Annotated in this window: 96 protein-coding genes and 2 tRNA genes (1 of these 98 running past the window's edge); 69 read left to right on the top strand and 29 right to left on the bottom strand. The window is 36.1% G+C overall.

All coding sequences use genetic code 11. From position 1 onward, the window contains the following. Positions 1-294: 294 nt before the first annotated feature. From ACOH2D_RS03960 to argH, 16 genes are all read left to right on the top strand, one after another. Complete coding sequence (locus ACOH2D_RS03960; RefSeq protein WP_449534424.1) at positions 295-1,194, top strand: branched-chain amino acid transaminase; 900 nt, start codon at positions 295-297, stop codon at positions 1,192-1,194. Next, complete coding sequence (gene ilvD, locus ACOH2D_RS03965; RefSeq protein WP_348035185.1) at positions 1,191-2,876, top strand: dihydroxy-acid dehydratase; 1,686 nt, start codon at positions 1,191-1,193, stop codon at positions 2,874-2,876. Before ACOH2D_RS03960 ends, ilvD begins: the two co-directional genes overlap by 4 nt. Positions 2,877-2,887: 11 nt before the next feature. After that, positions 2,888-4,624 carry a biosynthetic-type acetolactate synthase large subunit gene (gene ilvB, locus ACOH2D_RS03970; protein WP_449534425.1) on the top strand — a complete coding sequence of 579 codons (1,737 nt, stop codon included), beginning with the start codon at positions 2,888-2,890 and terminating at the stop codon, positions 4,622-4,624. 297 nt (positions 4,625-4,921) lie between these two features. Continuing rightward, on the top strand, positions 4,922-5,449 hold the full coding sequence (gene ilvN / locus ACOH2D_RS03975) for an acetolactate synthase small subunit (RefSeq protein WP_348035183.1): 528 nt from the start codon (positions 4,922-4,924) through the stop codon (positions 5,447-5,449). A gap of 12 nt (positions 5,450-5,461) precedes the next feature. After that, positions 5,462-6,964 carry a ketol-acid reductoisomerase gene (ilvC, locus tag ACOH2D_RS03980; protein ID WP_348035182.1) on the top strand — a complete coding sequence of 501 codons (1,503 nt, stop codon included), beginning with the start codon at positions 5,462-5,464 and terminating at the stop codon, positions 6,962-6,964. Between the two features lie 76 nt (positions 6,965-7,040). After that, complete coding sequence (ilvA, locus tag ACOH2D_RS03985; protein ID WP_449534426.1) at positions 7,041-8,306, top strand: threonine ammonia-lyase IlvA; 1,266 nt, start codon at positions 7,041-7,043, stop codon at positions 8,304-8,306. 10 nt (positions 8,307-8,316) lie between these two features. Next, a complete protein-coding gene (locus ACOH2D_RS03990; RefSeq protein ID WP_348035180.1) occupies positions 8,317-9,897 on the top strand; it encodes an NADP-dependent glyceraldehyde-3-phosphate dehydrogenase in 1,581 nt (526 codons plus the stop codon). Positions 9,898-10,244: 347 nt separating this feature from the next. Then, positions 10,245-10,865, top strand: a complete 621-nt coding sequence (locus tag ACOH2D_RS03995; RefSeq protein WP_348035179.1) for a GNAT family N-acetyltransferase — start codon at positions 10,245-10,247, stop codon at positions 10,863-10,865. Continuing rightward, on the top strand, positions 10,862-12,052 hold the full coding sequence (locus ACOH2D_RS04000; protein ID WP_449534427.1) for an argininosuccinate synthase: 1,191 nt from the start codon (positions 10,862-10,864) through the stop codon (positions 12,050-12,052). The genes ACOH2D_RS03995 and ACOH2D_RS04000 overlap by 4 nt, the downstream gene beginning before the upstream one ends. Next, complete coding sequence (argC, locus tag ACOH2D_RS04005) at positions 12,049-13,026, top strand: N-acetyl-gamma-glutamyl-phosphate reductase (RefSeq protein WP_449534428.1); 978 nt, start codon at positions 12,049-12,051, stop codon at positions 13,024-13,026. Before ACOH2D_RS04000 ends, argC begins: the two co-directional genes overlap by 4 nt. A gap of 86 nt (positions 13,027-13,112) precedes the next feature. Next, a complete protein-coding gene (proC, locus tag ACOH2D_RS04010) occupies positions 13,113-13,913 on the top strand; it encodes a pyrroline-5-carboxylate reductase (protein ID WP_449534429.1) in 801 nt (266 codons plus the stop codon). Further along, positions 13,910-15,052 carry an aspartate aminotransferase family protein gene (locus ACOH2D_RS04015; RefSeq protein ID WP_449534430.1) on the top strand — a complete coding sequence of 381 codons (1,143 nt, stop codon included), beginning with the start codon at positions 13,910-13,912 and terminating at the stop codon, positions 15,050-15,052. The genes proC and ACOH2D_RS04015 overlap by 4 nt, the downstream gene beginning before the upstream one ends. Positions 15,053-15,203: 151 nt before the next feature. Beyond that, positions 15,204-16,139 (top strand): N-acetylornithine carbamoyltransferase, encoded by a 936-nt coding sequence (locus ACOH2D_RS04020; RefSeq protein ID WP_449534431.1) that lies wholly within the window; start codon positions 15,204-15,206, stop codon positions 16,137-16,139. An 82-nt stretch (positions 16,140-16,221) separates the two neighbouring features. Beyond that, entirely contained in the window at positions 16,222-16,998 is a 777-nt protein-coding gene (gene argB / locus ACOH2D_RS04025) for an acetylglutamate kinase (RefSeq protein WP_449534432.1), read from the top strand. Then, positions 16,995-18,056 (top strand): M20 family metallo-hydrolase, encoded by a 1,062-nt coding sequence (locus tag ACOH2D_RS04030; RefSeq protein WP_348034957.1) that lies wholly within the window; start codon positions 16,995-16,997, stop codon positions 18,054-18,056. The genes argB and ACOH2D_RS04030 overlap by 4 nt, the downstream gene beginning before the upstream one ends. 442 nt (positions 18,057-18,498) lie before the next feature. Then, positions 18,499-19,788 carry an argininosuccinate lyase gene (gene argH / locus ACOH2D_RS04035; protein ID WP_449534433.1) on the top strand — a complete coding sequence of 430 codons (1,290 nt, stop codon included), beginning with the start codon at positions 18,499-18,501 and terminating at the stop codon, positions 19,786-19,788. A 51-nt stretch (positions 19,789-19,839) separates the two neighbouring features. Here argH and leuB read toward each other — a convergent pair whose 3' ends face one another. The 4 genes from leuB to ACOH2D_RS04055 form a co-directional block, all read right to left on the bottom strand. Further along, on the bottom strand, positions 19,840-20,958 hold the full coding sequence (gene leuB / locus ACOH2D_RS04040; protein ID WP_449534511.1) for a 3-isopropylmalate dehydrogenase: 1,119 nt from the start codon (positions 20,956-20,958) through the stop codon (positions 19,840-19,842). Positions 20,959-21,052: 94 nt separating this feature from the next. Beyond that, entirely contained in the window at positions 21,053-21,643 is a 591-nt protein-coding gene (leuD, locus tag ACOH2D_RS04045) for a 3-isopropylmalate dehydratase small subunit (protein WP_449534434.1), read from the bottom strand. Positions 21,644-21,832: 189 nt separating this feature from the next. Next, the gene (gene leuC / locus ACOH2D_RS04050; protein ID WP_449534435.1) at positions 21,833-23,215 is read right to left on the bottom strand and encodes a 3-isopropylmalate dehydratase large subunit; all 1,383 of its coding nucleotides are present in this window, start codon (positions 23,213-23,215) and stop codon (positions 21,833-21,835) included. 1 nt (position 23,216) lies between these two features. After that, entirely contained in the window at positions 23,217-24,392 is a 1,176-nt protein-coding gene (locus ACOH2D_RS04055; RefSeq protein ID WP_449534436.1) for a 2-isopropylmalate synthase, read from the bottom strand. Between the two features lie 147 nt (positions 24,393-24,539). On the opposite strand from ACOH2D_RS04055, the gene ACOH2D_RS04060 reads away from it, so the two are divergent. After that, the gene (locus ACOH2D_RS04060; RefSeq protein ID WP_449534437.1) at positions 24,540-26,132 is read left to right on the top strand and encodes a hypothetical protein; all 1,593 of its coding nucleotides are present in this window, start codon (positions 24,540-24,542) and stop codon (positions 26,130-26,132) included. A gap of 300 nt (positions 26,133-26,432) precedes the next feature. Here ACOH2D_RS04060 and ureA read toward each other — a convergent pair whose 3' ends face one another. Together ureA and ACOH2D_RS04070 are read right to left on the bottom strand one after the other, a co-directional pair. Next, the gene (gene ureA, locus ACOH2D_RS04065; RefSeq protein WP_449534438.1) at positions 26,433-26,735 is read right to left on the bottom strand and encodes an urease subunit gamma; all 303 of its coding nucleotides are present in this window, start codon (positions 26,733-26,735) and stop codon (positions 26,433-26,435) included. 70 nt (positions 26,736-26,805) lie between these two features. After that, on the bottom strand, positions 26,806-27,825 hold the full coding sequence (locus tag ACOH2D_RS04070) for a DMT family transporter (RefSeq protein WP_348036186.1): 1,020 nt from the start codon (positions 27,823-27,825) through the stop codon (positions 26,806-26,808). Positions 27,826-29,364: 1,539 nt separating this feature from the next. Between ACOH2D_RS04070 and ACOH2D_RS04075 the strand changes: the two genes are divergently transcribed. After that, a complete protein-coding gene (locus ACOH2D_RS04075) occupies positions 29,365-30,603 on the top strand; it encodes a RidA family protein (RefSeq protein WP_449534439.1) in 1,239 nt (412 codons plus the stop codon). Between the two features lie 154 nt (positions 30,604-30,757). Here the strand turns inward: ACOH2D_RS04075 and ACOH2D_RS04080 are convergent, their stop codons facing one another. The 7 genes from ACOH2D_RS04080 to mce form a co-directional block, all read right to left on the bottom strand. Then, positions 30,758-32,557 (bottom strand): ATP-binding protein, encoded by a 1,800-nt coding sequence (locus ACOH2D_RS04080; RefSeq protein ID WP_449534440.1) that lies wholly within the window; start codon positions 32,555-32,557, stop codon positions 30,758-30,760. 689 nt (positions 32,558-33,246) lie between these two features. Continuing rightward, a complete protein-coding gene (locus ACOH2D_RS04085; RefSeq protein WP_449534441.1) occupies positions 33,247-33,858 on the bottom strand; it encodes an Abi family protein in 612 nt (203 codons plus the stop codon). Further along, the gene (locus ACOH2D_RS04090; RefSeq protein ID WP_449534442.1) at positions 33,824-34,159 is read right to left on the bottom strand and encodes an Abi family protein; all 336 of its coding nucleotides are present in this window, start codon (positions 34,157-34,159) and stop codon (positions 33,824-33,826) included. Before ACOH2D_RS04090 ends, ACOH2D_RS04085 begins: the two co-directional genes overlap by 35 nt. 743 nt (positions 34,160-34,902) lie before the next feature. Further along, positions 34,903-35,592: a hypothetical protein gene (locus ACOH2D_RS04095; protein WP_348034720.1), complete on the bottom strand. Its 690-nt coding sequence runs from the start codon at positions 35,590-35,592 to the stop codon at positions 34,903-34,905. Positions 35,593-35,810: 218 nt separating this feature from the next. Then, positions 35,811-36,050 carry a hypothetical protein gene (locus tag ACOH2D_RS04100; protein WP_348034719.1) on the bottom strand — a complete coding sequence of 80 codons (240 nt, stop codon included), beginning with the start codon at positions 36,048-36,050 and terminating at the stop codon, positions 35,811-35,813. Positions 36,051-36,442: 392 nt separating this feature from the next. Further along, a tRNA-Ile gene (locus ACOH2D_RS04105) sits at positions 36,443-36,516 on the bottom strand. A 50-nt stretch (positions 36,517-36,566) separates the two neighbouring features. After that, the gene (gene mce, locus ACOH2D_RS04110; RefSeq protein ID WP_449534443.1) at positions 36,567-36,971 is read right to left on the bottom strand and encodes a methylmalonyl-CoA epimerase; all 405 of its coding nucleotides are present in this window, start codon (positions 36,969-36,971) and stop codon (positions 36,567-36,569) included. A gap of 239 nt (positions 36,972-37,210) precedes the next feature. Between mce and rbfA the strand changes: the two genes are divergently transcribed. Then, positions 37,211-37,606: a 30S ribosome-binding factor RbfA gene (gene rbfA, locus ACOH2D_RS04115; protein ID WP_449534444.1), complete on the top strand. Its 396-nt coding sequence runs from the start codon at positions 37,211-37,213 to the stop codon at positions 37,604-37,606. Next, positions 37,607-38,809, top strand: coding sequence for an ABC transporter permease (locus ACOH2D_RS04120; protein WP_449534445.1), 1,203 nt, complete (start codon positions 37,607-37,609; stop codon positions 38,807-38,809). Positions 38,810-38,986: 177 nt separating this feature from the next. On the opposite strand, the gene dusB is transcribed toward ACOH2D_RS04120, so the two are convergent. Continuing rightward, positions 38,987-39,979, bottom strand: coding sequence for a tRNA dihydrouridine synthase DusB (dusB, locus tag ACOH2D_RS04125; protein WP_449534446.1), 993 nt, complete (start codon positions 39,977-39,979; stop codon positions 38,987-38,989). Positions 39,980-40,462: 483 nt separating this feature from the next. Beyond that, on the bottom strand, positions 40,463-41,689 hold the full coding sequence (locus ACOH2D_RS04130) for a M28 family peptidase (RefSeq protein ID WP_449534447.1): 1,227 nt from the start codon (positions 41,687-41,689) through the stop codon (positions 40,463-40,465). A gap of 87 nt (positions 41,690-41,776) precedes the next feature. Between ACOH2D_RS04130 and ACOH2D_RS04135 the strand changes: the two genes are divergently transcribed. Further along, positions 41,777-42,880: a TolB family protein gene (locus ACOH2D_RS04135; protein ID WP_348035568.1), complete on the top strand. Its 1,104-nt coding sequence runs from the start codon at positions 41,777-41,779 to the stop codon at positions 42,878-42,880. 22 nt (positions 42,881-42,902) lie between these two features. Here ACOH2D_RS04135 and ACOH2D_RS04140 read toward each other — a convergent pair whose 3' ends face one another. Further along, positions 42,903-45,323, bottom strand: a complete 2,421-nt coding sequence (locus tag ACOH2D_RS04140) for an outer membrane beta-barrel family protein (protein ID WP_348035567.1) — start codon at positions 45,321-45,323, stop codon at positions 42,903-42,905. Between the two features lie 151 nt (positions 45,324-45,474). On the opposite strand from ACOH2D_RS04140, the gene lepA reads away from it, so the two are divergent. The 3 genes from lepA to ACOH2D_RS04155 all read left to right on the top strand — a co-directional run bounded on the left by lepA (position 45,475) and on the right by ACOH2D_RS04155 (position 50,388). Continuing rightward, the gene (gene lepA, locus ACOH2D_RS04145) at positions 45,475-47,271 is read left to right on the top strand and encodes a translation elongation factor 4 (protein ID WP_348035565.1); all 1,797 of its coding nucleotides are present in this window, start codon (positions 45,475-45,477) and stop codon (positions 47,269-47,271) included. A gap of 448 nt (positions 47,272-47,719) precedes the next feature. Further along, a complete protein-coding gene (locus ACOH2D_RS04150; protein WP_449534448.1) occupies positions 47,720-49,123 on the top strand; it encodes a glycogen synthase in 1,404 nt (467 codons plus the stop codon). Positions 49,124-49,125: 2 nt separating this feature from the next. After that, the gene (locus ACOH2D_RS04155) at positions 49,126-50,388 is read left to right on the top strand and encodes a glucose-1-phosphate adenylyltransferase (RefSeq protein ID WP_348035559.1); all 1,263 of its coding nucleotides are present in this window, start codon (positions 49,126-49,128) and stop codon (positions 50,386-50,388) included. 230 nt (positions 50,389-50,618) lie between these two features. On the opposite strand, the gene ACOH2D_RS04160 is transcribed toward ACOH2D_RS04155, so the two are convergent. Then, the gene (locus ACOH2D_RS04160; RefSeq protein ID WP_449534449.1) at positions 50,619-52,508 is read right to left on the bottom strand and encodes a cation:proton antiporter; all 1,890 of its coding nucleotides are present in this window, start codon (positions 52,506-52,508) and stop codon (positions 50,619-50,621) included. A 137-nt stretch (positions 52,509-52,645) separates the two neighbouring features. Continuing rightward, positions 52,646-52,960 carry a DUF202 domain-containing protein gene (locus ACOH2D_RS04165; RefSeq protein ID WP_449534512.1) on the bottom strand — a complete coding sequence of 105 codons (315 nt, stop codon included), beginning with the start codon at positions 52,958-52,960 and terminating at the stop codon, positions 52,646-52,648. A 211-nt stretch (positions 52,961-53,171) separates the two neighbouring features. On the opposite strand from ACOH2D_RS04165, the gene ACOH2D_RS04170 reads away from it, so the two are divergent. The 8 genes from ACOH2D_RS04170 (at position 53,172) to ACOH2D_RS04205 (ending at position 61,285) form a co-directional block, all read left to right on the top strand. Further along, positions 53,172-54,035 (top strand): MBL fold metallo-hydrolase, encoded by an 864-nt coding sequence (locus tag ACOH2D_RS04170; protein WP_348035556.1) that lies wholly within the window; start codon positions 53,172-53,174, stop codon positions 54,033-54,035. A gap of 12 nt (positions 54,036-54,047) precedes the next feature. Beyond that, positions 54,048-55,667, top strand: coding sequence for a S8 family peptidase (locus tag ACOH2D_RS04175; RefSeq protein WP_348035555.1), 1,620 nt, complete (start codon positions 54,048-54,050; stop codon positions 55,665-55,667). 51 nt (positions 55,668-55,718) lie between these two features. After that, positions 55,719-57,569 carry a M1 family metallopeptidase gene (locus tag ACOH2D_RS04180; RefSeq protein ID WP_449534513.1) on the top strand — a complete coding sequence of 617 codons (1,851 nt, stop codon included), beginning with the start codon at positions 55,719-55,721 and terminating at the stop codon, positions 57,567-57,569. Positions 57,570-57,783: 214 nt separating this feature from the next. Beyond that, positions 57,784-58,167 (top strand): ribonuclease P protein component, encoded by a 384-nt coding sequence (rnpA, locus tag ACOH2D_RS04185; protein WP_348035553.1) that lies wholly within the window; start codon positions 57,784-57,786, stop codon positions 58,165-58,167. 18 nt (positions 58,168-58,185) lie between these two features. Then, positions 58,186-59,820: a S41 family peptidase gene (locus ACOH2D_RS04190; protein ID WP_449534450.1), complete on the top strand. Its 1,635-nt coding sequence runs from the start codon at positions 58,186-58,188 to the stop codon at positions 59,818-59,820. Positions 59,821-59,891: 71 nt separating this feature from the next. Then, positions 59,892-60,725 (top strand): OmpA family protein, encoded by an 834-nt coding sequence (locus ACOH2D_RS04195; RefSeq protein ID WP_348035549.1) that lies wholly within the window; start codon positions 59,892-59,894, stop codon positions 60,723-60,725. A gap of 27 nt (positions 60,726-60,752) precedes the next feature. Continuing rightward, a complete protein-coding gene (locus ACOH2D_RS04200) occupies positions 60,753-60,998 on the top strand; it encodes a hypothetical protein (RefSeq protein WP_348035547.1) in 246 nt (81 codons plus the stop codon). Between the two features lie 2 nt (positions 60,999-61,000). Next, complete coding sequence (locus ACOH2D_RS04205; RefSeq protein WP_348035545.1) at positions 61,001-61,285, top strand: type II toxin-antitoxin system RelE/ParE family toxin; 285 nt, start codon at positions 61,001-61,003, stop codon at positions 61,283-61,285. A gap of 5 nt (positions 61,286-61,290) precedes the next feature. Here ACOH2D_RS04205 and ACOH2D_RS04210 read toward each other — a convergent pair whose 3' ends face one another. Both ACOH2D_RS04210 and rpiB read right to left on the bottom strand, forming a co-directional pair. Then, positions 61,291-61,734 carry a GNAT family N-acetyltransferase gene (locus tag ACOH2D_RS04210; protein WP_348035543.1) on the bottom strand — a complete coding sequence of 148 codons (444 nt, stop codon included), beginning with the start codon at positions 61,732-61,734 and terminating at the stop codon, positions 61,291-61,293. Between the two features lie 192 nt (positions 61,735-61,926). Beyond that, a complete protein-coding gene (gene rpiB, locus ACOH2D_RS04215) occupies positions 61,927-62,361 on the bottom strand; it encodes a ribose 5-phosphate isomerase B (protein WP_348035577.1) in 435 nt (144 codons plus the stop codon). Between the two features lie 893 nt (positions 62,362-63,254). On the opposite strand from rpiB, the gene ACOH2D_RS04220 reads away from it, so the two are divergent. The 4 genes from ACOH2D_RS04220 (at position 63,255) to ACOH2D_RS04235 (ending at position 67,408) form a co-directional block, all read left to right on the top strand. Next, positions 63,255-65,489, top strand: coding sequence for a ribonuclease R family protein (locus tag ACOH2D_RS04220; RefSeq protein WP_348035541.1), 2,235 nt, complete (start codon positions 63,255-63,257; stop codon positions 65,487-65,489). Between the two features lie 33 nt (positions 65,490-65,522). After that, positions 65,523-65,819 carry a YbjQ family protein gene (locus ACOH2D_RS04225; RefSeq protein ID WP_449534451.1) on the top strand — a complete coding sequence of 99 codons (297 nt, stop codon included), beginning with the start codon at positions 65,523-65,525 and terminating at the stop codon, positions 65,817-65,819. Between the two features lie 102 nt (positions 65,820-65,921). Further along, positions 65,922-66,596 (top strand): head GIN domain-containing protein, encoded by a 675-nt coding sequence (locus tag ACOH2D_RS04230; RefSeq protein ID WP_449534452.1) that lies wholly within the window; start codon positions 65,922-65,924, stop codon positions 66,594-66,596. A 131-nt stretch (positions 66,597-66,727) separates the two neighbouring features. After that, complete coding sequence (locus tag ACOH2D_RS04235) at positions 66,728-67,408, top strand: LysE family translocator (RefSeq protein WP_449534453.1); 681 nt, start codon at positions 66,728-66,730, stop codon at positions 67,406-67,408. A gap of 410 nt (positions 67,409-67,818) precedes the next feature. On the opposite strand, the gene ACOH2D_RS04240 is transcribed toward ACOH2D_RS04235, so the two are convergent. Both ACOH2D_RS04240 and folB read right to left on the bottom strand, forming a co-directional pair. Beyond that, positions 67,819-67,889 (bottom strand) — tRNA-Cys (locus ACOH2D_RS04240). 53 nt (positions 67,890-67,942) lie between these two features. Continuing rightward, positions 67,943-68,305 carry a dihydroneopterin aldolase gene (gene folB, locus ACOH2D_RS04245; RefSeq protein ID WP_348038332.1) on the bottom strand — a complete coding sequence of 121 codons (363 nt, stop codon included), beginning with the start codon at positions 68,303-68,305 and terminating at the stop codon, positions 67,943-67,945. A gap of 120 nt (positions 68,306-68,425) precedes the next feature. Here folB and ACOH2D_RS04250 point away from each other — a divergent pair, with 120 nt between their 5' ends. Both ACOH2D_RS04250 and ACOH2D_RS04255 read left to right on the top strand, forming a co-directional pair. Next, on the top strand, positions 68,426-70,423 hold the full coding sequence (locus ACOH2D_RS04250; RefSeq protein ID WP_449534454.1) for a glutamine--tRNA ligase/YqeY domain fusion protein: 1,998 nt from the start codon (positions 68,426-68,428) through the stop codon (positions 70,421-70,423). A gap of 182 nt (positions 70,424-70,605) precedes the next feature. Beyond that, positions 70,606-71,775, top strand: a complete 1,170-nt coding sequence (locus ACOH2D_RS04255) for a GNAT family N-acetyltransferase (protein ID WP_449534455.1) — start codon at positions 70,606-70,608, stop codon at positions 71,773-71,775. A 111-nt stretch (positions 71,776-71,886) separates the two neighbouring features. Here ACOH2D_RS04255 and ACOH2D_RS04260 read toward each other — a convergent pair whose 3' ends face one another. Together ACOH2D_RS04260 and gltX are read right to left on the bottom strand one after the other, a co-directional pair. Next, the gene (locus ACOH2D_RS04260; RefSeq protein ID WP_348038121.1) at positions 71,887-72,825 is read right to left on the bottom strand and encodes an SPFH domain-containing protein; all 939 of its coding nucleotides are present in this window, start codon (positions 72,823-72,825) and stop codon (positions 71,887-71,889) included. Positions 72,826-72,919: 94 nt separating this feature from the next. Beyond that, positions 72,920-74,431, bottom strand: a complete 1,512-nt coding sequence (gene gltX, locus ACOH2D_RS04265) for a glutamate--tRNA ligase (RefSeq protein WP_449534456.1) — start codon at positions 74,429-74,431, stop codon at positions 72,920-72,922. Positions 74,432-74,682: 251 nt separating this feature from the next. Between gltX and ACOH2D_RS04270 the strand changes: the two genes are divergently transcribed. From ACOH2D_RS04270 to ACOH2D_RS04300, 7 genes are all read left to right on the top strand, one after another. Continuing rightward, positions 74,683-74,928, top strand: coding sequence for a hypothetical protein (locus ACOH2D_RS04270; RefSeq protein ID WP_449534457.1), 246 nt, complete (start codon positions 74,683-74,685; stop codon positions 74,926-74,928). Continuing rightward, positions 74,918-75,226 (top strand): type II toxin-antitoxin system RelE/ParE family toxin, encoded by a 309-nt coding sequence (locus tag ACOH2D_RS04275; RefSeq protein WP_348038127.1) that lies wholly within the window; start codon positions 74,918-74,920, stop codon positions 75,224-75,226. The genes ACOH2D_RS04270 and ACOH2D_RS04275 overlap by 11 nt, the downstream gene beginning before the upstream one ends. Beyond that, positions 75,219-78,647 carry a DUF4175 family protein gene (locus ACOH2D_RS04280; RefSeq protein WP_449534458.1) on the top strand — a complete coding sequence of 1,143 codons (3,429 nt, stop codon included), beginning with the start codon at positions 75,219-75,221 and terminating at the stop codon, positions 78,645-78,647. The genes ACOH2D_RS04275 and ACOH2D_RS04280 overlap by 8 nt, the downstream gene beginning before the upstream one ends. Next, positions 78,634-79,044 (top strand): rRNA maturation RNase YbeY, encoded by a 411-nt coding sequence (gene ybeY / locus ACOH2D_RS04285; protein ID WP_348038131.1) that lies wholly within the window; start codon positions 78,634-78,636, stop codon positions 79,042-79,044. The genes ACOH2D_RS04280 and ybeY overlap by 14 nt, the downstream gene beginning before the upstream one ends. A 139-nt stretch (positions 79,045-79,183) precedes the next feature. Further along, a complete protein-coding gene (gene mnmG, locus ACOH2D_RS04290) occupies positions 79,184-81,055 on the top strand; it encodes a tRNA uridine-5-carboxymethylaminomethyl(34) synthesis enzyme MnmG (protein ID WP_449534459.1) in 1,872 nt (623 codons plus the stop codon). A 1,126-nt stretch (positions 81,056-82,181) separates the two neighbouring features. Further along, positions 82,182-83,057, top strand: a complete 876-nt coding sequence (locus ACOH2D_RS04295) for a class I SAM-dependent methyltransferase (RefSeq protein WP_449534514.1) — start codon at positions 82,182-82,184, stop codon at positions 83,055-83,057. A gap of 207 nt (positions 83,058-83,264) precedes the next feature. After that, positions 83,265-83,774, top strand: a complete 510-nt coding sequence (locus ACOH2D_RS04300; RefSeq protein WP_348034823.1) for an OmpH/Skp family outer membrane protein — start codon at positions 83,265-83,267, stop codon at positions 83,772-83,774. Between the two features lie 45 nt (positions 83,775-83,819). Here the strand turns inward: ACOH2D_RS04300 and ACOH2D_RS04305 are convergent, their stop codons facing one another. Beyond that, entirely contained in the window at positions 83,820-84,974 is a 1,155-nt protein-coding gene (locus ACOH2D_RS04305) for a DNA polymerase III subunit (RefSeq protein ID WP_449534460.1), read from the bottom strand. 121 nt (positions 84,975-85,095) lie between these two features. Between ACOH2D_RS04305 and ACOH2D_RS04310 the strand changes: the two genes are divergently transcribed. From ACOH2D_RS04310 to ACOH2D_RS04320, 3 genes are all read left to right on the top strand, one after another. Then, positions 85,096-86,283 carry a phosphoglycerate kinase gene (locus ACOH2D_RS04310; RefSeq protein ID WP_449534461.1) on the top strand — a complete coding sequence of 396 codons (1,188 nt, stop codon included), beginning with the start codon at positions 85,096-85,098 and terminating at the stop codon, positions 86,281-86,283. Positions 86,284-86,436: 153 nt separating this feature from the next. Beyond that, complete coding sequence (locus ACOH2D_RS04315; protein ID WP_348034826.1) at positions 86,437-88,026, top strand: lytic transglycosylase domain-containing protein; 1,590 nt, start codon at positions 86,437-86,439, stop codon at positions 88,024-88,026. Between the two features lie 26 nt (positions 88,027-88,052). After that, complete coding sequence (locus tag ACOH2D_RS04320; protein ID WP_449534462.1) at positions 88,053-89,024, top strand: DUF4837 family protein; 972 nt, start codon at positions 88,053-88,055, stop codon at positions 89,022-89,024. A gap of 51 nt (positions 89,025-89,075) precedes the next feature. On the opposite strand, the gene ACOH2D_RS04325 is transcribed toward ACOH2D_RS04320, so the two are convergent. Further along, positions 89,076-89,270 (bottom strand): Sec-independent protein translocase subunit TatA, encoded by a 195-nt coding sequence (locus ACOH2D_RS04325; RefSeq protein WP_348034828.1) that lies wholly within the window; start codon positions 89,268-89,270, stop codon positions 89,076-89,078. A gap of 113 nt (positions 89,271-89,383) precedes the next feature. On the opposite strand from ACOH2D_RS04325, the gene ACOH2D_RS04330 reads away from it, so the two are divergent. The 20 genes from ACOH2D_RS04330 (at position 89,384) to ACOH2D_RS04420 (ending at position 110,583) form a co-directional block, all read left to right on the top strand. Next, complete coding sequence (locus ACOH2D_RS04330; RefSeq protein ID WP_348034829.1) at positions 89,384-90,250, top strand: M23 family metallopeptidase; 867 nt, start codon at positions 89,384-89,386, stop codon at positions 90,248-90,250. Further along, the gene (locus ACOH2D_RS04335) at positions 90,250-91,752 is read left to right on the top strand and encodes a GH3 auxin-responsive promoter family protein (protein ID WP_449534463.1); all 1,503 of its coding nucleotides are present in this window, start codon (positions 90,250-90,252) and stop codon (positions 91,750-91,752) included. The genes ACOH2D_RS04330 and ACOH2D_RS04335 overlap by 1 nt, the downstream gene beginning before the upstream one ends. A gap of 29 nt (positions 91,753-91,781) precedes the next feature. Continuing rightward, positions 91,782-93,467 carry a DUF6909 family protein gene (locus ACOH2D_RS04340; RefSeq protein WP_449534464.1) on the top strand — a complete coding sequence of 562 codons (1,686 nt, stop codon included), beginning with the start codon at positions 91,782-91,784 and terminating at the stop codon, positions 93,465-93,467. An 8-nt stretch (positions 93,468-93,475) separates the two neighbouring features. Further along, positions 93,476-94,528, top strand: a complete 1,053-nt coding sequence (locus tag ACOH2D_RS04345; RefSeq protein ID WP_449534465.1) for a hypothetical protein — start codon at positions 93,476-93,478, stop codon at positions 94,526-94,528. A 3-nt stretch (positions 94,529-94,531) separates the two neighbouring features. Beyond that, entirely contained in the window at positions 94,532-95,575 is a 1,044-nt protein-coding gene (rfbB, locus tag ACOH2D_RS04350) for a dTDP-glucose 4,6-dehydratase (protein ID WP_449534466.1), read from the top strand. 396 nt (positions 95,576-95,971) lie between these two features. After that, on the top strand, positions 95,972-96,841 hold the full coding sequence (rfbA, locus tag ACOH2D_RS04355) for a glucose-1-phosphate thymidylyltransferase RfbA (protein ID WP_449534467.1): 870 nt from the start codon (positions 95,972-95,974) through the stop codon (positions 96,839-96,841). Next, complete coding sequence (gene rfbC, locus ACOH2D_RS04360; RefSeq protein WP_449534468.1) at positions 96,838-97,383, top strand: dTDP-4-dehydrorhamnose 3,5-epimerase; 546 nt, start codon at positions 96,838-96,840, stop codon at positions 97,381-97,383. Before rfbA ends, rfbC begins: the two co-directional genes overlap by 4 nt. After that, positions 97,380-98,237, top strand: a complete 858-nt coding sequence (gene rfbD / locus ACOH2D_RS04365) for a dTDP-4-dehydrorhamnose reductase (protein WP_449534469.1) — start codon at positions 97,380-97,382, stop codon at positions 98,235-98,237. Before rfbC ends, rfbD begins: the two co-directional genes overlap by 4 nt. Positions 98,238-98,287: 50 nt before the next feature. Further along, positions 98,288-99,544: an oligosaccharide flippase family protein gene (locus tag ACOH2D_RS04370; RefSeq protein ID WP_449534470.1), complete on the top strand. Its 1,257-nt coding sequence runs from the start codon at positions 98,288-98,290 to the stop codon at positions 99,542-99,544. Continuing rightward, positions 99,538-100,638: a UDP-galactopyranose mutase gene (glf, locus tag ACOH2D_RS04375; protein WP_449534471.1), complete on the top strand. Its 1,101-nt coding sequence runs from the start codon at positions 99,538-99,540 to the stop codon at positions 100,636-100,638. The genes ACOH2D_RS04370 and glf overlap by 7 nt, the downstream gene beginning before the upstream one ends. Further along, a complete protein-coding gene (locus ACOH2D_RS04380) occupies positions 100,635-101,696 on the top strand; it encodes a hypothetical protein (protein WP_449534472.1) in 1,062 nt (353 codons plus the stop codon). The genes glf and ACOH2D_RS04380 overlap by 4 nt, the downstream gene beginning before the upstream one ends. Continuing rightward, entirely contained in the window at positions 101,686-102,312 is a 627-nt protein-coding gene (locus tag ACOH2D_RS04385) for an acyltransferase (RefSeq protein ID WP_449534473.1), read from the top strand. Before ACOH2D_RS04380 ends, ACOH2D_RS04385 begins: the two co-directional genes overlap by 11 nt. Position 102,313: 1 nt before the next feature. Beyond that, positions 102,314-103,339, top strand: coding sequence for a glycosyltransferase family 2 protein (locus ACOH2D_RS04390; RefSeq protein WP_449534474.1), 1,026 nt, complete (start codon positions 102,314-102,316; stop codon positions 103,337-103,339). 2 nt (positions 103,340-103,341) lie between these two features. Continuing rightward, positions 103,342-104,526, top strand: coding sequence for a hypothetical protein (locus ACOH2D_RS04395; RefSeq protein ID WP_449534475.1), 1,185 nt, complete (start codon positions 103,342-103,344; stop codon positions 104,524-104,526). Continuing rightward, positions 104,519-105,700, top strand: coding sequence for an O-antigen ligase family protein (locus ACOH2D_RS04400; protein ID WP_449534476.1), 1,182 nt, complete (start codon positions 104,519-104,521; stop codon positions 105,698-105,700). Before ACOH2D_RS04395 ends, ACOH2D_RS04400 begins: the two co-directional genes overlap by 8 nt. Before the next feature lie 113 nt (positions 105,701-105,813). Then, the gene (locus ACOH2D_RS04405) at positions 105,814-106,806 is read left to right on the top strand and encodes an NAD-dependent epimerase/dehydratase family protein (RefSeq protein ID WP_449534477.1); all 993 of its coding nucleotides are present in this window, start codon (positions 105,814-105,816) and stop codon (positions 106,804-106,806) included. Then, positions 106,806-107,927 carry a glycosyltransferase gene (locus ACOH2D_RS04410; protein WP_449534478.1) on the top strand — a complete coding sequence of 374 codons (1,122 nt, stop codon included), beginning with the start codon at positions 106,806-106,808 and terminating at the stop codon, positions 107,925-107,927. The genes ACOH2D_RS04405 and ACOH2D_RS04410 overlap by 1 nt, the downstream gene beginning before the upstream one ends. A 1-nt stretch (position 107,928) precedes the next feature. Next, positions 107,929-108,048, top strand: coding sequence for a WecB/TagA/CpsF family glycosyltransferase (locus ACOH2D_RS18260; RefSeq protein WP_510172131.1), 120 nt, complete (start codon positions 107,929-107,931; stop codon positions 108,046-108,048). A 191-nt stretch (positions 108,049-108,239) separates the two neighbouring features. Next, positions 108,240-109,229 (top strand): UDP-glucuronic acid decarboxylase family protein, encoded by a 990-nt coding sequence (locus ACOH2D_RS04415; RefSeq protein ID WP_449534479.1) that lies wholly within the window; start codon positions 108,240-108,242, stop codon positions 109,227-109,229. Position 109,230: 1 nt separating this feature from the next. Next, a complete protein-coding gene (locus ACOH2D_RS04420) occupies positions 109,231-110,583 on the top strand; it encodes an undecaprenyl-phosphate glucose phosphotransferase (RefSeq protein ID WP_348062732.1) in 1,353 nt (450 codons plus the stop codon). On the opposite strand, the gene ACOH2D_RS04425 is transcribed toward ACOH2D_RS04420, so the two are convergent. The 3 genes from ACOH2D_RS04425 to ACOH2D_RS04435 are packed head-to-tail and all read right to left on the bottom strand — an operon-like array spanning position 110,580 to position 114,165. Then, positions 110,580-111,746 carry a glycosyltransferase family 4 protein gene (locus ACOH2D_RS04425; RefSeq protein ID WP_449534480.1) on the bottom strand — a complete coding sequence of 389 codons (1,167 nt, stop codon included), beginning with the start codon at positions 111,744-111,746 and terminating at the stop codon, positions 110,580-110,582. The genes ACOH2D_RS04420 and ACOH2D_RS04425 overlap by 4 nt on opposite strands. Then, a complete protein-coding gene (wecB, locus tag ACOH2D_RS04430) occupies positions 111,743-112,840 on the bottom strand; it encodes a non-hydrolyzing UDP-N-acetylglucosamine 2-epimerase (protein ID WP_449534481.1) in 1,098 nt (365 codons plus the stop codon). The genes ACOH2D_RS04425 and wecB overlap by 4 nt, the downstream gene beginning before the upstream one ends. Positions 112,841-112,845: 5 nt before the next feature. Next, positions 112,846-114,165 carry a phenylacetate--CoA ligase family protein gene (locus tag ACOH2D_RS04435; RefSeq protein WP_449534482.1) on the bottom strand — a complete coding sequence of 440 codons (1,320 nt, stop codon included), beginning with the start codon at positions 114,163-114,165 and terminating at the stop codon, positions 112,846-112,848. Positions 114,166-114,454: 289 nt separating this feature from the next. Between ACOH2D_RS04435 and purD the strand changes: the two genes are divergently transcribed. Next, positions 114,455-115,343, top strand: the 5' portion of a protein-coding gene (purD, locus tag ACOH2D_RS04440; protein ID WP_348036013.1) for a phosphoribosylamine--glycine ligase. It continues 383 nt past the right edge of the window; only the first 889 of its 1,272 coding nucleotides appear in the window; it begins with the start codon at positions 114,455-114,457; its stop codon lies beyond the right edge, outside the window.

Below are 115,343 nucleotides of genomic sequence, written 5' to 3' on the forward strand. Positions count from 1 at the left end.
ACCGAGGAAGGCTTTTTTTTTTAGATATGAAACAGATTACTGTCATTATTAGCATCATTATTATTAGCTCCAGTTAGTTGATACAGCATGCTATTTCCATAAAAGCCTGTATCAATTGAGATACAGGCTTTTTTTATTATAAAGTTTAATGATTTGAACATCATAAATAAATCAAGCTAACCAAATGTATTTCAGATATTTAAATATCAAACACATACACTGAGTTTAGTCTTAAACTGTAAATTAAGAACCAAGAGAAAAAGACAAATACTAATTTTAGAACTTTAAATGACTATGAACGCGTATTCCAATAACCAAACCATAATTTACCACAACGGTGAATTTTTAAAACCTGAAACTGCAAAGACCAGTTTATACAGCCAAACTTTACACTATGGCAATGGCGTATTTGAAGGTATCAGAACTTATAAAACCGCTGATGGCACAAAAATTTTTAAAGCCGAAGAACACTATGAGCGTCTAAAATATGGTGCTAAAGTGATGGGCATTCCTTTCAAATACACCGTTGAAGAGCTTATTGCAATTACCTACGATCTTTTAAGAAAAAACCAATTGGAAGATGCTTATATCCGACCATTGATTACTACAGGTGACAATATGGGATTATATACTTCAAAGGAATCAATCTTGACTATTCAGTGCTGGGCCTGGCCAAAATTAATGGGCGACACTTTACTCCGTGTCAAAACCTCATCGTTTGAACGTCCAAACCCAAAATCCTGCTTTGTGGAAGCGAAGGTTACAGGACATTATATCAACTCCATCTTATCCACCAATGAAGCGAAAGACGCAGGTTTTGATGAAGCTTTATTGCTCGATATGTATGGGAATGTTGCCGAATGTTCGGGAGCAAATATCTTCATGCAGAAAGACGGCAAACTTTTCACGCCTAAAAAAGGCAGTATCATGGCTGGAATTACACGTTCTACCATTTTAGAAATTTGCGAGCAAGAAGGCGTTCCAGTTGAAGAAAAGCATTTCAAACTGGACGAATTGAAACAAGCCGACAGTGCATTTTTTACGGGAACAGCAGCAGAAGTTGTTGGCCTAAAATCATTGGACGATTATGAATTTCCTTTACAATGGACCGATTCTTTAGGTCATAAATTAATGAAGTTGTACCAAAAAGAAGTTTTAGGACAACGCACAAACAAATTATCAGAAGCATTATGAGTGAATTAAATAAATATAGTAAAACAGTTACACAAGATCCTACACTTCCAGCGGCACAAGCGATGTTGCACGCCATTGGTTTAACGGATGAGGATTTGAAAAAACCTTTTATAGGGATCGCCAGTACAGGATATGAGGGCAATCCTTGTAATATGCACTTGAATGATTTAGCGGTACATGCTAAAAAAGGAACAGAAAATGCTGGATTGGTGGGCTTAATTTTCAACACCATTGGCGTTAGCGATGGGATTTCAAACGGTACGCCGGGAATGCGTTTCTCATTGCCTTCCAGAGATATCATTGCCGATTCCATGGAAACTGTTGTGGAAGCCATGGCTTATGATGGTTTGATTACCGTGGTTGGCTGTGATAAAAACATGCCAGGTGCTTTGATGGCCATGTTGCGTTTAAATCGACCTTCAGTGTTGGTTTATGGTGGCACCATTGCTTCAGGATGCCATAATGGTAAAAAATTGGATATTATATCAGCATTTGAAGCCTACGGACAAAAAGTTGCAGGAACCATTGATGAAGAAGAATTCCAAGCTGTAGTGCATAAAGCCTGTCCAGGAGCAGGAGCTTGTGGCGGCATGTACACGGCCAATACTATGGCTTCGGCCATTGAAGCTTTAGGAATGTCATTACCTTTTAACTCTTCAAATCCTGCGCTTAGCGATGGAAATCTGAAAGAAAAAGAATCGGTTAAAGCAGGTGAAGCCTTGCGTTTATTGTTAGAAAGAGATATCAAACCTTCAGATATTGTCACTAAAAAATCAATTGAAAATGCCTTCAAATTGGTTACCGTTCTTGGCGGTTCGACCAACGCAGTACTTCATTTTTTAGCCATCGCAAAAGCGGCTCAGGTAGAATTCACCTTAGAAGATTTCAAAAAGATCAGCGACAACACCCCATTATTAGCCAATCTAAAACCAAGCGGACAATATTCGATGGAAGATTTGCACAATATCGGCGGAATTCCTGGTGTCTTAAAATACATGTTAGATAAAGGCATGTTGCACGGCGATTGCTTAACCGTTACTGGAAATACCTTAGCCGAAAACTTAAAAGATGTTCCAAGTTTAAAAGAAGGTCAAGACATTATAGCAACACTTGAAAATCCAATAAAAGGAACAGGACACATCCGTATTCTATTTGGAAATTTGGCGACGGAAGGTGCCGTGGCAAAAATCACAGGAAAAGAAGGCTTGTCTTTTAGAGGAACCGCCAATGTATTTGACAGCGAAATTGCCGTCAATGAAGGTATCAAAACAGGAAAAGTCAAAAAGGGCGATGTGGTCATCATCCGCTATGAAGGTCCAAAAGGCGCTCCAGGTATGCCAGAAATGTTAAAACCAACCTCTTCTATTATGGGTGCAGGTTTGGGGAAAGATGTTGCCATGATTACGGACGGACGTTTCTCCGGTGGATCACACGGATTTGTAGTAGGTCACGTATCTCCCGAAGCTCAAGATGGCGGTAATATTGCGTTAGTTGAAAATGGCGATATCATCTTCATAGATGCCGTTAACAATACCATAGACATCGAAATTTCCGATGAAGAATTAGCACAAAGAAGAGCCAAATGGGTTGCACCTGCCTTAAAGTTTAAGCGTGGTGTGCTCTATAAATATGCAAAAACAGTTTCATCAGCATCTCAAGGATGTGTTACTGATGAATTCTAACAAGTACGATTATGCAAGAAACACAAACATTGAATAAAGAACAAAAAACAACAGCGACTACCATTCGTATTTCAGGTAGTGAAGCCATCATCAGATGTCTTATTGCTGAAGGTGTTGACATTTTATACGGTTACCCAGGCGGTGCGATCATGCCAGTGTATGATGAACTCTATAAGTTTAGAGATCAAATTCATCACGTGCTAACCCGTCATGAACAAGGTGCCACCCACGCCGCACAAGGCTATGCGCGTATTTCAGGAAAAGTTGGTGTTGCCATAGCCACCTCTGGACCAGGAGCTACAAATTTGATTACGGGCATTGCAGATGCTCAAATAGATTCCACACCAATGGTGTGCATTACAGGTCAAGTCGCCTCACATTTATTAGGTAGTGATGCGTTTCAGGAAACTGATATTATTGGCATTTCAACGCCAGTCACCAAATGGAACCATCAAATTACCAAAGCTTCTCAAATACCTGAGATCATCGCCAAAGCATTTTATATTGCCAGAAGTGGACGTCCAGGGCCTGTTTTGATTGATATTACAAAGGACGCTCAATTTGAAGAATTTGATTTTTCTTATGAAAAATGCACTCGCGTCAGAAGTTATAATCCAGTTCCAGCCACTGATATCGACGATGTGAAAGCGGCGGCACTTTTGATTAATTCCGCTAAAAAACCGATGATTGTTTGGGGACAAGGTGTTATCCTAGCAGAAGCAGAAGAAGAATTAAAATCCGTTATCGAAAAGACAGGTATTCCTGCAGCATGGACGATTCTAGGTGCATCAGCAATCCCGACAGCACATCCGTTAAATATTGGAATGGTCGGCATGCACGGTAACTATGCCCCTAACGTTTTGACTAATGAATGTGACGTTTTAATTGCCATCGGCATGCGCTTTGACGATCGTGTTACTGGTAATTTAGACAGTTATGCAAAACAAGCTCAAATTATTCACTTTGATATTGATCCTGCTGAGATTGATAAAAATGTGAAAACGGACGTTTCTGTTTTAGGAGATGCGAAAGAAAGCTTAACCCAACTATTACCACTTTTAAAAGCGAATTCACATACCGAATGGCATCAGAAATTTAAAGATTTGTACGCCATCGAGTTTGAAAAAGTTATTAAAGACGACTTATATCCAACCAAGGAAGGTTTGACCATGGGCGAAGTCCTTAAGGAAATCAATCTCCAAACCAAAGGAAATGCCGCTATCGTTTCTGACGTTGGACAACACCAAATGATCGCCTGTCGTTACGCCGAATTTACCACCACCAGAAGTAATATCACTTCTGGAGGATTGGGAACCATGGGATTCGCACTTCCGGCGGCCATTGGCGCAAAAATGTCGGCTCCCGGGCGTGACGTCGTCGCTATTATTGGTGATGGAGGTTACCAAATGACCATTCAAGAATTGGGAACTATTTTTCAACAAAGAGTCCCAGTAAAAATTGTGGTTTTGAACAATGAGTTCTTAGGAATGGTGCGCCAGTGGCAACAACTCTTTTTTGACAAACGCTACGCCTCCACAGAAATGACCAATCCGGATTTTGTGGCCATTGCCAAAGGCTATTATATCGATGCTCAAAAAGTCACCAAAAGAGAAGATTTAAAAAATGCCGTTGCTGAAATGATGAATTGTGAAGGCCCTTATTTTTTAGAAGTTTGCGTAGAAAAAGAAGGCAATGTCTTCCCTATGATCCCAAGTGGCGCGAGTGTTTCAGATGTGCGTTTGGAATAAAAGAGCGCTTGAAGTTGGAAGCACGGAGCTTGAAGACAATAATTATAACATAGAGAAAAAGAAAATAGAATAAAGAGAAAAGAAAATAGATGATGTTGAAACAATTTAAATATAAAGCTGAATCAAGTCTATTTTCTATGTTCTATTATCTTTTCTCTTAAAGCAAAAATCTGATTACAACAGAACAAAGAAAATAGAATAAATAGAAAAGATCAAAGATGATTTTTGAGACCATTTAAAAATGAATCCATAAAAGTCTATTTTCTATATTCTATTATCTAAAATCTTTTTAGAACAATGAGTGAAACTAAATTATATACCGTATCCATTTACACCGAAAACAATATTGGTTTATTAAACCGTATTTCGGCCATTTTTCAACGTCGTCATCTCAATCTTGAAAGTATTAATATTTCGGCTTCTGAAATTGAAAATGTATCCAAATGGACCATCGTCCTGGAACTAACCGAAGAACGTATGAAAAAAATTATCGGTCAGATAGAAAAACAGATCGATGTCATTAAAGCCTATTACCATACTGAAGAAGAGACGATTTATCAAGAATCCTGCATGTTCAAGCTCAGATCGAATTTGCTTTTTGACGAACGCCAAATTCAAAATATCATCAAAGAAAGCAACGCGCGCATTGTGACCGTTAACCGAGAGTTTTTCGTCATTGAAAAATCAGGTCGCAAAGAAGAATTAGAATTATTACATCGTGAATTAAGTGTCTTTGGCATCATGCAGTTTACGCGCTCAGGACGTATTGCAGTGACTAAAGACGAAATGAAAATATCAAAAATGCTAGAAGCATTTCAACATTAAAATCAAATAAAAATGTCAAATTATTTCAACACATTACCGTTAAGAATCCAATTAGAGCAATTAGGAAAATGTCGTTTTATGGATGCTTCAGAATTTGAAGATGGCATCAACGCATTAAAAGGAAAGAAAATAGTTATTATCGGCTGTGGCGCCCAAGGTTTGAACCAAGGTTTGAACATGCGCGATTCTGGTTTGGATATTTCTTATGCCTTACGTGATGCCGCTATTCAAGAAAAACGCGCTTCGTATAAAAACGCTGCGTCTAATGGTTTTACAGTAGGTACTTATGAGGAATTGCTTCCAACTGCCGATTTAGTCTTGAATTTAACGCCAGACAAACAACATACGGACGTTGTAAAAGCGGTCATGCCTTTGATGAAAAAAGGAGCAACATTAAGCTATTCTCATGGTTTTAATATCGTCGAAGAAGGCACTAAAATCCGCGAGGATATTACTGTGATCATGGTGGCACCTAAATGTCCGGGAACAGAAGTTCGTGAAGAATACAAACGCGGATTTGGTGTACCAACCTTAATCGCCGTACATCCAGAAAATGATCCTGAAAACAAAGGTTGGGAACAAGCTAAAGCATATGCTGTAGCAACTGGAGGCCATAAAGCCGGTGTTTTGGAATCGTCTTTTATTGCTGAAGTAAAAAGTGATTTAATGGGCGAACAAACCATTCTTTGTGGGGTGCTTCAAACCGGATCCATCTTAGCTTTCGACAAAATGATTGAAGTAGGTGTGAATCCTAATTACGCTGCAAAATTGATTCAATTAGGTTGGGAAACCATTACTGAAGCGTTAAAACATGGTGGGATTACCAACATGATGGATCGCTTGTCAAATCCAGCAAAAATCAAGGCTTTTGAAATGGCTGAAGAATTAAAGACTATCATGAAACCGTTGTTTGAAAAGCACATGGATGACATCATCTCTGGACATTTCTCACAAACGATGATGGAAGATTGGGCCAATGACGACGTTAATCTTTTAAAATGGCGTGCCGCAACTGGCGAAACCGCTTTTGAAAAAACAGAATTAACAACCGATCATATTTCAGAACAAACCTATTTTGATCATAGCGTCTTATTGGTAGCTTTTGTAAAATCGGGCGTCGAATTAGCGTTCGATACGATGGTAAGCGCTGGTATTATTGAAGATTCAGCATACTACGAATCCTTGCACGAATTACCATTGATTGCCAATACCATCGCAAGAAAAAAATTATTTGAAATGAACCGTGTGATTTCTGACACTGCTGAATATGGCTGCTATTTATTTGACCATGCCTGCAAACCTTTATTGGTAGATTTCATGAAAAACGTAGATCCAAAAACCATCGGAACTTCTTTTTCAACCTCTAATGCCGTCGATAATCAGGAATTGATTGCGGTTAATGAGGCCATCCGAAGCCACCCTATTGAAACTGTTGGAAAACGTTTAAGAGCAGCGATGACTGCTATGAAAGTTATAAAAACAGATGCTGAAGTAGAAGATTCAGTATTAGCGTAACAAACCATTGTAGCATCCTTAGGATGTGAATAAAATAAAAGGCAGGACTTCTGCGTCCTGCCTCTAAAGAAGTGTGATGAACGTTGAAACCAAAATATATTACCCAAGTATTGCCGCTGTAGAAGCAGCCGCCCGAAAACTACAAGATGTTGCCACAGTAACACCACTCATCGCCAACCAGCGTTATTCGAAAAAATTTGGAGCGAATATCGTTTTTAAACGTGAGGATTTACAGCAAGTGCGCTCTTACAAAATACGAGGCGCCTACAACAAAATGTCATCGCTGAGCCCATCGCAAGTTGAAAATGGAGTCGTGTGTGCAAGCGCCGGAAACCATGCGCAAGGCGTCGCATTATCTTGCAAATTATTAAAAATTAAAGGCACTATTTTTATGCCCTCGCCGACACCTCAACAAAAAATTGAGCAGGTCAAAATGTTTGGCGAAGACTATACTGAAGTCATTTTGGTAGGCGATACTTTTGACGATGCCAGTGAAGCTGCAAAGCAAGAATGTGAGCGTTTAAACAAAACGTTTATTCATCCTTTCAACGACGAAAAAGTCATTGAAGGGCAAGCCACCGTGGGCTTGGAAATTATTGATCAGGCACAGCATCCTATTCATTATGTATTTGTGCCGATTGGCGGCGGCGGACTATCGGCCGGGCTATCTTCAGTCTTTAAACAATTGTCTCCCAATACAAAAATTATTGGTGTGGAACCGAAAGGTGCTCCTTCCATGTTAACCTCCCTCAAAAACAAACGCAACACCGAATTAAAAAACATCGAATGTTTTGTGGACGGCGCTGCGGTAAAACGTGTGGGCGATTTAAACTTTGAGATTTGTCAGCAAAATGCAATTGAAGTCATTACCGTCGATGAAGGCAAAGTTTGTGAAACCATCCTCGATTTGTACAATAAAGATGCGATTGTTGTAGAGCCGGCAGGTGCTTTGAGCATTGCTGCTTTAGATCAATATGCCGATGAAATCAAGGGCAAAAACGTGGTCTGTATTATTAGCGGTAGCAATAATGACATCACGCGAACTGCCGAAATCAAGGAACGCGCACTTTTATATGCGAACCTCAAACATTATTTTATCATCAAGTTTCCACAGCGTGCTGGGGCACTTCGTGAGTTTGTGGTCGATATTTTAGGACCTACAGATGATATCACACACTTTGAATACACCAAAAAAACAAACCGTGATAACGGTGCGGCCGTCGTGGGATTGGAATTGAAATCAGCCGATGATTTACAACCGCTGATTACCAAAATGAAGCTCCATAATTTTTACGGCGATTACCTTAACGACAAACCCGAACTATTTCAATTTTTAGTATAAAACGAAAGCTATGAGCACAATACCAGAACAGTTTCGAATTAAATCATTAATCCATCAAAACAGCTATTTAGTAGATGGCGAATTAAAATCCTGGTCTGGAGAAAGCTCAGAAGTTCATTCTACCATTTCTTCAACTGAAGTGTATCAGCCCACTTTATTGGGCACTATTCCAACCTTAGGCGAAAAAGAAGCCTTGGACGCGTTGGATGCTGCTGTAAATGCCTATGACAAAGGTCAAGGATTGTGGCCTACCATGAAAGTGAAGGACCGCATTGATTGCATGGAAAATTTCACAACCCAAATGAAAACCAAGCGTGCGGAAATCGTCAAATTGCTCATGTGGGAAATTGGGAAAACCCTTCCTGATTCAGAAAAAGAATTTGACAGAACGGTCGATTATATTTACGATACAATCGAAGAATACAAACAACTCGATAGAGACAACGCCAAATTTGAAAAACATGACGGCGTCTATGCGCATATCAAAAGAGGCCCACTTGGCGTCGTACTCTGCTTAGGACCTTATAACTATCCATTAAACGAAACGTTCGCCCTATTGATTCCTGCATTGATGATGGGAAATACCGTCATCTTCAAACCAGCAAAATTTGGAGTTTTGTTGATTTCTCCTTTATTGGAAGCTTTTCAAAGCAGTTTTCCTAAGGGCGTTGTCAATATTCTATATGGTCGCGGAAGAACTGTTGCCACCCCGATCATGGAATCAGGGAAAATTGATGTTTTGGCCCTTATCGGCAACAGTAAATCAGCCAACGCGCTTCAAAACCAACATCCAAAAAGCAACAGACTTCGCCTCGTTTTAGGTTTGGAAGCAAAAAACCCAGCCATTGTGCTTAAAGATGCCGATTTGGATTTAGCGATCGATGAATGCATTGCAGGAGCGACATCATTCAACGGACAACGTTGTACAGCCTTAAAAATCATCTATGTACATGAAGCCATTGTGGACGAGTTCAACAAGCGTTTTTCTGAAAGAGTAGATGAATTAAAATTTGGAAATCCTTGGGAAGCTGGCGTGAAATTAACGCCTTTACCTGAACCAGATAAACCACAATACATACAGGAATTGATTGATGATGCCATTGAAAAAGGTGCCAAAATATTAAATAAAAAAGGAGGAGAAACTTCTGAAAACTATATTTTCCCTGCCGTTTTATATCCCGTGAATAAAGACATGCGCGTGTTTCAAGAGGAACAATTTGGTCCTGTGATCCCTGTCGTTCCATTTAAGGATATCGAGCAACCTTTGGATGATATGGCCGAATCAAATTACGGACAACAAGTAAGTTTGTTTGGCAGTGATATTAAAACATTAGCGCCATTGATCGATACCTTGGTCAATTTGGTATGTCGCGTTAACCTCAACAGTTCTTGCCAACGTGGCCCAGATGTGTATCCATTTACTGGCAGAAAAGACTCTGCTGTAGGCACTTTGAGTGTTCATGATGCACTCCGCTCCTTTTCCATAAGAACATTTGTCGCTTCAAAAGACAATGCTTATAACAATGCCATTTTAAAGAATTTATTAGATAGCAAAGCCTCCAATTTCGTGAGTACGGATTATATCCTTTAAAAAAAGTTAAAAAAAATTTGAGATATTAAATAAAATGTTACTTTTGAACCATGATTCTAATGAAAAATAAAATACGTCCATCAAGTCCCGCAATGGTATTGCGCAGACGCTGTGCATTCTAACCTTAAAGAAGCCACTAACGTATATTTATTTTTTTACCTTGATCAATTCACTACACATAATTTACTCTTCAAATCCAGTTGTTTTAAATAGCAACCGCATAAGGACATGTCATATATTATTCCGTCGCCCTTAAGGGTGCGCTATAATTTTGGAACCTAGGTGAGTCCGGTTCTTTTTTCCGACAATTTCATTTTTAATTTTTTTTTAATTTAAACATCAAGACAATGGAAATTGTTATTGCTAATAAATCTCATGCCGTTTACGCTCAAATCATTTGCGACACGATTGCAGAATCGGCGAAAGTAAGAGGTACCGGTATTGCTAGACGGACGCCAGAATACGTCATCTCCAAAATGGAACTTGGCAACGCGGTTATTGCTTTAGACGGCAGCACCTTTGCTGGCTTTTGTTATATCGAAGCTTGGGGTCATGGTAAGTTTGTTGCCAATTCTGGACTGATTGTTCATCCAGATTTCAGAGAACAAGGTTTAGCCAAGAAAATAAAGCAACGTGTTTTTCAACATTCGAGAGAGAAGTTTCCAGACTCCAAAATATTTAGTATCACCACCGGATTGGCCGTTATGAAAATGAACAGCGAACTGGGCTATAAACCCGTTACCTTTTCAGAATTGACCAATGACCAAAGTTTCTGGAATGGCTGTCAGTCTTGTAAAAACTATGACATCCTTCAACGTACCGAACAAAAAATGTGCTTATGCACAGGCATGTTGTACGACCCAAAATCCAAGAATAGTGACGAACCACAAGAAGTAAAAGCCAAGGTTTTCCAAAGATTAAAACAAATCAAACAGACCTTGTTTCTAAAAAAAGAAAATAAATCATGAGTAAAAAATTAGTTTTAGCCTATAGTGGCGGCTTGGACACCTCCTATTGTGCCGTACATTTAAGTAAGGATCTCGGATATGAAGTACACGCCGTAAGTGTGAATACTGGCGGATTTACTTCTGAAGAAATCCAAAAAATAGAAACAAACGCCTACAAAATGGGGGTTTCAACCTATAAAAATATTGATGCCGTTGCTTCTTATTATGAGAAAGTCATCAAGAATTTGATTTATGGAAATGTGTTAAAAAACAACACCTATCCTTTATCGGTAAGTGCAGAACGGATCATTCAGGCCATTGAAATCGTTGAATACGCCAAAAGCATCAACGCCGAATATATTGCCCATGGCAGTACAGGCGCTGGTAACGACCAAGTGCGTTTTGATATGATTTTTCAAACTTTGGCACCACATATCGAAATCATTACGCCTATTCGAGATTTGAAATTATCTAGACAGGAAGAGATTGATTACCTCAAAAGTAATGATGTGGACATGTCTTGGGAGAAAGCTAAATACTCGGTCAACAAAGGCCTCTGGGGAACCAGTGTTGGTGGCGAAGAAACTTTAACTTCAGAAAAACCATTGCCAGAACACGCCTACCCGTCGCAATTGGAAAAGCAAGGCGAAGAAAAAGTAACGCTTACCTTTAAAAAAGGACAGTTGGTAGCACTTAATGGCCAGTCTAATGCGCCAGAAAAAAATATTGAAGCCTTAAATACAATAGCTTCAGCTTACGCTATCGGTCGTGACATTCATGTTGGCGATACGATTGTAGGGATTAAAGGTCGTGTTGGTTTTGAAGCAGCCGCGGCACTTATTACGGTCAAAGCGCATCACTTATTAGAAAAGCACACCTTGACCAAATGGCAATTACAGCACAAGGAATACCTCTCTAGTTTTTATGGGATGCATTTGCACGAAGGACAATATTTAGATCCGGTAATGCGCAACATAGAAGCCTTTTTAGAAAGTAGCCAAGAAAATGTCTCAGGTGATGTGATTGTGAGCTTAAAACCTTACCATTTCACTTTAGATGGCATTAACTCTCCGCACGATTTAATGAATGCGAAGTTTGGTACGTATGGCGAAATGAACAAAGGTTGGACGGCAGATGAAGCCAAAGGATTTATAAAAATAATCGGCAATCAGAATAAAATTTATCATCAAGTAAATTCAGAATCATGATCGACGTAGGTATTATTGGAGGAGCAGGATACACGGCTGGCGAATTAATTCGTCTGCTGTTGAATCATCCAAAAGCACAGCTTAATTTTATTTATAGCACTTCTAACGCAGGAAATAAAATTTCTAAAGTGCATCAAGATTTGGTGGGCGATACCGATTTAGAATTTTCCAGTACCATCAATCCAGAAGTCGATGTTTTGTTTTTGTGTTTGGGTCATGGCAATTCCAAAGCATTTTTGGAAACGCATAAATTTTCTTCCAAAACGAAAATCATCGATTTAAGCAATGATTTCAGATTGGAAAAGGATCGCGATTTTGAAGGGATGCATTTTGTTTACGGCTTGCCCGAATTGAATAAGGACGCCATTAAAAAAGCGAATTATATCGCTAATCCAGGCTGTTTTGCTACAGGCATTCAATTGGCACTTTTGCCCTTGGCCGCAAATCATCTTTTAAAAAGTGATGTTCATGTCAACGCCGTTACTGGTTCAACTGGTGCAGGAACATCCTTGTCAGATACGACGCATTTTTCATGGCGCGACAATAATTTTTCGCATTATAAAGCTTTTAATCATCAGCATTTAGGAGAAATTAATGAAAGCATTCATATTTTACAAAAGGACGCCACATCTGAAGTGATTCTTATTCCTAACCGAGGGAATTTTTCAAGAGGTATTTTCGCCACGGCTTATACGGATTTTGACGGAAGCCTTGAAGACGCGAAAACACTTTATAAAACCTATTATAAAGACGCTGCATTTACGGTTGTTTCTGAGGAAGACATCCATTTAAAACAAGTGGTCAACACCAATAAATGCATGCTTCATCTGCAAAAACATAACAACAAATTGTTAATCACAAGTATTGTTGACAACTTATTAAAAGGTGCTTCAGGACAGGCCATTCAAAACATGAATTTGATGTTTGGATTTGAAGAAACTGAGGGGTTGAAATTAAAAGCAACTTATTTCTAGTAAAAACTAGATCAGGAAATTGATTTAATATAAGTTGAACCGCCATTATAGGCATTAATGAGATACCCGCCTTCGCGGGCATGTATATGAAAATAGCAATCATAGGCACAGGAAATCTGGGGAAATCCATCGCAAAAGGTCTGATTACCAATAATGCGATAACGACCTTATATCTTACCAAAAGAAATACGGAAGGTATCTCCGAATTTGAAGGCTATAAAAATGTCACGCTTACCACGGATAATAATTTGGCGGTCAAAAACTCCGATATTTTAATTTTCGCAGTGCAGCCGTCACATTTGGAACAGGTTCTAAAAGATATCAAGCCGCTAATTACAGATAATCACGTGCTCATTTCTACGGTTACCGGATTTGATATTTCCAAAATGGAAGCTATTATTGGTGCCGAGCAGTATATTATTAGAGCCATGCCAAACACTGCTATAGCCGTTGGAAAATCGATGACCTGCATTTGTAGTAATACACAGGGTGCCAAACGCATTAAAGTGGCTGAGGCTATTTTCAATCGTTTAGGGCATTCGTTGATCATTCCGGAATCACAAATGCAAGCGGCTACTGTGGTTTGCGCCAGTGGCATCGCATTTTGGATGCGTCTTATTCGTGCGACCACGCAAGCGGGGATTCAATTAGGTTTTGATGCTAAAGAAGCTCAGGAATTGGCCATGTACACCAGTGAAGGTGCGGCCAATCTACTAATTGCCAATGGCCATCATCCAGAGGAAGAAATTGACCGAGTGACTACTCCAAAAGGCTGTACCATTGAAGGCTTGAACGAAATGGAGCACAAAGGTTTAAGTTCGTCATTGATACAAGGTATGGTCGCCTCTTACAATAAAATCAGTAACATTAAAAAAGAACAAATATGAGTTTATTTAATGTCTATCCACTTTTTGACATCACGCCAGTAAAGGCCAAAGACCTTTCGGTTTATGATGATAAAGGTGTTGAATATTTAGATTTATACGGCGGTCATGCCGTGATTTCCATCGGACATTCCCATCCCGAATATGTGTCGGCAGTTTCAAACCAAGTCAGCAACTTAGGATTTTATAGCAACGCAATTCAAAATCCACTGCAAGAAGCCTTAGCCGAGGAACTCGGACGCATTTCAGGTTGTAAGGACTACCAATTATTTTTATGTAATTCGGGCGCAGAAGCGAATGAAAATGCCTTAAAACTGGCGTCGTTCCATACCGGAAAGAAAAATGTTTTAGCGTTTAAAAACTCCTTTCACGGACGCACCTCAGCAGCGGTTGCAGCAACAGATGATCCTAAAATTGTAGCGCCATTAAACGCACAACAGCATGTGGACTTTGTGACTTTAGGCGATTTGCACGCTGTTGAAAACATCCTTAAAAAAGAAGAAACCTGTGCCGTCATTATCGAATTGATTCAAGGTGTAGGTGGTTTGGATGAAAGTACGTCTGAGTTTTATCAAGGTCTGGAAAAATTATGCAAGACCTACAAAGTCATGTTAATTGCAGATGAAGTGCAGTCTGGATTTGGAAGAACGGGCGATTTCTTCGCTTTTCAAAAGTACGGCTGGGCACCGGATATTATTTCTATGGCAAAAGGCATGGGCAACGGTTTCCCAATTGGCGGTATTTTAATTCATCCAGATATTAAAGCCTCATTTGGATTGTTGGGTACCACTTTTGGTGGGAACCACTTGGCTTGCGCCGCATCTTTAGCCGTTTTAAAAGTTTTGGAAACTGAAGAGCTGATGAAAAACGCAGATGACATGTCGGCTTATTTTATTGAAAAAGCACAGAATCTACCACTTTTGAAAAGTATCAAAGGCCGCGGACTCATGTTAGGCTTAGAATTCGATTTTCCAGTGGCAGAATTAAGAAAGAAATTGATTCACACGCATAAGATATTTACAGGAAGTGCCAAAAATCCAAATTTGATACGGATTTTACCTCCGTTAACGATTCAGAAAAAACATATTGATTTGTTTTTCGATGCTTTAAAGCAGGAATTGTTGATGATGAATGGTGCTTAAAATCAATTGTAAAACCTCACAGATTTTTGAAACCTGTCAGGTTTGAAAAATGAACAAAGTTAAATTTAAGGGATTCCCAACCGATAGTTATCGGAATCGTGGGAAGTCATAAAAGATTCCGGCCTTCGCGGGAATGAAAAATAAATTTTCGATGAAAAAATACACCGAAATAAAAGACATTTCAAATCTTTCTGAAATGATAAAGGAAGCGATTTTACTTAAAATGCAGCCTTTTGAATTTTCGGAATTAGGAAAAAATAAAACCTTAGTCATGCTGTTTTTCAATGCGAGTTTACGAACGCGCTTAAGCACTGAAAAAGCAGCACGTAATTTAGGAATGCACGTGAGCATCCTTAATGTTAACGATGCCTGGAACATTGAATTTGAAGACGGCAGCATCATGAATGCCAACAGTTCTGAACACATCAAGGAAGCCGCACAAGTGATTTCTCAATATGCAGATATCATTGCAGTGCGCGCATTTCCAACGCTTACAGATAAAGCAAAAGATTCTTCAGAATACATTTTGAATAGTTTTATAAAATATGCCACCGTGCCTATCGTGAATATGGAAAGTGCCACGTCACATCCTTTACAGGCTTTGGCGGATGCAATTACGATAACTGAACTTTCGGAAAAACGCAAACCTAAAGTCGTCCTCTCTTGGGCCCCACATCCAAAAGCATTGCCTCAGGCCGTTGCCAATTCGTTTGTGGAAATGATGCTAAAGATGGAAGTCGATTTGACCATCACACATCCGGAAGGTTATGAACTTGATGCAAACATCACTAAAGATACGCCCATCAACCATAATCAAGAAGAGGCTCTAAAAGACGCCGATTTCGTCTATGTCAAAAACTGGAGCAATTTTAAAGATTATGGCAAAATCCTAAATCAAGATCCGAATTGGATGATGACCCAAGAAAAATTAGGCAACGCTAAGTTTATGCACTGTTTACCGGTAAGACGGAATGTGGTGGTAGAAGATGCGGTTTTGGATGGGAATAATTCCATAGTCATCAAACAAGCGAATAACAGAACTTTTGCTGCGCAAGTAGTACTGAAAAATATTTTAGAAAACATATAAAAGGATCTAAGTCAAACCCGACAGGTTTCAAAAACCTGTCAGGTCTTAGAAAATAAAAGATACCCGTTTTCACGGGCATACTATGAAAACACTCAAAATCGTCAAAATAGGCGGTAATATCATTGATAATGAAGCGGCATTATCGTCTTTTCTGGAAGGCTTTGCTGCCATTGAATCTCCTAAAATATTGATTCATGGTGGTGGAAAATTAGCCACGCAACTTGCCAATCAATTGGGATTGGAAGTTAAAATGATCGATGGCCGACGTATTACCGACAAAGCTACTTTAGACCTCATCACGATGGTGTATGCCGGGAAAATCAATAAAAATATTGTCGCAAAATTACAATCCAAAAAATGCAATGCCATCGGATTTTCTGGCGCTGATGGGAATACTATTGTTTCGAAAAAACGACCTATAAAAACAATCGATTATGGATTGGTGGGCGATGTCATAAAAGTAAACACAAAAATCCTCCAAGTTTTATTGGAGCATAAAGTTACGCCAGTATTTTGTGCGTTGACCCACGATCAGAAAGGACAACTTTTAAACACTAATGCCGATACGATTGCTTCCGAATTGGCCATTGGTTTTGCCGATCACTATCAAACGGAATTGTATTACTGTTTTGAAAAGAACGGTGTTTTAAAAGATGTGAATGATGAAGATTCGGTCATCAAACAGATTACGACGAAAAACTATCAAAGTTTAATTGATGATAAAATCATCTCCGACGGTATGCTCCCAAAACTGAACAATTGTATTCATGCCATTGAAAAGAATGTCCATAAGGTGTGCATCGGGAAACCGGAAATGCTTTTTGAATCCAATGCTAATTTTACAACCATTACCAAATGACACCAAAACTGACCACTGATGCCATTGCATTGTTAAAAAAGCTCATAGAAACGCCTTCGTTTTCATCTGAAGAAGATCAAACGGCACTACTAATAGAAGACTGGTTTCAAAATTACCATATCGATTACAAACGAACAGAAAATAACGTTTGGGCCATCAATAAATATTTTGATGCCACCAAACCCACCTTGCTGCTCAACTCGCACCACGACACGGTAAAACCAAATACTGGCTATACTAAAGATCCTTTTATGGCTATTGTAGAAGACGGTAAATTATTCGGTTTGGGTAGTAATGATGCCGGAGGTTGTTTGGTTTCTTTAATGGCCACGTTCGTTTATTTTTATGATCATAAAGATTTAAATTATAATTTAGTCATGGTCGCTTCCGCAGAAGAAGAAAGCAGCGGCCCCAATGGCTTAAACAGCATGTTGAAAATCATCCCAAAAATAGACGTTGCTATTGTGGGCGAACCAACTTTGATGCAACTCGCCATTGCTGAAAAAGGCTTGGTCGTTTTTGATGCTAAAGTAAAAGGCACGCCAAGTCACGCGGCGCATCCAAATGCCGATAACCCTATTTATAACAGCATCAAAGTGTTGGAGTGGTTTAAAGATTATAAATTTGAAAAAGTATCGCCTGTTTTGGGCGAAGTCAAATTGACAGTTTCTCAAATAAAAGCAGGAAAACAACATAATGCCGTGCCTGCCGAAGTGGATTTGGTGGTGGATGTGCGCGTGAATGATTGCTACACGAATACAGAAATTGTAGAAATCCTTCAAAAGGAATCGCCATGCAGCAGCATCATTCCACGGAGTTTACGTTTAAATTCGTCGTCCATTCCTAAAGACCATGCTTTGGTAAAAGCAGGAATCGCCTTGGGAAGAGCAACCTACGGGTCGCCAACACTTTCTGATCAGGCTGTTTTAAGTTGTCCGTCGTTGAAGTTAGGTCCTGGGGATAGTACGCGATCACACTCGGCAGATGAATTTATTTATATTAGTGAGATTGAGGAAGGGATTGAGTTGTATATTAGGTTATTGCAAGAAATATTGTGAAATAAAATATAGAATCAAGATAAAAGAATAATGACTTGGTCTTGGTAAGAATTAAGACGTTCTGAGATATAGTGAAATCGATGAAGATTGTAAGCATTTCGCACTGCGATCTATGTGACAGAGGAAGGGATGATTTGTATGTACGGTTATTGAAGAAGATATTATAAATAGAATTTAGAATTGATTTGGAATTTGAAGCATTTAGCGTCAACGATCTGCGAAAATCTGCGGGAAATTTATTGAGAGCAGAGGGTTTTAATAATCGTAAAGCTGTGACACAAAGTTGCGCAAAGGAGACATAAAGTTCCACGAAGAGCGTCGATCTAAAATAATGTAAAATAGAATTAAGATTTGATGTTAGCTTTGATTTAAAACTTAGCATCATAATAAAATAATTAAAAAAAGAAGCGCAGGTTTAGATTCCTGCCTTCGCAGGAATTTTATGAAACTCTGGGATAAAGGAATTAGTATAGATAAAAAAATAGAACAATTCACGGTTGGGAACGATCGGAAAATTGATTTACACATCGCTAAATATGATGTGCAAGCATCTTTGGCACATGCTAAAATGTTGAAATCGATCGGTATTTTATCCGAAGAAGAATTAGAGCAATTAGAAGGCGGATTAAAAAATTTGGCACAACAAATTGAAGAGGGCACCTTCACTATTGAACCGCAATTTGAAGATGTGCACTCCAAAATCGAATTTGAACTCACTAAAATTTTGGGCGAAGTCGGTAAAAAGATTCATACCGCACGTTCACGTAATGATCAAGTTTTAGTCGCCCTGCAGCTTTTCTACAAAGAACAACTGGGCATCATTTACGATAAAACAGAAGTGTTTTTCAATACCTTATTAGGATTAGCCGAAACTCATAAAAAAGCATTACTTCCTGGCTATACGCATTTACAGGTAGCAATGCCGTCGTCTTTTGGATTATGGTTTTCTGCTTATGCGGAAGTGTTGATTGATGATGTTTATTTGCTCAATGCCGCCTTAAAAACGGTAGATCAAAATCCGTTAGGTTCAGCAGCTGGTTATGGCAGTTCCTTTGGAATTGACCGTGAATTGACCACTAAAGAACTGCAATTTGCAACCTTAAAATACAATGTGGTGGCGGCACAAATGGCACGTGGCAAAAGTGAACGTACCATGGCCTTGACTCTAGGAAGTTTATGTAATACGATGGCGCGTTTTGCCATGGATATTTGCTTGTATATGAGCCAAAATTTTGGTTTTGTAAGTTTCCCTGATGAATTGACCACAGGCAGCAGTATCATGCCTCATAAAAAGAATCCTGACGTATTTGAACTGATTCGTGGGAAATGTAATAAAATTCAGGCGCTACAAATGGAAATGATTTTGATTACCAATAATCTTCCAAGTGGTTACCATCGCGATTATCAGTTGCTAAAAGAAAACATGATTCTTGCCATCAATGATGTGAAGGATATTTTGGATGTGTTCAATTATGCCATTCAGCAAGTAGAGGTTATGGCCATCGATTTAAACGATGCCAAATACCAGCATTTATTTACGGTTGACAACATCAATACGCTTGTTGAAAATGGCATGAGTTTCCGTGAGGCTTATCAAATTATTGGCAAACAGGTTCAGGAGGGCACTTATAAGCCTGATACTTCTAAAGAGCATACGCATCAAGGAAGTATTGGAAATTTGTGCTTGGAGGAGATTAGAGCCAAGTTCCCTAAACGTGAAAAGCATCCGTGAAGGATGCTTTTCTGAAGAGCTACTATCTAAAAATCTGACTAACCATTAAACTTAAATAATAGTAGATTGTCCTAAATGAATGTTTGTGAAATTCATATTAGTGTCTTTTGGATTATTGATAAAATCTTCAATAAAATCGCCCACTTTTGTGGTGGAGATATGATTGAATTTTGAATTTAAATCGGGTGTTGTGATGTTTAATTTCAATGAACGCTCAACGCCTTCTCTAATCAATTCGGCTTCTTCATAAAGTTCAAAATGATCCAATAACATGGCAGCAGATAAAATAGATGCAATCGGATTGGCGATTCCTAAATCTTTTGCCTGCGGATAAGAGCCGTGAATAGGCTCAAACATGGCATGCTTATCTCCAACCGATGCAGACGCCAATAAGCCAATAGAACCGCCTATAACGCTTGCCTCATCACTGATGATGTCGCCAAACATATTCTCCGTCAAGATCACGTCAAATTGTTTTGGGTTTAAGATGATTTGCATGGCTGCATTATCAACAAACAAGTAATCGAGCTTAACATCTTTGTATTCTTCCGAAATTTCGGTAACCACTTTTCGCCATAAGCGTGAGGATTCCAAAACATTCGCTTTGTCCACTAAAGTGACTTTACGTTTTCTGGATTGTGCGGCTTTAAATGCCAAATGCGTGATGCGTTCAATTTCTAAGCGTGAATACACACATAAATCTGATGCTGTATTTCCATCCTCACTAAGATATTTTTCTCCAAAATAAATACCGCCTGTCAACTCTCTGTAGATACAAATATCCGTTCCCTTTATGATTTGTTTTTTTAACGGCGATTTGTCCAAAAGTGTATCATAGGCTTTAACTGGTCGGATATTGGCGTATAAACCCAATTCTTTGCGCAGTTTCAACAAACCTTGCTCCGGACGTACTTTAGCTGATGGATCATTGTCGTATTTTGGATCGCCAATGGCACCAAACAAAATCGCATCAGTATTTTTACACAAATCAAGAGTTTCCTTAGGCATGGGATCTCCTGTTTCATCAATGGCAATGGCACCCGCCGATGCATATTTAAATTGAAACGTGTGATCAAATTCTTGGGCAATGGCTTTTAATACTTTCACAGCTTGTGCAGTAACTTCCGGACCAATGCCATCTCCTGGCAATACAGCTATTTTTAATTTCATAAATTCCTGCGAAGGCAGTCCCGAAAGCTTTCGGGATGTCTTCATTTATTTTAATGTTTATTTCTTTTTAACCCAAGTTTTATTCCGCAAGGAATTAGACTTGTAGACTTTTTTCAAATTTCTCTATACTCTCTTTTTTACTCAACAAATAGTCAATATCATCATAGCCATTGATCATGCATGTTTTTTTGTAGGCATCAATCTCAAAACTTTCTGAATGATTGGAGCCGTCGATACCAATAGTCTGAGCTTCCAAATCAACATTAATTCTGGTCTTTGGATCCGCTTTAATGGTTTTCATCAATTCCTTCAAAAATTCAGGACTAACCTGAACTGGAAGTAATCCGTTATTTAGCGCATTCCCTTTAAAAATATCTGCAAAAAAACTGGATACGATCACCTTAAATCCAAAATCGGTTAATGCCCAAGCGGCATGTTCTCTACTGCTCCCACATCCAAAGTTATCGCCAGCAACTAATATCGGGCCTTCAAATTGGGATTGATTCAATACAAAATCTGCATTTATCATGTCATCTTTCCCAAATCGCCAGTCTCTGAACAGATTTTGACCGAATCCATCTCTGTTGGTCACTTTTAAAAAACGTGCAGGGATGATTTGATCCGTATCCACGTTTTCAATTTCTAACGGAATTGCTGTTGCTTTTAATGTTTTAAATTTTTCCATCAAATAATCTATTTGTCATTCCCACGAAGGTGGGAATCTATTAGCACCTAATTTGAAATGCTGCTGTTTTTTTACTTATTTTTTTTAGCCACGAATACACGAATGTTTTTCTCTAGCTTTTTTTATAAATTCTTGTACATTTCAAACCTGTCAGGTTTTGAAAACCTTACAGGTTCGTCGATACTGTTTTTAATTCAACTGCTTCGTTATATCAACTATCCTTCCTTCTACCGCGGTTGCAGCAGCCATCAACGGACTTGCTAATATAGTACGCGCGCCTTGACCTTGCCTACCTTCAAAATTTCGATTGGAGGTTGAGACGCAATATTCGCCTTGTGGAATTTTGTCATCGTTCATCGCCAAACACGCGGAACATCCGGGTTGACGCAATTCAAATCCGGCGTCATCAAAAATGCTTTTTAAACCTTCTTCGATAATTTGGGCTTCGACTTGTTTGCTTCCTGGTACTAACCATGCCGTGACATTATCTGCTTTTCGTTTGCCTTTAATATAATCGGCTGCAATCCTGAAATCTTCAATTCTTGAATTGGTACAACTGCCTATAAACACAAAATTGATAGGTTTGCCGATTAAGGTCTCTCCTTTCTTAAAGTTCATATAATCCAGTGCTTTTTCAAACGACGCATCACTGGTTTCAGGGATAAATTCTGAAATTTTGATCCCCATTCCTGGATTGGTTCCGTAGGTCAACATCGGTTCAATATCTTCGGCATCGAAGTGGTATTCTTTATCAAAAACGGCATCGGCATCTGTTGGAAGTGTTTTCCAGTAAGCCACTTTTTTATCAAATTCCGCTCCTTGTGGTGCAAATTCTCGACCTTTTATGTATTCAAAAGTGGTCTCGTCAGGTGCGATCATGCCACCACGAGCGCCCATTTCAATGCTCATATTACAAACGGTCATACGACCTTCCATAGACATGTTTTCAAACACATCGCCTGCATATTCACAGAAATAACCGGTGCCCGCATTAGTTCCGATTTTTGAAATAATATACAAAATGACATCTTTAGAAAGCACGCCATTTTTCAGTTTGCCATTAACCGTAACTCGTAAACTCTTTGGTTTGCTAAGCAGCAAACACTGACTCGCAAAAACCTGTGCCACTTGGCTGGTACCAATCCCAAAGGCAATGGTTCCAAAAGCGCCGTGCGTTGACGTATGACTGTCGCCGCAAACAATGGTCATTCCCGGTTGGGTTATGCCCAATTCTGGTGCCATAACGTGAACGATACCATTATATTTATGACCTAATTCATAAAGGGTAATGTTGTTTTTTTCGCAATTTTCAGAGAGTTGTTCCAATTGCTTTCTGGAAAGCTCATCTTTAATTGGTAAATGCTGATTTACAGTTGGCGTATTATGATCGGCAGTGGCCACAATCTGATCGGGTCTGAACACTGGAATCTGGCGTTCTTCAAGCTCATTAAAAGCTTGCGGACTCGTCACTTCGTGAATCAGGTGTTTATCGATATATAGAATTTGCGGGCCGTTTTCAATCGTATCAACTACGTGAGCATCCCAAACTTTGTCAAATAAGGTTTTTCCCATCTTAAGCTGAAATTATTTGTTTATATACTTTACTCGTTTCAATGATTTGGTGAATATCTTTATCATTGACTTCTTTTTTCATATCTGCAAAATTCAAGAAGTTAATATAGACTTCATCCAATTGTAGTTTTGTCAATTCATAGCCCACATTTTTAGCTCTGTAGGCTAAAGCTGCACGACCACTTCTGGCGGTTAACACAATGGCAGATTCTGTTACGCCAACATCTTTTGGATTAATGATTTCATAAGTTCCTCTATTTTTAATCATCCCGTCCTGATGGATCCCTGAACTGTGGGCAAAGGCATTAGCGCCAACAATCGCCTTATTTGGCTGTGTATAAATGCCCATGCTATCCGACACTAATTGACTGATCCCATATAAATGTTGGGTTTTGATATTGGTGTCCAAATTAAGATAAGGGTGTTGCTTCAATACCATGACCACTTCTTCAAGGGCGGTATTTCCGGCACGTTCGCCTATCCCATTAATAGTACACTCAATTTGTCTGGCACCATTGATGACGCCTTCTATCGAGTTTGCTGTCGCTAAGCCTAAATCATTATGACAATGACAGGATAAGATGGCTTTTTCGATGCCTTTTACGTTTTCTTTTAGATATTTTATTTTCGCTCCATATTCACTTGGCAAACAATAACCCGTAGTATCTGGAATGTTTAATACGGTTGCTCCGGCTTTTATGGCCATTTCACACACACGTGCTAAAAATTCGTTATCCGTACGACCGGCATCTTCCGCATAAAACTCGACATCTTCCACAAAGGATTTTGCAAATTTTACGGCATCATAAGCACGTTGTAAAATCGCATCTTGATTGGAGTTGAATTTATATTTAATATGTGAAGCCGACGTACCAATACCTGTATGGATGCGTGGAAACTTAGCATATTTTAAGGCTTCTGCAGCCACTTTGATATCGTTTTCAACCGCACGCGTTAATCCGCAAACCGTTGTGTTTTTAATCAATTTTGCGATTTCTTCCACTGATTTGAAATCGCCAGGACTTGAAACAGGAAAACCAGCTTCAATGATATCAACGCCTAAATTTTCGAGCTGTTCTGCAATAATCAACTTTTGATTGGTATTGAGTTTACAGCCAGGAACTTGCTCCCCATCTCTTAAGGTAGTGTCAAAAATTTGAACATTATTATCAGACATTTGTTGCATTTTATTTCTGTATTGACTAGCTAATTTATACTTTGGATTTAAATTCAGAGAGGCAATGATGTGGCTTTTACGATGTTCAATCGATTTTAAACACCACAACCGCTTGATTTACAAACTTTTAAATGACGTTTTAACGTGATGACTAAGGAGCAAAAAGATAATTTATTTCAATTGGTAAAATCATTAACCAAGTCTGAAAAGCGCCAGTTTAAGCTCTTTGTTGGACGATTGGGAGTGAATGCCGACTCTAAATTTTTGAACCTTTTTAACCTTTTAGATAAGTCCAATACCTATGACGAACCTGCCATTATTAAGGCAGGCATCGTTAAAAAACAGCAGTTGGCGAATGTCAAAGCACATTTATATAAGCAGATTTTAATCAGTTTAAAACTCAATCCTTCGCATCAAAATATCCGTTCGCAAATTCGGGAACAACTGGACTTTGCTTCCATTTTATACCATAAAGGACTTTATAAACAAAGTTTGCGAATTTTGGAAAAGGCCAAAGAACTCGCCATGCAGCATGAAGAGAAAAATCTTGCCTATGAAATTGTAGAACTCGAAAAAATCATTGAATCGCAATACATTACACGAAGTATCAGTACCCGTGCAGACGAACTTACAACGCAGGCTGAAAAATTAAGCGAACTGAATGTCATTACCAGCAAACTCTCCAATTTATCATTGCAATTATACAGCATGATATTAAAATCTGGCTATGTAAAAAATAAGGAGGAAGCTCAAAAAATCACGGCCTATTTCAATGACCGATTGCCGAAATTCGAAATTTCAGAATTGGGATTCAGAGAGAAACTATGGTTATACAATTCCTATTTATGGTACAGTTTTTTACTTCAGGATTTTTTAAACTGCTATCGTTATGCTTCAAAATGGGTCAATTTATTCCATGAGCAACCGCACATGATCAGCTTAAACCCAGTATTTTTCCTAAAGGGTAACAACTATTTATTGGAAGCCTTATTCTTTATCAGAAAAAAACCAAGGTTTGTGAAACAGCTGCGTCTTTTAGAAAATCAGTTGGAGCATCCCGATTTCCCAAAAGATGAAAATGTAGAAGCCTTAGTGTTTTTATACTTAAATTTCCATCGCATCAATCAACATTTTATTGATGGAAGTTTTGATGAAGGCTTAAACCTCATCCCAAGAATCGAAAACAAATTAAAAAAATTCAGCAGTCGTCTTGATGAACACCACAAGATGATTTTTTACTACAAATTTGCCAGTATGCAGTTTGGCGCTGGTAATAATAAAGCGTGTATTTTCTATTTGGATAAAATTATTTCCAATAAATCGCTTTCCATGCGTGAAGATTTGCAAGTTTTTGCACGGGTTTTGAATTTGGTCGCCCATTATGAAGCGGGGTTGGATTATCATTTGGAAAGTCTGCTGAAAAGCACCTACAAATTCCTTATAAAAATCAACGATTTGTACGAGGTTCAAAAAGAAATGATCAAGTTTATCAAAGGATTACAGGATATTTATCCACACGATTTGAAAGAAGCTTTTATCGCGTTGCATAAGACTTTAAAAACCTATGAAGACCATCCTTATGAGCGTCGTGCGTTTTTGTATCTGGACATTATTTCTTGGCTGGAAAGCAAAATCGAGAACAAACCCGTAGGACAAGTGATCCGAGAAAAGTATTTATTAGAGAGTGCTTCTAAGACCGATAAAAGTGCGTTTAAGATTATTTCTAAAGAAAAATCCTAAGTCATATTAATATCTGACATAGGATAAAAAGACTTAGGACATAAAATGTTTTATCTTAATAATTTGACTTTCAATCCTATCAAAATTAACGACAACTTTGGTCTTAGATCATAAGTCGGTTTTGTATACCTATCGCAAACACAGAGTATTCACTTCATTCGTGGCAGACATTGATAACACTCAATTTATGTGCTTTTTTCGACTTTCCATCGCCCTCCTGTTTTTCGCAGTTGCGCACACCTCAAACGCCCAAGTTCTATTTATGAAAAAAGAATCCATTGTCACTAAAACAACGCTATCTCAATCAAGGGAACTCGATAAGGATGGTAAAAATGGCACCTTTAAATTACTACAAGCCCTTTTATGTTTTGCCTGCTGAAAATTGGCTTCAACTAGCATATCATGAATCAATTCGGGAACACCTTTCATAGCATCTTCTCTTGTAAGGAAAGTGTCCCCAATTTTCATTAGTTCAGTGACAGGATGACCATCTTTTGCTAATTCATGCAGCCTTGAACTTATTAATACTATAGATTCAGGTTGATTTAATTTAAGACCCCTTTCTTTTCGTTTTTCAGCCAATCCTTCTGCAAAAAAGAGCATTAGTTTCTCAGTTTATCTTGCAACTAATATCAGTATTATATGATGTTTTTTAAGTTATTTTGATAGCTTTTTATTCCTTTTTCACGCCTCGCAATCGATCCAGAAGGGCTTTATGAAGGTCATTTTGATACGCTACGGCAGCCAAGACAATAACAATACCTACAATTTGTAATGTAGATGTAGTTTCACCACTCGTATAGGGCGCCACAAGGACCGTGGTAATCGGGCTTAAAAGCAATAGTCCAGCTACAATGGTAGGATCTAAGTTTACCGAACCTATCTGAACAAACACCCAGGCCATGGCGTGACCAACAACGGCCAAGACAAACATCCAGATCCAGTTAACCGTGGTAATAGGATCTCCAAACGTAGTTTCAGGATTCATTGGGAGTTTCCCATCTACTAATACACCGTGAACAATGTCAAAGCCAGCATCAGAAATGAAAAACATGGTAAATGCCTGTGGTATTAACTGTGCTAAAAACACCCACATTAAAGGTTGAACATAACGTCCAGGGTTTAGCGTTCCCGATTTACGGCTTGTATAAAGATAGATCCCGTAACAAATACCTGAAAGCACACCTAACAATGTACCAACAACCGCAATAGGATGACCGTAGATAGTTGCAGGACCTTCTGCTGGATCACCGTCAAAAATTCCACCGGTTAAAATGATACCGAAAATCATGATGGGAACCAATACCCAAAAACTCTTTTTTGGCTTGAACTTATCAAAGGTTAATGCTAGAAGTGGTAATACAATAATTTGTAAATTCAATAGAATTGAAGATATCCCGGCACCTACATAAAAAATGGCATAATTCCAGGCCGTCATGTCAATTCCGAGAAAGATACCTGCACCAATAGCCAATACCAAACCCTTATTGTTGAGTTTTCCGAGTTTTTTCCTTTCGTTATAAGCAAAAGGAATGAGGACAATAAATGCGATTGCGCAACGAAGAAACGCATTGGTAGAAGGCTCAAAGTTTGCTTCTTTAACCATAATAGCTGAAAATGCCAAAGCTAAGATTCCGAGCATTATGAGGGTGTAGGCCATTTTTTTACTGACAGTACTGACTTTATCGGACATAATATATTTTTTTAAAAACATTCGTATTCTATTATTAAAAATCTTTCAAAACCTAATGACTAATTGAACTTCAGCCACTATCAAATATCCCAATGTCAGGGATAAGACCTTTATGGTTAATAAATCTAAAATTGTCGGCATGAAATAAATAGGACGCCCATGCGATCTGCAGCTTGATGCCTGCAGTTTTTAAAAATATATGTGCAATCCGTGATTCCATAAAAAAATCTAATACTAGAATGAACTAGAAAGTAGCAAGTTTCACATGCTCTATTTATTGATGACGTGGTTGTTATTAACTTCAAAATAGTCCATAGGACCCCTAATTATTAATGAGGAAATGATTAGAAAAACACAATAGTTACGTACGTAAGATTGGTCTATATCTCTTTTTTATAATTTTTTCAATTTAAAATTCTAAACAAAAAGAGATTCTTATTTACAATTCCAACGACAAAAGTAAAACGCAAAATTAGAAAGAAACATGATGATTATCATGTTTTTGGGAATATTATTCTACACAGCAAACCAAATAGTAATTTACTATCTAATTCTATCATGAAATTCAAAATAAAAAACTTCTGAATAATTTTGTGTCTTTAGTCATACAAAAAAGATACACCCGTCTTTAATCTAAAGCAATTATGATATTTTAAATGGTTGACTTTTCCATTAAATGATCGACCAAAAAAGAAATTATAGAGCAATCCTTTTTAGAGATGAAAAAATAAAATTTCACCCTTTATTGGTACGAATTGATTCTAATTTAAAAAAAAGTTGAAGTTTTATGATACCTGTCAGCTTACTGAAAATGGTTTTCAAATGCCTTTACATCTGAATGTCCCTATGAACACACTATACTTTAGTCCTTACTATTAAAACACAACCCCTTAGTTAACAACGCTTAGTATGGCTTTTTTTGTAACGACTATTTCTAACGTATTCGAATTCTTAGCAACGGAATAAATCAAAAATTTATAAGGTATTGAAAAGAATATCGGTCAATAATTTTTAAAGATTGTTTTCAGAATAATCCATGAAAACATATTTTTTATTACAGCATCTACATCTAAATTAATGTTTTTTTCGAGAGAATCAAAAAATAAATAAGCAACCCGAAAAGTCCTTGTCACGTAAGCCTGAAGATGTTAGCAAGCTTCATGTCCCTTATGGCCATGGTGAAGCAAGCCAAGAAGCAGTCATGTCAATGTCATGAATTCCGTTCATAAAACTCGAAGAAGCCTAAAAACCCCACATGCCACAGCGAATACTTTTATAGTTTTTAAGAATTTGCCTAATAATTACGTTTCAGACTTTGTTCTAGTTCGTAATTAATGCCTTGACTTTATTCTATCGTCAAAACAAAAAGGATAAAGAGAAGCTACCCAATGGGAGATTCGAAATATAAAATTTTAATCTACTTATGAAAAGCAGCGTTAATTTTTTTACACACCATGTTAAATTTAGAAAATAAAACCCCCTAATGCACTAAATTTGTGAGCAATAAACATCAATAACAACTAAAAACAAGAAAACAAAATGAGTACGGATATCATTAAAAACTCGAGAAACACTGAAAACGCTCCAAAAAGTTCGGTATCTACGCAAACTGTAGCATTTTCTCATTACAACAATATTTCAGCGCAATTGCCTATCGATCCAAAATCGGGTAAAATAGTAGGTGATGATGTAAAAACACAGACGAAGCAGTGCTTAGAAAATATCAAAGCTATCGTTGAAAGTATAGGGCATGTTATGGACGACGCAGTTAAAATCACTATATTTCTTAAGAATATCTCTGACATTGAAGCTGTAAAGGATGTTTATAAAACATTTTTCAAAAGCTATTTTCCAACGCTTACAAAAGTTGGTGTTGCGGCTTTACCTTTGGATGGCGCATTGGTTCAAATTGAAGCGCTTATCTCCAATGGCGAAGGCACAACCCCTCAAAAACCAAGTCCTCTCGTAAAAGTTGCAAGAAACACAGCACATGCACCACAAAGTGCCGTATCTACTCAAACGGTTGCTTTTTCTCACTACAACAATCTTTCAGCGCAATTACCTATCGATCCAAAGTCGGGCAAATTGGTCGCTGGAGGTATTACAGAGCAGACTGAACAGTGCTTAAAAAATATTAAAGCTATTTTAGAAAGCATTGACCATGTTATGGACGATATCGTTAAAACAACGATTTTTGTTAAAAACATCGCAGATGTGAATGCTGTAAACGACGTTTGTGCGAAATTTTTCCCAAGTTATGCTCCAGCGAGAACTTTTGTAAACGCTGCAGCGTTGCCTATGGGTGCTTTAGTGCAAATTGATACCGCCGTTTCGCACGGTGATGGCACGCCTCCACAACTTCCTGAAGATTCAAGTAAAATAGTTATCGAAGCGAGTATTGCAGAAAACGCACCAAAAACGACTTATGCTCATACGGTCGCTTTTTCTCATTATAATCATATTTCAGGTCAATTACCGGTAGATGCAAAAACTGGTAAATTGGTCGCTGGTGGCGCCAAAGAACAAGCTGAACAATGCCTTAAAAACATCAAGGCCATTGTTGAAAGTGTTGATCACGTTATGGACGATGCCGTTAAAATAAACATCCAACTTAAACACATCGCTGATATTGATGCGGTAAACGCAGTTTACAAAACGTTCTTCAAAGGCGATCTTCCTGCAAGAACTGTGGTTGGTGTTTCTGCCATCCCAATGGACGCTTTAGTACAAATGGATGCGGTGGTTTCAAACTGCGAAAGCACGCCTCCCAAAGCATAATTAGAAACTATTAAGGCCAACTTCGAAATGCCGAAGTAAAGCATAAAAAAGGGTACTGAATTTAGATGTTCAGTACCCTTTTTATATTGCTCATTCTTTTATTCTGAAAAGAACATATTGTAGATCTCTCTTTGAAAATTACAATTATTGAAATCTAATCGTTGTTACTTATCACATTTAATCCGTTGGCAACCGCTTTCAGTTTTGCAAAAAGATGCTCTGGATTAAATGGCTTCGTTAGATAATCGTCCATCTTGGCATCCACTACATTCAGATAAACTTTTTCGTTCACTGATGCTGTAAGCGCAATGATAGGTATGCTTGCTTTTGTTTGATCTTTTAAAGTTCTTATACCTGCTGTGGCTTCATAACCATCCATAATTGGCATGTGCAGGTCCATTAACACCACATCAAAATCTCCATTTTTCACACTTTCTACGGCACGTAATCCATCATCAACTATAGCTGGAAGTAGGTTCCATTTTTTAAGGATTTTATCAATAACCATCCTGTTTACAGCATTATCTTCAGCAACTAAAACCTTTAGGCCTGATAAATCATTTTGGATATTTTTAGTTAGAATTGGCATCTGCTCCTCCAGAACTATGTAATTAAAATCAATAACGAAGACGAACTTTGAACCTACATTTTCTTCACTTGTAAGACTGATTTTACTGCCAAACATGCTCAACGTTTTTTCAACAATTTGCAACCCAAGACCTGTACCTCCATAATTTCTAGTGGTACTTGCTGAAGCTTGCATAAAGGGTTCAAAAATAATATGTTGATTATCGGGTGAAATCCCAATCCCGGTGTCCTCCATGGTAAATTGCACCTTGATTTTATTTTTAGATAAACTTAATGCACGTGCACTAAGTGATATACTTCCTTTTTCAGTGAATTTTATCGCATTATTAACAAGATTCAAAAGCACTTGCGTGACTCGCGTAGGATCGCTAATTACTAACTTGCCCTCCAATACAGGATCAATGAATAATTTAAACTCAAGCATTTTTTCATCGGCCCTTAACTTACTACTTGAATACGTCCTTGTGATGAGTTCGACAAGATTAAAACCTACTTTCTCCAATTCGCTTTTAGAAGAATCCAGTTTATTGACATCAAGCACATTATTAACCAGTAACAATAAATTTTCGGCTGAAAATTTAAGCATATCCAAGTTCTCTTCCTGATCTTTTCTAGGGTTCTCGAGCAATAAAACATTGGTCAGGCCAATCACTCCATTTAATGGCGTTCGAATTTCATGAGACATGGTCGACAGAAATTCCATCCTAGAATTAGAAAGCTTTTCAACCTCAGCAAGCGTTTGATTTAATTTTTTATTGAGCAATCCCAATTCACTTTTAGCCATATTTAGCCTCATAATATTATTATTAAAAGACCTGAAGAAATAGGATTGTAAAAAAATAATCATGAAGAAATTACAAACTATTATAAATATGTAAATTGGCTGGCCAACTTCATGAGAACTTGTGTCCAAGTAGAAATAGTTATTACTTCCAACAATTGTAAAAACTAAAACCGGCAAAATATTGAGTAGCGAATAAAGCCAGCCCCATTTAGATCCATGAACGTAAAAACTAAGCGTACAGGCAAACCAAATAAATTGTAAAGTTGCTAAATTAACCTCTCTTACATAAAGGGAAAGATTACTCCATACCACTAATGTAAGCATGATTAACAAAGTGTGAGAAACCATTCTCCACAATTTTGTATTAAGCACTAACAGAATAAGAAATACATTGATTAAAAAAATAGAGGCTATTCTAAGAAGCTGTAAAAGAACCTCGTTAAAAACATAGACAGCGATTAGTATAGCACTAAATACAGTATAATAAATCAATATATAACTAAGGATTTTTATCCTTGCTTTATCTATTGGATCAGGTTCTCGATTTATTATTTTTAAAAAAAAGGTGTCTATATAGCTCAAAAAACCCATTATAAGTATCTTATAAAAAATTGTAAATTTACTCAGAAACAATTAATATGGCGCTTAAAAAAATGCGTAATTCTTAAAATTGACACCAGTGTCTTTTTGATTTAAACAGATAAAATCGAAAACCTGTATTGTTTCTTCCTCGCAGGTATGTTCATAATCCATACTAATAATCTTATGGCCGAACCTTTAAAAATTGGCGAAACAGAATACTCCTCTTGGGAAGAAATTTATTTTCAGCTATTTTTTGAGGCAACCCTGTATTTAAAATGGGCACCTCATAACTAAAATAAATTTGGCGAGTTGGCCTTTATAAGAAGCGCTATAAGCACTATGCACAAAGTAATTACACAATAAAATAAAAAATCCAACCTAAATAAATAAGTTGGATTTCTCTTGTTGTGGTCCCACCTGGTATGACTTGAATCCTTTTAAACTATTACAATTCAATCTCATAGAATGTAGTGTTGAATTTGGGTATCAAAAAAGTATCAATGAATGGCATTTTCAACATATCAATACCAAGTTTATCCTCTAATAAAGAAATCCAAACAACCAAATTGGAAATTTAACTATGGCGCATTACAGCCAAACCTCCTTTTACAAAATATATGTAAAAACATCTTTTTTTTCACTCTTGAGAGTATTCAATAATTTATTCAACTCAATATGTTTTATCCATATCATTTCCACAATGGCTCATTTTGCCAATTAGGCTTCATACCTAAAGCGTTTGGATCAACGTTAGGGTATTGTGCCAACAAATTATTTAATTTTATTGAAAAGTCGTTTTTAGGTATAATAGTGTTTAGCATATATCTCATTAAACACATATGCACATAAAGTTGGCTAAATTCGTGTTGCTTAGGCACGTTTTGTATATCTTCTATCCAAGGGTTTGGTGGTTTAGACAATAATTTTACAGTTGTCGGTAAATTTCTATTCCATAGTCTTGAATGATGCGCACAGAAATTACGTATTTGCGCTATAGACTGTAACCAACTGGGTAAATAGGTGTGATTAACTGCACCAAAATCAATAGCTATTTGATCCTTAGCATTAACATTATTCTTCAAATTACCATAAAGCTTTGATAGTGCTCCGAAACTTGTTTGTTCTAAAGATTTCCATGCCGGTGGAAATCTACCGTCATCTTTATGCTTTTTATTATGTTTTTTTATTGAGTCATCCTTTGTTCTACTTATCTCTTCTTCAAGATTCGATAGAGTTTTAACTAAGGCTTTACTATCAGTAAATAGTTCAAAATTCTGGAACCACCAAGGATCTAACCTCATGAGCTAAGTAGTAGATTAATTTAGTACGTAGGCTAATTTCAATTTTTTCGATAACACCAAAAAGTAATAATCGCAAGTCTGCATCAAAGTTATATAAAGCGATGACATCCTCAAACTTACTATTTGGTTTAAAGATATGATTTTCCTTATCTGATTGCATAACATACCAATACTCTCCTAACCTATAATAACTTATATTGATTAAATATTTCTCTGCAATGCGAGGGTGTTTTATTTCTAAACCACGGTGCTGTAACTGTTCTACTTGCTGGGTTAAGGTGAATGCTTTTTTTTCAAACATGAGTTAATAATTATGTTTGTTTAAGAAAATAAGGGAAGGTATAAAAGCAAAAGACACACCCTGGGACGCTGTGCAAATGGGTAGCGTGGTGTGTACTGTTGGTGCAAATATACCAATTTTATCTCGATTATTATATATAAGCATCATATTTATTATTATCACTGAGACCGTTAATATTGTTCAACTTAGCACACTTAAAGTTAAATATTTACAAATAATAGCTCCATGTTGCATATGTAGATGTGCAATTTCGCATACTATTTGCACATTCGACTATGCAGTATAGCTTTATATCAAAAAATGAAATCAAAAATAAATGTCTAAAAGTTCATCTAAATTATTTAGTTAGTTAGACTTTAGACATTACAAAACCACTACTAAGCATATTGTTACGTATAATAAAATCTATATTTCATCTAAATCTCGTCTAAAGTTCGTTTAAAATTATAACTATTTAGCTAAACCTCTTATTGTAAAATATATTGGCTATTTCGGAGTGATTGTGCCATTATCCAAACATTTTTTTAAAGTCTTTCGTGAAATAATCTCGTACTGATTCGTTAACTCCCGTAGGTTTGTTATAGAAAAATAAGTTTATTTCAACTTCTTTATCGTGGTACTTTATTGTATGCCCCTTAAAGATATTTTCATAACCCTAGGCTTTATCTTCCGTGTTACCTGTTCCAACAACATTTCCTTTGGGGTCAATGAATTTTATTATCAATTTATCTGAATCTTTTGGTTTAAGCCAAAAAATAAAATCGAAAGAAGTTTCTAAATTCTTGCTCTCGAGTGTCGTAATATGGAATAGATACATTGTCTGTTGTTTCATCTATCTTGGAGAAATACCACCACTCATATTTTTCAAGTTTGTCTCTGTTTTCTTGAAGTTTTTTTAGAAATTCAATTTCTGAAGGAACCCATACAATGTGTTTGAAAAGTTGTTTGTGCGCATCCGAAGTTAGAATGATTGGATTGTAGTAATGCTCAACTAAAAAATCTGTATTTAATTCGAGTTTCAATCCGTTGTAAGTATAGTTGTTCGGTTTATCCTTCCGATTGAATAAATCGAGTTGTTCTTGTAATTGTTGGTCATCGAGTTTTTTTGCAGAATAAGCAGCAATAATATCACTTACTGAATCATATTCGGATTTACTGCCTTTTATTGAGTCAATAATTGCTTGTTCTAATAATTCAAGTTCATTATCAGGTAGGTTATCAACTTCTATTTTTTCAAAATGATTTATTTCAGTTAAAACAGGTTCAAAAGACTTTAAACGCTTAGGTTTCTGATGGAAGTGCTGATTTAAAAGCAAGAGATTATCTATAGGTTTTCGATTTGACTTTGAAATTGTAAAATTGAAATTTGTTTCTACTCTTATTTTTTCTAAAGCTGAAATTAAAGTCTTTGAGACATTGATTGGTGCTTGCATCAATACCACTTTATCTTTTTCACCTGAGCTTGCTCCAACAAATTCTATAAGGTCATTATATTCATCTTTGTTTATTGAATACGCAGGAATGTCTACGATTACCTCTTCATATTTTGGAATAACTAATTCTTGTGGTATGGAAGTCTTTGATATATGCTTTATGGTTTTCCAATCATCAGCATCCTTTTCTCTACTTAAATTTTCAGTAATATTTTTAATTACTTCTTTTTAGTAGCAAACAAAAACAAACTTTCTAACGGTAAGTTCCTTTTCAGAATGTCTGCTTTAGATTTTATGTCTATAAATCTAGAAAGCGTTTGTGTTTCCTCTGGACTTACTATGTAATCAAGACGTTTTCTAATACCCGAAACTGGTTGAATTCTTACTCCACGGCCTATTGCTTGTAATACAAATTTTTGTGCGCCTTCATCTACTCCAATATTGATAAAGTTTACCACATTAGGTCGATTACTGTCCCAGCCTTATGTGAAAATACTTATTTTTTGAGATTTTATGACCAAGCTTACTTTCATTTTTATTTACGTAGCACATTCAATTCCGGGCTTTAATCATATGATTATTTTAATTTGTTATGGTCTTAAGGCTTCCTGATTTAAAAAGGACCTGATGGTTGGTTTGAGGGAATGAAGAGAAAAGTTTTACTAGTGGATTTTTATTTCAAAGAAAATAAGATCCTTGCAGTTGTGATATAGAAGGGTTTGCCAGGATGCGATGTTCGTAATTCTGGAAAGCGCCCATTTAAAGTCCATTCAAAAATTTAATGTGAGTATGAAGCAGTGCCTCACTGAATTAAGAGAATAAAAAAACCCTTCGATTTGAAGGGTTTTAGTGGTCCCACCTGGGCTCGAACCAGGGACCACTTGATTATGAGTCAAGTGCTCTAACCAGCTGAGCTATAGGACCGGTTAAAGAGGATGCAATATTACTACTTATTTTAAAATACTACAACAAATTTAGGATTTTATCTCTTGACATAATTCAATCAAAACACCATTGGTACTTTTGGGATGTAAAAATGCGACCAACTTATTATCAGCGCCTATTTTAGGGGTTTTGTTGAGCACCGTAAAGCCCTCATTTGAAAGCCGTTCTATTTCTGCTTCAATATCATCAACGGCAAAGGCGATGTGATGGATGCCCTCCCCTTTCTTTTCAATAAATTTAGCAATAGGACTATCTGCCGAAGTCGCTTCCAATAATTCTATTTTATTGGGGCCTGTTTCAAAAAAAGAAGTGCGCACACCTTCGCTTTCAACAGCTTCAATTTTATAGTGTGGTTTTCCGAAAAGTGCAGCAAAGATGGCGTTTGAGGCATCTAAATTTTTTACGGCGATTCCTATGTGTTCTATTTTTTTCATAAATAATCCATTTTTCATTCCCACGAAGGTGGGAATCTCATCAATACCTGCGAAGGCAAGTATCTAGTTAATGCAGGCGGGTATCTTGTTTTTGACGGACTGAGAATCTCATTTTAATTAATCAAAAATACAATATTCCTTAAATATGCTCTATTTTTGCAGTCAATAAGCCGTACTTGGCTTTAATTTACTAATTTAAGTCATTGGATCATCCTCTCGATTTATAAAAACAAAACATTTTGGAAGAAAGTCATAGACAGAAAAAAATAGGAGGCATTTTGCAGGAAGACTTGGTTGACGTGCTTCAAGGTGCAGCCACTAAAGGTGGGTTGCGTGGTGTGATTATTTCGGTTAGTAAGGTGAACGTGACGGCCGATTTATCCCTTGCAAAAGTATATTTGAGCATTTTCCCTAATAAGGAAGCTGCCGACCTATTGGTTGGCATTCGATCAAACACGCCGTTAATTCGTCATGAATTGGCACAACGCACCAAACATCAATTGCGTCGCATGCCGAATTTGGAATTTTTTATTGACGATTCACTCGAATATATCGAACGTATCGATAAATCCTTAAGAGGCGAAGACAACCCAATTAAGGATGCTAGTTTATTGGACAAACGTAAAAAGAAGTAATTGAACTTCGCGCTTTACATCGCTAAGCGATACCTCTTTACCAAAAGCAGCAATAATGCCATCAATATCATGACCATTATTGCTGCTTCAGGTGTGGTGGTTGCCGCTGCGGCGTTGTTTGTTGTGCTTTCAGGATTTGCCGGCTTAAAGGATTTTAGCCTTGAATTTTCTTCTTTTGTAGATCCTGACCTTAAAATTCTCCCAGAACAAGGAAAATCGTTCTTGTTGACCGACAAAGATTCAACAGCCTTATCAAAAATTGAAGGGATTGCATCGTATTCAAAAATCATTGAAGAGCGTATTATTATTGAATTTGACAATAAAAACGTGCTGGCATCACTTAAAGGTGTCGATGAAAATTATCTGAAGGTCACCAGCATTGATTCTATGATCATCCAAGGGCAATGGTTTGAAAAAGGCAGTGGCCAACTGGTTTCTGGCTGGGGCATTGCGCACAACCTCTCTTTTGGCGTTTTGGATTATGGAAAGACACTTAGCATTTATGTGCCAAAACCAGGCGTTGGACAAATCAGTTCCATAAGAGGTGCTTTTAACTCATTGAATATGGTCAATATTGGCGTTTTTGATATCAATGAAGATTTGAATAGCACTTACGTTTATACGGATATTGCAAACGCACGTTACTTGATGGATTATGCCAATAATCAAGTGAGCAGTATTGAACTGAAACTCCAACCAAACGCTAATGAAAGCACGGTTAGAAAAGCGATACTAGAGAATTTTGACACCAACGTTATTGTAAAGAATAGAGCACAATTAAATGATGCGCTTTACAAGATGTTGAACACCGAAAATTTGGTGGTGTATCTCATTTTTACTTTGGTCATTATCATCGCACTATTTAATGTGATTGGCGCGTTAATCATGATGATTTTGGACAAAAAGGGCTCTTTGCATACGCTTTATAATATCGGTGCAACAACCAAAGATATTAGACGTGTATTTTTTCTTCAAGGCAGCTTGATGAGTCTTCTTGGTGGATTTGTAGGGGTTTTGATAGGTTTTATCCTTGTAGTTCTGCAACAGCAATTCGCATTAGTGATGATCACGCCTTCACTTCCTTATCCCGTCAAAATTCAAGTCATGAATATTTTGGTTGTTTTAGTAACGATTACGATTTTAGGATTCATTGCCTCTAAAATTGCTTCAGGACGGATTAATGAGACATTGGTGAGGAGCTAGTTTTCAGTTGGCAGTGTTCAGTCAGCAGTTGGCAGTCTCAAGTCTTCGGTCTTCGGTCTTCGGTCTTCGGTCTTTAAAACTAAAATTCTCAAATCAAAAAGACTAAATAATTTTAACTCTCAATTTTCCAATACTTCATCCTCTAAACTTCAAGCTTCGTGCTTCCAACTTCTGGCTTTAAACGAACTCATAGCCAGAAAAAGCTTCCAACACCTCATCAAAAGCTTCATAGACGTTTGCAGCATCATCACTAGAAACCATTTTTGAACGGTATTCTTTAAAGTTTGGAATGCCTTTAAAGTAATTGGTATAATGACGTCTGGTTTCAAAAACACCCAGTTTTTCGCCTTTCCAACCAATCGCCATTTCAAGATGTCGTCGTGCAGCATCCACGCGCTCTTCTAAAGAAATAGGATCCAAATGTTCACCGGTATTAAAAAAGTGTTTCACTTGTTTAAAAAACCAAGGATTCCCAATACTGGCGCGGCCAATCATACAACCATCCAATCCATACACATCGCGCATTTCCATGGCTTTTTCAGGAGTATCCACGTCGCCATTTCCAAATACTGGAATGTGCATCCGTGGATTGTTTTTGACCTCTGCAATGGGTCCCCAATCGGCACTGCCCTTATACATCTGGGCACGTGTGCGTCCATGAATTGAAATTGCTTTACAGCCAACATCTTGCAAGCGTTCGGCTACCTCAAGTATTCTTATGGAATCATGATCCCAACCCAAACGGGTTTTTACGGTAATTGGCAAATTGGTGCGTTTTACCATTTCTGCAGTTAGCTTTTCCATGAGGCACACATCTTTCAAAATACCGGCACCAGCGCCTTTACTCACTACTTTTTTTACGGGACAGCCAAAATTGATGTCAATAATATCTGGGTTGGATTTCTCAACAATATCGATAGTTTGCAACATGCTTTCCAAATTGGCTCCAAAAATCTGAATGCCAACAGGACGTTCGCGTTCGTAGATATCCAATTTCATACGGCTTTTTGCGGCATCCCTGATCAGTCCTTCGCTGGAGATAAACTCCGTATAAACCACATCAGCGCCTTGTTCTTTGCACAAGGCTCTAAATGGTGGATCACTAACATCTTCCATAGGTGCTAACAGCAAAGGAAAATTCGGAAGTTCTATGTCGCCTATTTTTATCACAATTCAGATTTTGATGCAAAATTAATGCTTTTTGAGCAATTGCGGTTTATAAGACCACAGGTTTTGAAACCTGTGAGGTCTAGGTGTTGGATTACTGGTTTTGATCCTTCCCTCTTTAAGCCTTTTATTACAGGCTCAAATCCACTTTCCCTTGAAAAAAGGGAAGGAAGTTTTTGATTTGATTGTAGTCGTAAAATGAGACTAAAACTTAATGCTCCTCCTCTAAAATAATATTTAGTAAATCCTATTTATGACTTTAGAAGTAAAAAAATTGGATTTAATCAGTTGGTTGACAGATAGTAATTTAGATTGGTATGAACAGCTTTCAAATGAACACAAATCACAAATTGACCTGTAATTTTAACCTAATTATTATGAATTTAAAAGACCTCACAGGTTTTAAAAACCTGTGAGGTCTAGGTGAATTAATACTGGCTTAAAACCACCTTCCTTTGAAAAAAGGGAAGGAAGTTTTTGATCTCCTTAAAACGTCAAATCTTTCTCAATCTTCTCACCTTTTCTATCGATAATAACTTTGGTACGATCCCCTTCTTTAAAAACCGAAAGCGCTCGCATATAGCCATACATATCGGTGATTATACTGTCGCCCAGCTTAATAACAATATCGCCCTTTAGCAATCCTGCTCTTGAGCCTGGCGTGTCTTCTCTCGTGCCATCAATCCGCATGCCTTTACCATCAAATAAATAATCGGGCACCACACCTAACCCGACTTTAAAACGAGGTGTTTCTTCACTTTCATTCTTGGTTTTCCTGAATGCCAATTTTCCGCTGTTGTCCAATTCTGTAATGACCTCAAAAATATAGTCTGAAATGAGTTCCATGCCTTTAAAATTCAACTTATCATAGTCATCGCTTGGTTTGTGATAATCTTCATGCTGACCCGTAAAAAAGTGAAGTACGGGAATATCACTTAAATAAAACGAGGTATGGTCAGAAGGTCCAACGCCAGATTCATTATCTATCAATTTAAAGCTTTTGTTAGCCGCCTGCAGCACTTGCTTAAAACGAGGCGAGGTTCCTGTGCCATAAACGGCGAGCGTGCCATCTTCTTTCAAACGTCCAACCATGTCCATATTAATCATATAATTGACGGTTGCGATATCAATCGTCGGATTTTTTACAAAAAAATTGCTTCCCAACAAGCCCATTTCTTCACCTGAAAAAGCTATAAATAAGTAGTTATTATGCGTATTGCCCTTGGTCAATTTCAATGCTAAATTCAAAAGAACAGCAACACCACTAGCATTATCATCAGCACCATTATGAATGGCTTTATCCCTTTCACGGTACAACGAACCTTCGCCGCCATAACCCAAATGGTCATAATGCGCGCCAATAATAACGGTGTTTTTGGCGTGATTATCAATATATGCCAGCACATTGATCCCGGTAATTGTGTTATCAGTAGTTTTAGCGTCATAAAACACTTCACTATGCGGATCTTTTTTAGGTTTAAAACTAAAGTATTGGTAAAAACCATTGCTTCCCTTAGGTTGTAATCCGAGGGCTTTAAAGCGTTCTGAAATATAGGCGACTGCTTTCTTCTCGCCATTGGTCCCAGTTTCCCGACCTTCATAAGCATCGGAAGCCAAGACGGAAACATCAGTCTCCATACTTATTTCTTCAATAACTTCTTGCTTACAAGATGCTATTAAAACTAAAAACAGACTCCATATTATAAATTTCATAATTTTATATGTTAATTTTATATAAAACTAAGAAAAATCCAACTAAAGCTCTATGATTTCGACAATCTTGTATCTAAACTATTTTCTATGAAAAATATCCTTTTTATTGCTATAATCGCTACGCTTATTTTTTCATGTAAAAACGATAAGGAATCCTTTAACACAACAGTTAAAAAACTTGAAAGAACAGCTTCAGATTCTCTGATTTATCCCGAAGAAAAACATTTCAAATCCTTAAAACAAATCACTTTTGGCGGCGATAATGCAGAAGCCTATTGGAGTTTTGATGACAAGCAATTGGTTTTCCAATCCAATAATCCCAAATGGAATGTCCACTGTGACCAAATGTTTTTGATGAATGCTGACGACACGTTTAAAGATAAAATACCACCTATGATCAGCACTGGAAAAGGCAGAACCACCTGTGCTTACTTTTTGCCTGACAATAAACATATTGTTTATGCCTCCACGCATCTTGGTAATGATAAATGCCCGGAAACACCATTGAAAAAGGATGGGAAATATATTTGGCCCATCTATGATTCCTATGATATTTTTGTGGCCGATTTGGAAGGCAATATTACCGCACAATTGACCCATGAAAAAGGTTATGATGCAGAAGCCACCGTATCCCCAAAAGGCGATAAAATCGTATTTACCTCTACTCGAAATGGCGATATCGATTTGTACACCATGAACATTGATGGCTCAGATGTCAAACAGATAACCTTCGAATTGGGCTATGATGGCGGTGCTTTCTTTTCTCCTGATGGCACAAAAATCATCTTCCGTTCGTCGCGTCCTAAAACTGAGGACGACATCGCAGAATACAAAAGTCTCCTGAAAGAAGGATTGGTGCAGCCCACTGAGATGGAACTGTACATTTGCAATGCCGATGGTAGTGATTTAAGACAATTAACCCACCTCGGAAATGCCAATTGGAGTCCATTTTTTTTACCGGACGGCAAACGGATTATTTTCTCTTCAAATTTTGAATCCGAGCGCGGATTTCCATTCAGTTTGTACATTATAGGCATTGATGGCAAGGGCTTGGAGCGCGTTACCCATAGCGAAACGTTTGATGCCTTCCCCGTATTTTCAAACGATGGCAAAAAACTGATGTTCTCTTCCAACAGAAACAACGGCGGTGGCCACGATACTAATTTATTTGTTGCAGAATGGCAGGATTAATTGAACAGACTGACCGATTTAACTATTTTTTCTCCAATCGTTCAGTTTCCTGTTGCGATGTGACACGTTCGTTAGTCTTTAAATTAGTGTTACCAAATTTATATCGAAATCCTAATTTGACGGTTCTTGTATCCTGATCATAAAACGTGGTATTGTTCTGATTTAAATAGCGTGATTTAAATGTGAAATCCTGTTTATTAAAAAGGTCAGAAATCACTAAGGACACCGATGCCTTATTTTTTAAAATGGTTTTAGAAATGGTTAAATTTGAAAATAATACCTCATTGATTTCCCGAAAACCTCTAATGGATTTGCTCATGTAAGTTAACGAGAGATTGGCGTTCAAACTTTTATCCTTTAAGAAGGTGATATCATTGCTCAATGCGGTATAATTTGACCATAAATCTTTCTCGTATTCCAAACCATCAATGGTGCCTCGATCCCGAGTGTTGTAAAATGAGGTCACAAAATAAACGGACCAGTTTTCGATTAGATCAAAATAGGTAACGAAGTCAAACCCATACTCGATGGTAGATTTAAGATTAAATGGTGTATAGGTAATTCTTTTGTTGACATTATCCTGAAGTGTCAACTCGAAAATATTGTTATCAGAAGCTTTATAATAGGCTTCCACAGTATAAAGTCCGTTCAAAAATGAAGTTCCAAGTATGGCCCGATTCACAATAATGGGCTTTAAATCAGGATTTCCTGTAACAACAGTCACATCATTCAAATAAAACTGAAACGGATTTAAATCCTGATAATCAGGACGTTGAATACTTCGTTTGTAATTAGAATATAACGAGAAATTATCCGAAAAAGCATAAGTTAGACTTGCTGTTGGAAACCAGTCCAAATAATCCTGGTTATTGGTTACGTTATCAATAACGGAGTAGCCTTTAGCATTGGTTTGCTCAACACGTAATCCCGCAATCAAACTGAGTTTCTCCCACTCTTTTGAAAAATTAACATAACCTCCATAAATGGATTCATCATAGGTATAAACATCCGTATTATTGGCGTCAATGGTTTCGGCCCCATTAACACTATTAAACTGTGTAATATCACTAGCCGTCTTTATGTTTGAACCTTTGCCGCCTATTTCAAGATTTGCAGAGTCATCAATTGGTAAATTATAATCAATTTTTGCGGTATAGATTTCAGTGTCCTGATGGTTTTCGGTTCTAAAAGCTGATGTGTCCAAAAAGCTGCCATCATTTGCAAAATAATTACTTTTTACATTCTGATTGCGATTGTAATTATAGGTCGTAAAATGGGCATTCGCTGAAAGTTTCTCACCCGATTTCTCAAATTTGTGTACATAATCGAGGTCAAAACCTAAATTGTACTTATCGTCTTTTGAAATATTATTGGCATCAAAATAATAATTCAAATTCTGACTGGCATCCAATACATGCGTGTTATTCTTTATTTTATAGTCAAAATAAGGAAGCACCAGCATGTTTGAAGATAAACTCAATGTGTTTTTTTCATTGATGTTATAATCAAAATTGAAATTGAAATTATGAGTTTTTGACCATGTGTTTCGGTTGGTAGTGGATTTAAAAATTTCATCAATAGTGTTATTAAAATCCAGATAATTAACCACTTCATCTTGGTCTCTATTGATTTTATCTTGGGAATAGGCATAATTCGCGAAAAAATCAATTTTTTCATTTTTAAAAAAATGGCTCATTCCCGCATCATATCTCGGGAAAACGCCTTGAGTGAAATTGCCGAACACATTTCCCCTATATCCAGTGACCAAGTTTTTACTCATCACAATATTGATCACTGCACCGCTGGACGCATCATATTTAGCGGAGGGATTGGTAATCACTTCTACTGATTTTAATGAATTTGCCGATGAGCTTTGTAGTAATTGCATCAATTCCTCCCCGCTTAAATGCACTTTCTTATCATTGATATACACCGTTGGTTTGGCATTTTTTACCTGAATATTGTTGTCCATGACCAAAATACCAGGCGTACTTTGAAGTACCTCAAACATATTGCCTTCAATTAAGGCGGTGTTTTCAATATTAAAAACCAAACGATCGGCTAATTTTTTTAAGGTGGGCCTTTTAACGCTAATATTTATTTCATCCAATTGTTCTGACGCCTCGTTCAAAACAATAGTTCCCATTTCGACCGATTGATCGACCAAAACAGATTTATAAATATCCGTATAGCCCATAAAACTAAACTTGAACACATATTTATCTGACGCTAATCTATCGAGCATAAAAAAGCCCTTATCATTGCTTGAAACCCCTCTTACAATGGAGGAGTCTTGGGCTTTCATTACAATGACATGAGCAAATGCAATGGGCTGTTGCTCACGATCGTGAACAAATCCAGAAACCGAATACTCTTGTGAAAAACCTACGGTTGTTGACAGAACAGCGCACAAAAATAAGCAGAGGTAAATAAGGGGTTTCAAGTTAGTTTAAGTTTAGACCTGCAATATATACATTGTTTTAGAATTTTTTTTATGGTATTTCCGTAATTGTTAATGTTTTTAGGTACATAAAAAACAACCAAAAGCGCAATAAATCAGTTATATTTGCAAATTAGTTAGCCCATTTATTTTTATGAAGAACATTAGAAATTTTTGTATTATAGCACATATCGATCATGGTAAAAGTACACTTGCCGATCGCTTATTGGATTTTACGGGTACTGTAACGGATCGTGAGAAACAAAACCAACTTTTGGATAGTATGGATTTGGAGCGTGAGCGTGGCATTACCATTAAATCCCATGCCATACAAATGGAATACACCTATGAAGGTGAAAAATACATTCTTAATCTAATTGATACTCCTGGGCACGTTGACTTTTCTTATGAAGTTTCACGTTCCATTGCGGCATGTGAAGGTGCTTTGCTTATTGTTGATGCAGCGCAAAGCATTCAGGCGCAAACTATTTCAAATTTATATTTGGCTTTAGAGAATGATTTAGAAATTATTCCCATCTTAAATAAAGTGGATTTACCAAGTGCCAATATTGAAGAAGTTACAGATGATATCGTTGATTTATTGGGCTGTAAACGTGAAGACATCATTCACGCCAGTGGTAAAACAGGCTTTGGAGTAGATAATATATTAGCGGCGGTTATTGCCCGTATTCCGGCTCCAAAAGGAGATGTCAATGCACCTTTACAGGCTTTGATTTTTGACTCAGTATATAATACTTTTAGAGGTATTGAAACTTATTTTAGAGTATTTAACGGTGAAATTAAAAAAGGACAGAAAATTAAATTTGTCGCTACCGACAAAGAATATTACGCTGATGAAGTGGGTACCTTAAAACTCACACAAGTTGCAAAACAAAGCGTTAAAGCTGGCGATGTTGGGTATTTGATAACTGGAATCAAAACAGCAAAAGAAGTCAAAGTAGGAGATACCATTACCGATTTTGCAAATCCAACCACCAATATTGTGGAAGGATTTGAGGACGTCAAACCGATGGTATTTGCCGGGATTTATCCTGTGGATACTGAAGATTATGAAGAGCTTCGAAACTCCATGGAAAAATTACAATTAAACGATGCGTCCTTAGTGTTTGCAACAGAAAGTTCAGCGGCTTTGGGCTTCGGTTTCCGTTGTGGTTTCTTGGGGATGCTGCACATGGAAATTATCCAAGAACGTTTGGAGCGTGAGTTTGACATGACCGTCATTACCACAGTACCTAACGTGTCGTACAATGCTTATACCAATAAAAACCCAGATGTTCCTTTTGTAGTCAACAACCCGTCCGACTTGCCTGATCCGTCAACCGTCAATCGCGTTGAAGAGCCGTATATTAAGGCTACCATAATCACAAAAGCTGATTATGTGGGTAACGTCATGTCCTTATGTATTGAAAAAAGAGGGATTGTGGTCAACCAGACCTATTTGACAACAGAACGTGTGGAACTCACTTTTGATATGCCATTGGCAGAAATTGTTTTCGATTTTTACGACCGATTAAAAACAGTGTCAAAAGGTTATGCCTCTTTTGATTACCATCCTTCAGGCATGAGAACCTCAAAATTGGTGCGTTTAGATATTTTATTAAACGGACAACCTGTTGATGCACTTTCGGCTTTAATTCACGCCGATAATGCACAGGATATCGGTAAAAAAATGTGTGAAAAACTGAGAGAATTGATCCCACGTCAGCAATTTGATATTCCTATTCAAGCTGCGGTGGGTGCTAAAATCATCTCAAGAGAAACCATAAAAGCACTTCGTAAAGACGTTACTGCCAAATGTTATGGTGGGGATATTTCACGTAAACGTAAACTTCTTGAAAAACAGAAAAAAGGTAAAAAACGTATGCGTTTGGTAGGGAATGTTGAAATTCCACAACAAGCGTTTATGGCGGTTTTGAAATTGAACGACTAAATTCATGTTCAGTTACTGAGCATGCCGAAGTAAAAGCAGAAATCATTAGCTTCATCGAAGCTCATCGTATCAATTGAAGGCGATAGCATCTCATAAATACTCCTTTCTTCCTTAATTTTATAAATGAAATATTCCTGCAGTGACAGGAATATTTCGTTTTTAAAATATTTAAAACTGAATAATTGGTAATTCTTCATCAGTTTCCATCCTAAAAACTGCAAGGCTCTAATTCCACAAAATGCAATTTAAAACCCTGATTCTGAAGGTTCATCTCACATATCTAAATATATTTTGAGCGAACTGATTATAATGCAAATTTAGACAGTTCATTCCATAGCATCATAATAGCAGCGTGAACTGTCCTAGACACTCTAACAATTTATTTAAATTATATTCATGTAATGTGCTCAATTATTTTGTAGTTTTAAAGAACTTATAAAACCAACCAATGAACATATTTCATCTTAGTGCTGAATGCTATCCTATTGCCAAAGTTGGAGGATTGGGTGATGTCGTGGGAGCACTTCCAAAATATCAGAATCAATTGGGTGAGACCAGCAGTGTCATCATGCCATTTTATAATAATAAGTTTACCGATTCAAATACCTTCAAAAAAGTGTTTAGCGGACGGTTCAATTTAGGACGAACTTTTGATTTTGATATTCTTACACTTACAGACAATACCTTGGGCTATGATCTTTATTTGGTTCATATTCCAGGATTACTTTACACGGATTATGTCTATTCTTCCGCTGATACGGAACGCTTTTTAGGCTTTCAAATTGCCGCGTTGGATTGGTTGGTGCAATTGAAACAAAAGCCTGATATAGTGCACTGTCATGACCATCATACCGGGTTGATTCCTTTCATGATGTCGCAATCGTATGCCTATCATAAATTGAAAATGACGCCTTCGGTCTTTACGATCCATAACGGACAATATCAAGGTTGGTTCAGCCATAATAAAATACATCTCATTCCTCCCTTTGACTTTTCTAAAGCCGGATTATTAGATTGGAAACATCAAATCAATCCGATGGCATCGGCCTTAAAATGTGCTTGGAAAGTGACTACAGTTTCTCCCAATTATATGGAAGAACTCAAATACGCTGCCAATGGTTTGGAAGATTTATTGCGCTACGAAAGTGACAAATGTGTAGGGATTTTGAATGGTATTGATGACAAGGTTTGGGATCCCGCGACGGATGATAGTTTAATTCAAAATTATACTGTAAAAACCGTAACCTCTGGTAAGAAAGCCAACAAAGAATGGCTCTGTAAAGAGTTTAATCTTAATCCAGAGCTTCCGTTATTTGCATTTATTGGACGCTTAGTGGGGGAGAAAGGCGCTGATCTATTACCTGATATTTTCAATAATTCACTCGTCCATAAAAACCTTTCTATTTTTATGTTGGGCTCAGGAGATGCTTCGGTCGAACATGAATTGGATGAGCTTAAATTCCGTTATCCGGGCTACTACAATACGTATATTGGCTACAATGAGCGTTTAGCACACATTGTTTACGCTGCCGCAGATTTTCTAGTGATGCCATCACACGTAGAACCTTGTGGGCTAAACCAGATGTACGCTTTACGCTATGGCACCGTGCCGATTGTTAATAAAGTGGGCGGCTTGAAAGACACCGTTCAAGATTTTGATGATAAGGGTTTTGGCATCCTACATGATGGTGCTACAGTCCATGAAGGCAGTTTTGCCATTCATAGAGCCATTAACTTTTATAACGATGTGGAACGATTCAAAAAGAACCGTAACTTAATCATGAAAATTGACCATTCTTGGGACACCTCAGCTCAAGCCTATATTAATCTCTATAATTCTTTAATCCTATAACTATGTACCACGACAATGTAATTTCTATCATTTTGGGTGGTGGACAAGGCTCACGACTGTATCCACTAACTGCAACACGTTCAAAGCCAGCGGTTCCTATTGCCGGAAAATATAGATTGGTGGATATTCCTATATCTAACTGTATCAATTCCGAAATCAAACGCATGTTTGTATTGACACAGTTTAACTCTGCCTCGTTAAACAAGCATATTAAAAACACTTATCATTTCAGTTTCTTCAGTCAAGCGTTTGTTGACGTTTTGGCTGCGGAACAGACGATGTCAAGCGCAGCTTGGTATCAAGGTACTGCAGATGCCGTACGTCAAAATATGCACCATTTTTTAAACTATGAGTTTGAGTACGCACTGATCCTATCCGGCGACCAGTTATACCAAATGGATTTTAACAAAATGTTGGATGCTCATATCGCCAGTAATGCTGAAATAACCATAGCTACCTTGCCAGTAATCGAAAAGGAGGCAACGTCTTTCGGGATTTTAAAAACAGATGAGAACAGCATCATTACTTCTTTTATAGAAAAACCAGATGCGAGTTTATTACCGGAATGGACTTCAGAAGTTAGTGATAGTATGAAAGCGCAAGGGCGAAATCATTTAGCTTCAATGGGAATTTACATCTTTAATAGACAGCTCCTTATTGACCTTATGAAAAACCCTGATACCAACGATTTTGGTAAGGAGATTATACCGCAATCTATTGAGAAGCATAAAACCTTGAGCTATCCATTTGAAGGCTATTGGACGGACATTGGAAACGTGGATTCATTTTTTGAAGCCAATTTAGGTCTAACCGATGATATTCCACAATTTGATTTATTCAATGGTAAAAACCGCATTTATACAAGGGCGCGGATGCTCCCAACTTCAAAAATAAGCGGAACTACATTGAATAAAGCAGTTATCGCCGATGGTTGCATCATCAATGCAGGTAAAATAGAGCATTCCGTCATTGGTATTCGTTCAAGAATAGGGCATGAATCAACCATTATTAACACTTATATGATGGGTAGCGATCGTTACCAAACGTATGAGGAAGTGACCTCTAAAACAGAAATTCCGATGGGTATCGGGGAGCGCTGTTTTATCAAAAACGCTATTATCGATAAAAATTGTCGTATTGGAAATGATGTTAGAATCAACGTCGATGCCAATTCAAAAGACATTGAAACCGATACTTATGTGATCAGACAAGGGATTGTAGTCGTCAAAAAAGGTGCTGTCATTCCGCATGGCACGGTCATTTAAATAGGATTATATTTTATTATAATATCCGAGAAAAGAATCAAGACCGCTTCGCTTTTAAAATCAAGCACAAACCCGCCTGAATGACACAGTCGGGCAGGGACAAAATTCTTTAAACAAGGCCAGTAAGGTCTCTATCTTAATCTCATCAGCACAATGTCCTATGAAAACCGAGTTTTATAAAATAAAATGAATTTCAATCGGACAAAAATTATATTTTAACTAAAGGAGCCTCAATCATTATCATTTGAGGCTTCTTCATTTTCATGAGTTGACGTTTTTTCCTTCTGAATTTTTTCTACATCAAAAGGTTTTCCTAAATAAACCAACTTCCAACCTTCGGTAAATTCTTCATCGTCTTTATTAATAGTCGCTATGAGGTGCAATTCATCGGATTCATCTTTTAAAAACATCGGAATAATATCGTCGTCTTTACCACTGAGTACCATTAAACTTTCGTAATGCTCTTTATTTAGTATGTCAATTTCATTTATGGATGGGTATTTTCTTGTGGTTTCTGTAAGCGACATATATCCATCGGTTTTGATAAATAGATTCCCAGTTGGCTTAAAATCAGGATCACTTAATTCATCAGAAGATATTAATCGAAAGGCGCCATTCGCACCAAATTCTTTTCCATATTGATCAATGAAAAACTGATTGATATCGGAGTTTGCCGTCATCGCAATAATATAACCGACATCATTCAATTCGATGTTGTCACTTAAGGAATCAGAATATATATTGAAATTGAGCGCTTCCAAACCGAGTTCCTGGGCTTGGTTAATATTGCTTTGATTGTTATCAATAAGCACGACATGTCGTCCGTTTTTTTCCAAATAATTTGCAATTAAACGGGATGCTTTAGATGCTCCCACAATGAGAATACCAGTTGATTTTTTAAGAAATACACCCAATTTTTTAGACACAAATCGAGCAGTGGTGGCATTTAATAAAACAGTTCCCAAGACAATCATAAACACCAATGGCGTAATAAATTCGGCATCTTCAAAACCATTTCTCGCCAATTTTAATCCAAATAAAGAAGCAATTCCAGCTGCCACAATACCTCGAGGACCTACCCAACTGATGAAAATTTTCTCATTGCGCTCAAAGGTCGAATTACGGGTACTTAAAAACACGCCTATTGGCCTGAGCACAAATACGACAATGGCGAAGAGCGCAACCATATTCCCATTAAAAACTAACATTAAATCTTCCATATTGATGTTGGCCGCAAGCAAGATGAATAGGATGGAAACCAACAAAATACTTAAGGATTCCTTGAAATATAATAATTCCTTGAGATAAGGCGAATTGGAATTTCCCAAAATCATTCCCATAACCACAACCGCCAACAAACCCGATTCATGTGCAAAAACATCGGCCAGCACAAATACGCCCAGAACGCTCGCCAGCGCGAAAACATTGAGGAGATAATGCGGAATAAAATGTTTGTTCAAGACAAAATTGAGTCCGTGGGCAAAAGCAAATCCAAACGTGCTTCCAAACAAAACAATCTTTCCAAACTCTATAAATGCTGTTTTGGTAAAAGCACCGCCAACATCCACACTTATAAATTCGAATACCAATACCGCCACCAGAGCACCAATAGGATCGATAAGGATACCTTCCCATCGCAAGACTGCGGACACATCTTGTTTTAAAGGAATATGTCTTAAAATAGGTGTAATCACCGTGGGGCCTGTAACCATGATTAATGCCGAAAACAGAAACGACATTTCCCAACTAAGATAAAATAAATAATGTGCTGCAATTGCAGCGCCAAAAAAGGTCACAATGGAACCAATGGTAATCAATTTAGTAATTACAGGCCCTACATTTTTAATTTCCTTGACGCGTAAAGTCAGCCCGCCTTCAAAAAGAATGATACTGATGGAAAGAGACACAAAATAAAAAAGACTCTCTCCCGGAAAAAGTCCGTTTTTGCCGTTATATATCGGTTCAATCCATTTGCTGCCATCACTGGAAAGATATTCAGCAGCAATTGGACCTACTAAAAGACCAATTAAAATTAGGGGAAGAATAGCTGGAATTTTCAATTTCCAAGCGACCCATTGTGCCAATATTCCTAATATGACTAATCCTGATAGTTCAACCATATAATTGCTTTATCTTTCTTTTGTAAGTAGTAAAGTTATTTTTTTTTGGTTTAATCTGACGTAAAAAATATCACAAAACTGAAATGTTTTGTTTGAAAGACAAAGGATTGGCAATATTTTAAGCTCATATAACCTCCCTATTTAGGCTGTTCATTTGGCTCAAAATTGTAATACAATTTTTTTAAACTTCGTTTTAATAAAGCAAATCGATAAATACCAATGACTAAGAAAACAGCACTGAAAACCAAGGATAGGATAGCTAAATATTTAAAATCCGGAAAGTTTTTGAGCTGAAAGAATGCAATCCCACCTAAAAGTAAATACAATGATGACCTAATATAAGAAAGTAAGGTGCGCTCGTTGGCCAATCGCGTGCGTTCGATGGCGAGATAATCTCTTAAAATGACTTCTTGATCTGGTTTGAAATCACGCCCAAACTTTAAAAGTTTCATATTTTTAAAGCGCAATGGAGCTGGAACGATTCTTTTCATAAGTCTTTTTTATAAAATTAAAATAATTTTTAGCGGATTCAAATTATCTCAGTGATTAGTTAGTGAGTAAGCCCTTTAAAATGTTAAAAAACAGCCAATATCATGTCGCAAAACCTACAAATTTTAACTGATTTAGTAATTTGCATGTTTAACTTTACCAAAAGTAACGATTATGCAACTATATCCCATTGAAACTGGAAATTTCAAACTTGATGGAGGGGCCATGTTTGGGGTCGTGCCGAAATCAATTTGGCAACGCACCAATCCCGCCGATGCCAATAATATGATCGATATTGCAGCGCGCTGTCTGTTAATGGAAATTGATAACCGACTCATTTTGATTGATACCGGAATGGGGAATAAGCAAAACGATAAATTTTTTGGTTATTACTATTTATATGGCAATGATTCGATAGATAGTTCCTTAAAAAAATATGGTTTTCATCGCGACGATATTACCGATGTGTTTATGACCCACTTACATTTTGACCATTGTGGTGGCAGCATCCAATGGAACAAAGATAGAACGGGTTATGAACCCGCTTTTAAAAACGCACATTTCTGGAGTAATGAAAAGCATTGGCAATGGGCAACCCAACCCAATAATCGCGAAAAAGCATCGTTTTTAAAGGAAAATATTCTGCCAATGGAAGAAAGTGGCCAACTCAAATTTACGTCGCTTCCTCAAGATCGATTGCTAAAAAATTCTGAACTCGGTTTTGATATCTTTTTTGCCGATGGCCATACTGAGAAGCAAATGATTCCGCTGATCAAATATCAAGATAAAACCATTGCCTTTGTGGCCGATTTACTGCCGACGGTTGGGCATTTACCTTTGCCTTTCATCATGGGTTATGATACTCGGCCTTTATTGACCTTGGATGAAAAGGAATCATTTCTGAATACCGCTGCCGATCAAAATTATTATTTGTTTTTGGAACATGATGCGCATAATCAGATTATCACAGTAAAACATACGGACAAAGGCGTCCGTTTAGATCAAACATTTACTTCACAAGAGATTTTTACACATTAATAAATTAATTATATGAAATTATTTAAATCATTTGCAATTGTTGCTTTTGCAGCAACGACTCTATTTAATTGCGGCTCTGCTTCCAGTGTGCTTTCAACACCAATGGAAAACATTGACACGATGCCATTAAAAACTTCTGAATTAACTGATGCCGAAAAGCAACATTGGGGACATTTGGATTTGAAAAATGACACCATTCCTGGGATGAGTGTTGACAAGGCCTACAACGAAATCATCAAAAACAAAAAAGGAGCCAAAGTAATCGTTGCTGTTATTGATTCAGGAATTGATATTGACCATGAAGATTTGCAAGGAGCTATTTGGACCAATCCCAAAGAAATTCCAGGGAACGGCATCGATGATGACAACAATGGTTATGTGGACGATATCCACGGATGGAATTTTCTTGGCGATGGCTATGATGAGCAGTTGGAATATGTGCGTTTATTGGCAAGCGGCGACACTTCAAACCCACGATATGCGGAAGCAAAAGCCGAAAGACAGGCCGACTATGACAAATACGCAGGTATCAAAACCAATTATGAGCAGTTTTTACAACAAATTAAAAATGCTGATGATGCCTTGACCAAAGAAACCAAAAAAGAAAATTACACAGAAGAAGATGTCAATGCTATCAGCACAAGCAATGAAATTTTAAAACAATACGTGGCCATTGCAAAATATGTGTACAGTATGGATTTTAAAACCTTAAAAGCGGCCATAGCAGATATTAGTGAAGGACTTGTAGATATTAATGACCGCCTGAACTATAACCTCAACGTCGATTTCAGAGGGCGTAAAACAGGAGATAATCCGGATGATATGGTCAAAAAATATTACGGAAACAACAACGTTAAACCTGTAAAACCATCAGAAAGCCACGGTACACACGTTGCTGGTATTATTGCTGCCGTAAGAAACAACGGTAAAGGTGGAAATGGGGTTGCCAACAATGTGAAAATTATGAGCCTAAGAGCAGTTCCAAATGGTGACGAATATGATAAAGATATCGCCTTGGCCATCCGATATGCTGCTGATAATGGTGCGAAAGTGATGAACTTCAGTTTTGGAAAACACTATTCTCCACATAGTGATTGGGTAAGAGATGCTATTGTATATGCGGCTTCTAAAGATATTTTGATTGTGAATGCTGCCGGAAACGAAGCCCTTGATTTGGATACCAAAAACGTTTATCCTAATGACGCTGTTGATAATGGCCCTGAGGTTGCAGATAACTTTATCACTGTTGGATCATTGGACTCAACTTACGGCTCAGGAATGGTCTCTGGATTTTCAAATTATGGTAAAATAAACGTTGATATTTTCGCTCCAGGAGGAGAAATCTATTCAACAATTCCAGGTAATGAATATAAAAGTCTTGGTGGGACGTCAATGGCCGCTCCAGGAGTTGCTGGTATCGCAGCATTAATTCGTTCCTACTATCCAAATTTGACCGCACCGCAAGTTAAGAAAGTCATTTTGGATTCTGGATTGCCACTTACCACCAAAGTAATTGTTGGAGGCGATCCAACCAACATAAAACCATTCGGTGAACTTTCAAAATCACAAAAAATTGCCAACGCCTATAACGCTTTAATTTTAGCGGATCAAATGTCAAAAAACTCTAAATAAACTTTTAAAATGAAATTTACTTATGCTTTAAGTCTTAGTTTTCTTTTGTTGATGCCTGCAATTAAAGGGCATTCACAAAATGAAACACGGCCATCTTCCAATCCACATTATTGGCAGCAACATGTCGATTACACGATGGCTATTGATATGGACGTCAAAACTTACCGATATACCGGAACTCAAAAGTTGGTTTATACCAACAATTCTCCAGATGTATTGAACCGCGTTTACTATCATTTATATCCCAACGCCTTTCAGCCGGATAGTGAAATGGATGCCCGCTTAAAAAGCATTCCAGATCCTGACGGTCGAATGGTCAATAATTTAGGTACGAAAGCAGATCCAATTTATGAAAGTCGCATCAGCAAATTAAGTCCTTATGAAATTGGATATATCAATGTTACTTCCTTGCTTCAAGATGGCAAAAAAGTCAACCATGAAACCCAAGGCACCATTTTGATTGTCACCTTGGATCAACCCATTCAACCGGGACAAAAGACGACTTTTGATATGGTTTTTGACGCTCAAGTGCCGGTTCAAATCCGTCGTTCTGGCAGAAATAACAGTGAAGGTGTCGCTTTATCCATGTCACAATGGTATCCAAAACTGGCCGAATATGATGATGAAGGCTGGCATGCCGATCCTTATATCGCCAGAGAATTTTATGGGGTATGGGGCGATTTTGATGTCAAAATTACCATTGATAAAAATTATACGATTGGAGGTACAGGATATCTTCAAAACCCGAACGAAATCGGTCACGGTTACGAAACACAACCGGTTAAAAAACAAAAAGGCAAAACCTTAACCTGGCATTTTAAAGCGCCTAATGTTCATGATTTTACTTGGGCCGCCGATCCCAATTATATCCACGATAAACATCAAGTTGAAAATGGACCGATGCTCCATTTTTTATATAAAAATTCCATGCCTGCAGATAAATTGGAAAATTGGAAAAAACTCCAGCCAATTACAGAGGAATTAATGCAGTATTTCAGTACGCATGTTGGTAAGTACCCTTATGACCAATATTCGGTCATTCAAGGTGGCGATGGCGGTATGGAATACGGGATGTGTACATTGATTGTTGGTGAAGGAACGATTAGTGGATTAATAAGCGTTACCGCGCACGAATTAGCACATAGTTGGTTCCAATTTGTATTGGCAAGCAATGAGAACAAACATTCTTGGATGGATGAAGGTTTTACAACTTATATTCAGGATCGTGCCTTAGATGCCATAACCGGAACAAACAGTGATAATCCATTTGCCGGATCCTATCGTTCGTATATTTCCTTGGCAAATTCCGACAGAGAGCAGCCACAAAGCACGCACTCTGATCGTTATGCCTATAACCGTGCGTTTTCAATTGCTTCTTATAGCAAAGGCTCCTTATTTTTAACGCAATTAGGCTATATTATGGGTGAAGACAATCTGGATAAAACCATCAAGCAGTATTTTAAAGAATGGGCTTTCAAACACCCAAAACCGATGGATTTTATCAGAATTGCTGAAAAAGTTTCCGGAATGGAGCTCGATTGGTATTTGACGGATTGGACACAAACCACAAATAAGATTGATTATGCCATTAAAGATGTCAATGCAGAAGGTAACAAAACATCAGTGACCTTAGAGCGGATTGGTTTAATGCCAATGCCTATCGATCTTGAAATAACCTATGCCGACGGTACCAAATCCGCCTATTATATTCCATTACGAATGATGCGCGGTGCAAAACCAACACCTCCAACCACAACGGTTATAAAAAATTGGGCTTGGGCTCATCCAACTTATACCTTTGAAGTTGAAAAACCAAAAAGTGCTATCAAGACCATCACTATTGATCCTAGAGGTTATATGGCGGATGTTAACAGAGAAAACAACGTCGTAAATTTTAATTAGAAAAATGATTATCCGAAAAAACACATTCGGGTTAAAATCGACTTAGGACGAAAAGACATCAAACATCTTTTTTATAAAATTGCCTGTCAAAATAAAAAGCAATTAGTCCTATGTCTTAAAACGGATAAGCTTAATTAACAAAAGAATTTACTTTCTAAAAACCGCTTTTATCAAGCGGTTTTTTTATTTGCTAAAGTAGTACCTTTGCTGCCCTATGGATCAATCATTTAAAAAAATAGAAAAACTCAAAAGCCAGAAGCTTATTGAAAAGCTCTTTTCTGAAGGCAAATCTGTCGCCGTATATCCTTTGAGATTGGTCTATTTAAAAACCAGTTTTGACGATCCTATCCAGATAAAAACGGGCGTTTCAGTAAGCAAACGAAATTTCAAAACGGCAGTCGCTCGAAACCGAATAAAACGCTTGATGCGAGAAGCTTATCGGCTTAACAAATCCAAGTATTTTAACAACATTCCAGACCAATATGCGTTTATGATTTTGTACATTGGTAAGACCGGAACAGATTTTCAAACCATATCGAAAAAAATGAATACCTTGATGGATGTTTTTCTGAAACATCAATCCCTTCCCAAACCCTAAATTTTTGAGACTACGATTATGAAAAAGCTTTTGACCAAAAAAATAATACTCCCTGTTTTTATAGGTGTTTTGTTTATTACCGGATCGGCGTTTAAAAGTGATTTCTTCGAAATAGCCAAACAAATAGAAATTTTTACCACACTTTTTAAAGAGGTCAACATGAATTATGTGGACGAAACCAATCCAGCGGAATTGATGGATACGGCCATAAAAAGTATGTTGCAAAATTTAGATCCTTATACCAATTATTATAATGAACAGGATGTAGAAGCGTCACGAATTAACAATACGGGCGATTATACGGGCATAGGAGCGAATGTGCTGACCTTAAAGGATAAGTTGGTGATCATTGAACCTTATAAAGGTTTTCCGGCGGAAAAAGCAGGCTTGAAGGCCGGTGATGAAATCATAAAAGTGGACAATACCGTTGTCGCCGATTTTAAGGACGATGCCGGTAATTTATTACAAGGTACCGCAGGTACTTCAGTAACCGTGACCTACATACGTCAAGGCAAGACTGAAACCGTAGCCATTCAACGTGAAGCCGTAGAAATTCATGCTGTGCCTCATTATTCCATGATTGATGATAAAACAGGGTATGTGGTATTACGTAAATTCAATGAAAAAGCATCTACTGAAACGATAAATGCCGTTCGTGCTTTAAAAAGCCAAGGGGCTAAGCAACTCATATTAGATCTTAGAGGAAATTTAGGCGGATTGCTCAATGAAGCGGTTAACGTGACCAATATTTTTATACCTCAAAATCAATTGGTGGTGACCACCAAATCGAAGGTCGATAAATACAACAAAACTTATTATACCCAAAAGGCGCCTATTGATACTGAGATCCCGCTCGTAGTTCTCATTGACGGTCAAAGTGCTTCGGCGAGTGAAATCGTTGCTGGCGCATTACAGGATTTAGATAGGGCCGTCATCGTTGGCGCACGAAGTTTTGGGAAAGGCTTGGTACAACGCCCAAAAGCATTGGTGTATGGCACGCAAATTAAAATTACCATCTCACGTTATTACACGCCTTCAGGACGTTGTATTCAGGCACTGGATTACTGGAATAGAGATGAAGCTGGCAAGGCAACCCGTGTGGAAAAAGAAAATTATAATGCCTTTAAAACCAAACGCGGCAGAACGGTTTTTGATGGCGGCGGTGTTCAACCGGATCTTGAAGTTGGCATCACAAAACTAAGCCCCATTACCAGGGCTATTGTCAACGAAAATCTAATTTTTGATTATGCTACAAAGTATTATTATTCCCATAAAGTCACGGATTTAAATACGTTTGAGTTGAAAGATTCGGATTTTAATGCCTTCAAAACCTTCTTGAAATCCAACAATTTCACTTTTGAAACCGAAACTGAAAAAGCTTTTGATGAGGCCCTTAAAGTAGCGAAAGAAGAAGCTTTAAATGGAGTTATTGATAAGGAATTTACCACCTTGATAAAAACATTGGATACCTATAAAACAGATGCCATTGACGCCAATAAAGCTCAACTGATGAACTTATTGTCGGAGGAGATCGTCAAGCGCTATTTCTATCGGGAAGGAATGTACGCGTATTTCGTAATTCATAACACAGAAATTAAAAAAGGGTCAGAAATACTTAAAAATCCTTCTACTTATTTAAATTATCTACAATAAAGTGCTTACGTCGATAAGAATACTGCAGTTTTAAAATTTTAGGTATATTTAGTTTCCCAACTGAATATAATATGCAAAAATGGCTTCTCCTTGGCTTGCTTTTTTCCCAAATAATTTTGGCACAAGAAGAATTAAAGCACGAGGTTTTTTTTAAAACGGATGCTTTTGACGTATCTGAAATTGAACATGGCAGACTCTTGTTTTTTTTGACTGAAATTGAAACTCTAGATATTGAAAAAATATCGATATACGGGTTTACGGATGATAGAGGCAGTGCATTGTACAATTTGGCACTCTCGCAAAATAGAGCCAACAGTATCAAAACCATTTTTTCAAATAACGAGTTTGACGAATCCGTTATTACCAATGTGGATGGCATGGGTAAAATTTTGATAAAACTCATAAAAGAAGAAGATATCAGTAAAATAAGGAGTTTAAATAGAAAAGTGGAAATTATAGTCACGCCCGTTTTTCCTCCAAAACCTGAAGTTATTATCAAACCAAAAACCGCTAGCGAAACCTTAGCGGGCGATATAAAGATTGGTGATTATATTCTATTAGACAATATTCTGTTTAAAACTGGCTATAGTTATCTCCTTCCAGAATCGGTAAAGACGTTGGAAGAAATATCAAAAGTACTGATCAAAAGAAAAGACATTTATTTTACCATTCAAGGTCATGTCTGCTGCACACAAAATAGCAGGGATGCCAACGACAGAAAGACCAAAAAGCGTAATTTATCGGTAGCGAGAGCTGAATACATCTATAATTATTTAGCTAAAAAAGGAGTGGATAAAAAGCGCATGAAATATGTGGGGATGCGACGTAAATTTCCGCTTGGCGGTGATGCAAAATATGACCGACGTGTGGAAATTTTGGTCACTTATGTCAATGAAAGTAATTAAATTTGACATCATAAAAGGACTTATGTTATGGATACAAAAACTAAAAAATTAGATTTAATAGATTGGATGATTCATCTAAAGGATGAATCCGTATTAAATAAGCTCTATAGCATAAAAGAAATTTTCGAAAACCAAACTACCGAATTATCTCCTGCTCAGAAAAAGGCAATAGATGAAGCCTTAAATGAGGTTCTAAATGGCGATATTATTACACATGATCAGGTCATGGAGGAAACCATAAAACGGTATCCTTATTTGAAACGGACTACTTAAATATGAAAATTGTTTGGTCTAAAACTGCAAAATTCGATTATTGGAAAAATATTGAATTTTTAGAAGAAAATTGGACTGAAAAAGAAGTCATCTATTTTGTTGAACAAGTCGAATTTGTACTTAATCAACTGAAATCAAACAAGGTTATTTTCAAATCATCAGATTACAAAAAAACATTTCAAGTACCCATACTAAAACAAGTGACTTTGTTTTATATGAAAAAGGCAGAACAATCACTTTGTTACGATTTTGGAATAACTACCAGGACATTGACAGTTTCACTTTGAAGTAATTAATCCTTTAGCATTCCAATATGAGGAATACCATCTTCCAAATAATCCTCGCCCACTTGTGTAAAGCCTAAATTGTTATAGAAATTCTTTAAATAGGTCTGTGCGGAAATTTGAATTTTGGTTTCATTGAATTGCTTGTCAATAGTATTTATGGAAGCGTCCATAATAGCATAACCATACTTTAAATGCCGTTCTCCCGCCTTTACAAGAACTCTTCCAATACTTGCGTAGTCGAAATAGTCTCCAGGTTTAAATAGGCGCGTGTAAGCCACCAGTACATCCTGTTTATAACCCATGACATGAAGTGCTTTCTGGTCTTTATAGTCTATATCCTGATAAACGCAGTTTTGCTCCACAACAAATATCTCACTTCGCAATTGCAAAATGGCATAGAGTTCATCAACTCTGAGCTCTTTAAAAGTTTTGGTTATGATCTTTAGCATTTTTTACATGTATTAAATGGCCATCAATTGACACTAATTCCATTCCTAAAAGATAAAGGCATAGTCCTTCTTTTAAGAATGAAAAATGATTTCCTTTGGCTCTTTCTAATTGAATTCCGACTTGATATTAACATGGTTAAATATAAATTAATCATATAAAAATCTACCAAGAGAATGATCGAAATCCATGGATTACTGTGACACAGGAATCTTATTAATGCGGTTTTCATGACGTCCACCTTCAAAAGATGTATTTAAAAAGGTATCCACCATTTCAATAGCTTGTGGTAATGCTATAAATCGAGAAGGAAGACTTAAAATATTGGCATTATTATGTTGTCTTGCTAAAGCAACGATCTCTTTACTCCAGCATAAAGCCGAACGCACACCTTGATGCTTATTAGCCGTCATGTTGGCACCATTCCCGCTTCCGCAGATAATAATTCCGTAATCCACAGCTTTCGATTCCACATCATGGGCTACAGGATGCACAAAATCTGGGTAGTCCACACTATCGTCTGTATTGGTTCCATAGTTATTAACAGAATAGCCTTTTTCTTCTAAATGCTTTACGATAGCCTTTTTATACTCAGTTCCTGCGTGATCGTTACCTATTGAAATCGTCATCATATGTTGTTATTTTATCAAATTTTTAAGAGCATAAAGTTACATAATAATATAGTGAGTCTGTTTGAAATTTAACACCGAATATGAGTGTTACCAACAGGTTATCATATTGTATTTTTATAACCTGTTAATAATCAATTAGTGCTTTAACTATGCATTAAAAAACAGAAGCCGAACTTTACAAAAAAGTTACAGCAAAAGGCCTAAATACGGTCCATAGTCAAAATTATCATCAATCTATTATATGATATCATTAAACAAGTAACAATCGTTCATTGACATCTGCTCATTACTTGTTCATAACTTGTAGTTAACATTTAAAAGATAAATTTTATAAATCCAATAATTTTTCTCAGCCAAATCTTAAATGAGACTACCAAAAAAGTTAGCCATTTTGTTTGGATAGGTTATCATCATCCAAAAGTGACTCTATGAACATGAAAATGCAAAAATGTTATCAGGAAATAGATGTTCAATCACGTTATCAACAGTTGTTAACAACCCTATCGATAGGATTCAAAATCAAACAGTTCGAAAATTATAACTTGTTAATAGCATCTTAAGTAAGTGTCATAACTCACTATTCAAAGTAAAAGTCAAAAAAGTTATCACGGCTATTAACATCCCATCATAAGCATCATTATTTTTTTTAAATTTAAATAAAAGCTTATTATAATATATATAAATGTGGATAACTGTTTTTTGGATTCAATTTTATTTTCTGGCATTGAGAATAGAAGGAGTTTTCCTAAATTTGATATAAAGGAAACATTCATTTAATATTAAAAACGTAGTTTTGTACAAACTTAATTACCAATCTTCTCCTTTAGTTAAGTTAGAATAACTGAATTTCGCTAACTTTAGAAGTTCAATAAGATCACATTATATAATACATGACAAAGAAAAGAAGAAAGGGATCATCAAATAAGATCTCTAACCTAACAAATACAATTCTAAGTATTTTAAAAAAAGATAGAAATCAATCCTACAATTACAAACAAATAGCTGCTAAACTTGAGGTAGATGATGCCTCTAGCAGAAATCAGATTATAAAAAAACTTCAAGAATTACTTGCTAAAAAGGAAATTGAAGAAACTGAACGTGGCAAGTTCAAAGCCATTGTTAATACCGAATATCATACAGGAATCCTTGATATGGCGTCGAAAGGTTCGGGCTATATCATTTGTGCTGATTTTGAGGAAGATGTCTATATCGCTTCAAACAACATCAACAAAGCCTTAAATGGTGATGAAGTTGAATTTTATACCTACAAACGTCGTAAACAAGGAAAGTATGAAGGTGAGATAACAAACATCATTAAACGGGCTAAAAGTGAGTATGTGGGTGTTATACAAATCCATCCAAACTATGCTTTTGTTGTGGTGAACGGCAATAAAATGTACAAAGACATTTTTGTACCCATTAATAAAATCAATAACGCTGAAAATGGTGATGTCGTTCTTGTTTCTCTTGAAAGTTGGGAAAAGAATGAAGATTCTCCTAAAGGTGCGGTCTTAAAAGTTTTAGGTAAACCTGGGGAACACAATACGGAAATTCACGCAATTTTAGCCGAATATGGCTTGCCTTATGAGTTTCCTGCTGAAGTAGAAGAGTATGCGAATACTTTGGATACATCAATTAGCCAAGAAGAAATTGACAAACGTCGTGACATGCGTAAAGCGTTGACGTTTACGATTGATCCAAAAGATGCTAAAGATTTTGATGATGCGATCTCTTTTGAAATCTTGGAAAACGGCATGTATGAAGTCGGGATTCATATTGCTGATGTGTCGCATTATGTGCGAGAAGGCACCATCTTGGATGATGAAGCCTATGAGCGTGCCACTTCTGTTTATTTAGTAGATAGAGTAGTGCCAATGCTTCCTGAAGTGTTATCAAATAACGCTTGTTCTTTAAGACCTAACGAAGAGAAATATACGTTTTCTGCCGTGTTTCATATGAATGACCAAGCAGAGATTAAAGACCAATGGTTTGGAAGAACGGTGACGTATAGTGATGCGCGTTTTTCTTATGAAGAAGCACAAACGATCATTGAAAACAATACCCAAATTCCTGCACAGTCAGATATCTCATCTATAAATACTTTAATTCCAGAAGATATTTCCATCGAAGGCAATGCATATAACGCGGATCCTAAAATTGCCTATGCCATTTTAAAAATGGATGAAATGGCAAAAACGATGCGTAGTAAACGTATGAAGGATGGCGCAATTTCATTTGATAAAGTAGAGGTAAAGTTTGATTTGGATGCCCAAGCCAATCCGATTGGTGTATTTTTTAAGACCAGTAAAGATGCCAATAAGCTGATTGAAGAATTTATGTTGTTGGCCAATAAAAAAGTGGCCGAATTTATAGGGAAACAATCGCCTAAAAAGACTTTTGTGTATCGTGTGCATGATGAGCCAGATGCTAGTAAATTGAATGCCTTACAAGGCGTGGTTTCTAAGTTTGGCTACAAACTGAATTTCAAGGATCGCAATAGTATTGCAAATTCCTTAAACGGATTGTTGCGCGATGTTCAAGGTAAAAAAGAACAAAATTTGGTCGATACGCTCACGATTAGAAGTATGAGTAAAGCCGAATATACCACGCATAATATTGGACATTACGGTTTGGCTTTTGATTATTACACTCATTTTACCTCGCCAATTCGTCGTTATCCTGACGTGATGGTGCATCGTTTATTGCAATATTACTTGGACGGTGGAAAATCGGCCAGTGAAGCCATCTACGAAGAGAAATGTAACCATTCCAGTAACATGGAAAATCTGTCCACAAAAGCCGAGCGCGATTCCATTAAATACATGCAAATCAAATATATGGAAGACCATAGAAATGAAGAATTTGTGGGTGTTATTTCTGGAGTAACCGATTGGGGAATTTATGTAGAAATCATCAGCAATAAATGTGAAGGCATGGTTTCGGTAAGAGATATGAATGATGATCATTATGAATTTGATGAAACGGAATATGCTTTGATCGGTAGAAAAACAGGAATCAGTTATCAACTTGGTGAGGAAGTCGTGGTTAAAGTTAAAAACACGGATTTAGCTAAAAAACACCTCGATTTTACGCTGATTGGAAAACCAGAAATTATACAATTATAAAACTCTTACGTTAGTTAATACTTATTTGAACTTATGATTCTTACCACCACCAACTCCATTGAAGGGTTTAAAATTCTGGAATATAAAGGCATTGTCTCTGGAATTTCAGTGAATGTTCAAGCCATGAAAGTGACTTTTAATATGGAAAAATACTATCAAGCTATTGCTGAAAGTATGGCTGTTGTTAAAGAACAGGCTTTTCAACAATTACAGGATCACGCCAGAAAATTAAATGCCAATGCCATCGTGGGCATCAAGGTTGACATTGAATTGACATCGAGTAATTATGTGGCAGTATCCGTCACTGGAACAGCAGTAACAGTGGCTTAAAATTTAAAGTTTATTTATCATTTGTGTTTTTAATAGGCGATTTTAAATAATTGAACTGAAAAAGCGTTTGATAGAAATAAAACAGCCTATAAAATAAAAATTATGAAGGGATTATTGATGATCATGACACTTTTTTTAAGTGTTAATGCTATAGCTCAAGGAGATATTGAAAAGAATCTTGGCGACTTTGATGAAATTAAAGTGTATGATTTAATAAATGTAGAATTAGTCAAATCCAATGAAAATAGAGCCATTATTTCTGGAGACAATAAAAGCGATGTTGAATTAATCAACAAAAACGGTTCCCTGAGAATTAAAATGCGTCTTGGACAAAACTTTGTAGGTAATAAAACGGTGGTCACTTTGTATTATAAAAATATTGATGTTATTGATGCCAATGAAGGGTCTTATGTGTCTTCTGAAGATATATTCAAACAATACAATATTGAATTGAGAGTTCAGGAAGGAGCTATTATTAAAGTTTCGTTGGATGTTACCGATTCTAAAATTAAAGCCGTTACAGGTGGCGAAATTGAAGTTGTTGGTAAAGCGGTAAGACAAGATATTTCCATGAATACGGGTGGTATTTTTCAAGGTAAAAATTTAGAATCTGAATCTACATACATATCCATTAGCGCTGCTGGTGAAGGGCATATTAATGCGTCACGATTAGCAGATGTCAAAATTAGAGCGGGAGGCGACGTTTATATTTATGGACATCCACAAAAGGTCAATGAGAATAAGATGTTAGGAGGTCGTGTTAAGCTGATGGACTAAATTTCCAAAAGTATCTGCTGAACTCATGGTCTTTAATAATAATAGAAGCACAAGCCGTTGATGCAGTTTTGAAGTCGCTAAAGCCTTAAAAAAGATAAAAATTTATGTAGCTTTGTTGAAACACTAATTTTATGTTTGACGAGGTTTTATCGGCTATTCCTTTTGGAATCATATTGGCATTTACCATTGGTCCGGTGTTTTTTGTACTCCTGGAAACCAGTGCTACCAAAGGATTTAAAAGTGCCCTTATTTTTAATTTGGGCGTGATGTTGGCTGATGTTTTGTTTATTGCCATTGCATTTTTTAGTACCAATAAACTGCTTGATAAAATTAAGGATGATCCTAATTTTCTGGTGTTTGGAGGCGTACTTTTGGTCGTTTATGGCATCATTACCTTCACAAAAACTTCTAAATCATTTCGTTCCATTGTCCGTGAATACCATCGTGTTGAAATCCAAAAAAATTATGGGAAGCTTTTTCTCAAAGGTTTCTTGCTGAATTTTATCAATGTTGGTGTGTTAGTAGGTTGGGTAGCGTTTATAATTATTGCTAATTCTTTTACTGATACTAATAGCGGCGTGGTTGTTTTTCTTGCGACGATCCTCATCACTTATTTTATAATTGATATCTTTAAAATATTGATTGCTAAAAGATTAAAGAATAAACTGACCCCAAGACGCATCTTTAAAACCAAGAAAATCATTGCTTTAGTGATTTTAGCTTTTGGAATTTTATTATTGTCCCAGGCCTTTTTCCCAAAAGAAAAGGAATTACTCAAGGATCGGTTAGAGAAGATTAATCCGTTGAATTAAATCTGGTTTCCATTTTTCTTTATTTAAAATTTAATGGAACACAGATAACGCTGATTTCTTATGATTACCACAGATTTTTATGTCACTCAAACCTCACAAGTTTCCAAAACCTGTGAGGTTTTTCAATTGTAGAATTTCTTCATCTATCAAAACAAGATCAGCGAATATCTGCTCAATCAGCGTCATCTACGTTCCATTCCAGCGTCATCCGCGTTCTATTCCATCATCTCCCACATTCCATTCTCAAAAATTAGAATAAAAAAAACCTCCAACGTATGTTGAAGGTTTCTTGAGGCATCAATCTCCCGATAGGTATCGGGAGAACCGCTGTAGCAGCTTTGTGGTCTTTAATTAATTTTTTATAAAAATTTAGCATAAAAAAACCTCCAACTTACGTTGAAGGTTTCTTGAGGCATCAAGCGGATTCGAACCGCTGTAGCAGCTTTTGCAGAGCTGAGCCTAGCCACTCGGCCATGATGCCCTAATTTTGAATGTGCAAAGGTAAAAAAAATAAAACTTGTAAGCTAAATACTTCTAACTTTTTCGTGTTTCGCTCATTTTAATCGTCACTTTGTCCACATCGCCGCCAATAGGAGGATTGATTTTACTAACCCAAACCGTTGCTTTCTTAACTAAATGATCTTCTGAGAAAATTCGATTTAAGATACGTTTGGCGACTGTTTCAAGTAAATACGAAGGGATTTGCATTTCTTCCTTAATAATTCGATTCAGTAATACGTAATCGACCGTATCGCTTAATTTATCTGAGCTTGCCGAAGGTTGCAAGTCTGCGGTTACTTTTAAATCTACCAGATATTCACTTCCAATTTTAGTTTCTTCCTGCAAACAACCGTGATGTGCATACACCCGGATATTTTCAACTTTTATAATGCCCATAATTCCTTTTATAAGCACAAAAATAAGGCATTTATAGAACTAAAAAAATCGCTAATTTTGCAAAAGAATTCTTATTGCGTATTTGATCTCAATAAATAATAAGAACTAATGAACCGTATTATGTCAGAAGAAACAAAACCGCTCAACTTCATTGAGCACATTATAGAGGAGGATTTAGCCCAAGGCATGTCAAGGAATGACCTTAGATTCAGGTTTCCACCGGAGCCTAATGGCTATTTGCATATTGGCCATACAAAAGCTATTGGTATTAGTTTTGGTTTGGGAGAGAAGTACAATGCGCCCGTAAATCTTCGTTTTGATGATACCAATCCAACTAAGGAAGAACAGGAATATGTGGATGCCATTAAGGAAGATGTGGCTTGGTTGGGGTATACTTGGGCAAATGAATTGTATTCTTCTGATTATTTTCAGCAGTTATATGATTGGGCTGTGCAATTAATCAAAGAAAATAAGGCTTATGTAGATTCTCAATCTTCAGAAGCTATGGCGGAACAAAAAGGAACACCGACCCAACCAGGTGTTCATGGTCCTTATCGCAATAGAACTGTGGAAGAAAACTTGGATCTTTTTGAGCGCATGAAAAACGGCGAATTTGATGAAGGTACGCATGTATTGCGCGCTAAAATTGATATGCAGCACACCAATATGCTCATGCGTGATCCGTTGATGTATCGGATTTTAAAGAAACACCATCACCGTACAGGAAATGATTGGTGCATTTATCCAATGTACGACTGGACGCATGGCGAAAGTGATTATATTGAAAGTATTTCGCACAGTTTATGCTCGCTAGAATTTAAGCCTCATAGAGAGCTGTACGATTGGTTTCTGGACCAAGTGGTCGAACCCAATAGAATCCGTCCAAAACAACGTGAATTTGCCCGTTTAAACCTTAGTTATACCATTATGAGTAAACGAAAGTTGCTCAGGTTGGTAGAAGACCATATTGTTTCGGGGTGGGATGATCCGCGCATGCCTACTATTTCGGGTTTGCGTCGTCGTGGTTATACGCCAAACGCCATTAAGAAATTTATTGAAACCGTTGGTGTTGCCAAACGTGATAATATTATTGATGTTGCCCTTTTAGAGTTTTGCATCCGTGAAGATTTGAACAAGGTTGCGCCGCGTATTATGGCGGTTTTGGATCCTGTCAAAGTCGTTATTACCAATTATCCTGAAGGAAAAGAGGAGTGGTTAGAGGCTGAAAACAACCAGGAAGATGACAACGCTGGCTTCAGAAAAGTGCCGTTTTCAAGAGAAATATACATTGAGAGAGACGATTTTAAAGAACAAGCCGGCAGCAATTATTTCCGATTAACTTTAGGTCAGGAAGTGCGTTTAAAGAATGCGTATATCATAAAAGCGGAAAGTGTTGTTAAAGATGCTGACGGTAATATCACTGAAATTCACTGTACGTATTCGGATGATGCGACCAAAAAAGTAAAAAGTACGATACATTGGGTATCGATTGAACATGCTATAAAAGCAGAGGTTCGAGAATATGATCGCTTGTTTATGGATGAATCGCCAGATACGCATCCAGAAAAAGACTTTATGGAATTATTGAATCCGGAGTCTTTGAAAATCATTACCGCTTATGTGGAGCCAAGTTTAAAAGAGGCTCAAATTGGCGAACGCTTTCAATTTCAACGTCTTGGTTATTTCAATGTTGATAAGGATACCACAGCTGAAAAATTAATTTTTAATAAAACTGTGGGTTTGCGGGATTCGTGGGCGAAGGCAAAGCCAAGCGAAAAGAAAAACGACAATCAACCGAAACCACAAAATAATCAGCCTCAACGCAAAGCCATCGATGTCATTCAGCAATTAGGTAAAAAATATACCAATCTTCCTGAAGAAAAGCAGTTGAAAGCCAAAGCAGAAATTCAAGAACTGGCCAAAAATGTGAGTTATGATGATTTGCAACCTTGGTTTAATACCGCAGCCAAAAAAGTGGGCACGCGCATTGCAACCATGATTACACTTGGTATTTTATTGAAACAAGGTTTGGAACGGAATGAGGATATCAATGCCTTTATAACTTCAGGATTGGAAGATAACAATGAGTTTTTAGTTGCTGAAGCACGAGCCATCTAAGCTTTTTATACTGAAAAGTTATTTATTATTAAGGGTTTGTTGTGATCGGTACGTTCACAACAAACCCTTTTTTTAAATAGTGGTTTTTATTGACTTTAATACAGCGTATTCATTATTATAAAAACAAAATAACCACTTACATTTACAAGAACTGAAAACTACAATTCAGTGCTTTTCTTAATTTGTTACAGTCTAAAATTTACACTTCGACCACCCAAATTCCACCCGAATGGAATACGTTGGCAACTCATGATTTATTCCTGCAAACAGCTTATTTAACGGCTTTAGAAGGTGCTGCTCCGAGATCAATTTCGCTGTATTATATAGGAATTTTTAATGAAGATAGGTTAGTGGGAATTGCCCTGATTCAACGTGTGAAACTCTATGCTAAAGATATGTTTAGAGCTTCGGCCGGGTCGCAATGGAAAGCTATTTTAAAAGATGGTATCTCACGGATATTAAAAGGAAATATTCTTGTCGTTGGAAATTTAACGCATACAGGGCAACATGGAATGTATTTCAAAAATGAAAACTTTTCACAAGATGGCTTTTTGGAAACCTTGTTTAAAGCGATTGATGATCTTAAAATTTTGATTAAGAAAAATGAGCATAAATCCATCAGGGCGATTTTGTTCAAGGATTTTTTCAAAGCCGATAGAATCCATGAATCATCTAAAATTTTTGATCAACATGGATTTTCCGAATTTAAGGTGCAGCCAAATATGATTTTGGATATTTCTCCGAATTGGAAGAACATGGAAGATTATCTAAATGATCTGAACACAAAATATAAGACCAGATACAAGCGCGCGAAAAAAAAATTGGGCGAAATTCGGCTTTCAGAGATGACTCAGGATGAAGTTTTAGAAAATTCCGAACACTTATATCATCTTTATAAAAATGTGTCCACTAAGGCTGCTTTTAACACGTTTTTACTTCCAGGAAATCATTTTTTCAATTTCAAACTTGAGCTGCAAGAAAAATTTAGAGTTTTTACTTTTAATCTGAATAATGAGATCATAGGTTTTTATACGCTCCTCTTAAATGGCGAAACTTTGGAAACTTATTTTTTGGGTTATGATGACGCCCATCAATATAAGAATCAACTTTATTTAAACATGCTTTATGAAATGTTGGCGTTTGGGATTGAACATAATTTTAAAACAATTGTTTATGCAAGAACGGCGATGGAAATTAAAAGTTCGGTAGGAGCGAAGCCAAAATCGATGTCCATGTATATCAAACACACCAATCCATTTATCAATGCGATCTTAAAATCAATTTTTAAGTTGATGAATCCTGAGCAGCAATGGGAGGAACGCAACCCTTTTAAAAATCCACGGTACTTTTAATTTTGAATGGTTTGTCTTTGTTCTAAAAGCGGAGCCATCTTAATTCTTTTCTGGACAGAACTGATACTAAATAGAAAACCCTTCAAATTTGAAGGGTTTTTCTAGGCATGATTACTTTTTAAGATCGTCTTTTTTCTTTTTCTCTTTGGCTTCTTTCATCGCTTCACCAATTTGGTTACTGGCCGTAAAACTAGCGACCATATTGTTGAGCATGTCACTTCCTGCTTGAGGGGAATTCGGTAACAAGATCAAGTTACTGTTCACGTGTTCACCAATAGATTGTAAGGTATCATAATGTTGGGTTACCACAATCAACGCTGACGCTTCTTGTGAGTTAATTCCAACACGATTTAAGACATCAACAGACTCTTCCAATCCACGAGCAATTTCACGACGTTGATCGGCAATACCTTGTCCTTGTAAACGCTTGCTTTCAGCTTCAGCTTTAGCACGCTCCACAATTAAAATACGCGCTGCATCTCCTTCAAATTGAGCGGCTATTTTTTCACGTTCAGAAGCATTGATTCGGTTCATCGCTGCTTTTACTTGGGCATCAGGATCAATATCAGTGACTAAAGTTTTGATGATGTCATAACCATAATCAGACATGGCATCGTTCAATTCTGTTTTTACAGCGATAGCAATGTCATCTTTTTTAACAAACACATCATCCAATTTCATTTTTGGAACTTCCGCACGAACCACATCAAATACATAACTTGTGATTTGATCGTGTGCATAATCGAGCTTATAAAAGGCATCATAAACCTTTTGGGAAATCACCATAAACTGAACAGAGATTTTTAATCTGACAAATACATCATCTAAGGTTTTGGTTTCAACAATCACATCCAACTGCTGGATTTTAAGACTCATTCTACCAGCAATGCGATCAACAATTGGAATTTTCATTTGTAAACCAGAATGACGGATGCTATGGAATTTTCCAAAGCGTTCAATAATAACGGCGGTTTGTTGTTTTACAGTAAAAAAAGAAGAAAACAAGATAAGTAATCCAAAAACAATAAAGGGAATAGCAATAGGAATCATAAGGCGGTTGGTTTAAATGTTAAAAATGTAAAACACTAATTTAAGTTATATTTGCTAGGAATCATCTGTTTTTAGCTAAAAGCCACATCCCAATTTATAAAGCTTGTGATAAATTTCCAATACGTTGCACAGTTTCGGCTTTTCCAATCATATAAATAATTTCAAACACATCAGGGCCCTGCATGGCGCCAACCAATGCTAATCGTAAGGGCTGCATCACTTTTCCGAAGCCTACTTCTTTTTTTGCAATCCAAGCTTTGACATCAGTCTGCACGTTTTCTACAGTAAAATCATCCGTATGATTAATAACCTGTGCTAGCTCGCTCATTAATTCGCGAGCTTCATTCGTCACAATTTTAGTAAATGATTTCTCATCATAGGTTTTAGGAGCTTCAAAAAAGAAGGATGATAAGGCCCAGAAATCAGAAATAAAAGTGGCGCGTTCTTTAATCATTCCAACGGCCATAGCCACGTAATTGACATCGATATCAGCTAATTCTGGTTGCGCGTCTTTAAAAGCTTCAGCCAGATCATCGTCATATTGCATTTGCATGTATTGATGATTGAACCATTTTATTTTATCAGGATCAAAACGAGCGCCAGATTTATGAACACGTTCCAAGTCAAAAGCTTCAACTAATTCCTCTAAAGTAAAGAGTTCTTGTTCAGTACCTGGATTCCATCCTAAAAACGCCAAAAAGTTGACCAGCGCATCTGGGAAATAGCCAGCTTCTCTGTAACCGCTGGAAATGTCATTCGTTTCAGGATCTTGCCATTCTAAAGGAAATACTGGAAAGCCTAATTTATCGCCATCACGCTTGCTCAGTTTACCTTTTCCTGTTGGTTTAAGAAGTAAGGGTAAATGCGCAAATTGAGGTTTATCCCAACCAAAAGCATCATATAACTGATAATGCAGGGCTAGGGAAGGTAACCATTCTTCACCACGAATCACGTGGGTAATTTCCATTAAATGGTCATCTACAATGTTTGCCAAATGATAGGTGGGCATGCCATCACTTTTAAACAAAACTTTATCGTCTAAAATATTCGTGTCGATTGTAATATTACCTCTAACAATATCTGTCAGATTTAAAGTTTGGTTTTCCGGCGATTTAAATCGGATGACATATTCATCGCCGGCATCTAATTTGGCTTGCGTTTCTTCTTTTGAAAGCGACAATGAATTGAGCAACAACTGTCGGTTATGCCAATTGTAAATAAAGGTTTTTCCTTCGGCTTCAAGCTCTTTTCGTTGATGATCCAAACTATCTGCAGTGTCAAATGCATAATAGGCATTACCAGAAGCAATCAATTGATCGGCATAGTCTTGATACAAATGTTTGCGTTCACTTTGTCTATAAGGTCCAAATTTTTCGTTGTGATTTGGGCCTTCATCATAAGGAATATTGCACCAGTTTAACGCGTCAATAATGTACTTCTCAGCACCTTCCACATAACGATTTTGGTCGGTATCTTCAATGCGCAGAATAAACGTTCCATTATGTTTTTTGGCAAATAAGTAGTTGAAAAGTGCGGTGCGCAGACCGCCAATATGTAAAGGTCCTGTCGGACTTGGTGCAAAACGCACACGAACGTTATCAGTCATTTTTTATGATTTAAGATTACAAAGATAGAACAGATGCTACAACATTGAAAAAAGAACGCGGAAAAAGACCTAAATAACTTTACTTATCAACATTAGGAGCATTTTTAATATATTTTCTCTCAAAATCGTTCTTGCTTGCGCTTAATTAACACAAGCTTATAAATTTAGAGAATTGTGCTATAAAATAAAATTGTACTTTAGTTGGTTGAATGCACAGGAGCTACTGAGTATTCATTTCAATGCGTTGTGATATGGAAACCATAGATTTAAGAAAAACAGTTATCGATTATGTCAAATCGGCTGACGAACGACTATTGAATGTTATAAAAGCCGTCGTTGAAAGCTATCAGGAAAACGACGTGGTTGCATTTACTGTGAATGGTAAACCTCTAACTAAATATCAATATGAACAGGTTCTTTTAGAAGCGGAATCTGAAATTGAAAATGGAAATTCCATTTCCCCAGAGGCTCTTGAAAAGGAGTCGAATGAGTGGTAGGATGAAAGTTCTTACGGTTATTTGGAGCTTTTCTGCAAAAGCTGATTTAAAGGATATTTTCAATTATTATAAAGTGGTAAGGTTAACGCCACAAGGTGCTGTAAATGTCAAAAATGATATTTTGAAAGCTACGAATGAACTTATTTTTGCAACCCAATACCAGAAAGATACTATCCAACCAGAATATAGACGCATTATAGTAAGACATTGGAAGGTTATTTATAAAGTAAGAAAAGAAGACATATTGATTCTGCGGATATTTAGTACACGTCAAAACCCAAACAAACAAATTGAATAAAGAAAGATTGCCAAACAATTTTCAAACCATACAGACCAAGCTCGAACAATTTATAAGACGGTATTATACCAATGACTTGCTCAAAGGTGCTATTTTATTTTTTGCCATTGGCTTGTTGTATTTGTTAGTCACACTTTTTATTGAGTATGTTTTGTGGTTAAGCCCGACCGCACGAACGATTCTGTTTTGGCTGTTTGTTCTGGTAGAATTGGCCTTATTCGGTCGATTTATTATTTGGCCGTTGACCAAATTGTTCAAACTTCAAAACGGAATCGATTATATAGAAGCTTCAAAGATTATTGGCAAACACTTTCCTGAGGTCAATGACAAGTTGCTGAATGTACTTCAACTTCAGAAAAGTTCAGAACAATCAGAATTATTATTGGCCAGTATTGAACAGAAATCTGCCGAATTGCAACCTGTTCCTTTTAAAATGGCGGTCAATTTTAACAAGAATGTTAAGTACTTAAAGTATGCTGCCATTCCCATTTTAATTTTGCTGCTCACTTTTATTTCGGGACATTTTAATTGGTTTACTGATAGCTATGAACGGGTGGTGAATTATAAAACAGCTTATCAACCACCAGCGCCTTTTGAATTTTTTGTAATCAATGAGAAGCTGGATGTCTTACAAAACAAGGACTTTAAGTTGATGGTCAAAACAGTTGGAAATGTAGTTCCAGAAAACGCACAAATTCATTATGCTGGAGAAACTTATTTTTTAAGACAAACGAATCCTGGAGCTTTTGAATTTGTGTTTCCCCAGTTAAAGGACGGTGTAACTTTTACACTTTCGGCCAATAAAGTAGTGTCCAAATCTTACCAAGTAAATGTGGTTAAGGTGCCAACGATGGTCAATTTTGAAATGGTATTGGATTATCCAGCTTACACGAATAGGGTGGGCGAGGTTTTAAAGAGTACTGGGAGTACGACTATTCCAGAAGGCACAACAATTACTTGGAAAATCAATACCCGTGCAACGGATCAAGTGATCATGTATGCCAACGATACCGTTGTTTTTGATAATAAAAACAAGGGGAATTTTGAAACCTCAAAACGGTTGTATTCCAGAATGAATTACACTATTTCGACGAGTAATCAATCGCTGAAAGATTATGAAAACTTGGCCTATTCTATTGAGGTGATCAAAGATGCCTATCCTGAATTGCATATTAAAGTTGAACGTGATACAATCGATAAACAAAGTTTGTATTTTTATGGACAAGCCAGTGATGATTATGGCTTAAGTAAATTACAAATGGTGTATTATCCTGTGGATAATGACGATGATAAGAAGACAGAGTTGATTCCTATGGCGCGATCTAATTTTGAAGAATTTATAAGCGCATTCCCTAATAATTTACTTCTTGAAGAAGGAATTACTTACGAATTGTATTTTCAAGTGTTTGATAATGACGCTATTCACAACTTTAAGAGCGTTAAAAGTAATGTATTTACCTACCGAAAGTTGACTCAAGATGAAGAAGAGCGTAAGCAACTGAAAGAACAGAGCGAAACGATCAAAAATCTTGATAATTCTTTGGAAAAAATGAAGCTTCAAGAAAAGCAGTTGGAAGAATTGTCACGGACACAAAAAGAGAAAGAGCAGCTTAATTTTAGTGACAAAAAGAAGCTTGAGAATTTCATAAAGCGTCAGAAGCAACAAGCGGAACTGATGCAGAATTTTAATGAACGATTAAAAGATAATCTTGAAAACTTCCAAAAGGATAATACCGAAAATGATCTATTTAAAGAGGATTTAAAAGAACGTTTAAAAGACAATGAAGAGCAGCTTCAAAAAGATGAGAAGCTATTAAAGGAGTTGGAACAACTTCAAGATAAAATTCAAAAGGAAGAACTGACCAAAAAACTGGATCAGTTGGCAAAGCAAAATAAAAATAAACAAAAAAGTCTTCAGCAATTGTTGGAGTTGACCAAGCGTTATTACGTTGCTAAAAAGGCTGAAAAACTGCAACGCGAACTTGAGCAATTAGCCAAAGATCAAGATCAATTGTCCAAGGAAAAACAGGAATTCAATACCAAGGAAAAACAGGACGAATTGAATAGGCAGTTTGAAGATTTCCAAAAGGAATTGGAAGATCTTCAAAAAGAAAATCAGGCTTTAAAGAAACCATTGGAGGTGCCTCAAGATAAAGAAGCCGAAAAGGAAATTCAAAAAGATCAAAAAGAAGCCTCTGATCAACTTGGGAAGAAAGAGGATGCAGAGCAAAATAAGGATCAAAAAAACGCTGATCAAAAACAAAAAGAGGCGCAGCAAAAGCAAAAGGATGCTTCAAAAAAAATGAAACAAATGAGTGCTCAAATGTCTCAATCTATGATGTCGGGTGGCCAAGAACAGATGCAGGAAGATGCGGCCATGTTACGTCAAATTCTAAAAAACTTACTATTGTTTTCGTTCGATCAAGAAGATCTCATGAATAAATTTAAAAGCATCCAAATAAACCATAATCAGTACGGCACATTTCTGCGGAAGCAAAGTAATTTGCGTGAGCATTTCGCACATATTGACGATAGTCTGTTCGCACTGTCTATGCGTCATCCTAAACTTTCTGAGAATATCAATTCTAAAATCACGGATGTCTTTCATTATATCGACAAATCTATGGCTGAACTTTCTGAAAATTTGCTTTCTCAAGGCGTGGCATCGCAACAATACACGATGACATCAGCGAATGATTTGGCGAGTTTTTTAAGTGATGTTTTAGATAATATGGAGTCGGAAATGAATCCTGGAGAAGGTCAAGGATCTGGAAAGGGGCAAGGAAAAGATGGAAAAAGTGGTGGTATGCAATTGCCGGACATTATCATGAGTCAGCAAGAGTTGAATAAGCAAATGGAAGAGGGTCTGAAAAAGAGTGATTCTGGCAAGAAAAAGGAGGGTGCTGGAAAAGATAATGACGGAGAAAATGGAGAATCTGGCAAAGAAGGTAAAGCGCGTAGTGGTGAAGATTCGCAGGGGGATGGTGAAGGATCATCTGAAAAATTGAATGGTGAATTGTTCCGTATTTATCAACAGCAACAACAATTACGTCAAGCGTTGCAGGACAAGTTAAAGGAACTTGGCAAGGCTGGGCAAGGTCAACAGTTGTTGAAACAAATGGAAAACATCGAATCCGATTTGATTAATAAAGGGTTTACGAATCAAACCTTACAGCGGATGATGAGTTTGCAACAGCAACTTTTGAAGTTGGAAAACGCTACTTATTTGCAAGAAGAAGAAAATAGGCGTGAATCAAACACCAATAAAAAACAGTTTGACAACCCAATTACGGATCAAATTCCGACCGCTAAAGAATATTTTAATACTACTGAAATATTAAACAGACAAACTTTACCTTTGCAAAACGTTTACAAGAAAAAGGTACAAGACTATTTTAAAAAAGACAATGATCAGCTTTAATTACGAAACAGACTTACAATTGGACAATGAAGAGGATTTGTCGCAATGGATTTCAAGCACCATCACTGAGGAAGGTTTTAGTGAAGGAGAAATCAATTATATATTTTGTGATGACGCTTACCTTTTGGATCTCAATATTGAGTTTCTAGATCACGATACCCTTACGGATATTATCAGTTTTGACTATACTTTAGGTAAGCTGATCAATGGCGATATTTATATTTCTGTGGAAAGAGTTCGTGAAAATGCTGCGGACTTTGAAGTAACTTTTGATAATGAATTGAGTCGGGTTATGATTCATGGCATTCTTCATTATTGTGGTTACAAGGATAAAACAGAAGATGAGGAAGCTATAATGCGCTCTAAGGAAAATTACTACATTGGCCAATTGGCTTAAGTTTCAGTAAATCAGTGTATATTTGCAAACTTTTCTTATGTCCTAAGAAGGGACTTTTGGGCTTCAATAGTGAAAGGTTTGATGAAACAAAACGACCATTGTTCCACGTGGAACACTTTAAATTATAAAATGACATACAATGTTTGATAAAGTATATGATGTGATTGTTGTTGGTGGCGGACATGCCGGTAGCGAGGCTGCTGCTGCGGCTGCTAATATGGGGAGTTCGACTTTATTGGTAACAATGAATTTGCAGAACATTGCGCAAATGTCCTGTAATCCCGCCATGGGCGGCATTGCCAAAGGGCAAATTTTACGGGAGATTGATGCGCTTGGTGGTTATAGTGGAATTATAAGTGACACGTCGGCCATTCAGTTTAAGATGCTCAATAAATCCAAGGGTCCTGCCATGTGGAGTCCACGGGTGCAAAGTGACCGCATGAGGTTTGCTGAGGATTGGCGATTGATGTTGGAAAGAACTCCGAATGTTGATTTTTATCAAGAGATGATATCTGGTTTGATCGTCGAAAATCATCAGGTAGTTGGTGTAAAAACATCTTTGGGATTAGAGATAAGAGGGAAGTCCGTGGTGCTTACAAACGGGACATTTTTGAATGGATTGATCCATATTGGCGATAAGAATTTTGGTGGTGGTAGAGCAGGTGAGAAATCTGCAACGGGTATTACGGAGCAATTGGTTGCGTTGGGTTTTGAATCTGGACGAATGAAAACGGGAACGCCGCCAAGAGTTGATGGAAGATCATTGGATTATTCTAAAATGGTTGTACAGCCTGGTGATGAAGTGCCAGAAAAATTCTCTTATTCTGATGTTACGAAACCTTTGACGGTTCAAAGGGATTGTCATATGAGTTTCACGAGTCCGTTGGTGCATGATTTATTGCGCGAAGGTTTTGATCGTTCACCGATGTTTAATGGCCGAATTAAAAGCACGGGTCCACGTTATTGTCCGTCAATAGAAGATAAAATTAATCGATTTGCTACAAAGGATCGACACCAGATATTTGTGGAGCCAGAAGGGTGGCATACCTGTGAGGTTTACGTTAATGGATTCTCCACGTCGCTTCCAGAAGATGTTCAGTTTAAAGCGTTGCGTTCTGTAGTCGGTTTTGAAAAGGTTAAGTTTTTCAGACCTGGTTATGCAATCGAATATGATTACTTTCCGCCAACACAACTGAAGCATACTTTAGAAACTAAATTAATCAAAGGCTTGTATTTTGCTGGTCAAATTAATGGGACTACCGGATATGAAGAAGCAGCCTCGCAGGGATTAATGGCGGGAATAAATGCAGCGCTTCAGGTTCAGGAAAGAGATGAGTTTACCTTGCGACGTGATGAAGCTTATATCGGTGTTTTGATTGATGATTTGATTACGAAAGGTACAGAGGAACCTTACCGCATGTTTACGTCTCGTGCTGAATACAGAACTTTATTAAGACAGGATAATGCCGATTTAAGATTGACGCCTAAAGGTTACGAACTTGGATTGGCTAGTGAAAAGCGTTTGAAACGAATGGAAGAGAAACATTCTAAAGCAGATGCTTTTGTAGAGTTCTTTAAGCAAACCAGTGTTGAGGCGGATGCTATCAATCCTATTTTGGAAGCTAATGATTCTGCCTTGGTAAATCAATCTGGAAAGTTGTTCAAGATTTTTGCAAGACCAAACATATCTATGGAAGATATCCGTCAGATTGAAAGCGTAGATGCTTATGTTTTGGAGCACGATTTAGATAAAGAAATTATTGAGCAAGCAGAAATTCAGGTTAAGTATTCAGGATATATTGACAAGGAACGGAACAACGCCGACAAGCTTAATCGTTTGGAAGATTTAAAGATCCCTTCCAATTTTGATTATTCAATACTGAAATCTATGAGTATAGAGGCAAGGCAGAAGTTGGAGAAAATCCGTCCGGTTACTATTTCACAAGCGTCACGAATTAGTGGTGTGTCGCCAAGTGATGTATCGGTGCTTTTGGTATATATGGGCAGATAAATCTGAAATATTTTGAAGTGTTCCACGTGGAACGTTGGAATATTATCTATGGATTATTTTTATTTTTTATTCTGGATTGGTTATCTAAATGTTGAATTGATTTAATTAGTCCTTGAATTCAATTGGTAATTATAGTAATGCGCATCCAAAACAAATCAGTGCTGATCATAAAGAATCCGCGTCTGTGTTCTATATATTCCAATCAATTGGTTCGAGATAATTAGTGAAATTCGTGTCAAAAAACAGATTTTATGTTTCTCGCAGAGGCACAGAGTCGCTTAGATAGAATGTCTGTAAATCTTTGAAATTCAATTCCAACACAAATCAGCTCTTATAATAAAAAATCATTTCACCCGTCTGAACGGAAGGGTAGGTCTGCGTTCCATAAATTCCAATGAATTGGTTCGAGATAATTAGTGCAATTCGTGTCAAAAAACAGATTTTATGTTTCTCGCAGAGGCGCAAAGTCGCCACGTTGGAATGTTTGTAAAACCGTGAAATTTACCTTGAAAACAAATCAGCGCCATCCACGTTTCATAAATTCCAATCAGATCGTTCTTGTTAGTTAATGTGAGAAAATAGATTTTATGTTTATCGCAAAGGTGCTAAGACAGAATTTCTGTAAATTCTTTAAATTCAATTCCAACACAAATCAGTACCTATCATAAAAAATCAGCGTCACCCGCCTGACCGGACGGGCAGGTCTGTGTTTCATAAATTCCAATTAATTGGTTCGAGATAATTAGTGAAATTCGTGTCAAAAAACAGATTTTATGATTCTTGCAGAGGCGCAAAGTTGTTATGATAGAATATCTGTAAATTATTTAATTTCGATTCCAAGACAAATCAGCGCCTAACATAAAAAATCAACGTCATATGTGTTCCATAAATTCCAATTAATTGGTTCGAGTTAATTAGTGTAATTCGTGTCAAAAAACCCGATTTATGATTTCTCACAAAAGTGCAAAGTAGTCAGGATAGAATGTCTTTAAATTCTATAAAATGGCTTCGAACATAAATCCACTTCTATAAATCAAATCCAAAAAAGTAACTCAAGAATGTTGGAATACATTCGTTCTATTCCTTAATTTCGCATTCACTTATTCAATCTTTAAATAGCATTTTCATCGTGTCGAATCCCATCCAAAAAAGAACCAATATAAAAGTAACAGATCATTCTGTTTCTGGAGAGAATTTCGAATTGCTATATAACCACGAATTAGACCTGCTCGAAACCTTTCCGCAGCCATCTTCGGATAAATTGCCGGAGTATTATAAAAGTGAAGATTACATTTCGCATACCGATGCCAAACGTAATGCTTTTGAAAAAGTTTACCATCTTGTAAAAGGCATTGCTTTAAAAAAGAAATTGAAACTCATCAATCAGGTTTCAGAAAATGGGAAAGCACTTCTTGATATAGGATGTGGTACTGGCGATTTTTTACAAGTCGCAGCAAATGCGGGATGGGAAATTTCAGGAATTGAACCGAATGAGCAGGCTAGGAGCATTGCCAATAATAAAACAAGTAACGCCGTTTTTGACTCGGATCATCTTTCAAAATTTGAAGCGCATAGTTTTGACGTCATCACGCTTTGGCATGTGTTGGAACATTTACCAAATCTGGAGCAGCATTTTGAAACATTCAAAAAATTATTAAAACCCGATGGTGTGCTCATAATTGCGGTGCCGAACTATAAAAGTTATGACGCCAAATTATATAAAGAGTTTTGGGCGGCTTATGATGTGCCAAGACATCTTTGGCATTTTAGTCAGGACGCGATAAAAAAGCTTGGAGTTAGCGTCAATATGAATTTGGAAAAAACTGTTCCAATGAAATTTGATGCGTTTTATGTGAGCATGCTTTCTGAAAAATATAAATCTGGTAAAATGAATTTCTTTAAAGGATTTTGGAACGGATGGCGCTCAAATTGGAAAGCGAGGAGTTCAAGTGAGTATTCTTCTCTGATTTACGTCTTAAAGAACGAGAAAACGCCGTTTTAAGATGTTTAAAGGATGTTTTTCGGGCTCCCTAAGGTTTATGTGTCCGTTTCTCTAAAACGCGCTATAAACCAATTTAAAATCACTGCTTTTTCATAGTAAAAATTAATTAATTTACAGTTAACTATAAATTTAAACTATAACGTTTATTTTCGCAAAACTATCTGTTACTTTATTACATTTGCAGCAAAATTTTAATAAACACAAAAAATGAAAAAAGGTTTTATCGCTCTATTAACTTTGGTGATGTTATCATCATGCCAAGAGCAAACAAAAATTGGATTTGTTGATAACGGCAAATTGATTAACGATTATCAAAAGAAAAAAGATATTGAAGCGCAATTTGAAGTTGAAATCGCAGCCTTTAATAGAAGAGTGGATAGTATAGGTCAAACTTTTCAAGCTCATGCAGCACAATTGCAGGAAAAGGATCCTAAAATGGTTCAAAAGAGCTCTCAAGATCAATACCAAGCCTTAGCACAACAATACCAAAACTTCCAACAACAATCACAAATGGAAGAGCAACAGATTCAAAGAAGAGGTCAAACTCAAATTGATACACTTATCAAAACTGTAAGAGCTTTTGTTAAAAATTACGGAGAGAAAAACGGTTACACTTTTATCTTAGGAAGTAATGAAGCTGGTAGTGTGATGTACGGAAAAGAAAGTCAAGATGTGACTAAAGAAATTTTAGAAGCACTTAACGCCGATAAAAAATAAGAAATTTCTTATAAAATATTATCTTAATACCTAAGAGCCAGTTTTTTAACTGGCTTTTTTATGTAATAACCGCGTCAGTTTAATAGATAAATCGGTTAGGATGATTTTTGAATTCCCATTGCGTTCAATATGGTAAATCGCATCTTCAAGTTCCTGACTAATGTCCATGATATTGCCTTCATGTATGAACGGTGCGAAATTTTCTAGTTTAAAATTCTTGGTTTTAGGCTCCATAAATACTAATTGATTGGCATTATAGTTCATTAACAAGGCCTGTCTGAAAAAATCGATGCAAAATAACAGGAATTGCTTTTGTGTTTCACGCCCAGTTTTTGCCACTTGCTCGCTCCAGCTGATGAGATCATGAATGGCAGTTTTGTTGCCTTTGGCTTTAAACGCGCTTCTGATCCAAAACACAAACCATTCTTCAAACTGAATATCTTCAGAATCATTATAGACTAAATCGCAGGCTTTATTATAATTTCCGTTCGATTGAATGGCGATTTTTGTAGCCGTGCTTTCATCAAGTTGGTAATTTTTTTGAAGGGCTTCCACAATCACTTTTTCAGCCAATGGCGGAAAATTTAAAATTTGGCAGCGCGATCGGATGGTGCTAAGGATTTGCCCCGCATCTTCCGCAATAAGAATAAAGACGGTTTTGGCTGGTGGCTCTTCTATAAGTTTTAAAAGCTTGTTGGCTGCCGAAGTGTTCATCTTTTCTGCCATCCAAATCAACATGATTTTGTAACCTCCTTCATAAGACTTTAACGACAAGGCCTTTACAATATTTAAAGCTTCGTCAACACCTATCTGTCCCTGCTTATTTTCAATTCCTAAGATGCGGTACCAGTCGAATAGATTGCCGTAAGGTTGTTCTTTAATTAACTGGCGCCATTCTTCCATAAAATGGTTTGAGACCGGGTTTTTTTTAACCTTATCCGTAATGGCCACAGGAAAGGCAAAATGTAGATCAGGGTGCGATAAATTCTTAAACTTTAAGTTACAACTTTCATTGCCGCCTTTATTTTCAGAATTTTTATTGCCACAAAGTATGTATTGTCCGTAAGCAATAGCCATTGCTAAAGTACCCGAACCTTCAGGGCCAACAAACAGTTGTGCATGAGGAATACGGCCATTGTCCGCGCTTTGGGTTAAGTGATTTTTGAGGTGTTCTTGGCCTAAAACAGTAGTGAATTGCATGTCGCAAAACTATGTATTTTTTTCCATTTAAATCGGCAGAATACCAATTCCTAACAGAATGCATTTAGAATCATTTCGGAATTAGTTACATTTGTTTCCATTCTATAAAAAACAAATACCGATGAAAACCCTAAACGATTTTAATTTTAAAGATAAAAAAGCACTTATCAGAGTAGATTTTAATGTGCCGTTGGACGATCAGTTCAAGGTGACGGATGATACGAGAATAACTGCGGCGAAACCTACCATCATCAAAATATTGGAAGATGGGGGCAGTTGCATTTTAATGTCACATTTAGGACGACCAAAAGGTGTACAGGATGAGTTTTCATTGAAGCATATTAAAGATGAGATTTCAAGAATTATAGGCGTTGATGTCATTTTTGTTTCAGATTGCGTTGGGGCAGAAGCGCAAACAGCGGCCGATAATTTGAAACCAGGTCAAATTCTATTACTGGAAAATCTGAGATTTCATAATGAAGAAGAGGCAGGAGATAAGGATTTTGCTGAAAAACTATCCAAACTTGGCGATGTTTATGTCAACGATGCCTTTGGAACGGCACATCGTGCGCATGCTTCAACGGCGGTAATTGCTCAATTTTTCCCAAATAAGAAGTACTTCGGCTATTTGTTGGAGCAAGAAATTGAAAGTATCAAAAAGGTCATGGAAAATGGCGAAAAGCCTGTTTTGGCAATTCTTGGAGGTGCTAAAGTGTCCTCTAAAATTACCATTATTGAAAATATATTGGACAAGGTTGATCATTTAATCATTGGTGGCGGAATGACCTTTACCTTTGTAAAAGCGCAAGGCGGAAGTATTGGGGATTCTATCTGCGAAGATGACAAAATGGAACTGGCTTTGGAAATTCTAAAGAAAGCAAGAGCTAAAAATGTTAAAGTACACCTTCCTGTTGATGTTGTGGCGGCCGATGCATTTAGTAACGATGCCAATACCCAAGTTGTAAGTGTTACCCATATTCCTGATGGCTGGCAAGGCTTGGACGCTGGTCCACAATCCATCCAAAACTTTCATGACGTGGTGCTTCAGTGTAAAACGATTTTATGGAACGGTCCTTTAGGTGTTTTTGAAATGGAAAATTTTGCCAAAGGCACTATTGCGCTTGGTAATGCCATTGCTGAAGCCACTGAAAAAGGAGCTTTTTCGCTTGTAGGTGGAGGTGATTCCGTTGCAGCGGTTAAGGAGTTCGGCTTTGAAGATAAAGTGAGTTATGTGAGTACGGGCGGTGGCGCGATGTTGGAAAGCCTGGAAGGGAAAATATTGCCAGGAATTGCGGCAATCATAGATTAAGTAAATTTTAAAATTAATTCAAAATATAGATAAAATGTTTAATTTGAACGACCAAATGCATTTTGTGTTGTTAAATTATTGTTTTCTATCAACATTTTAGATATTATTGTACGATTTTAATCAACACATCGTTGATTAATAAAACCTTTTCTAATGAACCAAAAGATAGTATCCCTAACTTTTGGTGCTTTATTTATATGCGGTTTTGGCTTTTCGCAAGTCAAACCGCATAAAAAAGACAGAGCCAAAGCACCAGAAAAAACCGTTTCGACTCCTATGGAATCCATTAGCGATGACAAAGCATTAGTTGAAAATGAAATCGAGTCCGTTGGAGACTCATTAACGGCCTTAAAAATACAAGATTTCCATTTGGCATCAGAGTTTGATCAAAAATGGATGGACGAGTTGTACAGTAACGAATTGTTTGACAGTATCTATCAATCTGTGACCGATTTAAAATATGACGCTGTTGACTATCCTGAATTGCCTACTGATACTTTAAAAGCACGACTTCATAAGTTAAGTTCAAAAACACCTTTCAATATTGAGTATAATGTTGCTTTAGAAAATGTTATCAAATCGTACTTAAAAAATAGACGTAATTCTTTAGAACGTCTGATGTCTTTGAGCGATTATTACTTCCCGATGTTTGAAAAGGAGTTGGATAATTACAATATTCCGCTGGAAGTTAAGTACTTGGCCATTGTTGAATCGGCCTTAAAACCAAGGGCAAAATCTCGCGTAGGTGCTACCGGTTTATGGCAATTTATGTTTGCTACGGGGAAACAGTACGGCTTAAACGTCAGCAGCTATGTCGATGAGCGCAGTGATCCACTAAAATCAACTGAGGCGGCCAGTAAATACTTGGCGAAGCTTTATGAGATTTTTGGCGATTGGGATTTAGCTTTAGCATCTTACAATTGTGGACCAGGAAATGTCAGTAAAGCCATCCGTCGCTCAGGTGGTTATGAAAATTATTGGAATATCAGACCATATTTGCCTAAAGAAACAGCAGGCTATTTACCTGCGTTTTTAGCCACAATGTATATTTTTGAATATGCTGAGGAGCACGGTTTTAAAAAATACCGTCCAGATTTCAGATACATTGATACGGATACGATCCACGTGAAACAAATGATCAGCCTTGATCAGGTCTCTGAACTTTTAGAGTTGCCTATGGAAGAACTCCAGTTTTTAAATCCGCATTATAAGTTAGATATTATTCCGTTTGTTGAAGGTGCCAATTATACCCTAAGATTGCCACGTCATGCCGTTGGAAAGTTTGTAAACAACGAGACCAGCATCTATGAGTTTGTAACCAATGAAATGAATAAACGCGAAAAACCTTTGCCTCAACTTTTTGAATCAGAAACTAAATCGACTTACAAAGTGGTTTCAGGTGATAATTTAGGAAAAATAGCACGGCAATTTAATGTACGAGTAGCGCAGTTAAAACAGTGGAATGGTTTGCGGAGTAATGAGGTTAAAATAGGACAACGCTTGACCGTATATCGAACACAACCAGTAACTTCATCATCAAAGGTAGTGACCAATACCACAACAAAATCAACGAGTACTACCAGTGTTTCAAGCAATGCAAAAACCTATAAAGTTAGGGCGGGAGATTCGTTATGGAGCATATCAAATAAATTTCCTGGAGTTTCTATCAAAAATATTCAAGAATGGAACGGTATTAGTGGTAACAATTTAAAAGTAGGAACAACACTCAAAGTTTCGCGCTAAGTGTTATAAATTTTAAAAACCAAACCATGAAAATCATTTATGCCATTGCCTTGTCTTTCGTCTTGTTTACTTCTTGTAACAAAAGTAAAGATCAACGAATTATTTCTGCATCTTCTGGAAACATTAACACCCTTTTGGTGGTTGTAGATAACCTATTATGGGATGATAGTGTAGGAGAGACCATCAGAGATGTAGTCGCGGCTCCCGTACCAGCGCTCAGTCAAGATGAGCCGTTATTTTCAATTAACCAAATGCCACCTATGGTCTTTAATGGCTTTGCAACCAAAAGCAGAAGCATTCTTAAAATTGAAAAAGGTGGCGATGCAGGCATGACCATAAAAAACGATGTGTATGCACGACCTCAAACGGTTGTGGTCATTTCAGGAAAAACAGATGAGGAAATCAATAATCAATTGGAAACCCATGGCGACGAAATTATTGCCGCTTTTAAAAAGGAAGAATTAAAGGAAAACCAACGCCGCATTAGAATATCCTTAATGGATGATGCGCCCCTTGAAAAAGCCTTAGGTGTTAAATTAAATTTTCAAACCGCCTATAGAATTGCAAAACAGGACAAGGATTTCTTTTGGATCAGGAAAGACATTCCTACCGGTACCATGGATATTATGATTTATGAAGTGCCTCTTAATTCCATTAGAAAAGGAGATAGCACTATTTTAGACATCATAAGGATGAGAGATTCTATTGGAGAGGTTCATATCCCAGGACCTGTAGAAGGTTCGTATATGATCACTGAGGATGCTTATACGCCGTATTTATACGAAACTACCGTAAATGGTAAACCAACTTATGAAACCAAAGGTATTTGGGACGTTAAAAATGCATTTATGTCTGGTCCATTTATTAACTACGCTATTGAAGATAAGGCCAATAACCGTTATGTAGTCATTGAAGGTTATGTTTTTGCCCCTTCGGTCGAAAAACGGAACAATATTTTTGAATTGGAATCCATTATAAAATCTATAAAGATTAAATAAACAAAAAGAGCCAACGATTAAGTTGGCTCTTTTGTTTTTTATAGGAAATAATTACTCGTTTTTATTAGTGGATGTTTTCTTTTCATCACTATCTTCCTTACTGGCATCTTTAAATTCTTTAATGCCACTTCCTAAACCTCTCATAAGTTCTGGGATTTTCTTTCCTCCAAATAGAAGTAATACCACTACCACAATCAAGATTATTTGTGGTGCTCCAATTGCTAAAAAAATATTTGATGCTATCATAACATTGAATTTGAACTGCAAATTTAATAATTAAACTTTAATTTAAACGTTAAAAATAAACTTTAGATGAAACACCTTAGCGATTGCCTTAATTTTATTTAATTTTGTTCGTCATGACAACAAGAAAAAAAGAAAAGAAATTCGCGAAGAAATTACTTCATAAGTACCGTTTGGTCGTGCTTAATGAAGATACGTTTGAAGAACGCTTTGCCATTAAACTGACCCGTTTAAATGTTTTCGTTATTGTATCCTTAACCAGTATTCTGCTCGTGGCAGCCACCATATTTTTAATTGCATTTACGCCCTTAAGAGAGTTTATTCCCGGATACTCTTCAACCAAGTTAAAAAGACAAGCCATTTCCCTGAGTTTTAAAACCGATTCCTTGCAGCATATTATTGATGTCAACGAAAAGTACTTTAGTTCGATTAGGCGCGTCCTAACGGGTGATGTTAAAACGGTGGAGTTTAACAAAGATTCTATTTTAAGAGCAGCGAATGCGGAAACCGCTCATTTAAGCATCAAAACCTCAAAGCAGGATTCCTTATTGCGTGAAAAAGTAGATAAGGAAGATAAGTATAACCTTTTTGAATCGGCCATTTCAACCTCCAATTTTGTGCTGTTTCCTCCAGTAAATGGAAACATTTCAGAAGGCTATAATGTGAAGGAAAAGCATTATGCGGTAGATATTATTGTTGCCAAAAACACCCCCGTTAAGGCTACGGCGGATGGCACCGTTATTTTTGCAGAATGGACGGCAGAAACGGGTTATGTGGTCATCATAGAGCACAGTTACGAATTAATTTCGGTATATAAACATAATGCATCCTTGACCAAAGAACAAGGTGATGTGGTCAAAGCAGGGGAAGTCATTGCTATGGCAGGAAGTACAGGAGAGTATACCACAGGGCCGCATTTGCACTTTGAGTTATGGAGCAAAGGTTATCCAATCAATCCAACCAACTTTATAGATTTTAAATAATGTTCTCACTAAAATCGGCATTAGCCAAACCCTTTGCGCTCCTAACTAGAAAGTCGGTTATGAAATGGGCAAATAATCCTATTGAAACACAAAATACAGTGTTTAAAAACCTAATGGATGAGGCGAAAAACTCACAGTTTGGTAAAGATCATGATTTTAAGAACATCACATCCCATTCAGATTTTGTTTCGCGTGTCCCTGTACGTGATTATGAAGAACTCAAACCATATGTGGAACGGGTTGTTGCTGGAGAGCGAGATATTCTATGGAAGGGTAAGCCTATTTATTTCGCTAAAACATCGGGCACCACTTCAGGCGCGAAATATATTCCCATCACTAAAGAAAGTATGCCCACACATATTGAAGCGGCCAGAAATGCCATTCTCCTGTACATTGCAGAAACTGGAAAGGCTGATTTCGTCAATGGAAAGATGATTTTTCTACAGGGCAGCCCCATATTAGATGAAAAGAATGGTATTCAATTAGGTCGCTTATCAGGCATCGTGGCACATTTTGTTCCAAAATATCTTCAAAAAAATAGAATGCCCTCTTGGGAAACCAATTGTATTGAAGACTGGGAAACGAAAGTAGAAGCCATTATAGATGAAACTTTGCCTGAAAACATGACCGTTATTTCTGGAATTCCATCTTGGGTGCAGATGTATTTCGAAAAAATCAACCAAAGAACAGGGAAAAAAGTTGGCGAGGTTTTTAAGAATTTCAACTTGTTCATTTTTGGTGGTGTTAATTATGAACCCTATCGCGCAAAATTTGAAAGCCTGATTGGTCGTAAGGTAGACAGCATAGAGCTGTATCCTGCCAGTGAAGGCTTTTTTGCCTATCAAGATCAGCAGCATGAAAAAGGCATGCTCTTGCAATTGAATTCTGGTATTTTTTATGAGTTTATCAAAGCCGACGAGTTTTTCGATGCACATCCAAAGCGAATTACCATCAAAGACGTGGCATTGAACACTAATTATGTGATGATCATTTCAACCACCGCGGGATTGTGGGCCTACAATATTGGCGATACGGTGGAGTTTACTTCATTAGCGCCATATCGCGTCATAGTTTCCGGACGTATCAAGCATTTTATCTCTGCCTTTGGAGAACACGTTATTGGCAAGGAAGTGGAGCAAGCCCTCAATGAAGCCATTGAAGGTTCAAACATTCAAGTGTCAGAATTTACAGTGGCACCACAAATCAATCCTTCTATCGGATTGCCTTATCATGAGTGGTTTATTGAGTTTGAAAATGAACCCGAAAATCTATCTCAATTAACGGAAAAGATTGAGATGTCACTTCAAAAGCAAAACAGTTATTATTTTGATTTGATTACGGGCAAGGTGCTGCAACCCTTAAAAATTTCGAAGGTCAAAAAGAACGGTTTTCAGGACTATATGAAGTCCATAGGAAAATTGGGAGGCCAAAATAAATTGCCCCGACTTTCCAACGACCGAAAAATTGCCGATGCGTTGTGGCAACAAAATTTAACATATTAATACTATATTTGTAGGTTAAATACTTATTTATGAATAAAAAACTTCTTGCCAGAACCAGAGCCCAAGAAAGTTCTAACTCTATTGAACGAATGTATATTACTATGCGTCATTTGTTTAATCGTGGATTTTACAAACCGATGGGTATTTCTGGGGAAACACTTCGCGAGTCGCTGTTGCAATTAAGGCCTGAAATTTACGGATCTATTGGAGAAGAAAAAGCAGAATTAGAAGGTTTGCTATATGTTGTGGATCGGTTGCCGTATGGCATAGAAGAATGTACGTTTATCAATCTGACGAGTGATGAAGGTTATAGCAATTCACACTTTAAAGCCATAGTGCCGCCTAAACGACGACGTAATTGTTTCCGAATTGACGAAGAGCAAATGAACATTGAAATTACGCGAGGTCGCTCTGAAATATATGACATCCTTACCCACTTGACTTTTATGTTTGTGGAATCACATAAAATAAGCAAGCGCGTGCTTATGGATGAAGAAGGAACAACGACGCGCGACTGGATTAAGCTAGAAAAAGCAGTACTTTCCAAAGAAAAATTATCACAACAGGATAGAGAGATTGCCATAACGCATACCGCTAACATTTTGGGAAGAACCTTCCATGAAATTACCACCATGTATAGTTCTTTTGCCTTGCCACACCAACCAGAACGCTTTTTGCATCTAATTTATTGGCTTGGTAAGCTTGCCATTGAGGAAGTGGTCAATAACAATAAACGAACCGTAACTTTTAGTCCCGTATTAAGAGAGCGCTTAGGTCATCATATTCATGGAGAGATTTGGGCGGACACCATTAAGGAAGCCTTATTAAAAAACGGACTTATAGACCGACCAATTCATGTGATCAGTGCGAACATGCACAGTGTTATGAACTCTATTTTTGCACCTCAAGCTCTTAAGGCTTTAGCTTCAAAAAAGAACATGTTTGAAGTCTATGAGGATTTAAGCCAAAAGGAAAACCAAGGCTTACGCGATAAAGTGACTAAAGAAGCCCTACAAAATGGCATGATTTATATTCCCGATACTTCAGGAACTAATATTGACGTTCAAATATTTGATACCGCAAAGATCGATTTTCTTAAAACCGATTTAGAAGCCACTAAAGTGTTTGAAGCTTCAGAAAAACCAGTGCTTTTTGTCATGGATTATGCCTTTGGCGAGCAAGCTTATGAAACTATTGATGAATTGCTAAAGCCAATTAAGGTTGATGGCAAGCCAATCCATCTGAATATCGATTCGATTTCCATTATGGGGAAAGCCGGAATTTTAGAAGGCGGAAAAGGAGACATCATGATTCCTTCTGCACATATATTTGAAGGAACCGCAGATAATTATCCATTGGAAAACGAGCTGTCAAAAGCAGATCTTGAAGGTCATGGCATCGATGTGTATGAAGGTGCGATGATTACTGTTTTAGGAACCTCCCTTCAAAATAAAGAGATTTTAAAATTCTTTTATAATTCCACGTGGAACGTCATCGGCCTGGAAATGGAAGGTGCACATTACCAAAAGGCAATCCAGGCGGCTTCTAAAGTGCGCAAGAGTATCAATCCTAACGTCAAGGTAAGATATGCGTATTATGCCAGTGATAATCCTTTGGAAACAGGAAGTACTTTAGCCTCTGGCGGATTGGGAACAACCGGAGTAAAACCAACCTATTTGATCACTAGAAAAATATTACAACAAATATTTAATTAATTGAATTTATGAATAAAGATTTGCCCCAACCACAACCTTCTGACGAAATAGATTTAGGACAATTATTTAAATTAATAGGAAATGCTTTCGACCGTTTTTTTCGATTTATAGGACGAATATTCTCAGGAATATTTGGAGTAATTCTGTTGTTTTTACTCTTCATCCAAAGGCATTTTGTAAAATTTGTTGCGGTTGTTGTTATAGGCTTAATTATAGGTGCCATTATAGATTTTAAAAAGGAACCTGAATATATTTCGACGATGGTTATTGAGCCTAATTTTAATAGTGTTCAACAACTCTATAATAATGTTGGATTTTACAATGAATTGGCAAAATCTAAAGATTCTTTGGCTCTTTCTGAAGCCTTGAATATTACGGAAAAAGAAGCCTCATCTATAAAAAAATTCAGCGTGGAGTCCTATTCTGATGAAAACCAGAAGATTTTATTATTTGATGAATTTGTTCGCAGTTTGGATAGCACAACTAAAAAAACGATTAACATGAAATCGTATCTTGAGAATTTTAATTCTTTTGATGCTCGATTTCATACTATATCGGTTGTAGCAACTGATAATGCCGTTGCAAAAAAAATACAGCCTGCCATTATTTCTTCGATTTCAAATAACAGCTATTTTAATTTGCAAAAAGATATTAGTGATAGCAATATTAGCTTACAAGACAGCCTATATAACAAACAAATTAGAGAAATTGATTCTTTGCAGTTATTATATAAAAAAGTCATGTTAAAAGAAGCGGAGCGTTCCATTCAAGGAACAAACATTAGTCTTGGAGAAAAGGGAGTACAGAATAACAAAGAGCTTTCATTAATCAATAAAATGGAAGATTTAAAATCAGGACTTGTAGAGCTAAATAAAGAGCGGGGAAATAAATCTAGCATTTTAAATGTAATTTCTGATTTTCCTAGAAAAGGAGTTCAGGATAAAGGAATTTTAAAAAGCTATAAGTTTCTAATACCTGTTTTATTCGTAATATTAGCGGCCCTCGTGTCAATATCATTATCATTAAACAAGTTCCTTAAAAATCACAATAGAAAGAAATAAGACATGAAAATTTTAATTACTGGAGGCGCGGGTTTTATTGGTTCGCACGTCGTAAGATTGTTCGTCAATAACTATCCAACGTATCATATTTATAATTTAGACCTACTTACCTATGCTGGTAATTTAGAAAATTTAAAGGATATCGAAAACAAACCAAATTATACATTTATTAAGGGTGACATTACTAATGAAGTTTTTATAAACGATTTATTTGAAAAACATAAGTTTGAAAGTGTCATTCATCTGGCAGCAGAATCTCATGTAGATCGCTCAATAGAAGAGCCATTAGCCTTTGTGAAAACTAACGTCATTGGTACCATGATCCTACTAAACGCGTTTAAAGACTTGTGGAAAAGTAATTTCGAAAATAAATTATTTTACCATATAAGTACTGATGAGGTTTACGGGAGCTTAGGCCAAACAGGGTTTTTTACCGAAAAAACGTCCTATGATCCAAACTCGCCTTATTCAGCTTCTAAAGCAAGCTCTGATCATTTTGTAAGGGCATATGGTGAAACCTATGGCATGCCTTATATTATATCCAATTGTTCCAATAATTATGGCGAAAATCAATTTCCTGAGAAATTGATTCCCCTTTTTATAAACAACATCATACAGAATCAACCCTTGCCTGTTTATGGTGATGGGAATTATACTAGGGATTGGTTATATGTTAAAGACCACGCCATAGCCATCGACTTGGTATTTCATAAAGGAAAGAATCATGAAACCTACAATATTGGTGGTTTTAATGAATGGAAAAACATTGATTTGGTCAAACTGCTATGCCAACAAATGGATGATAAACTTAACAGAGAGAATGGTGCCTCAGAAAAGCTTATAACCTATGTAAAAGACCGTCCAGGGCATGATTTAAGATATGCTATTGACGCCTCAAAGATAAACCAGGAATTAGGCTGGAATCCATCAGTAAAGTTTGAAGAAGGCTTAGATATAACCATCGATTGGTATTTAAATAATGAAGACTGGTTACAAAGTGTGACCAGTGGCGCTTATCAATCCTATTATCAAAAACAGTATAAATAGATAGTTAAAAGGGTTATAGGTTAAAATTAATAAAATATAACCTCATAAAGATTTAAAATTGTGGCACGACTCCACGGCTCTTATTACTAAGACTTCTAAAATTTTCCAAAGCATGATATTTAAGGACTTTCTTCTCAAATTTGAGCCAGAATTTCCATTCCTTCAAATATTACTAGTACTGGAAGGAAGGGGAAACATGAGTTTACAAGATTTTTATAATCAATTTAAGAAGTTGTAAATCAATTTAAATTTTTTTATAAAACTCAGTTGTAAAATCGATAAAACATTGATTATCAATAGTTTTTAGAGTATGTAAATATGCTTTAAAACCTATTAAAAAGTTTAAAAGTTAAATAAACATATGATTTTTATAGACATATAACTACAATATAAGAAATGAAAGGAATTATATTAGCAGGCGGCTCTGGAACAAGATTACATCCGTTGACCTTATCGGTAAGTAAGCAATTAATGCCTATTTATGATAAACCTATGATTTATTACCCGCTTTCAACATTAATGTATGCAGGAATAAAAGAAATATTAATAATCTCTACTCCCAAAGATTTACCCTTGTTTAAAGACTTATTAGGTGATGGTACAAAATATGGCTGTCGTTTTGAATATGCAGTGCAAGAGGCTCCTAATGGCCTAGCTGAAGCCTTTATTATTGGTGCTGATTTTATAGGTAAAGATAAAGTGGCCTTAATACTCGGCGATAATATTTTTTACGGTACAGGATTAACAAAACTTTTGCAGGCAAACAATGACCCCGATGGCGGTGTTATTTATGCTTATAGAGTGCATGATCCTGAACGCTATGGCGTAGTTGAATTTAATAAAGATGGTCAAGCTATTTCAATTGAAGAAAAACCTGAAAAACCTAAGTCTAACTATGCCGTTCCAGGCATTTATTTTTATGACAATTCAGTGGTTGAAGTTGCCAAAAATATCAAACCAAGCCACAGAGGAGAGCTTGAAATAACCGATGTCAATCGGGAATATTTAAAAAGAGGGAATTTAAATGTGAGCATTTTAGATAGAGGTACAGCATGGCTTGATACTGGTACGTTTCAGTCATTAATGCAGGCCTCCCAATTTGTTGAGGTTATCGAGGAACGACAAGGTTTGAAAATAGGTGCTATTGAAGGCGCAGCGTTTGAAATGGGATATATTAATGAAGCACAATTTAAAGCATTGGCCGAACCCTTACTTAAAAGCGGTTACGACAAAAATTTATTAGAATTATTGAATAAAGAAGGATGATTGCAAAAGAAACTCATTTAAAAGGCTGTTTTATTCTGGAGCCAAAAATTTTCGAAGATAGTAGAGGTTATTTTTTTGAAAGTTTTAATCAGAATACCTTTAACAAATTAATAGGGCAAAATATTGATTTTATTCAAGACAATGAATCCTTCTCTTCAAAAGGTGTTTTGAGAGGACTGCATTACCAAATTGGAGAATTTGCCCAATCAAAATTAGTTCGGGTTATAAAAGGGGCTGTTTTAGATGTAGCTGTGGATATTCGAAAGGATTCTTCGACTTTTGGACAGTACTTTTCAATAGAATTATCAGAGGAAAACAAAAAACAATTGTTTATTCCACGTGGTTTCGCTCATGGCTTCATCGTTTTAAGCGATAACGCTATTTTTTCATATAAATGTGATAACTTTTATAATAAGGAATCAGAAGGTGGGATAATTTATAATGATCCAACTTTGAATATTGATTGGTATTTACCAGAAGAAGATATTTTGGTTTCAGAAAAAGACAAGATTCTTCCAGAATTTAAAAACACAAAATTATGACAACAGTTTTAGTGACTGGAGCGAGTGGGCAACTCGGACAATGCATCAAAGATATTGCACATCAATTTCCTGCTCTAAATCTGCTTTTTGTCGATAAAAACACTTTGGACATTACTAACACAAACGACGTCTTAGAGTTTTTTGAAACACATACAATTGATTGGTGTATTAATTGTGCTGCCTATACAGCTGTAGATAATGCAGAGAATGATCATGAAAATGCATATAAGGTGAACGTTTTTGGCGTAAAAAATATAGCCCAAGCCTGTCAAAAATATGATGTAAAAATGATTCACGTTTCTACAGATTTTGTTTTTGATGGTTTAAAGACAGCACCTTATACGGAACTTGACATACCAAATCCAATAAATATTTATGGGGAGACCAAATTAAAAGGAGAAAATGAGATTCAACAAATTCTAGAAAAACATTTTATAATAAGAACCTCTTGGTTATATTCCGAACATGGGAGTAATTTTATGAAAACCATGTTGCGTTTGGCAGAAGATAGGGATGAGTTGAGTGTTATTGACGATCAATTTGGAACGCCAACATATGCTGGCGATTTAGCTCAAATTATATTTCAAATAATACAAACAAATTCAAAAAATTATGGAACGTTCCATTATAGTAATGATGGTGCTATAAGTTGGTTTGACTTTTCAAAAGCTATTTTTGAGTTAAGTGATGTTGAAATAAAACTAAATGCAATACCTACCACAAGCTATCCAACACCTGCAAAACGACCTATATATAGCATTATGGATAAATCAAAAATCATAGTTACAATGGGAATTGAGATTCCTTTTTGGGAAAAGAGTTTAAATAGGGCTCTCATAAAATTAAATAAATAAACAGTTTATAAAATATAAACTTATTTATGTCTCGTTAATTGTTTATAACTATGAGTTTTAAAGAAAAACTAAAAAGCATTTTAAAAAATAATAAGGTTATAATTCATAACTTTTCATATTTGTCGATTTTACAGATTTTTAATTTATTAATTCCACTATTGGTTTACCCATATTTAATTAAAACATTAGGAATGGATACCTTCGGATTAGTAATTTATGCCCAGGCTTTAATTAGTTATCTGGTTATTTTGGTCGGTTTTGGCTTTAATATTTCAGGGGCAAGATCAATTAGCGTTAGTCGAGGAAATAAAGAGGAAGTTTCAAAAATCTTTAGTAGTATTTTCTTTTTAAAGCTATTACTTTTAGTTTTTGCAGTTTTAGTTTTATCAGTTGCAGTTTTTTATATACCCAGTATTTCTCAATATAAATCATTGTTTTTCTTGAGTTTGTGGATGTGTGTTTATGATATCTTTTTTCCGATATGGTATTTTCAAGGAATTGAAAAAATGAAATATATTACCTATATAACTTTTGCGACTAAGTTGTTTTTTTTAATATTAGTATTTCTTTTTATTAAAGAGCCTTCAGATTTCTTACTTGTGCCCATAATCAATGGTTTTGGATCAATTTTATCGGGAATACTGGCTTTTTATATAATTATTTATAGACACAAGGTGAAATTATTCATTCCTAAGTTGAGTGATTTCAAAAATGAGTTTAATAATTCTATTCCGATATTCGTATCCAATGTATCAATTCAGATATACGTTGCAACCAATAAAGTTATAGTAGGTGCCTTTTTAGGAATGTCATCTGTAGCTTATTATGATTTGGCGGAAAAAATTCTTGCTGTACTAAGAACGCCTCAACTTATATTGTCCCAAACAATCTTTCCAAAAATTAGTAAGGAGAAGAACATTATTTTTGTTAAGAAAATTTTTAAACTTTCTCTTTTGTTAAATGTATTGATTTTTTTTGGCGCGTTTATTTTTGCGGACTTCATTGTAGAATTATTAATGAAAAGCGATATTGTTATAGCTTCGAATGTTTTAAAAATTCTTTTAATTACCATTCCCATTGTGGGGATGAGCAATATTTTTGGGATACAGGTTTTAGTCCCATTTGGGCATACTACTACTTTTAGTAAAGCAATCTTATTGTCTGGTTTGTTTTATTTAATTCTTATGCTCTTTATTTATGTTGTTTTTAAATTCACGGTATATAACATTGCATGTGCAGCTGTGGCTACAGAACTTTTTGTAACAACATATATGTTTTACTTAAGTAAAAAATTAAAAATATGGTAAAAAAAATTGATTATTTAATTGTTGGTGCGGGGCTTTTTGGTTCAGTATTCGCACATGAAATGAAAAAAAAGGGTAAGACCTGTTTAATTCTTGATAAGAGAAATCATAGTGGGGGCAATGTTTTCTGTGAAAATCATGAAGGTATTAATGTACATAAATATGGTGCACATATTTTTCATACCAATGATAAAGGGATATGGGATTATGTAAATTCATTTGTAGAGTTTAATCGTTATACAAATTCGCCAATTGCTAATTATAAAGGAAAATTGTATAACCTACCCTTCAATATGAACACTTTCTATCAGTTATGGGGTGTTAAAACCCCTGAGGAGGCTAAAAATAAGATATCTGAACAGGTTAAAGACTTAAAAATAACCAAACCCCAAAACTTAGAAGAACAAGCTCTATCTCTAGTCGGAAAGGATATATATGAAAAACTTATCAAAGGCTATACGGAAAAGCAATGGGGTAGAAAAGCAACAGATTTACCCGCCTTCATTATAAAACGTTTGCCTGTAAGATTTACATTTGATAATAATTATTTTAATGACAAATATCAAGGTATACCAATTGGTGGATACAACATATTGATAGAGAAGTTACTAGAGGGTATTGAGGTTAGATTATCTACAGACTATTTTGCTGATAAGGATTATTGGGATTCTCTGGCCAAGAAAGTTGTTTTTACAGGAAAAATTGATGAGTTTTATAGATTTAAATATGGAAAATTGGAATATAGAAGTTTAGATTTTAAACACGAAGTACTAAATCAAGATAATTTTCAGGGAAATGCTGTTGTAAATTATACAGATAAGGATATCCCTTACACTAGAATAATAGAACACAAGCACTTTGAATTTGGGAACCAGCCAAAAACTATAATAACAAAAGAGTATCCTAGTGAATGGAAAGAAGGTTCCGAGCCATATTACCCTGTTAATGATGAAAAAAACTCAAGAACTTACCTAAAATATAAAAAATTAGCAGAAAAAGAGGATACAGTAATATTCGGTGGCCGTTTAGCTGAATATAAATATTATGATATGCATCAAGTAATAGCGTCTGCTTTATCTAAAACAAAAGAACTATGATAAATATTAATACAAACACTAAAGTTTTTGTTTATTGCCCTGGAGATTCCGTTACTGGAGGCGCGGAGTTACTGCACCAGATTGTTCATTATATGAATGAAAATAAATTTCAAGCATACTTAGTATATTTCAACTCAAAAAGGGATTTTTATGATAACGAAACTTTTGAAATTCCAGATGATTATTTAAAATATAATATTAATGTTGCTTCGAAAATTATTGATTCTGAAGATAATGTATCAATTATTTATGAAGGTATTTTTGATAAAGCATTCACGATTAAAAAATCAAAACTGGTTTTATGGTGGTTAAGTGTCGATAATTTTTATTACTGTTCGACAAATTTTTTAAGTCTTAAAGATTATTACAAATGGAAACCAACATTTTTATTTAATGTACTAGCAAAGCAAATTTATTATTTTTTAATTAGGCGTGATAAATTTAGTTTTTCCAAGAAATCACTAAAAGATTTAAAAGATTTAGGAGTTTTAAATTGCTATCAGTCTGAATATGCTCAAGATTTTTTAAAGCAAAAAGGATTTAAAAAAACCTTACCATTATCTGATTATATAAATCAAGACATTGTAAATAGTAATGATAATGGAGAGCTAAAAAAAGAAGATAGAATTCTATATAACCCAAAAAAGGGACTGGAATATACTAAAAGACTTTTACAATTAGCTCCAGAATTAAATTGGTTTCCTCTGGAGGGGATGAATAGGTTCCAGCTTATTGAAAAGTTAAGGACTAGTAAGGTTTATATTGATTTTGGGTATCACCCAGGTAAGGATAGATTACCCAGAGAGGCTGCAATTTGTGGATGTTCGATTATAACAAATAAAAGTGGGTCAGCAAAGTTTTATGAAGATGTTTCGATACCCACTCAATATAAATTTGAAAATGATACCGAACCGAAAATTGTAATAGAGAGAATAAAATATGTTTTGGAAAATTTTAAAGAAGTAGATTCAGATTTTGATTATTATAGAAATAAAATAAAAAAAGAGGAGTCTTTGTTTGTTGACCAAATAAAAACTATTTTTCAATATGTTGATTAAATTAGCAAAACACATTTCTTATTTTTTAAGTTTTCTATTTAATTATAGGTTGATTAGATGTTTTGTTTTTTTTAAAAACTTAATTTATAGTCAAGTTGTAAAACGTCAGTTTTTAACATGTGGAAATAATATCTATGTTGAATCGCCTATCTTTTTAATAGGCGGGAAATCAATAAAAATCGGTAAAGATTTTTATTGTTTTAAAAGATTACGAATTGAGGCCTATGAAAAGCATAATGGTCATTTGTTTTCTCCAGAAATTAATATAGGAGATAATGTTAGCATAAATTATGATTGCCATATTGGCTGTATCAATAAGATTACTATTGGTGACAATGTCCTTATAGCAAGTAGAGTTTTTATAACAGACCATTACCATGGTGAAAGTGACGACCTAAAAGAATTAATGGTGGCACCTAATAAACGAAAACTAGTTTCAAAAGGCCCTGTTGTAATTGAAAACAATGTTTGGATAGGTGAAGGAGTTGCTATAATGCCTAACGTAACAATAGGGGAAAATTCAATTATTGGTGCAAATGCCGTTGTAACCAAGAGCTTTCCGCCCAATTCTGTTATTGGTGGGGTTCCTGCAAAATTGATTAAAACAATATCTTAAGATGGATTCAAGTAAAATAGGATTTAGTATTGCAATACCAGCTTATAGCAGAGTTAATGAATTTGAGGAGCTATTGCTTTCAATTTATAATATGTCATTATTACCAAATGAGGTTGTAGTTTGTGAAGACGGATCAAATGAAAGATCTGCACTTAGAATGATTGCACAAAACTGGAAAAATAAATTCAGTGAAGTTAATTGTGATCTAATTTTCATTGAAAATGAAATTAATTTAGGATACGATGCAAACGTAAGAAAGCTAATAGAGGTTTCATCTTTTAAATGGGTGGTATTAATTGGAAATGATGATTTGTTTTTGAAAGATGGAATCAAAGTGCTAAAAGAGTTTACTGATAGAAATGAAAATATTTGTATGGTATCCCGCCCGTTTATCAGATTTAAAGATGATATAAATAAACCTATTGGTATATCTAGAATATCAACGTCGGAATATATATATTCTAATAAGAACAAAGACTCATCAAAAATGATTTTTAGATCATGTGGTTTTGTTGGAGGCTTGGTTATTAATAGAGATTTTGCATTACCTCTTTCTACATCAAAGTATGATGGATCATTATACTACCAAATTTATTTGGCATGTAATGCCTTCTGTAATTCAGGTATTGGATATTTAAGTTTGCCGACTGTCGGTGGTAGAACGGGTAATCCTCCACTTTTTGGTGTGGCATCCAAGGAGTCTTCAGTTCACATTCCTGGATCTTATTCTGCAAAAGGAAGGGCTAAAATGTGGAAATCTGTTTTGGAAATATCCCAAGATGTAGAAAATGAATATAATGTTGATCTTTTTACAGATTTAAAAAGAGAGTTAATGATTAAACAATCATTTCATGTTTTTGAAATGAGTGTTGGGGTCGATAGAAAAAAGTTAAATGAGTTAAAACGTGAGTTAAATGAGATAGGTCTATATAACCACGTGACTCCAAAGTTCTTTCATTTTATTAATTCGATTTTTGGTAGGAATGCCATATTTTTTTATCGTATAATTAGAAAAGTAGCACAGTAGGATTGTTGAAAGTAAAAATTAAATATTCCTTTTTTAAGATTGTTTTGGTTTTAGCTGTAATATTTAATATCGCACTACCGAAGGGAGGCTTTGATATATCAGGAATACCAATAACTTGGGGATATATTATATTGGGTATTATTATTATAATTTCACTTTTAAAAGGATTGGTGCTGACAAAAATCAGTATTTATAGAATTCAGTCATTTTTATTGTGTTTACCATTTATCATATATTTTATTATTTATTTATTATATGTTGATACCTATTCTTTGGGTAGTGGATATTTAATATCCGCTATTATTAGCTTTGTGTTTTTTCCAATTTTGTTTTTATTGTTTTTTGAGCCTTGGATAAATAGAATTTTAGATGATTTTGATTTTTTTCATAAGATTATTCTGCGTGCAATTTTATTTATTTCCGTATTTGGCTTTATATTGTTTTCGCATAAAATAATAACGGGAGTCGATTATGAGATTCCATACTTAACAATTAATAATAAAGATTCTGGTTTAATAAAATGGAAACATAATGCTAGATCCGATTCGATGTACAAGTTGTTTTCTACATATAATAATGGAAATATTTTCGGAGTTTGTATGTTATTTTTGTTGCCATTCACCAAAAATCATAAATGGCATAAAATTTTATTAAAGTTTGTAATGGTTCTTACTTTATCTCGTACAGTTTGGTTCGGTCTTATTGTTTATGAAATGATTTCATATAGAAAGCATATTTTGAAAATGGTTACTATTACATTGGTTGTGGCCTTGGCTTTTGTGTTAGTTTTAGTTTTTCTTTTAGGAAAAGACTTGGGTTATCTTTTTGACCCAACCTTAAATGGGAGGTTAGATGGTCATTTTTTTGAAAAAATACATTTGTTTTTTTATTATAAGGATTTTAACGGCATTGCAGAGATGACATATAAAAGTGTTTTAGAGCAAATGGGCCTTGTTGGAGTGATTTTATTTATGATTCAAGTATTTTCAGTGCTAATTGTTAGTTATGCAAATAAATTATTTCTATATCAGAATGAATATCAAAACCAACTTAAAGTAAGTATCCTTGTATATTTAATTGTTGCAGGAATAGATGGTGCTTACCTTTTAATACCTGTAAGTTTGTTTTTATGGTTTTTCAGTTCTTTGATACTCACTAAGAATACATCGATTGCTAAAAATGAATAGAAATAGCTTGTTTTTGTTGCCCCTGGCTATAGCAAGTCCAATTGAAAAATTAGGATATGTTTTTCTTATTTTATTTTTCATTACACAATTTGTTTTGTTTCTCTTAAAGAAAAACACATTTGAATTTGATATAACAATAATAAAACATCCAATAATAATTTTGTTTTTTTCAACAATGTTATTTGTGAAGCTAAGGAATCCTATTGGAAATTGGGATAGAGATTTGGCTTTACTATTTATGCCGATATTCTTTGGTTTTAGAAAATTTAATAAGGATGAAGTATATGTTATTCTCAAATGGTTTGTTTATTTTCTTGGTATAGGACTAATAGCTTCTATTCTTTATGAAATAACTTTAGAATTTTATTTTAATGATTTTTTAAATGAATGGAAATTGATTGAATATTACAAAAACAATAGATTTTTATTCCTAATTCATTCTGTTTCTGAAAGAATAGATTTTCATCATATTTATCTTTCTCTGTATTTATTTTTTGGTTTCATTATAGCTGTTTGGTTGCTAAATCAAGATATAATTAAAAACAGAAAAGAAAGGTTGTTGCTAGGGATTTTAATGATTTTATTTTTTAGTTTTTGTTTTTTATCAATTTCTAGAATGACAATTATTTGTTTTGTAATTTATTTTTTTGGAGTTTTTCTTTATAGTATAAAAACAACTTTTTTAAGAAACATCATCATAAAAACAGTATTACTTTTTTTAGGTGTTATTTTTTTTGTTTTTTCAAACAACTTTTCAGACAGGTTTAAAAAGATAAATGAGGATCCAAGGGGCAATCTTTTTCAAATATCTTACAATTTGGCTGATGAAGCATTAATTTTTGGCTATGGTTCAGAAACAGGATCTGAATTATTTATTAATGAACAAAAAAAAGCAGGACATACTGTTTTGTATAGTAATCCACATAATCAATATTTGGATTATTTACTTACTGGTGGTATTGTTATGCTTGTAGTTTTCTTAATTACGCTATTTTTAATTTTTAAACGGTTTATTAATAATAAATTATACATCGGTGCTATTTTGATCTTTTTCTTTATGTTGCAGTGCATGACTGAGGCTTTGATGGAACGTTATAGGGGGATTGTTTTATTTGCATTCTTCGTTAGTTTATTTTATGGGCCCAGAATTAAAAAGGAATTAATCATATCATGAATGCCAAGAAACTCTCTTATTTCAATAAACAAAAGAGTAAAATGGTATTAAATTTTTGAATTGATGCTTCAAAGTGTTTTATAACAAATATCTTTGTTCACCATAATTAGAATATGAAAAGAGTTGCTATAATTTTTGGAGGGTCTGGATACATCGGGATCCATCTTTTAAATGAATTGATAAGGCAGGATTTATTTGAAGAGTATGTTATTGCCGATTTAATGGAATTGAAGGGCGCTAATGTCGAATCTGGTATTGTGAAAAGTGCAGTAGTTGATGTTAGAAATACTATCAAACTTGAGATCGGCGACGTTGATGAGTGTAATAGTTGGATATTTAACTTTGCAGCAATTCACAGAGAGCCCGGACATGATTATAACGAATATTTTGATACAAATATCTCAGGGGCAGAAAATATTAATGATTTTGCAAAAAGATCAGGTATTAAAAATATTTTTTTTACAAGTAGTATTGCGCCATATGGGAAATCAATAAGTCAGAGAACAGAAAAGTCTCCGTTATATCCTGAGACTGCCTACGGAATTTCTAAGGCAATGGCAGAAAAAATACATCAAAAATGGCTTTGTGAGGATGAATCAAGGAGATTGATAATTGTTAGGCCTAGCGTTATTTATGGCCCCAAAGATCCTGGGAATGTGTATAGAATGATTAAGGCTTTACACAAAGGCATCTTTGTTTTACCAAATGGAGGAAAAGTAATTAAAGCTTATGGTTATATCTTTGGTTTGGTAGACAGCATAATATTTACTATGAATAAAAATGAAAGCCAAATTATTTACAACTATGCTGAAAATCCAGTTATCCCATTATATGAAATGGTAAATGTTGTAAAAAATGAACTAAAAATAACAAAACCAACAATAAAACTTCCTGTAAGTTTCTTGGCATTTGTTGCTGGCATTTTTCAAGTAGGATATAAAATAATTGGGAAAAAGAGTGATATTCATCCAGTTAGAGTTAGGAAGGCAAGTTTTCCAACAAATATAAAGCCTTTGTATTTAATAGAGAATGGATTTAATTTCAAGTATGGTTTTCAAAATTCATTAAAACATTGGAAAGAAGTTTCACCTGAAGATTTTAAATAATGAATGTTGCAATAATACACTATTGGTTCATAACGAGAAGAGGAGGAGAGAAAGTGGTCGAAACAATTTTAAGCCAGTTTCCCAATGCGGATGTATACACGTTATTTTATGATAAAGAACAATATGGAGACTATCTGAAAAATCATAAAGTATTTACCTCAATTTTAAACAAACCATTTTTAATAAAAAGATACCAGAAAATATTTCCTTTGTATCCAATAGGTGTAAAATCATTAAAATTAAGAAAAAAATACGATTTGATAATTTCTTCAGAATCGGGGCCTGCTAAAGGAATAAAAAAACCAAAAGATACTCCTCATATTTGTTATATCCATTCTCCAATGCGGTATTGTTGGGGCTTTACCAATGATTATCTAAAAACAGTTAACCCTTTATTAAGACCTTTTTTAAAGTTTTTTTTTGAAAGACTTAGAAAATGGGATGAAATAACCATTAACAATGTTGACTTATATATATCAAACTCATACAACGTAGCGGATAGAGTCAAAAACTTTTATAAAAGAGAATCTATAGTGATTTATCCTCCAATAAAGAATAGTCTATTTACTCAAAACACTTTTTCTCAATTCAAAAAAGAAATATATTTAAGTTTTGGAGCGATTACACCATATAAAAGAATAGATCTTTTAGTAGATACTTTCAATATAAATGGAAAGACATTAGTAATAATTGGTGATGGTTCAGAAAAGGATTCATTAAAAAAGAAATCCAAAAATAATATCAAATTTGTAGGGAATTTGACTTGGAGAGATATAGAATCCTATTTAGCCATATCAAAAGTACTTGTTTTCCCAGGAGAAGAAGACTTTGGAATGATTCCACTTGAAGTTATGGCTTACGGAATTCCGGTTGTGGCATATAAAAAAGGAGGTGCACTAGAGACAGTTGTTGAAAATATTGAAAATATAAAAGAATCATCAGGAATCTTTTTTCAAGAACAAACAATATCCTCATTGAATCTAGCAATTGATAAGTTTGAAGAAAATCAATTTTTATTTGATAAAGAATGGATTAAACGCCATTCAGAAAAATTCAAGGAGGATGTTTTTATTGAAAAATTTAATCATGCAGTTAAATCGTTTTTAAACGGAAATAAATGAAATATGGTTTTACCGTTTTGCTCAAAAACCTACACGTATGTGGAAAAGAGACACTGTAGGCAATGCTAAGTTTATTTTACATGTTTTAAAGGAAAGAATGTCCAAAGCATACCTCTTGTGATTTAATTATCCTGTTGCTAAAGACTTACGCTGGTTTTCTTTTATTTTCAGGATGTGATATAATTATTACCTTGTTTGTCCACAATTGAAAACAACACATTATATTTGAAAACTTTAATTATTTCAGTTTAGCCTAGGAAATAATTATGAATTCGTTAAGAAAACATGTTGTTTCAGAAAGAACTTAAATTAATGTCTAAAACCGTACTCATCACAGGAGCAGCAGGATTCCTTGGATCACATCTCTGCGACCGATTTATAAAAGAAGGCTTCAACGTCATTGGTATGGACAATTTCATCACTGGTGATCAGAAAAATATCCGACATCTTAAAGACAATCCAAATTTTGAATTTATAAATCACGATGTCACCGAGTTTATAAAAATTGAAGGTGATTTAGATTATATCCTTCACTTTGCATCTCCAGCAAGTCCGATAGATTACCTAAAAATTCCCATACAAACCCTAAAAGTTGGCTCTTTAGGTACGCATAATCTTTTAGGTTTGGCCAAGGCTAAAAACGCCAGAATTCTAATTGCTTCAACTTCGGAAGTGTATGGCGATCCGTTGGTGCATCCACAAACAGAAGATTATTACGGCAATGTCAACACCATTGGTCCACGTGGCGTTTATGATGAAGCGAAACGTTTCCAAGAGTCCATAACCATGGCCTACCACAGATTTCATGGCTTGGAAACACGGATTGTTCGTATCTTTAATACTTATGGGCCAAGAATGCGACTTAATGATGGTAGAGTTGTTCCCGCATTTATGGGTCAGGCACTTAGAGGTGAAGATTTAACTATCTTTGGTGACGGTTTGCAAACCCGCTCGTTTTGTTATGTAGATGATCAGGTGGAAGGCATTTATAGGTTGCTATTAAGTGATTACAGCTATCCTGTAAACATTGGCAATCCACATGAGGTAACTATTAAAAATTTTGCTGAGGAAATCATTAAGCTCACAGGAACTGAGCAGAAAATAGTGTACAAAGATTTGCCAATGAACGATCCGATGCAAAGACAACCAGACATCTCACTGGCAAAAAAATTATTAAATTGGGAGCCTAAGGTGGAGAGGGCGGAAGGGATGAAAATAACATTTGATTATTTTAAGAGCCTAACGCCTGATGAGTTGTATAAAAGTGAGCATAAAGACTTTTCTAAACATATAAAAAATTAGATTGGATTACAAGAGAGGACGATATTCGGGTTTTATCAAGCCACTATTTGCGCTTGTCGATTTGGTGTTGCTAAATGTCACGGTTACTTTTTTTGACACAAATATTACAAATACGTATATTTTTGGAATTTATATTTCTACGCTATGGATCATCATCTCTCTGAAAAATAAATTTTATGAAGTTCAGAGACATACTAGAGTTATTCAAATTATCCCGCTTTTAATTCGACAAATTGTTCTTTTTGGATTTCTTCTTTATGCTTTTATTGGTTTTTTCAAACAACCTGATATCAGTAGACTAGCTTTAGGTGGCTATTTTTTAACAGTTTCGATATTGATTTTTGGGTTTAAATTTTTTACATTTTATATCTTAAAAAAATACCGTGCTATTTTAAGTGGTAACACAAGGCGGGTAATTGTAATAGGAAAAAATAATAAAACGCGACAGTTAATTAATACGTTTAATACCAGATCAGATTTTGGATATCTTTTTAAAGCCCAATTTAGTGTTTCAGATCCTGATTTTTCTTTAGAAAAATGCTTTGAATACGTAATTAATAATGGTATTGACGAAATCTATTTTTCTGTTTCTGAATTGTCCAATAAACAAATTAATCAATTGGTTGATTTTGCAGACAATAATCTACGTGAGCTCAAGTTTATTCCTGATAACAAAGATATTTTTTCTCACAAATTAAAATACGAGTATTATGAGTATACTCCAATTTTATCCATAAGAAACATTCCTTTAAAAGAACCGATTAATAAGTTTTTAAAACGCTTATTTGATATGTTGTTTGCGTCCTGTATTATTGTTTTTATCCTATCATGGCTCACACCTTTAATTGCAATTCTAATCAAGATGGAGTCCAAAGGACCTGTGTTTTTCAAACAATCAAGAAATGGTTTTAATTACAAGGAGTTTCAGTGCTACAAGTTCAGATCCATGATGCCTAATAAGGATGCCAATCTGAATCAAGCTACTAAAGGCGATCTACGTATCACGAAAGTAGGAAGATGGTTAAGAAAAACGAGTATCGACGAATTACCTCAGTTTTTCAATGTGCTTTTTGGAGATATGTCTGTCGTTGGTCCAAGACCTCACATGGTGAGTCATACCAATGAGTACTCTAAGCGAGTTGATAAATTTATGGTAAGACATTTTGTGAAGCCTGGAATAACTGGATTGGCCCAAATAAGTGGCTATAGAGGCGAAATTGAATCAGACAAGGACATCATTGGCCGTGTCAAATTCGATATATTCTATATAGAAAATTGGTCTTTATTATTAGATATAAGAATTATTGTTAGAACTTTTACAAATGCTATTAAGGGAGAAGAAAAGGCTTATTAAAGTCGCTTTATTAAGGTGTCCAATTGTTTGTCAAAGTGAAAGTGACGTGTTGCTGACGCTTTGATGTTTTCTTTCAAACTTTCATTAAGACTTGATCTTTCTAAAGAAGCGAGTATAGTGTTCAAATCCGCATAGTCCCCAGCTTTTGCTATCCAACCCAATTGGTATTCTGAAATGATAGCTTCGCCTTCACCTCCGCCAAAATAGAGCATAGGAAGGCCTAATTTGGCATATTCAAATATTTTTGAGGGTACGGATCCATAAATTCGATTTAATAGCGGAATGATGCCTATATCGTATTTTAAAAGTGCTTTATGCAACTCAACTCTGGATAGTTCGCCGTGATAGATAATCGGCAACTCAGGATGTGTCTTAATGTATTCTTCAATTTGCAACTGTTCAGCACCGGCACCATAAATATGGAACTCGATAGGGTTATAGTTTAGTTCCTGGCATAATTTTAAAATACCCTGGGCAATTCCCAATAATCCTGCATAAACCATTTTAATCTTATTGTTTGGATTTTCAAAAGTTGAACAGGCTACTGGAGATTCAAAATCAGGATAGTTTCTATATAAAATCGTTTCTTTATTTGGGAAAATGGTTTTGATATGTGCTATGATTTCTTCGCTTTGACACATAATCAAATTGGCCTTCTTGTAATTTGAGCGTTCAATGCGCTCTAATATATCATAAGCAAAATTCTTTTTTAAAGCTCCCAATTCCAAACCGGCAATGGGCCACAAGTCACTAACATTAAGGATGAGGTTTCGTTTATTAGACCGCAAAAAAGTACAGCAGGTAAAGGCGACCAAAAGTGGCGGAGATTGTACAATCACAGTTTTTGGGATTTTATGGAATAGAAAATACCATATCAGGCTAAAACTGTAGGAGAGCATCGCGAATAATCGGAGGACTTTGTTTTTTGAGATGCTGGCATAAATCCATAATCGGTGGATGGTAATGCCTTTTTCTATAGAGGTTACGCTGAATTTCCCGCGATAGTCTTTAAAAATTTTTCCTGTCGGATAGTTGGGTAAGGGCGTAAGGACTGAAACTTTATAATTTCGTTTTTGCAAACCTTCTGCCAAATGAAAAATCCGGTTAGATGCTGCGCCGATCTCCGGAGGAAAATAACTTGTTATGATCAGAATGTCTTTCATGACAAATTGTAAATATCCACCAGATGATTGATAATACGTTTGGCTGCATGGCCATCCCATAATTCTGGAATGGTTCCTTCTTTCCAAGTTCCAGAAAGGAGATTTTCAAAAGCATCATCAATCTTGTCAGGATCGTTTCCTACCAATACATTTGTTCCAATGGTGCAGGTTTCTGGTCGTTCGGTGTTATGTCGCAAAGTGATACATGGCACATTCATAACCGTTGTTTCTTCTGTAATTCCGCCAGAATCGGTAAGGACGGCAAAAGCATGTTTAACAAGATAATTAAACTCTAAATACCCTAAAGGTTCCACATAATGCAGGTTCTCGAAATTGAGGTTTAAGCTTTCCAATAGTTTTTTGGTTCTTGGATGAACCGGAAAGATAATCGTATAATCTTGTCCTAAATGAGCCAACTGTGTTATTAACGCTTTGAGCTGCACTTCTTCATCGACATTACTTGGTCGGTGCAAGGTCATGACCATGTACTTTCTAGATTCCAATTGCAGCGTTTTCCATAATTCAGGTTGTTTGAGTCTGCTTTCATTTTTACGCAGAGTGTCAATCATGACATTCCCCACAAAATAAATTTGATTTTTTGAAACGCCGAGATTTTCTAGAGTTTGTGAAGCCAAAGTCGTGGTCGTAAAAAAGTAATCGGTTAAGCTATCAGTTACGATTCTATTAATTTCTTCTGGCATGGACATATCACCTGAACGAATGCCCGCTTCGACATGCGCCACTTTTACTCCCGCTTTTTTTGCAACTATGGTACACGCCATGGTTGAGGTCACATCGCCGACTACCATGACCAAATCGGTTGGATGATTGGCTAAAACCTTTTCAAAGCCGATCATAATGGCGCCAGTTTGTTCTGCTTGAGTACCGCTTTGTACATTCAAATTGACATCTGGAAATGGGATGTTTAATTCTTCGAAAAAAGTGTCACTCAAATTTTTATCATAATGTTGTCCGGTATGCACCAATTGGTAGGTCATGTCAATACCTTCTGATTGTTTTAGTTTTATAGCCTCAATAATCGGTGCTATTTTCATGAAATTTGGGCGCGCTCCTGCTACAATGGTAATGGTCATACTTTTTATAATAATGATGAAAATTGTTTTAATTTACCTGATTTTGAGCGTTTTAACTGGGATTGACGCTCAAAGATAATGCTTAGTCCTTTTTCGAGATACTTTTCCATTTCTTTAATGATAATTCCAATTTGTTTATCGGATAATTTCACAGTGCTGACATATATAATCTTGAAGGTTTGAGGATCGAGTTGCTCAATTATAAATTCCTTGACATTGCCATCATCTTCAACAATACTTTTGGTAATATAATAAAACGTGAGTCCAGCCGCCTTTTTTCCACTTGGCAATATGGCAATATCATTAGTCCGACCAATTAATTTTTGAAGCTGAGGTTTTTGAAGCGTACTTTCTTTGGATAGAATTCCAATATCACCAATATCATACCTTATAAACGGGTGTGCCTTGTTGTATAATGAAGTAATGATGACACGGCCTTCTTCGCCGTAAGGCAAGACCTGATTGTTTTCATCCACAATTTCAACAAAAAGAGTTTCGCTATTAACAATCCACTCATCCTTCGGGTTTTGAAAGGCAATCAAATCCAGTTCAGAAGCGCCATACTCATTGATCACGGGAATGCCAAATTGCTTTTCCATGAGGAGCTTATCGTTTTCAAACAACATCTCAGAAGTGACAACACAAGCTTTCAAGGTGGGACAGATGGTTTTTAAAATCAATTCCTTTTGCTCTAAAAACTTAGCAAATTGAACAATCGAGCTGGTATATCCATTGATATAATCAAAGTTTGTGCTTTTGAACTTTTTTAAATGGTTTTCAAACGCTGAATCACTCAAATCATAAACTGAAAACCGGAATCGCCCGCTGATTGCATCTTTAAAACGCTCTTTGTAATATCCTTTTTTATCCAAAGGAATTCCGTAAAACCGAGCCTGTCTGGAACTATTAAAATCGAGATCGAACCATCCAAATCGGTTTTGAATGATGCTCCAAGTTAGTGCATGACAAAACTTATCCTTAGAAAATACAAAAGGATCTCCAGAAGACCCGGAGGTTTTGTTCACATAGACATTCTTTGGTGAAAACCCTTCAGATAATCTATCAATCAGAGGTTGTTGTAAATCACTTTTTGTCATAATGGGAACAGCGTCCCATGTCAAGAACTTAGAGTTTTTGAAAATAGATTTGTAATAGGGATTATATTTTAGATGAAAATTGACAATCAGTTCTTTCTGATTTTCAACGTAATTATGGAACTCAACTTCATTAAGATTTTGAATAGAACTCAAAACAGTTTTTGCTTCCGTAATTGGAAATCCATTTAATTTCAACGAAAAGTCAAATAAATTCAAGTTGTGCCTCATTTATATCAAATGTAAAGTAAATTATTAAACGCCCATATAAAATCAATCGCGAACATTATAGATACAATCTGGTAGTTCTCCAATTAAAATTTATGCAAAGGCATAATAATTTTGACCTTCGAGATTCCATCAGAAAGCTTATCTGGCAGGTACGTTTTAGCTCTTTTCGGTTTAAGTCTTTGTTCTTGATTCTAGAAGCGTAGCGGTCTTGATTCTATTATTAATTTAATCGTCAAAAATATTATTGTTTTCATGGCATAAACTTTATTTTTGCAACAAACACAAAAACATGACCATTTTAATTCTCGGTTCCGGTGGAAGGGAACATACTTTCGCTTGGAAACTTGCCCAAAGTCCATTATGTAAAAAACTATTTGTGGCTCCAGGAAATTCTGGAACTGCAGGAATAGCTGAAAATATCGACCTTAAAGTCACTGATTTTAAAGCGATCAAGACGTTGGTTCTCGAAAAACAGATCCAAATGGTTGTTGTTGGTCCAGAAGATCCTTTGGTTCAGGGCATCCATGATTTTTTCCTAAATGATCCAGAACTGAAAAATGTATCGGTCATTGGACCTCAAAAAGCGGCAGCGCAATTGGAAGGCAGTAAAGAGTTTGCCAAGGAGTTTTTATTTCGCCATAATATCCCAACCGCAGCTTACCAAAGCTTTGATGCCACTTCCTTAGAAGCTGGATATGAGTTTTTGGAAACCTTAAAACCACCTTATGTTTTAAAAGCAGATGGATTGGCAGCCGGGAAAGGCGTTTTGATCATAAACGACATCAATGAGGCCAAAGCAGAACTTAAAAGCATGTTGGTGGATGCCAAATTTGGATCAGCCAGCAACAAAGTTGTTATTGAAGAGTTTTTAGATGGCATAGAACTCAGCTGTTTTGTACTAAGTGATGGAAAAAACTACCAAATTTTACCAACGGCCAAAGATTACAAACGTATTGGCGAAGATGATACAGGTTTAAATACCGGTGGAATGGGCGCTGTTTCGCCTGTGCCGTTTGCTACGGAATCCTTTTTAAATAAAATTGAAGAACGTGTGGTCAAACCAACCATTGCAGGACTTCAAAAAGATGGTTTAGATTATAAAGGATTTATTTTCATCGGACTGATTAAAGTTGGAGAGGATCCTAAAGTTATTGAATATAATGTGCGGATGGGAGACC

This window comes from Gelidibacter sp., from assembly GCF_053579655.1.

Bases quoted from the DNA above. Each gene is read 5' to 3' on its own strand.
- ACOH2D_RS03960 (WP_449534424.1), top strand. From the start codon at position 295: ATGAACGCGTATTCCAATAACCAAACCATAATTTACCACAACGGTGAA.
- ilvD (WP_348035185.1), top strand. From the start codon at position 1,191: ATGAGTGAATTAAATAAATATAGTAAAACAGTTACACAAGATCCTACA.
- ilvB (WP_449534425.1), top strand. From the start codon at position 2,888: ATGCAAGAAACACAAACATTGAATAAAGAACAAAAAACAACAGCGACT.
- ilvN (WP_348035183.1), top strand. From the start codon at position 4,922: ATGAGTGAAACTAAATTATATACCGTATCCATTTACACCGAAAACAAT.
- ilvC (WP_348035182.1), top strand. From the start codon at position 5,462: ATGTCAAATTATTTCAACACATTACCGTTAAGAATCCAATTAGAGCAA.
- ilvA (WP_449534426.1), top strand. From the start codon at position 7,041: ATGAACGTTGAAACCAAAATATATTACCCAAGTATTGCCGCTGTAGAA.
- ACOH2D_RS03990 (WP_348035180.1), top strand. From the start codon at position 8,317: ATGAGCACAATACCAGAACAGTTTCGAATTAAATCATTAATCCATCAA.
- ACOH2D_RS03995 (WP_348035179.1), top strand. From the start codon at position 10,245: ATGGAAATTGTTATTGCTAATAAATCTCATGCCGTTTACGCTCAAATC.
- ACOH2D_RS04000 (WP_449534427.1), top strand. From the start codon at position 10,862: ATGAGTAAAAAATTAGTTTTAGCCTATAGTGGCGGCTTGGACACCTCC.
- argC (WP_449534428.1), top strand. From the start codon at position 12,049: ATGATCGACGTAGGTATTATTGGAGGAGCAGGATACACGGCTGGCGAA.
- proC (WP_449534429.1), top strand. From the start codon at position 13,113: ATGAAAATAGCAATCATAGGCACAGGAAATCTGGGGAAATCCATCGCA.
- ACOH2D_RS04015 (WP_449534430.1), top strand. From the start codon at position 13,910: ATGAGTTTATTTAATGTCTATCCACTTTTTGACATCACGCCAGTAAAG.
- ACOH2D_RS04020 (WP_449534431.1), top strand. From the start codon at position 15,204: ATGAAAAAATACACCGAAATAAAAGACATTTCAAATCTTTCTGAAATG.
- argB (WP_449534432.1), top strand. From the start codon at position 16,222: ATGAAAACACTCAAAATCGTCAAAATAGGCGGTAATATCATTGATAAT.
- ACOH2D_RS04030 (WP_348034957.1), top strand. From the start codon at position 16,995: ATGACACCAAAACTGACCACTGATGCCATTGCATTGTTAAAAAAGCTC.
- argH (WP_449534433.1), top strand. From the start codon at position 18,499: ATGAAACTCTGGGATAAAGGAATTAGTATAGATAAAAAAATAGAACAA.
- leuB (WP_449534511.1), bottom strand. From the start codon at position 20,958: ATGAAATTAAAAATAGCTGTATTGCCAGGAGATGGCATTGGTCCGGAA.
- leuD (WP_449534434.1), bottom strand. From the start codon at position 21,643: ATGGAAAAATTTAAAACATTAAAAGCAACAGCAATTCCGTTAGAAATT.
- leuC (WP_449534435.1), bottom strand. From the start codon at position 23,215: ATGGGAAAAACCTTATTTGACAAAGTTTGGGATGCTCACGTAGTTGAT.
- ACOH2D_RS04055 (WP_449534436.1), bottom strand. From the start codon at position 24,392: ATGTCTGATAATAATGTTCAAATTTTTGACACTACCTTAAGAGATGGG.
- ACOH2D_RS04060 (WP_449534437.1), top strand. From the start codon at position 24,540: ATGACTAAGGAGCAAAAAGATAATTTATTTCAATTGGTAAAATCATTA.
- ureA (WP_449534438.1), bottom strand. From the start codon at position 26,735: ATGCTCTTTTTTGCAGAAGGATTGGCTGAAAAACGAAAAGAAAGGGGT.
- ACOH2D_RS04070 (WP_348036186.1), bottom strand. From the start codon at position 27,825: ATGTCCGATAAAGTCAGTACTGTCAGTAAAAAAATGGCCTACACCCTC.
- ACOH2D_RS04075 (WP_449534439.1), top strand. From the start codon at position 29,365: ATGAGTACGGATATCATTAAAAACTCGAGAAACACTGAAAACGCTCCA.
- ACOH2D_RS04085 (WP_449534441.1), bottom strand. From the start codon at position 33,858: ATGAGGTTAGATCCTTGGTGGTTCCAGAATTTTGAACTATTTACTGAT.
- ACOH2D_RS04090 (WP_449534442.1), bottom strand. From the start codon at position 34,159: ATGTTTGAAAAAAAAGCATTCACCTTAACCCAGCAAGTAGAACAGTTA.
- ACOH2D_RS04095 (WP_348034720.1), bottom strand. From the start codon at position 35,592: ATGCAAGCACCAATCAATGTCTCAAAGACTTTAATTTCAGCTTTAGAA.
- mce (WP_449534443.1), bottom strand. From the start codon at position 36,971: ATGAAAAAAATAGAACACATAGGAATCGCCGTAAAAAATTTAGATGCC.
- ACOH2D_RS04130 (WP_449534447.1), bottom strand. From the start codon at position 41,689: ATGAAATTTATAATATGGAGTCTGTTTTTAGTTTTAATAGCATCTTGT.
- ACOH2D_RS04135 (WP_348035568.1), top strand. From the start codon at position 41,777: ATGAAAAATATCCTTTTTATTGCTATAATCGCTACGCTTATTTTTTCA.
- lepA (WP_348035565.1), top strand. From the start codon at position 45,475: ATGAAGAACATTAGAAATTTTTGTATTATAGCACATATCGATCATGGT.
- ACOH2D_RS04150 (WP_449534448.1), top strand. From the start codon at position 47,720: ATGAACATATTTCATCTTAGTGCTGAATGCTATCCTATTGCCAAAGTT.
- ACOH2D_RS04155 (WP_348035559.1), top strand. From the start codon at position 49,126: ATGTACCACGACAATGTAATTTCTATCATTTTGGGTGGTGGACAAGGC.
- ACOH2D_RS04160 (WP_449534449.1), bottom strand. From the start codon at position 52,508: ATGGTTGAACTATCAGGATTAGTCATATTAGGAATATTGGCACAATGG.
- ACOH2D_RS04165 (WP_449534512.1), bottom strand. From the start codon at position 52,960: ATGAAACTTTTAAAGTTTGGGCGTGATTTCAAACCAGATCAAGAAGTC.
- ACOH2D_RS04170 (WP_348035556.1), top strand. From the start codon at position 53,172: ATGCAACTATATCCCATTGAAACTGGAAATTTCAAACTTGATGGAGGG.
- ACOH2D_RS04175 (WP_348035555.1), top strand. From the start codon at position 54,048: ATGAAATTATTTAAATCATTTGCAATTGTTGCTTTTGCAGCAACGACT.
- ACOH2D_RS04180 (WP_449534513.1), top strand. From the start codon at position 55,719: ATGCCTGCAATTAAAGGGCATTCACAAAATGAAACACGGCCATCTTCC.
- rnpA (WP_348035553.1), top strand. From the start codon at position 57,784: ATGGATCAATCATTTAAAAAAATAGAAAAACTCAAAAGCCAGAAGCTT.
- ACOH2D_RS04190 (WP_449534450.1), top strand. From the start codon at position 58,186: ATGAAAAAGCTTTTGACCAAAAAAATAATACTCCCTGTTTTTATAGGT.
- ACOH2D_RS04195 (WP_348035549.1), top strand. From the start codon at position 59,892: ATGCAAAAATGGCTTCTCCTTGGCTTGCTTTTTTCCCAAATAATTTTG.
- ACOH2D_RS04200 (WP_348035547.1), top strand. From the start codon at position 60,753: ATGGATACAAAAACTAAAAAATTAGATTTAATAGATTGGATGATTCAT.
- ACOH2D_RS04205 (WP_348035545.1), top strand. From the start codon at position 61,001: ATGAAAATTGTTTGGTCTAAAACTGCAAAATTCGATTATTGGAAAAAT.
- ACOH2D_RS04210 (WP_348035543.1), bottom strand. From the start codon at position 61,734: ATGCTAAAGATCATAACCAAAACTTTTAAAGAGCTCAGAGTTGATGAA.
- rpiB (WP_348035577.1), bottom strand. From the start codon at position 62,361: ATGACGATTTCAATAGGTAACGATCACGCAGGAACTGAGTATAAAAAG.
- ACOH2D_RS04220 (WP_348035541.1), top strand. From the start codon at position 63,255: ATGACAAAGAAAAGAAGAAAGGGATCATCAAATAAGATCTCTAACCTA.
- ACOH2D_RS04225 (WP_449534451.1), top strand. From the start codon at position 65,523: ATGATTCTTACCACCACCAACTCCATTGAAGGGTTTAAAATTCTGGAA.
- ACOH2D_RS04230 (WP_449534452.1), top strand. From the start codon at position 65,922: ATGAAGGGATTATTGATGATCATGACACTTTTTTTAAGTGTTAATGCT.
- ACOH2D_RS04235 (WP_449534453.1), top strand. From the start codon at position 66,728: ATGTTTGACGAGGTTTTATCGGCTATTCCTTTTGGAATCATATTGGCA.
- folB (WP_348038332.1), bottom strand. From the start codon at position 68,305: ATGGGCATTATAAAAGTTGAAAATATCCGGGTGTATGCACATCACGGT.
- ACOH2D_RS04250 (WP_449534454.1), top strand. From the start codon at position 68,426: ATGTCAGAAGAAACAAAACCGCTCAACTTCATTGAGCACATTATAGAG.
- ACOH2D_RS04260 (WP_348038121.1), bottom strand. From the start codon at position 72,825: ATGATTCCTATTGCTATTCCCTTTATTGTTTTTGGATTACTTATCTTG.
- gltX (WP_449534456.1), bottom strand. From the start codon at position 74,431: ATGACTGATAACGTTCGTGTGCGTTTTGCACCAAGTCCGACAGGACCT.
- ACOH2D_RS04270 (WP_449534457.1), top strand. From the start codon at position 74,683: ATGGAAACCATAGATTTAAGAAAAACAGTTATCGATTATGTCAAATCG.
- ACOH2D_RS04275 (WP_348038127.1), top strand. From the start codon at position 74,918: ATGAGTGGTAGGATGAAAGTTCTTACGGTTATTTGGAGCTTTTCTGCA.
- ybeY (WP_348038131.1), top strand. From the start codon at position 78,634: ATGATCAGCTTTAATTACGAAACAGACTTACAATTGGACAATGAAGAG.
- mnmG (WP_449534459.1), top strand. From the start codon at position 79,184: ATGTTTGATAAAGTATATGATGTGATTGTTGTTGGTGGCGGACATGCC.
- ACOH2D_RS04300 (WP_348034823.1), top strand. From the start codon at position 83,265: ATGAAAAAAGGTTTTATCGCTCTATTAACTTTGGTGATGTTATCATCA.
- ACOH2D_RS04305 (WP_449534460.1), bottom strand. From the start codon at position 84,974: ATGCAATTCACTACTGTTTTAGGCCAAGAACACCTCAAAAATCACTTA.
- ACOH2D_RS04310 (WP_449534461.1), top strand. From the start codon at position 85,096: ATGAAAACCCTAAACGATTTTAATTTTAAAGATAAAAAAGCACTTATC.
- ACOH2D_RS04315 (WP_348034826.1), top strand. From the start codon at position 86,437: ATGAACCAAAAGATAGTATCCCTAACTTTTGGTGCTTTATTTATATGC.
- ACOH2D_RS04320 (WP_449534462.1), top strand. From the start codon at position 88,053: ATGAAAATCATTTATGCCATTGCCTTGTCTTTCGTCTTGTTTACTTCT.
- ACOH2D_RS04325 (WP_348034828.1), bottom strand. From the start codon at position 89,270: ATGATAGCATCAAATATTTTTTTAGCAATTGGAGCACCACAAATAATC.
- ACOH2D_RS04330 (WP_348034829.1), top strand. From the start codon at position 89,384: ATGACAACAAGAAAAAAAGAAAAGAAATTCGCGAAGAAATTACTTCAT.
- ACOH2D_RS04335 (WP_449534463.1), top strand. From the start codon at position 90,250: ATGTTCTCACTAAAATCGGCATTAGCCAAACCCTTTGCGCTCCTAACT.
- ACOH2D_RS04340 (WP_449534464.1), top strand. From the start codon at position 91,782: ATGAATAAAAAACTTCTTGCCAGAACCAGAGCCCAAGAAAGTTCTAAC.
- ACOH2D_RS04345 (WP_449534465.1), top strand. From the start codon at position 93,476: ATGAATAAAGATTTGCCCCAACCACAACCTTCTGACGAAATAGATTTA.
- rfbB (WP_449534466.1), top strand. From the start codon at position 94,532: ATGAAAATTTTAATTACTGGAGGCGCGGGTTTTATTGGTTCGCACGTC.
- rfbA (WP_449534467.1), top strand. From the start codon at position 95,972: ATGAAAGGAATTATATTAGCAGGCGGCTCTGGAACAAGATTACATCCG.
- rfbC (WP_449534468.1), top strand. From the start codon at position 96,838: ATGATTGCAAAAGAAACTCATTTAAAAGGCTGTTTTATTCTGGAGCCA.
- rfbD (WP_449534469.1), top strand. From the start codon at position 97,380: ATGACAACAGTTTTAGTGACTGGAGCGAGTGGGCAACTCGGACAATGC.
- ACOH2D_RS04370 (WP_449534470.1), top strand. From the start codon at position 98,288: ATGAGTTTTAAAGAAAAACTAAAAAGCATTTTAAAAAATAATAAGGTT.
- glf (WP_449534471.1), top strand. From the start codon at position 99,538: ATGGTAAAAAAAATTGATTATTTAATTGTTGGTGCGGGGCTTTTTGGT.
- ACOH2D_RS04380 (WP_449534472.1), top strand. From the start codon at position 100,635: ATGATAAATATTAATACAAACACTAAAGTTTTTGTTTATTGCCCTGGA.
- ACOH2D_RS04385 (WP_449534473.1), top strand. From the start codon at position 101,686: ATGTTGATTAAATTAGCAAAACACATTTCTTATTTTTTAAGTTTTCTA.
- ACOH2D_RS04390 (WP_449534474.1), top strand. From the start codon at position 102,314: ATGGATTCAAGTAAAATAGGATTTAGTATTGCAATACCAGCTTATAGC.
- ACOH2D_RS04400 (WP_449534476.1), top strand. From the start codon at position 104,519: ATGAATAGAAATAGCTTGTTTTTGTTGCCCCTGGCTATAGCAAGTCCA.
- ACOH2D_RS04405 (WP_449534477.1), top strand. From the start codon at position 105,814: ATGAAAAGAGTTGCTATAATTTTTGGAGGGTCTGGATACATCGGGATC.
- ACOH2D_RS04410 (WP_449534478.1), top strand. From the start codon at position 106,806: ATGAATGTTGCAATAATACACTATTGGTTCATAACGAGAAGAGGAGGA.
- ACOH2D_RS04415 (WP_449534479.1), top strand. From the start codon at position 108,240: ATGTCTAAAACCGTACTCATCACAGGAGCAGCAGGATTCCTTGGATCA.
- ACOH2D_RS04425 (WP_449534480.1), bottom strand. From the start codon at position 111,746: ATGAAAGACATTCTGATCATAACAAGTTATTTTCCTCCGGAGATCGGC.
- wecB (WP_449534481.1), bottom strand. From the start codon at position 112,840: ATGACCATTACCATTGTAGCAGGAGCGCGCCCAAATTTCATGAAAATA.
- ACOH2D_RS04435 (WP_449534482.1), bottom strand. From the start codon at position 114,165: ATGAGGCACAACTTGAATTTATTTGACTTTTCGTTGAAATTAAATGGA.